The organism is Rhodococcus sp. B7740, assembly GCF_000954115.1.
Classification (GTDB): Bacteria; Actinomycetota; Actinomycetes; order Mycobacteriales; family Mycobacteriaceae; genus Rhodococcoides.
Genome location: NZ_CP010797.1, coordinates 631,333 through 746,675 on the forward strand (window position 1 = coordinate 631,333; position 115,343 = coordinate 746,675).

Sequence of the window (115,343 nt, forward strand, 5' to 3'; positions counted from 1 at the left end):
GCCGTAGGCCAGTGGTCGGCTCGGGCCAGCAGTCGATCGACACTGTTCGGTACCGATCGATCGACAGCCGACGACGGTGCCGCGAGTCCGGCAGCTCGATACAACACCCCGGCATCGGCGAGGTCGAGACCCAGGGCCCGAACCAGAGCGGCGACCACCGCCGCCGACGGATTCGACGCACGGCCCTGCTCGAGTTGAACCAGATAGTCCACGGAGATTCCGGCGAGGGTGGCGAGTTCTTCGCGGCGTAGTCCCGACGAACGCCGAGGTCTGACGGTCGAGTCGGACGGAACGGGTGCGCTGCGGTCTCGCCAGCCACGGAGCACCGACGAGAAACCCGCCGGCCGGCGTCCCTGCTGCTCTACGGTCATCTCCCCACTGTGCCACTCGGCCACGTGCGTCTCCTCGACGACGACGTGGGTGGTACCGGCAGACCTACCGACAATCGGCATCTTCTCGATTGGATCGCCGAGCCCTAGCGTCGACGTCATGAGCACAATCACGATGATCACCGGCGGCAACAAGGGAATCGGCCACGAGACAGCACGGCGCCTGCAGCGTGCCGGCCACACCGTGATCATCGGTGCCCGCAACCGTGAGCTCGGTCGTGCTGCTGCCGCCGACCTCGGCGTCACCTTCGTCCAACTCGACGTCACCGATCAGGGCAGCGTCGACGCTGCCGCACACCAGGTGCGTGTGGACCACGGACGCCTCGACGTCCTGATCAACAACGCCGGCATCACCGGGGCCTTCGTGCCGCTCGAGCAAGGATCGGCGGACGACGCCCGAGATGTCTTCGACACCAACGTCTTCGGCGTCGTTCGAGTGACCAACGCATTCGTGCCACTGCTGCGGATCTCGAAGAATGCACGAATCGTCAACGTCTCCTCGGGCGTCGGATCGATCCACGACACCATCGAGCAGGGCTGGTTCGACTGGCAGGTGGTGCCGCCGATCTACGCGTCGTCCAAGACGGCACTCAACATGCTTACGGTGAAGTACGCGCACGCACTCCCCACGATGCGAGTGAATGCTGCCGACCCCGGCTACACCCGTACCGATCTGAACGCCGGCAAGGGAGCACACGACGTCACGCAGGGCACCGACGAGATCGTTCGACTCGCCACGATTGCCGAGGACGGACCGACCGGCACCGTAGGAAACAGTCAGGGTCTGCTTCGCTGGTGAGTCATCGACCGAGAAGGAACTGTGCGCCTTCTGACAGGTGGGGCGTCGGACCGGGATGTCGCTCGGGTCGAGTGGGGGATGATGCGTTGCGTGTTCACTGACGCCGAGCGCGAGCCCACGGCGGCGCGCTGGATGGCAATCGCATTGCCGGCATCGGCCGCCGCCGGGCTGGCAGTTGCCTTCACCTGGCGATACTGCGTGCCCCGGATGTGGATCGATGCCGATGTCCCACCACCGATGACTGCCGGGACATCCGGGTACTTTCGCGTGTACGACTACGTGCAGTACGTGTCGGGACCGCCGTGGTGGCCGATCACGTTGGTCGCTCCAGTCGCGGCACTTCTGGTCGGGACCGTCGTCTCGATCACGGTCGGATGGATTCTGCGCGGCCGATCTCACGGCCGGGCACTGCATATGGCAGCCCCACTCGTGGCGGGAGGCCTCGTAGGCGCGGGGGCAGCATGGTGGGCACGACGTCGACCTCCCGAGATCCGCATCAGGATGGTCGCGGATCCTTACTTCGATGACCTCGGGCCGACCGGCGCTGCACGCCTGCAGATCTACGGCGGACCGCCGCTGTTCGACACCGTGCATGCCGGGCTGCTGTTGCCGGTGGTGGGGGCGGTGGTCGGTGCCGTGGTCTTCGCTGTGGGTCTGGCGGTCACGACACTCCGCGTACGGCGCCGGCTCTGACCGAGGCTCAAACCTGCAACGCAAGCCACAGGCCTGCCACCGCACCGACGATCGTCAGCGGTGTCGTGATGACGCCCAACACGGTGAAGGTTCGCAGATCTGCCGGTTCGTCGTTGGCCGATGCGACGCGTCGCCAGAGCATGATCGCCAGCGATCCGACGTAGGTGAGGTTGGGGCCGAGGTTCACCCCGATCACCATGGCCAACAACAGTGCCGGGGGAGCGTCGGCCCCGAATGCGGCCAGCAGCAGCAGCGTCGCGGGCAGGTTGTTGACGATGTTCGACGCCACCGCCGCGATGGCGGCCGCGGCCAGCAGCGAGGCGAAGCTGGTGTCGGACGGCAGAATTCGGGCCAGCCAGTCGCCGATCGGGCCTGTGGTGACACCGAGAACGACGATGCCGAGCAAGAAGACGAAGCCACAGAACGGTAGATCGGCACCGCGCAGAATGGCACGAGCACTGGTGTGGCGTCCTCGAAGTGCGGGGATGGCCAGTGCCACCGATCCCACCGCGGCCACCCAGAACGGTTCGACGTCGAACAGCCCTGCCACGGCGAAACCGACGAGTGTCGCGGCGAGGATGACCAGCGTGGTCCGGGGTGCAGGGACGTTCTCGGCGCTCTGCAGGGTCGAGCTCTTCGGCGGTGTGGCGGTGCGAGTCAGATCCTCGCGGAAGAAGATCAGGAACACCGCCAACTCGATGGCCACCGCGAATATCCAGGGCAATGCCATCAGAGCGGTGAAGTGCAGGAAGGTGAGTCCGGTCGCGGCGAATGCGAGCAGGTTGGTCAGGTTCGATACCGGCAGCAGCGTCGACGCCGAATTGGACAGGTGCGCCGTGGCGTAACTGTGTGGACGCGGCGACATTCTCAGGACGCGAGCAGCACCGATGATGGCCGGCGTCAGTAGAACCACGGTGGCGTCGAGGCTCAGTACTGCCGTGGTCGATGCGGCTGCTGCGAACACGAGTGTCAACAGTCGGCGGGGGCTGCCCTTCGCACCTCGTCGCAGCTTCGCCGCGATCCAGGTGAACACTCCGAGCGCGTCCGACAGATGCGCCAGGATCAGGATGAACGCCAGAAACACGACGGTCGGAGCGAGTTCGAGTACCTGCTCGCGTGCGGCGTCGAAGCTGACGAGGCCGACGACCAGGACGATCGCGGCAGCCGGCAGCGCGGCGACGATCTCGGGCAGACCCCGGGGTCGGACGATCGCGAAAACGAGCACAGCTGCGACCAGGGCCGCGGCGAGAACGGTCACGCGAGAATCTTTACGAGAGTGCGCAGATTTCGAGTGGTGGTCGTCGGCTTGAATTTCGCCTTGGCCGTCGCTTTCCCGAAGCGACTCGTCGTCGTGCTCCCCGCGCGGACCTCCCAGTACACGACATCGCGTCCGGCAGCGACACGTTCGAGCTCGACATCGAGTTCGTCTGCGAGAGCGGACAATTCGGTCAGATGGGTGGGGTCGGTTCCGAACACCACGTAAGGATGCCACCCTTGCCGTTCGGCGTCGAACGGGTAGCACTCCACGATCGCCCGAAGTGTCGGCACGTCCAGGACGACAACCCAGGCCTGATAGCCGAACGCCTGGGCGAGCGTGTTCTCCACCTGTCCTTTCACGACGACGGAAGTCAGCGGGGAGTTCAGCAGGACATTGCCGGTCGCGAGAACAGTGCGGACATCGGTGAAGCCGGCCGACGTCAGGGCCGCACGAAGATCGGCCATCTTGATGTTGATGCCACCGACATTGATGCCACGCAGCAACACGACCCACTCACTCATGAAAGGAACTGTAGTTCGGTTTCCGGCGACCGCGGAGCGCCGAGTAGAGTACGCAACCGCGAACGAGTTGGCCGGACGGCTGCGGCTCGAAGGACGGGCGAACGAGTGTCGTCGCGCTTCGAGCCGAGGAAAGTCCGGACTCCACAGAGCAGGGCGGTTGTTAACGGCAACCCGAGGTGACTCGCGGGACAGTGCCACAGAAAACAGACCGCCTGCGGATCGGTTCTTCGGAATCGAACGGCAGGTCAGGGTGAAACGGTGCGGTAAGAGCGCACCAGCATCCCAGGTGACTGGGATGGCTAGGTAAACCCCGCCCGGAGCAAGGTCGAAGGCTGCACCCCGAAAGTGGTGCAGCTGCGCAGGTGCTCGAGGGCTGCTCGCCCGAGCCTGCGGGTGGACTGCTCGAGGTACCCGGCAACGGTGTGCCCAGATGGATGGTCGTCGACGTCGAACCCGCGAAAGCAGGAACGGCAGACAGGATCCGGCTTACAGGCCGACTCGTTCGCACTCACTATTTCTTCCGCAGTTCTCCTGCGGTGTCGCTCCATGGGGCACACTGGAAGTCATGACCGACGACGACACCTCCTGGTACTACGACATCAGCACCAAGCAGGTCGTACAGGGCAAGCAGACCAATGCCCTCGACCGCATGGGCCCGTATCCGGACAAGGCCACCGCGGAGCAGGCGCTGAAGATCGCCGCGGCGCGCAACAAGGCCGCCGATTCCGACGACGACTGGAACAACTGACGGTGCTGCTCACCCGGCTGAGGGCCCCGGGCTTCGACTTCGAGGCCATCAGATCCGAGTTCGCACTGAACGAAGCGTTCGACGCAGACGTGATGCGCGAGGCGGTCGAAGCCCGAGACCTGCACGCCGACAGCAGAATCGACCGCACTGACATCCCGTTCGTCACCATCGACCCGCCCGGCTCGAAGGACCTCGACCAAGCCGTACACATCGAGAAGACGTCCAACGGATTGGTGGTGCACTACGCGATTGCCGACGTGGGCGCACTGGTGACGCCAGGGGGAGCGCTCGACACCGAAACCCGTCGACGCGGTCAGACGTTCTACCTTCCCGACGGATCCGTACCGTTGCATCCACGAGAGCTGTCGGAGGGCTCGGGCAGCCTGCTCGAGGGCCAGACGCGTTGCGCCGCGCTGTGGACCATCGAACTCGACGACGTCGGCGAGGCGGCCGCGTGGACCGTCACCCGCGCGCTCGTTCGATCGACCGCCCGGCTCGATTACGCCGCAGTGCAGGCCGATGTGGACGCGGGGACACCGCATCCGTCCATCGCAGCGTTGGCCGAATTCGGGGCCCAGCGCGCAGCTGCAGCGAGACGGCGCGGAGCCGTCGACATCACCCTGCCCGAGCAGGAAGTGGTGCCGGACGGGCGAGGCTGGCGCATCGTCCTGCAACCACGCACCGCAGTGGACGGGTGGAACGCCGAAATATCGCTGCTGACGGGAATGTGCGCCGCCAGAATCATGCTCGACGCCGGAATCGGTATCGTGCGCACCCTCCCGCCTGCCTCGTCCGAATCCGTGGACACACTGAAGAAGACGGCAGCAGCCCTCGGAATCGACTGGCCCGCAGGCGCATCCGCCGGGTCTGTGCTGGCGGGTCTGCCCACCGACGAGCCGTCGACACTGGCGATGATGACCCAGGCGACCGGTTTGCTGCGCGGTGCGGACTACCTCGCGTTCGACCGCACGACGAACCCTGTGGACAGTGATACTTCGGTCGAGCATTCGGGAATCGGCGCGCCGTACGCGCACGTGACGGCACCACTGCGGCGGCTGTCCGATCGCTTCGCCACCGAGGTGTGCCTGGCCGTCGTGGCCGAAGTGCCGGTACCGGACTGGGCGGCGCAGGCGCTGCCGGAGTTGCCCGCCATCATGCGCGGATCGGATTCCGCGGCGTCGAAGGTGGACCGTGCCTGCATCGACCTCACCGAGGCGCACGTACTGAAAGACAGAGTGGGCGAGCATTTCTCGGCCGTCGTGCTGCGCGGTGCCGAGGGGAAGCGGGACGCCGAGGTGTTGGTGTCGCAGCCGATAGTTCTCGGCAAGTGCGACGGAGAACCGCCCGCAGGGGAGTCGGTGAAGGTCCGGTTGACCCGGGCCGACACCGACTCGCGCACAGTCCGGTTCGACTACCCGGCCGTCACTGCCTGAAACGATCCGTCGCCTCGACGAGGTGATGCACGATGCCGGGTTCGGCTGCAGAGTGCCCGGCGTCGTCGACGATCACCAGATCTGCCGAGGGCCAGGCCTTGTGCAGCGCCCACGCGCTCGTCGCCGGGCACACGACGTCGTAGCGGCCCTGCACGATGACACCCGGAATGCCGTCGAGCAAGTGGGCATCACGTAGCAGTTGATTCTCTTCGAGAAAGCAGTTGTTACGGAAGTAGTGGTTCTCGATACCGGCAAATGCCAGGGCAAACCGCGGGTCCGAGTTGTCTTGCACTGCATCCGATTTCGGCAACAGGTAACTCGTCGCCGCCTCCCAGGTGGACCACGCCACCGCGGCTTTCGTAGCGGCCTCGCGGTCGTCGGACGTCAACTGCCGGTGGTATGCCTCGACGAGATTGCCGCCGCGCTCGTCCTCCGGAACAGGTTCGAGAAACTTCTCCCACAGATCGGGGAAGATGTGGCCTGCCCCGCCGCCGTAGTACCAGTCGATCTCCGACGGCCGCACCAGGAAAATACCCCGCAGAATCAGTCCTCGCACGCGATCCCGGTGCGACTGTGCGTACGCCAGCGACAGCGTCGAGCCCCAGGAACCGCCGAACACCAACCACGTGTCGATGCTCAGATGTTCCCGCAGCTTCTCCATGTCCGAGATCAGCCGGTCGGTGCTGTTGACCGACAGATCGGCGCCGTCGGCGATGTGCGGGGTCGACTGCCCGCAGCCCCGCTGATCGAACAACACGATTCGATAGGCCTGCGGGTCGAAATACCGCCGTTGCAACGGATTGGTGGCCCCGCCGGGACCGCCGTGTACGAATACCACCGGAGCGCCGTCGGGATTGCCGGAGACTTCCCAGTAGATCTGCTGTCCGTCGCCGACATCGAGGTGTCCGGTGTCGACAGGATCGATCTCGGGGTACAGAGAACGCATCCTAGAAGCCCACCAGACCGGATGCGAGGTCCGGAATGTCCAGCGAGCGGATGGCCTCGTCCCGTACGTCCGAGCACGTCTCCGTCGTGATGTCGTCGACGATCGCTCGGTTCTGCACCACCTGCAGGTTGATGACGCCGCTCTGCGCCGCCCAGGTCTGCACCAGGATGTTGAGCCCGCCCCGGCCGAGCGTCGGCCCCTGGACGCGCCAGTTGGACAGCTGCGCCTCGAGATCGGTGCACAGCTGTTGCTTCTGGGCATCGGTGATCACTGCTTCCGCCGGCGGTGCGGTGACCGTGGTGGTCGGCACGACAGTCGTCGTCGTCGACGACGAACCGGTGTTGGTCGTATCCGTGCTGCACGCACCGATCAGCGTGAGGAGCGCAGCCGCGCCGACTACTGCGACCGCGCTTCTCCGTGCCTCGAAGGTCGAACCCCGTCTCAGTTTCATGGTCCGAGTGTGCCATCCGCACCCGACGGAGACGGTAACGATCAGTAGCTGTGTTCGGGCCCGGGGAAGACCCCCGACCGCACCTCGGACAGGTACGTCGTTGCCGCGGTCCGCAAGCAATCGCCGACGTCGGCGAACTTCTTCACGAACTTCGCGGTCTTACCGTTGGTGTATCCGGCCATGTCCTGCCACACCAGAACCTGCGCGTCGCATTCGTTGCCCGCACCGATGCCGACCGTGGGAATGGTCAGCTTGCGGGTGACCTGGCCGGCAATGTCGGCGGGAACCATCTCCATGACGACGGCGAATGCTCCCGCTTCCTGGACTGCGATGGCGTCGGCCACCAGCTGCTCGGACGCGTCTCCGCGACCCTGAACGCGGAAGCCACCGAGGGTGTTGACACTCTGCGGGGTGAAGCCGACGTGGGCCATCACCGGGATGCCCGCGGCAGTGATCGCGGCGATCTGGCCGGCCACGCGCTCGCCGCCTTCGAGCTTGACTGCGCCCGCGAGACCTTCCTTCATGAACCGGACAGCGGTTTCCAGTGCCTGCTGCGGCGAGGCCTCGTAGGTGCCGAAGGGCAGATCTGCGACGACGAGGGCGTGCGGTGCGCCGCGGACCACCCCGCGGACCAGCGGAAGGAGCTCGTCGACGGTGATCGGCACGGTGGTGTCGTAGCCGTAGACGACGTTTGCCGCCGAGTCGCCGACGAGGAGAACCGGAACTCCGGCTTCCTCGAAGATGCGGGCACTGGAGTAGTCGTAGGCGGTGAGCATTCCCCAGCGCTCACCGTCGGCCTTCATCTGCAGAAGGTGGTGGGTGCGGGTCTTGCGGTTCAGCGCGGTGGAGGGTGCTTCCTGAGCGGATCCGCCGTACGCAGCAGTTTCGGACATCTTTGTCCCTTTCTGGTCCTCGAGGCCCGCTCGGCGGGTCCCCGGGATGGGGTGTGATGACGTGGGCAAGTCTGCCACTGCTCACGACCTGCCGGACCGCTACCGGCAGTGCAATTCGTCACACCCCGCCGCGCGCCGCGTAATCCCGCCAGCCGTTGGTGATCGGCATGCGGCGGTCACGTCCGAACGCACGAGAGGTGACCTTGGTGCCGATCGGATACTGACGCCGCTTGTATTCCGACGCGTCGACCTTGCGCAGGATGTCCGCGACCACCGCGGCCTCGAATCCGGCCGCCACGATGTCCTCGAAGCCCTGGTCGTGGTCGACGTACCTGAACAGGATGGCGTCGAGCTCGTCGTAATCGGGCAACGAGTCGGTGTCGAGTTGCCCCGGCCTGAGCTCTGCGGACGGCGGCTTGTCGATGCTCGACTCGGGGATCGGAGGAATGTCCCCACGGTCGGCCGCGGACTTGTTTCGCCACCGCGCCAGATCCCACACGAGCGACTTCGGCACGTCCTTGATCGGCGCGAAGCCGCCGACGGCATCCCCGTAGATCGTCGAATAGCCAACGGCCAGTTCGGATTTGTTGCCGGTGGCCAACACCAGATGGCCGAAGCTGTTCGACAGTGCCATCAGCACCATGCCCCGGCACCGCGCCTGGATGTTCTCCTCGGCGAGCCCGGTCAGATGCAGCTGGTCGACGTAGCGGGCGACCATGTCGGCAATCGGCTCGACGCGGAAATGAACACCCGTGCGCGACGCGAAATCCTCTGCGTCGGTGCGAGAGTGAGTCGACGAGTACGTCGAGGGCATCGACACTGCGTGTACCGCATCGTGGCCCAGGGCGTCGACGGCGATCGCGGCGACCACCGCCGAATCGATACCGCCGGACAATCCGAGAGCCACCGAACGAAAACCGTTCTTGTGCACGTAGTCTCGTAGACCCGTCACCAGTGCGCCCCACACCTGTTCCTCGGTGCTCACGATCTCTGCGAGGAACGGCTCGGCTCGCTGCCAGCCGGTGACCGCCACGTCGGGGAGCGTGACCCGATCGATGGTCCAGCCGGGTACCTCGGCGGCATCCGGATGTGGTGCCGTCGGAGCGTCGACGTCGACGATCAGCAGATGCTCGACGAATTGCGGGGAGCGGCCCCAGGTGGAGCCGTCCGGACCGACGACGAAACTCGCCCCGTCGAACACCAACTCGTCCTGGCCGCCGACGACGTTGACGTAGGCGATCGGAGCGCCGATCTCGGTGGCCCGTCGCAGGGCGATGGAGCGACGCACCTCGTCCTTTCCCTGCTCGAAGGGGCTGGCGTTGAGGCAGAGCAGCATGTCCACCCCGGCCGCGGCATAGGCGGGCACGGACCCGCCCGGTTGCCAGATGTCCTCGCAGACAACGACGCCGAGCCGCAGGCCGTTCACCGTCGTGATGCTCAGGCCGGATCCCGGAGCGAAGTAGCGTGCCTCGTCGAACACTCGGTAGGTGGGGAGCGAGTGCTTGTCGTACCGAGTCGTCACCCGTCCGGCGGTGATCACTGCCGCGCTGTTCCGCGAGCCCTCGGCGTCGCGATCGAGGTAGCCGACCACGACGATGCGATCGCCACACCCGGCAGCGTCGAGGGCTGTCGCCAACTCGGTGAGGCAGTGCGCCGACGCGGCGGCGAACGACGGTCGCAGAGCCAGATCCTCGACGGGGTATCCCGTCAGCGCCATCTCGGGAAACACCACCACGTTGGCACCGTCGTGAGCTGCGCGGACCGTCCACTCGACGATCGCTGCGGAATTCGCTGCAAGATCGCCGACCACGGAGTTGATCTGGGCGAGGGCGAGTCGAAGTGCCTGCACGGCATCCACGCTAGTGCTCGCACGACGTCCCCGCCGGGCAGCGGGAGCGGAGGGCCCGAAAGACCTGGCACGATCGTGCCATGAGAACGCGCACCAGGAGCACGGCCGTGGCACTGTCCGCGGTCGCCGTGTTGGCCGTCGGCTGCTCCACGTCCGAGCCGACAGCCACTCCCGAGAACTCCGGTGCGTCGGACAGCTCCTCATCGGCATCCGCCGTCGGCCCGATCCCCTCGGGGCTCGAAACGTTCTACACCCAAACGCTGGAGTGGGAAAGCTGCGACCGGTACAACACCGACGGCAGCGAACTGGGAAGTGCCGTCGAATGCGCGATGGTGACCGTGCCGTTGGACTACGCCGACCCCGAGGGCAGGACTATCGAGGTCGCCATCTCACGGACGAAGGCGACGGGCGAGAAGATCGGATCGGTACTGATGAACCCGGGCGGGCCCGGATCGTCGGGCCTCTACCTCGCCGGGCAGGCCGAAGGCACCGCCGTCGCCGATCGCTTCGACCGCATCGGCTTCGACCCACGCGGGATCGGAGCATCCGAGCCGGAGGTCCGTTGTCTGACGTCCGAGGAGGTCGACCAGGAGCGTCGCGAACCCGATGTGGACGTCAGCCCCGAAGGCATCGCGGCGACCGAGGCCGAACATCGGGACTACGCCGCGCAGTGTGTGGAGCGGACCGGGGCGGACGTGCTCGAGCACGTCGGCACCCGCGAGGTGGTGCGGGACATGGACGTCATCCGCGCAGTCCTGGGCGACGAGAAGCTGACCTACATCGGGTACTCCTACGGCACGCGAATCGGGACCGCGTACGCCGAGGAGTTCCCGTCGAACGTGCGCGCGATGGTGCTCGACGGTGCTCTCGATCCCGACCAGTCACCCGTCGACGAGGCCGTTGCCCAGGGGGCGGCATTCCAGACCGCGTTCGACGCTTTCGCCGCGGACTGCGCGCAGACCGAGACCTGCCCGCTCGGAACCGACCCGGCGCAGGCCGTAGCGCAGTTCCGGTCCTTGGTGGACCCACTGATCGACCGACCCGCCGACACGACCGATCCCCGTGGCCTCAGCTACGACGACGCGATCACCGGAGCCCAGCAAGCGCTGTACTCACAGCAGCTGTGGCGTCTGCTCCGGGCCGGGTTGAACGAATTGCGCGATGGTCGGGGCGACACGCTGCTCCGGCTCGCCGACACCTACTCCGGCCGGCTCGAGGACGGTAGCTACACCAACATCGACGACGCATTCAATGCGGTTCGTTGCGTCGACGGCCCACCGACCACCGATCGCGCAGCGGCCGACGAGGCGGACGCCCGGTTCCGTGCCGCCGCGCCGTACCTGGACGACGGTCGGGCGACGGGCAGCGCGCCACTGGACCTGTGCGCCTTCTGGCCGGTGCCGAACACGAGTGATCCGCACATCGTCGACGTCGAGGGACTGCCGACGCTGGTGGTCGTCTCGACGACCAACGACCCGGCCACGCCCTACCAGGCAGGTGTCGAGCTGGCGGCGCAGCTGCGCGCGGATCTGGTGACGTACGACGGTACGCAGCACACGGTCGCCTTCTCCGGCGTCGACTGCATCGACGAGCCTTTGGTGAACTACCTCGTCGAGCTGGTGCCGCCGGAGGACGGATTGCGGTGTTGACGTGCTAGCTCACGTCCCGTGAAGTGCGCAGAGAGTTTCACGAAGTGAGACCGAATTCACGATGTAACACAGATTTAACTCCGTTTGCTTACTCTCGCGTTCATGGATCGTCAAAAGGAATTCGTGCTCCGGACCCTCGAAGAGCGCGACATTCGTTTCGTCCGCCTCTGGTTCACCGACGTTCTCGGGTACCTCAAGTCGGTGGCCATCGCCCCCGCCGAGCTCGAAGGGGCTTTCGACGAGGGGATCGGTTTCGACGGTAGCGCCATCGAAGGATTCGCCCGCGTGTCCGAGGCCGACACCGTGGCCAAGCCCGATCCGTCGACGTTCCAGATTCTGCCGTGGTCCACCAGCAAAGGGCACCAGCACTCGGCGCGGATGTTCTGCGACATCGCCATGCCCGACGGCTCGCCGTCCTGGGCCGACTCACGCCACGTGCTTCGTCGCCAGCTCAGCAAGGCCGCGGACCTGGGATTCAGCTGCTACGTGCACCCCGAGATCGAATTCTTCCTGCTCAAGGACGCTCCGCAGGACGGCTCACCGCCGACCCCGGCCGACAACGGCGGCTACTTCGATCAGGCCGTACACGACTCGGCCCCGAACTTCCGCAGGCACGCCATCGACGCGCTCGAGTCGATGGGAATCTCGGTCGAGTTCAGCCACCACGAGGCCGCACCGGGCCAGCAGGAGATCGACCTCCGCTACGCCGACGCACTGTCGATGGCCGACAACATCATGACCTTCCGCTACGTGGTCAAGGAAGTCGCCATCGAAGAAGGCGTGCGCGCGACGTTCATGCCCAAGCCCTTCAGCGATCAGGCCGGCTCGGCGATGCACACGCACATGAGCCTGTTCGAGGGCGACGCCAACGCCTTCCACAACCCGGACGACCCGATGCAGCTCTCGGAGACCGGCAAGTCCTTCATCGCAGGCATCCTCGAACACGCCAACGAGATCAGCGCCGTGACCAACCAGTGGGTCAACTCCTACAAGCGGCTCGTGCGCGGCGGCGAGGCACCGACGGCGGCGTCGTGGGGACCGGCGAACCGCTCGGCACTGATCCGCGTGCCGATGTACACCCCGAACAAGGCATCCTCACGCCGAGTCGAGATCCGCAGCCCTGATTCGGCCTGCAACCCGTACCTCGCCTTCGCGGTTCTGCTGGCCGCCGGTCTGCGTGGAATCGAGAAGGGCTACACCCTGCCGCCCGAGGCCGAGGAAGACGTGTGGGCACTGACCTCCGCGGAACGTCGCGCCATGGGATACAAGGAACTGCCGGGCAATCTCGATCAGGCACTGAACGCGATGGAAGGCTCCGAACTGGTCGCCGAGGCACTGGGCGAGCACGTCTTCGACTTCTTCCTCCGCAACAAGCGTCGCGAGTGGGAGGAATACCGCAGCCACGTCACGCCGTACGAGTTGAAGGCCTACCTGGGTCTTTAACAGCACGGCGTCGTCATGGGCTACGTTCTAGTCGATCGTGAATGGTAGTTCCGATGCCGGCGCGGGCACCCTCGCGTCGCATTACTGACGACGGGGTAAAACTGTGGCACGCCGAGGTGGATTCTAGATGGTGCGTCCTCCTACTTCCAGATCCGTCGTTCCCGGACCGGGCCGACTCGGCCTGGTCGAAGAAACTGCGCCGTCCGATCTGCGCACTCTCGGTTGGACGGACGAGGACAGCCTCGAGCTGCTCTGGTCGCTCTCGCGCGCGCCCAATGCCGATCTCGCGCTCCGCACCCTCGTGCGGTTGTACGAGTTGCTCGGTTCCGGTTGGTCGGAGTTCGACACGGCGCTGCGCACGGACAAGGGATTCCGTGGGCGCATTCTCGGACTCGTCGGTGCCTCGAGTGCGCTCGCCGATCACCTCGTGGCCGACGACAGCACGTGGCGTCTGCTGCTGACCAAGGAAGGTCAGGGCACCGGGGTCTCGGCGAAGATCGAACTCCCCAGCAAGGCGACATTGGTCGCGGAACTCCTCGAGGTGGTCGGGGCCGAGCCAGAGACCGGACCCAATGCCGCGCCCGACCTGTACCGGGCGTCGATCACCGGACCGCCAGCCGTGATCGCCCTGCGCAAGAAGTACCGCGACCAGATCATGGTCCTGGCGGCGTACGACCTCGCCGCGACCGTCGAGAACGAACCCGTCCTGCCGTACACGGTGGTCGGATCGCAACTGTCCGACATGGCCGATGCCGCGCTCACTGCGGCACTCGCCGTCGCCGTCGCCACCGTGTGCCCCGACGCCCCGTGCCCCACGCGCTTGGCCGTCGTCGCGATGGGCAAATGCGGTGCGCGCGAACTCAATTACGTCTCCGACGTCGATGTGGTGTTCGTCGCCGAGCCTGCCGACTCGCAGGCGAGTCGCATCGCCGGCGAGATGATGCGCATCGGATCCTCGGCCTTCTTCGAGGTCGACGCGGCGCTGCGTCCCGAGGGCAAGCGCGGCGAGTTGGTCCGCACCCTCGACTCGCACGTGGCCTACTACAAGCGCTGGGCCAAGACCTGGGAGTTCCAGGCGTTGCTCAAAGCACGCCCGATGACCGGCGACATCGCGCTCGGCAACGATTACGTCGACGCGGTCAACCCGATGGTGTGGTTGGCCAGCCAGCGCGAGGACTTCGTGCCCGAGGTGCGCGCGATGCGGCGTCGAGTCGAGGAGATGGTGCCGCCGGAGCTCCGCGAGCGCGAGATCAAACTCGGCCGCGGAAGCCTGCGGGATGTCGAATTCGCGGTCCAGCTCCTGCAATTGGTGCACGGTCGAACCGACGAATCGCTGCGCGTACTCGGCACGACCGACGCACTGACCGCACTCACCGAGGGCGGCTACGTCGGCCGCGACGACGCCGCGAATCTGACGGCCTCCTACGAGTTTCTTCGGCTGATCGAGCACCGCCTGCAGCTGCAGCGAATGCGGCGCACGCACACCCTGCCTCCGCAGGACGACGAGGAAGCTCTTCGGTGGCTGGCCCGGTCGGCGCACATGCGACCGGACGGCAACCGCGACTCCCTCGGGGTGCTGAACGCCGAGATCAAGCGCAACGCACAACGCATCAGACGGTTGCACGCCAAGCTCTTCTACCGGCCGCTGTTGGACTCGGTGGTCAAGTTCGACTCGGAGACAGTGCGGTTGACGCCGGACGCCGCGACGCGCCAGCTCGCAGCGCTCGGCTACGCGACTCCCCAGAACGCATTGGGCCACCTACGTGCGCTGGTCGGCTCGGGTACCCGCCGCGGTCAGATCCAGGCCGTGTTGCTGCCGACCCTGCTCGAGTGGCTTGCCGACACACCCGATCCCGACGCCGGACTGCTCAACTACCGCAGGCTGTCGGAATCGGCGGGGGAGCAGACGTGGTTCCTGCGCGTGCTGCGCGACGAAGGCGCAGTGGCTCAGCGGCTCATGATCGTGCTCGGCTCCTCGGCGTACGTGCCGGACCTGCTGATCAAGGCCCCCGAGGTCATTCGGTTGTTCGCCGACGGACCCACCGGCCCTCGGCTGCTCGACGTCGAGCCGGAGGAGACGTACCGCGCGATCCTGTCGTCCTCGGCCAGGTACGAGGACCCGGTACGAGCGATCAACGCCGCCAGGGCGCTGCGACGCCACGAACTGGCCCGGGTGGCCTCGGCAGACATTCTCGGCATGCTCGACGTGCCTCAGGTGTGCCGCGCGCTGTCCTCGGTCTGGGCCGCAGTGATCAACGCAGCGCTCGCCGCTGCAGTGCGAGCCAGCGAGAAGGAACGCGGAGAACCTGCACCGGCAACTCTCGCCGTCATCGGTATGGGACGCCTGGGCGGCGGCGAGCTCGGCTACGGCAGCGACGCAGACGTGCTGTTCGTCTGCGAACCGGTGGACGGCGTCGACGAGACCGTTGCGGTCAAGTGGGCCAACACCATTGCCGACCGCATCCGCAAACTGCTCGGCGCGCCCAGCACCGATCCGCCGCTCGAGGTCGACACCGGTCTGCGGCCGGAAGGCCGCAACGGCCCGGTGGTGCGCACCCTGGCGTCCTACGCCGCGTACTACTCGCAGTGGGCTCAGGCCTGGGAGGTGCAGGCTCTCCTGCGCGCACACCAAGTGGCCGGCGACCAGGATCTCGGCATCCGATTCCTGCTGATGGCCGACAAGGTGCGCTACCCCGAGGGCGGTGTGTCCGCCGATGCGGTCCGCGAGATTCGACGCATCAAGGCGCGCATCGATTCCGAGCGTCTGCCCAAGGGAGCCGACCCATCCACCCACACCAAGCTCGGACGTGGGGGACTGGCAGACATCGAGTGGACCGTTCAGCTGATTCAGCTCAGGTACGCGCACAAGGTCCTGACGTTGCACAACACCTCGACCCTGCAGTCACTCGACGCCATCGGTGCGGCCGAGCTCATGAGCGAAACCGACGTCGAACTGCTCAGGGAAGCCTGGATCCTGGCGACGAAGGCACGCAACGCGCTGGTGCTGGTCCGCGGCAAGCCCACCGATCAGCTGCCGCGACCGGGAGCTGTGCTCTCCGCAGTTGCGCAGGTGGCGGGCTGGGAGAACGGCGACGCCGGAGCATTCCTCGACAACTACCTGCGCGTGACACGTCGAGCGAAGGCAGTGGTGGAACGGACCTTCGGCGGAAGCTAGTCCCCGTCTCTAGTCGCTGCCGACGGTGACGAACCCCTGCTGAACCATCCAGTCCCGTGCGACGTCCGCGGGCTCGCGGCCGTCGATGTCCACCTGCTTGTTCAACTCGGAAATGGCCTCGTTGGTCAGCGCCGCCGAGATCGGTGCGGTCACCTCGGCGATCTCGGGGTACTGATCGGCGACCTCCTGACGGATGATGACCGTCGCGTTGTAGCGCGGGAAGAACGACTTGTCGTCTTCGAGCACGGTCAGATTCAGCCCCTTGATTCGGCCGTCGGTGGTGAACACCTCGCCGAATCGGCACTGCGAACCGTCCGCGGTCGCCTGATAGATGACGCCGGTCTGCAGGATCTGCACCGGGATGGCGTTGGCGTCGAAACCGTAGGTGGCGGCGAGGCCGGGGAGCCCGTCCTGGCGACTGTTGAACTCGGTTTCGACGCACAGAGCGGCAGCGGCTGGATCGCGGTTCACCAGAGCGGCGTAATCCGAGAGCGTGCGTACGCCGGTCTCCTGTGCTACCTGCTGATTCATGGCCAGGGCGTACGTGTTGTCCATCGGCGCCGGATTGACCCAGTCGATACCGTTGGCCTTGTCGGCGTCACGCACTGCTTCGAACTGTTCGGTCGCATCGGGAATGGGTGTCTCGTTGCCCAGGTAGTTGATCCACCCGGTTCCGGTGTACTCGTAGGCAAGGTCGACCTGGCCGCTCTGCATGGCCAGCCGGACGCTCTGCGAGCCGACGATATTGGTGAGGTCCCGAACGTCGGCACCGGCTGCACTCAGAGCGAATTCGAGGATGTAGCCGAGGATGATCTGCTCGGTGAAGTCCTTCGATCCGACGGTGAACTCGGCACCCTCCAGCCCGGGGAGCGGAGTGATGCTGCCGGCCTCGACCGACAACGGCATAGCGCCGCCGGACTGCAACCCGCACCCCGTAAGCGCGAGAGCAGTGGTGGCGCACAGCGCAGCGAGTCGTCGAGTGGTGCGTCGCATCAGCGGAGTCCTTTCGGTCCGAGGTAAGCCTCGGCGAGTGCGCCCAGCCAATCCACCAGCAGCGCGAGTGCGACCGCGAGAACGGCACCCACCACGAGAATGAGTGGCTGGTTGAGCTTGTAGCCGGTGTCGATCAGGACGCCGAGGCCACCCGCACCGACAAGGAAGCTCAGCGTCGCCGTGCCGACGGCGAGAACCAGAGAGGTACGCAGGCCTGCGAGTATGAACGGCACCGCAAGCGGAAACTCGATGCGGCGCAGAATGCCCATGTTCGACATGCCCTGACCACGAGCTGCATCGATGTAGGTCGGTTCGACGGTCTGGAAGCCCAACATCGTATTGCGCAGAACCGGGAGCAGCGAATAGAACGCGATAGGGAGCACGCCGGTCCAGAAGCCCGTTGCGCCCGTCCAGAGGAACAACAACACCAGAAGTCCGACGGCGGGCGCGGCCTGCCCGATGTTCGCGATACCGATGAACAGCGGCGCGGCCTTGCGATACCCGTTGCGAGTCAACAGAATTCCCAGCGGTACGGCGATGACGAGTACCAGCGTCGTAACCACGAAGGTGATCAGTACGTGCTCGAGAACCCGGGTGGAGATCGTGCTGATGTTGATCGTCTCGGCCTGTGTCGCGGTGAGATCTCGGGTCAACGCGTAGACCAACAGAATTGCCACGATGAGCAGCACGACGGCCGGTTGGATGAGCAGACGAATTCGCTCTGCGCGTTTGGCTGCGCGCGCAACGTCCTTGGTCTCGTCGCCGGTATCGGCGAGGGTCGTCACGACGGTGTCCCGACGTCTGCGCGCGACTCGTCATGATCGTTGGCGTGCTGCGATCGCAGAGATTTGATGGTGTCGATCAGTACGTCGATCGTCACGGTGCCGACGTATTCGCCGCGATTACCGGTGACGGTGGCCGTCGCGTTGCCCTCGGAAAGCAGAGCTTCGAGTGCGTCCTGCAGCGTGGATTGCGTCGAGACCATCTCGCCCATCGGCACACCGACGTCGCGCAGGCTCCCGACTCCGACGAGGTGGCGTCGATCGGTCCACCGAAGCGGGCGCTTGCGCGAGTCGAGGATGATTCCCCACGCCTCGGGATCGGATCCGAGTGCCGAGTTCATCGACTCCACCGAGTCGTCCTCGCCGAACACCGGCACATCGGACAACTCGATGTCGCGAACTCGCATCAGCGTCAGCTGCTTCAACGCGGCTCCGGCTCCGACGAATCCCGCGACGGTGTCGTCCGCGGGGTTGGCGAGGACGGCCTCGGGAGTGTCGTACTGGAGGATCGTGGACTGGTTCCCGAGTACCGCGATACGGTCACCGAGTTTGACGGCCTCGTCGAAGTCGTGGGTCACGAAGACGATGGTCTTACCCAGCTCGGCTTGCAGGCGCATCAATTCGTCCTGCAGCAGTCCTCGGGTGATCGGATCGACCGCGCCGAAGGGCTCGTCCATCAACAGCACCGGGGGATCGGCGGCCAGTGCGCGGGCGACGCCGACACGCTGCTGCTGGCCACCCGAGAGCTGACGCGGATAGCGCTCGCGATAGACCGCCGGATCGAGCCCGACGAGATCGAGCATCTCGTCGGTGCGATCGTTGATGCGTTTCTTGTCCCACCCGATGAGCCCGGGCACCATGCCGACGTTCTGCGCGATCGTCATGTGCGGAAACAGCCCGGCCTGCTGGATGGAATAACCGATGGTGCGGCGCAACTCGTTGGGGTCGATCGAGAGCGCGTCCTTGCCACCGATGGTGATGCGGCCCGACGTCGGCTCGATGAGCCGGTTGATCATGCGCATCGTCGTCGTCTTGCCGCAGCCCGAAGGCCCGACCAACACGACGACCTCGCCGGCCGGAATCGTCATGGACACGTTGTCCACGGCCGCGAGCTTCTGCCCCGGGTAGCTCTTGGTGACGTTCTCGAGCACGATTTCCGCGCCGGAGACGTTCGATGTACGGGTCGATTCACTCACGAATACCCCTCGAGGTGGTCAGTTTGCCGATCAACACGTAGATCCCGTCGAGGATCAACGCCAGCAGGACGATCAGGACAGTGCCGGTGAGGGCCTGCGGTAGCGCAGTGGGGCTACCGACTCGAGCGAGACCGGAGAAGAGCAGATTGCCCAGGCCCGGTCCTTTGGCGTATGCGGCGATGGCGAGAATGCCCATGGCCATCTGAGTGCTGATCCGCATTCCGGTGAGAATGGACGGCCAGGCGAGTGGGATCTCGATGCGCCGAAGCACCAGGGTGCGGCTCATGCCGATTCCGCGGGCGGCGTCGGAGACGGCGGGATCGACGGCCGCCAGGCCAACCACGGTGTTGCGGATGATCGGCAGCAGGGAATAGAGGACCAACGCGGTCACCGTGGGTCGAACGCCCAATCCCATGATGGGGATGAGGACACCCAGCAGCGCGAACGAGGGGATGGTCAGGATCGTGCTCGCGAGAGCCGTCGCGATCGCCGATCCAGCGGGGCTGCGGTAGACGAGAACTCCTATCGCGACGCCGATGACCGTCGCTATCACGACGCACTGCACGACGGCCGAGACGTGCAGATAGGAGTCGATCGCCAACTGTCTTCGCCGTCCGACGATGAATTCCCACAGTGCATCCATGCAGTTGTCGTCCTCTGTTCGCCGTGAGCGGATAAATACCTTTACCCTCCGTGCCAACTATCAAACGCCGACCGGTCCGGATTTTTGGCCGATCTGCACGAGAATTCGGCGGAGAAGAACGCGAAACGCCCGGCCGAAAAGATTCGGCCGGGCGTTGTCGACGAGAAATCAGACGATCACACGTCGTAGTACAGCGAGAACTCGTACGGGTGCGGACGCAGGTTGACCGGAGCGATTTCCTGCTCACGCTTGAGCGAGATCCAGGTCTCGATCAGGTCGGTCGTGAACACGCCACCCTCGGTGAGGTAGTCGTGGTCGGCCTCGAGACGGTCGATGACCGCGTTCAGTGAGGTCGGTGCCTGAGGAATGTTCTTGGCTTCCTCGGGCGGCAACTCGTAGAGATCCTTGTCGACCGGTGCCATCGGCTCGATCTTGTTCTTGATTCCGTCCAGACCGGCCATCATCTGAGCGGCGAAGTTCAGGTACGGGTTACCCGAGGAGTCCGGCGCACGGAACTCGAGGCGCTTGGCCTTCGGGTTGTTGCCGGTGATCGGGATACGAACCGCGGCGGAGCGGTTGCGCTGGCTGTAGACCAAATTGATGGGGGCTTCGTAGCCCGGCACCAGACGGTGGTACGAGTTGATCGTCGGGTTGGTGAACGCCAACAGCGACGGTGCGTGGTGCAGGATGCCGCCGATGTAGTGGCGCGCGAGATCCGACAGTCCGGCGTATCCGGCCTCGTCGTGGAAGAGAGGCTTGCCGTCCTTCCACAGCGACTGGTGCACGTGCATACCCGAGCCGTTGTCGCCGAAGAGCGGCTTCGGCATGAACGTTGCCGACTTGCCGTTCTGCCATGCGGTGTTCTTGACGATGTACTTGAACAGCTGCAGGTCGTCTGCCGCACGAAGCAGCGTGTTGAACTTGTAGTTGATCTCCTGCTGGCCGCCGGTGCCCACCTCGTGGTGCGCACGCTCGAGCTCGAAGCCGGCGTTCTGCAGGTTGGTGGAGATCTGGTCGCGCAGGTCGACGTAGTGGTCGTACGGAGCGACGGGGAAGTAGCCACCCTTGAAACGCACCTTGTACCCGAGGTTCGGGCTGCCGTCGGCCTCGGTCTCGGCTCCGGTGTTCCACCAACCCGAGGACGAATCGACCTCGTAGAACGCACCGTTCGCCTGCGAATCGAAGCGCACGGAATCGAAGATGTAGAACTCTGCCTCGGCACCGAAGTACGCGGTGTCTGCGATGCCGGTGCTGGCCAGGTACTCCTCGGCCTTACGGGCAACGTTGCGCGGGTCGCGGCTGTAGGCCTCACGCGTGAACGGATCGTGAACGAAGAAGTCGATGTTCAGCGTCTTGGCATTGCGGAAGGGATCGACCTGAGCGGTGGCGTAGTCCGGAAGCAGAATCATGTCGGACTCGTGGATCGACTGGAAGCCGCGGACCGACGAACCGTCGAACGCGAGGCCGTCCTCGAGCGTGTCTGCCGTGAACGCCTTGGCGGCGATCGAGAAGTGCTGCTGTGCACCCGGCAAATCCGTGAACCGGATGTCGACGTATTCGATTCCTTCATCTGCGATGAACTTGATGACCTCTTGGGCCGTGGAAAACGCCACGCTTTTGCTCCTTTGTTGAGTCCGTCAACCTGACGGTATGGACTTGGTGTTGCCCGCCCGTCAAGCTCGTGTTTCGCCCGTGTTACGCGTCCTGGCTCACGACTGGCACGGACAACAGTACGTCCAGGTGTTTTCCCGTGTGCCCGACCGCGCCTATCCTGGAAATCATGGCACGAATGACAGGGTCCTGGTTGTCCGGACCGGCCTCCGCGAACCCACGTGAACCCCAGAACTTCCGCGGGGAGGAGTTGGGCCTACCGCAGCAGGGTGTCGGCGCGTTGGCAGGTACCGGACGCCGGGTTCTCGCGTTGGTGCTCGATTGGACGATGGCCACCGGCGTGGCATCGCTCGTTCTCGGTGGATACACCACGAGCGGACTGATCTCGACGATCGTGCTGGCCGTGTGGTTCGGCGTCGGACTGGTGAGCGTCTCGCTGTTCTCGTTCACCCCGGGGCAATTCATCGCCGGTATCCAGGTGGCTCGCATCGACGCACCCGCGCGGGTCGGCTTCGTGCGCGCGCTCGTTCGGCAGCTCATCCTGCTGTTCGTGGTGCCGGCCGTCGTCACCGACATGGACGGCCGGGGAATGCATGATCGTGCAACGGGAACAGCCCTGCTGCGAACCCGCTGAGGGTTTGCGCACCAGGGCTGTTCGAGCGGTCGTGAGTTGTCAGCGGCGCTTCATGGTCCGCTGAACGCCCTTCATCTTGGCTCCGCCGGGAATGGGTCCCTTCGGCATGGCAGGTCCACCCTTGGTGCCCAGAGCCGAGAGTCGCGACTCGATGGTGTCCATGCGCTTGCCGTCGATGTTCTTCGGCAACTTCGACAGGTACTTCTGCAGACCCGAGAGCGGAATCTGGTTCTCTTCGTTTCCGACGATGATGTCGTAGATCGGAGTGTCGCCCACCAGGCGGGCGGTTTTCTTCTTCTCCTGAGCCAACAGTGACTTCACGCGATGCGGTGCACCCTCGGCAACGAGAATGACACCGGGCTTGCCGATGACACGATGCACGGCGTCGAGGTGGGTGGTTCCGGCGATCGCATTGGTCACCCGCCACGACCCCTGCAGGTTGTCCAGCGCCCATGCAGCCGCGCCTGCCTGCCCGTCTGCCTTCTTGTACACCGACTTCTGCACACGGCGACCGAAGATGATGAACGCAACCAGGACGCCCAGGAGCAGTCCGATGGGGAGCAGGAACCACTGGAAACCGAAGGCCAGGCCGATGAGGAACCCGAGGAGTCCGAGCCCGACCACCGACCCGATCATCAGCGGAAGGAGTGCCTTGTCGTCCTTGCGCTGCATCTGAAACGCCTGCCAGAGCTGCTTGCGCCGTTCCCTCGATGCCTGCTTGCGCGCCGCTTTCGCAGCCGCCTTTGCTTCCTTGCTGGGCTTTGCTGCTTTGCCAGCCTTACTGCCGTTCGCCATACCTCACAGGATACGTGCTGTGCCGACGCTCACGTGCACCGCGCCGGGTTGGCAGAAAGGATCAGCGAGCTGCCAGACGCGCCATCAGCGAACTGGCCTCCTGAGAGGCTTCGCCACCGTCGGTCAGGTGACTCATGCTCTCGGGAAGTTCACGGCCGTGATGAGCCATGGCCTGCGCGTAGAGGCGTCCGGCGCGGTAGGAGGAGCGGACCAACGGCCCGGCCAGCACACCCGCGAAACCGATTTCGGTTGCGTAATCGGAGTGCTCGACGAACTCCTCCGGCTTGACCCAACGCTCGACCGGATGGTGGCGCGGCGACGGGCGCAGGTACTGGGTGATGGTCAGGATGTCGCAACCGGCCTCGTGCAGGTCGCGAATGGCTTCCTGCACCTCTTCGGGCGTCTCACCCATGCCGAGGATCAGGTTGGACTTGGTGACAAGACCGTCGTCGCGGGCCGCGGTGATGACGTCCATCGACCGCTGGTATCGGAACGCGGGACGGATGCGCTTGAAGATGCGCGGCACCGTCTCGACGTTGTGGGCCAGCACCTCGGGACGTGACGAGAACACCTCGGCCAACTGATCGGGCTTGGCGTTGAAATCCGGGATCAGAAGTTCGACGCCGGTGTTCGGATTGAGCTTCTTGATGTACCGAACCGTTTCGGCGTACAGCCACGCGCCGCCGTCCTCGAGATCGTCCCGAGCCACGCCCGTGATCGTGGAGTAGCGCAGACCCATGGCCTGCACGCTCTCGGCGACCCGGCGGGGCTCGTCACGATCGAGATCCTCCGGCTTGCCGGTGTCGATCTGACAGAAATCGCACCGGCGGGTGCATTGCTCACCGCCGATGAGGAAGGTCGCCTCGCGATCCTCCCAGCACTCGTAGATATTGGGGCAGCCGGCTTCCTCGCACACCGTGTGCAGACCTTCACGCTTCACAAGACCTTTGAGCTCGGTGTACTCCGGGCCCATCTTGGCTTTGGTCTTGATCCAGTTGGGTTTGCGTTCGATGGGGGTCTCCGCGTTTCGGATCTCGAGGCGGAGCAGCTTGCGTCCTTCTGGGGCCACAGTCACAGAGACGATGCTACGCGCCGAAGCGAACCGTGGTGAATTGCGGGTTGACAGACGCGCCGTTCGGCGACGGATGCTCGATCTCGTGATCCTGTACGGACAACGATCCGTCCAGCGCAGCAAGAACGGCCTCGGTGACCGCAGCGATGACCTCGCCTGTGCCGACCTCTCGGCCGAGCTCCAGCGACAGCGACGTCACACCGGCATCGGCGATGCCACACGGCACGATCGCGTCGAAACCGGTCATGGCCGCGTTGCAGTTCAGTGAGAAGCCGTGCAGGGTGACCCCGCGTTGCACGCGGACCCCGATCGCAGCGATCTTGCGTTCGGGCAGCCACGTTCCGTCGCGGGTCTCGGCGGCGAGCCATACCCCGGATCTACCGTCCACGCGTCCGCAGGAAATACCGTAGGCAGACACCACGGAGATCAGCGCCTCTTCGATGCGACGTACGTATCTGACGACGTCGATGGGCTGCGCCAATTTGACGATGGGATAGCCCACCAATTGACCGGGGCCGTGCCAGGTGATCTTGCCGCCACGGTCCACCTCGACGACGGGCGTACCGTCTCGCGGCATGTCCTCCTCGGACGTGCGTCGACCCGCGGTGTAGACCGACGGATGTTCGAGCAACAACAGGGTGTCGGACCCGATGTCGTCCGCCCGGGCACCGGCCAGTTCGCGCTGCAGTGCCCAGGCCTCGGTGTACTCGACGGTGCCCAACTCCCGCACCACGACCGGCTCGGTGCTCGCGCGCGCCGAAACCGGAACCTGGACCGTGGGAGAGTTCGCGTCACTCATGAATCGAAACGGTACGCCGAGTCACTTACCGACAGCTACCCGCAGTGCCTCCCCGATCGTGTTGTGCTCGAAGGCGTACCCGGCGTCCTCCAATGCCTTCGGGATCGCCCTCGGCCCGGTCAGGATCGCCTCCTCGGCGAACTCTCCGATCACGGCCTTCAACGCGAAGCCGGGCACAACCCATGGGGCCGGTCGATGTACCGCTCGCGACATCGCACTGTTGAACTGGGCGTTGGTCACCGGAGTGGGGCCGACCATGTTGACCGGCCCCCGGAGTGCGTCGTTCTCGATGCCGTGCACGATGGCCCCGATCTCGTCCTCCAACGAAATCCACGGGAAATACTGACGGCCGCTGCCCAACCGCCCGCCGAGGGCGAACAGGTACAGCGGTCGAAGCTTGCCCAGCATGCCGCCGCGCTGCGACAGCACCACACCGCTGCGCAGAAGGATGGTTCGGACACCGGCCTCCGACGCCTTCGACGTTGCGTTCTCCCAGTCGCGACAGACCTCGGCCAGAAATCCCTCACCGACCGGTGCGCTCTCGTCGACCACCCGGTCGCCGGTGTCGCCGTAGAAATTGACGCCGCTGGCATTGATCAAGGTGGGGACCCCGGCGTCGGCCGCAGCCGCAGCGAGTACCTCGGTCGGGGCGATGCGACTGTCTCGTACCAACTGCTTGTATGCACCGGACCATCTCTTGTCGCCGATACCGACGCCGCAGAGGTTGACGATGGCGTCGGCACCGTCGAGCGTGGCCGCGTCGATGCTCCCGCGCGACGGATCCCACTGGGACTCGTCCGGTCCGGCAGGCGTGCGTCGAACGAGCCGGGTGACGTCGTGGCTACGACCCCGCAGTGCTGCGACGAGAGCGGTGCCGATCAATCCTGATGAACCTGCAATGACTACGCGCATGTGAACGAAAGCCTCCTTGACGCAAACGGGGCATCATTCGCGAACGAATGATGCCCCGGATGCACGGTTCGTGCCCCTCTTTTCGAGACTCCGATGCGAATGTTTCGCGCTCTCACCAGAATACGTGAGCGGCGCGATTCGCCGGTTGCCTACAGGCCGAGATCGGCCTCGAACGACGCAACTTCGAGACGCTGCTTGATCGTCGTGAGGAAGCGACCCGCATCGGCCCCGTCCACCAGACGGTGGTCGTACGTCAACGGCAGGTAGCACATCGAGCGAACACCGATCGACTCGTTGCCCGAGTCGTCCTTGACGACGACCGGACGCTTGACGATCGCTCCGGTGCCCAGCATGGCCGCCTGTGGCGGAACCAGGATCGGGGTGTCGAACAACGCGCCCTGGCTGCCGATGTTGGTGATGGTGAACGTTCCGCCGGACAGCTCGTCGGGCTTGAGTCCACCCGAGCGTGCACGAGTGGCGATGTCGTTGATCGCCCGAGCCAGTCCGGCGAGTGACAGGTCGCCCGCATTGTGGATGACGGGGGAGAGCAGACCCTGCTCGGTGTCCACGGCGATACCGAGGTGGACGTCGGCGTGGTAGGTGATCTCCTTGGCGTCCTCGTTGATGCTCGCATTGACGTTGGGGTGCGCCTTGAGAGCCTCGACGACGGCCTTGGCGAAGAACGGCAGGTACGTCAGGTTGACGCCCTCGTTCTCGGCGAACTTCGCCTTCGCCTTGGTACGCAGACCGGCGATCTTCGTCACGTCGACCTCGAAGGTCTGCGTCAGCTGTGCGGAAGTCTGCAGGGACTCACGCGTCTTCTTCGCGGTGATCTGACGAATCCGGTTGATCTTCTGCGTGGTTCCGCGAAGATGCGCGAGCTCGGGGCGAACACCAGCGGTCGCCGGGGCAGCGGGCTTGGATTCGGCGGCGGGTGCAGCAGCGGCGGCCGGTGCTGCCGGAGCCTTCTTGGCCTCGGCTGCGGCGAGCACGTCCTGCTTGCGGATGCGGCCACCGACACCGGTGCCCTTCACGGTCGACAGATCGACGTCGTTGTCCGACGCCAGCTTGCGCACCAGGGGAGTGACGTACGGGCTGGAATCACCCGACGGTGCCGACTCCTTGGCGGGAGCAGCCTTGGGTGCCTCCTGCTTGGGCTCCGGCTTCGGCTCGGCCTTCGGGGCTTCCTGCTTGGGAGCCTCCTTCTTCGGCTCTTCCTTCTTCGGCTCCTCGGCCTTCGGGGCCTCGGGCTCCGGGGTGGCCTCGGGCTCGGGGGCCTTCTCGGCGGGCGATCCCGAACCGATGACGGCGAGCTGGCCACCGACGGCGACCGTGTCGTCTTCCTCTGCGGAGATCTCGAGCAGAGTTCCGGCGACCGGAGACGGGATCTCGGTGTCGACCTTGTCGGTGGAGACCTCAAGCAGCGGCTCGTCGACAGCAACCTCGTCACCGACGGCCTTGAGCCATCGAGTCACGGTGCCTTCGGTGACGGACTCGCCCAGCTCGGGCATCGTGACCGGCGTGCCGGATCCGGACGAGTCGGACGATGCACTCGCTGCGGGTGCCTCCTCCTCGGCCTGCGGCTCGGGTTCGGCAGCGGGAGTGGGCTCCTCGGCAGCTTCCTCGGGCGCAGCTTCCTCGGCGGGCGCGGAGTCCTCGGCCGGTGCGTCGGACGAGGGGGCCTCGCCTGCGTCACCGATCTGGGCGAGCTCGCCACCGATCTCGACGGTGTCGTCTTCCTGAGCGACGATCTTGGTCAGAACACCGGCTGCAGGCGACGGGATCTCGGTATCGACCTTGTCCGTGGAGACTTCGAGCAATGGCTCGTCGACTTCGACGGTGTCGCCTTCTTGTTTGAGCCACCTCGTGACAGTTCCCTCGGTGACGCTCTCACCAAGAGCTGGCATCTGGACGGAGAAGGCCATGTCTGTTGACTCCTCGACAGTTGTGTGCGGGTGATGTAGTTCGACGACTCGTGGTCGCAGACCATTGTGCTGGCGGAACAGGGTTCATGGACGAGAGTTGCGTGATTCGGTTCGACGGGGGCGCCGGTGCACACGGCACCGATCGAGCGTGCTCGGCTCGACACAGCGCCCACGTAGACACTCCCTCTCGGCAATTCACTTACTCACTTCACGAGCCTTGGTTCACTATCAAGAGAGCTGAACCCTCTAATGTCATCCTTCCATTGTTATCGCCTCGCCGTTCCCCTAGGGCGTGCAACACGCCTGGCAAACTGGCGGGTAACAAAATTCCGGTACCAGAACCGGTGACCCATCGGCCGTACGAAAAGGATGTTCTCGTGGGATTGTTCGATCGACTCAAGCGAAGCGGTGGGGGCGCGAAACGGGCTCCGGAAGGGTCGGTTGCCCAGTACCTGGCCGATTGGACCGACGCGCGGATCGGTGTCGAGGCCTACGTCGAGCCGAAGACGACCGTGACCCCGCTGACCGTCGTACTGGTCGCGAACGACGGCGAATGGACCCGTCGGCCGCTCGATGAAAAATATGTACGAAAGATCGGATCCGACCTGAAGATCCCGGTGTACGACGTGCGCAAGACCGGCTACCCCCAGCGCATGCGCGATCACGACGCCCGCCAGAAGGTCATCAGGAAGCGCGAACAGCAGCAACGCGATCTCTGACCTCGCCCGTGCGTGCGGACGCCGAATCCGCACGCACGGACTCTCGTGATCAGCCGTTCTCGACGATGTCCTCCAGGACCGCGAACATCGTCCGTACGGGAACGCCGGTGCCGCCTTTGCCGGTGTACCCGAAGGGGCCACCGGTGTTGTACGCCGGGCCCGCGACGTCGATGTGAGCCCATTCGACGCCGTCGGCGACGAATTCTTTGAGGAACAGAGCTGCTGCCAGCATTCCTCCGGCCCGGCCGTTGGTGACGTTCGCCAGATCGGCCACCTTGGAGTCGAGTTCGCGTCGAATCTCTTTCGGCAACGGCATAGCCCATGCGTTTTCGCCGATGGCTTGGGAGATTTCGGCGACGCGGTCGCGGAAATTGTCGGTACCCATCACGCCCGGCGTTCTGTTGCCGAGCGCTACGACCTGAGCTCCGGTGAGCGTCGCGGTGTCGATGAGGTAATCCGGATCGTCCTCGCAGGCCCGCACGATCGCGTCGGCCAGTACCAGTCGACCTTCGGCGTCGGTGTTGATGACCTCGACGGTGATGCCGCCGTACTGGGTCAGTACATCGCCCGGACGCTGCGCAGTGCCCGACGGCATGTTCTCGGCCATCGGCACCGTCGCGATGACGTCCAGTGGCAGATCGACCTTCGCGGCCAGGATCACCGTCGCGATGACCGCAGCGGCACCGCCCATGTCGGAGGTCATGTTCTCCATGCCCGCAGCGGGTTTGATGGAGATGCCGCCGGTGTCGAACGTGATTCCCTTGCCCACCAGGGCGACCTTCTTCGCGCCCCGCTTCCCACCCGAGTGCGTCAGGCGAACCAGCCGCGGCAGGCGCGAAGAACCCTTGCCGACGCCGTGAATGCCGCCGTAGCCGTCCTTCTCCAGTGCCTTGTCGTCCATGATCTCGACCTTCAGGCCCGCTGCCGTACCGAGGGCCTTGGCCTGTGCGGCGAACTCCTCGGGGTAGAGGTGGCTCGGCGGGGTGTTGACGAAATCGCGTGCTACGGCAACGGATTCGGCGATGGCGAGCGATCGTGCCAGCTCGTTCTTGGCGTCCTTGGAGCGGGTGTCGGGAACGAGCAACTCGACGCGCGCGAGTGGTAGCGCGTCGGACTTCGGTGCCGAGAGTGCCGATTTGAACTCGGTGAACTGATATGCGCCGAGAAAGAACCCTTCTGCGGCGGCACCGAGATCGAGCGCAGACAACGTGGTCGCTGCAGTGTCGACCCCCTTGAGCGAGCGTGCCGCGGTACCGGCCGACTGCCGAATCCGCTCGCTGTCGATGTCGGCGGCGCTGCCGAGGCCGACCGCCAGCACGCTGTCCACCGACAGGCCGGACGGTGCCGGAATGCGCACCAGCTCGTCGGCCTTTCCGGTGGCACCGACGGATTCGAAGGCGTCGAGTAGCGCAGCGGCGACGGCGTCGTCGGAAATGTCGTCGGTGATGGCGAGTTCGAGGCCGTCGTCACTGGTGCTCAGCGCGACTACGAGAACGTCGACTTTCTTGCCGAGCTTGCCCGCGAGGACCAGGTCGGGTCCGAGAGTGCGGGAAGGCGTCGAGGGTGAAGGCACGTGGCTGCTCCTGTAGGGGTTGACGTGTACGTACCTCGATCCTAGTGACGACGCGTCGAGGGACGCAGTCGGTCTGCCGGGCCCGCTACGGCCGCGATGTGAGCTAGCGTGACCGCCATGACCGACACCGAGCTGATCGAGGGACCACTTCACGCCGTGCACACCGAATTGGGCGCGACATTCGCACCTTTCGGCGGCTGGACGATGCCGGTGTCGTACGCCGGAGTCGTCGTCGAGCACACGGCGGTGCGAGAAGCCGTCGGCCTGTTCGATGTGGGGCATCTCGGCAAGGCGTCGGTGACCGGGCCCGGAGCCGCCGCGTTCGTGAACTCCGTGCTCACCAACGATCTGGACCGAATCGAACCGGGCAAGGCGCAGTACACGTTGTGCTGCACCGAATCCGGCGGTGTCGTCGACGACCTGATCGCGTACTACGTCTCGGACGAGAACGTCTTTCTGGTGCCGAACGCAGCCAACACTGCGGCCGTCGTCGCGGCGATGGCCGAGCAGGCACCCGAAGGCGTGTCGGTGGTGAACCAGCACCGAGACTTCGGAGTGCTGGCCGTGCAGGGACCGAAATCGAGCGAGGTCCTGCAGGAGCTGGGCCTGCCGACCGACATGGACTACATGGCGTTCGAGGACGCCACCTGGAATTCGGTGGCGGTGCGGGTCTGCCGGACCGGATACACCGGCGAACACGGCTACGAGCTCGTTCCCCCCGCCGGAGATGTGGAACCTCTCTTTCGGGCACTCGTTGCTGCAGTGCGATCGCGCGGAGGCCAGGTGTGCGGGCTCGGCGCACGCGATACGTTGCGCACCGAGATGGGGTACCCGCTGCACGGACACGAACTGGCACTGGACATCTCGCCGCTCGAGGCGCGCTGCGGCTGGGCGATCGGGTGGAAGAAGGATGCGTTCTGGGGCAAGGAAGCACTGTCCGCCGAGAAAGCGAGCGGGCCGGCGCGCGTACTGCGCGGACTGAAGGCCCTCGACCGCGGTGTTCTACGCCCCGGTCTCACCGTGCGTGCGTCGGGGCAGGACATCGGGACGACGACCTCCGGAACGTTCTCGCCGTCGCTGAAGATCGGAATCGCCCTCGCCCTGCTCGACGCGCAAGCCGCTCCGGAGGTGGGCACGGAGGTCGAGGTCGACGTTCGTGGGCGAGCGTTGCGCTGCGAAGTGGTCGCGCCGCCGTTCGTCGCAGCGAAGACCAGGTGACCGCGCGAGAGCGCAGCGACCTTGACGATAGTATCTCCGGCATGACAGGTGTTTCCGAGTTCGCGTACGTGCAGCATCCCTCTCCCGCCACTCCGGTGGAGCGCGACGCGGTGCTCGCTGCACCCGGTTTCGGAAAGCACTTCACCGACCACATGGTGTACATCGACTACACCCGTGACGGCGGATGGCACGATGCGACGATCGCGCCCTACGGACCGATCGAGCTCGACCCGGCCGCGATGGTGCTGCACTACGGTCAGGCCATCTTCGAGGGACTCAAGATCTACCGTCAGCCGAACGGCGACCTCTCGACCTTCCGGGTGCAGTCCAACGCCGAGCGCTTCCGCTCGTCCGCCCGTCGCCTGGCGATGCCGGAGTTGCCGGACGAGCTGTTCATCGGATCGATCGAGAAGCTTCTCGAATTCGACCACGAGTGGGTCCCCGCAGCAGGCGGCGAAGACGCGCTGTACGTCCGGCCGTACATGTTCTCCACCGAGGTCGGGCTGGGCGTGCGCCCCGCCGACTCGTACCGCTACATGTTGATCGCCTCGCCCGCGGGCGCGTACTTCCCTCGAGGCGTCAAGCCGGTGAGCGTCTGGCTGTCCACCGAATACGTCCGGGCGGCACCGGGCGGGACCGGTGCGGCGAAATTCGCCGGCAACTACGCCGCATCGCTTCTGGCGCAAGCACAGGCCAGCGACGAGGGATGCGATCAGGTGGTCTGGCTCGACGCCACCGAGCGCCGCTACGTCGAGGAAATGGGCGGTATGAACCTGTTCTTCGTCTTCGGCTCGGGCTCCGATGCACGCCTGGTGACCCCGTCGCTGTCCGGATCGCTTCTGCCCGGCATCACCCGCGACTCGCTGCTGGCCCTGGCGACCGACGCAGGCATCCCCGTCGAAGAGCGGCGGATCTCCACCGAGGAGTGGCGCAAGGGTGCCGACTCCGGCGAGATCACCGAGGTGTTCGCCTGCGGCACAGCAGCCGTCATCACACCGGTGGGCAGCGTCAAGTCCACCGAGGGCACGTTCGAGATCGCAGGCGGTGAGCCTGGCGAGATCACTCTCGCACTACGTGACACGCTCACCGGCATTCAGCGCGGAACGTTCGCCGATACTCACGGCTGGATGACAACGCTCCGCTAGCTCCCCAGGAGCAGGCCGACCGCGGCCAGTGCGGTGGTGGTCTCGATTCCGGCTCCGAGCACGTCGCCGGAGAGCCCGCCGAAGCGTCGGACGCAGTGACGAGTGAGAATCACCGCGACGGCGAGTGCGGCGATCACCACCAGCGATCCCTGCCACGGTCGGTCGGGCAAAATGTACGTGAACATGGCCGTTGCCACGCCTGTCCACAACGCCACGACCGCGGTCGACTGAGTGCCTGCCACCAGCGCGCCGAAGCCGCTCGGTGCCGCCGCGTCGATCCCTCGGCGGCACGCGACCACTGCCGACACTCTTGCGATCACCGAGACGCACACGATGGCCCACCACATGTGCAACTGCGCGAGCTGGCCCAGGCTTGCGGCCTGTATCCCCAACACCAGAACGAGTGCTGCCACACCGAACGGGCCTGCACTGCCGGATTTCATGACTTCTCGCGCGCGCTCGGGAGGCCCGTAGCAGCCGAGTCCGTCTGCGGTGTCGGCCAAGCCGTCGAGATGCATACCCCGGGTGAGCAGTGCCGAGGCACCGACGGCGATCAGTCCGCCGAGCAGTGGTGACAGTCCGGCCGCGATCGACACCCACAGCAGCGCGGCGGAGATGCCGCCGAGGGCGAGGCCGACGAGCGGCGCGAACGCGATCGCGCGTCCCGCGGAGTGTCTGTCGACGTCCTCCGGGCCGCGCACGGGCAGTACCGTCAGCCAGGAGAACGCGAGCAACACTCCATCGGCGCGCCTGCTCACGGTCAGGGATTTTCGGTACTGCTGTGAGCTTCGCTGTCGCCGGTGCTGACCCCGGCGTCGGCGAAGGTCGCCATCGAATTCAGAGTGCCGACACCCGCACGAACCAGAGGCAACGCCGCCAGCGCACCCGAGCCCTCGCCGAGACGCATCTCGAGCTCCACGAGCGGTTCGAGACGCAAGTGCCGCAACGCAAGTGAATGGGCAGGCTCGGCCGAACGATGTCCGGCAACCCACCAGTTGCGCGCTCCGGCCGCTGCATCCTCGGCCACCAGAGCGGCCGCGGTCACCACGAGGCCGTCCAGAATCACCGGGGTTCGCCGATGCGCAGCCTGGGCGAGAAAGCCGGCGAGAGCCGCGATGTCGGCACCGCCCGCGACCCGGAGCAGGTCGGTGGGGTTCTTCGCGACCGGACGAGCCCTACGCATCGCATCCCGGATCGCCGCGGTCTTCCTGATCCACCCCGCATCGTCGATTCCGGTGCCGCGGCCGACAGCGGCAACCGGTTCGGTGTCGGTCAGGGTGGCGATCAAAACCGTTGCAGGAGTGGTGTTTCCGATGCCCATGTCGCCTGCGATGAGAAGATCCGCGCCGGCGTCGACTTCCTCGTCGGCGATGGCGGCTCCGGCAGCGACGGCGGCCCGAACCTCGTCCTCGGTCAGCGCGTCCTCGCGGTCGATGGATCCGCTGGACCGTCGAATCTTGAACGCGGACACGGAAGAATCGGTATCGGCGTCGACTGCGATGTCGACGACCCGAACCGCCGCACCGGCGATATCGGCGAGCACGTTCACCGCGGCACCGCCGGCGCGGATGTTCTCGACCATCTGGGCCGTGACCTCGGGAGGGTAGGCGGAGACCCCGTGCGCAGCGACGCCGTGATCGCCGGCGAAGACGACGACACGCACTCGTTCGAGAGACCGCGGCGGACAGGCGTCCTGGCAGGCCGCGATCCACTCACCGAGCGTCTCGAGGCGACCGAGGCTGCCGGCGGGCTTTGTCAATTCCCGTTGCCGGTCCGCCGCAGCCGATCGAGCCGAGTCCGACGGAGCCGTCACCGGACGAAACGGCGTCGCCGAATCCTCTTCCGAAAGAATTGTCACACTGTGCCTTTCGCGGTTGTGAAGTCCGCCGGAGGTTCCTTGAGGGTCAGCGCGAGGCCCGCAACGACCAGCAGAACCCTGTCACACACTGTCGCGAGCCGAGAATTGAGCAAGCCCAGCTCGTCTCGGAAGAGGCGACCGGAACGGGATTCGGGCACCACGGACAGGCCGACCTCGGGGCTGACAAGTACGAGAGGCGACGCGCATCGCGCGACTGCCCCGACCAGGTCGTCGACTGCCGGTGCGACGGTGCCGCGGGGGAGCTCCCAGGCCTGCGCGTCGTCGAGCATTCCCGTCAGCCACGTTCCGAGGTCGTCGACGACGGTGGTGCCGTCCCACGGCTGCGCGATGACACCAGCCAGTGACGTGACGGTTTCGACGGTGGACCAGTGATTGGGTCTCGACGCGCGATGACGGTCGATACGGCGCTGCCAGTCCTCGTCGGTGGCGTCCCGCCTACCGGTGGCGAGGTAGCGAACCGGCTCGAGAACGGCAAGCGATTCGGCGTGCCCGGACTTGCCGGATCTGGCCCCACCGAGCACGAGAGTTCGAGTCGGTACGCCCACCGACGTCAGACGGCCTCGCCGGCGCTGACTCGCGGCTTGGGGGCGCGCATCTTGCGGATCTGGGACGCGCGGACGAATGCGTACCACCCGATCTTGAAACCACCGTCGGTGGTCTCGGGGAACCGCACCCGGATCTTGTTGTTGATCATCTTGCCGAGGTAGATGCCCTCACCGACCATGAAGAGCATCATCACGAACATGCCGAGGGTGACGTACTGCTGCACCTGAGGCTGCAGGAACAACGCGAAGATCAAGATCAACGCGAGTGGCATGAACAGTCCGACGAGGTTGCGCCGCGCGTCGACGATGTCGCGCACGTACGCGCGGACCGGACCCTTGTCGCGGGGGAGCAGGTACTTGTCGTCGCCCGCGAGCATGCGTGCGCGACGCTCGGCTGCGGCGGCGCGTCGCTCGTTGGAGGCGGCCTTGCGGTCTTCCTTGCTGCCCTTGTTCGCCTTGCGGCGCTCGCGTGCCTCTTTGCTCGTCAGCGGAGCAGGAGCAACCGGTCCACGACGCCGCGCCTCGGCGTCACGACGCTTGGGGGTCGGTCGGCCCTTACCGAGAGACACCGAAGAGGTCGCGTCGCTCCCGGCCGTCGTCGACTCGGATTCGTTCGAGTCGTTTCCGTCCGAATTGTCAGAGTTTCCACGGCGTAGCAGCTTCACGCACTCAGAGTATGGGATGGCTCGTCGGATTCGAACACCGGCCAGGTCAGCGACGAAACAGCGGATGCCGTTCCGTCGCTGCAGCCCTAGACTTCCGACGATGCGAGTGATGATTGCGCCGGATTCGTTCGGAGACACCCTGACTGCCGCGGCCGCGGCCGACGCCATCGCCAGGGGATGGGCGTCGGTCCGGGAGACCGACGAGCTCGAACTCGCCCCTCAATCCGACGGTGGCCCCGGCTTCGTCGAAGTACTGGCTTCGCGCATCGGCACCGTGCAGTTCGCGGATGTGGACGGGCCGCTCGGTAACCCGGTCCGAGCCGAATGGCTGCTGGACGGCACGGCGGCATACATCGAATCGGCTCAGGCCTGCGGACTGCATCTGCTCGACGGGCCGCCCACCCCACTGTCCGCGTCGAAGGCGAGCAGCTACGGCGTCGGTCAGTTGCTCGGCGCGGCACTGGACAGCGGAGCCGAAACGATATTCGTCGGACTCGGCGGAAGTAGCTGCAGCGACGGTGGCCGCGCGATGATTCGTGCGCTGGGCGGACTCGGATCGGCAGTCGCCCGGTTGTCCGACATCGACCTCGTCGCCGCGTCGGACGTGGAGAATCCGCTGCTGGGCGACGCCGGTGCAGCCCGAGTCTTCGGTCCACAGAAGGGTGCCGACGCAGAGACCGTTGCTCGGCTCGAGGAGCTGAACGCCGACTGGGCGGCGGTCCTGTCCGCCGCGGGTCACGACGTGGCGGACCGGCCGGGTGCCGGGGCCGCCGGTGGTATCGGGGCGGCGTTGTTCGCACTGGGCGGCAGGCAGCAGCCCGGGGCGGCTGTCGTGGCCGAGCGGACCGGCCAGCAAGAACTGTTGGACTCGGTCGACCTGGTGCTCACCGGTGAGGGCAAATTCGACTCGCAGTCGCTGCGGGGCAAGCTGGTGTCGAGAATCGCTGCCGCGGGCGGCGCGACCGGTATCGACACGATCGTGCTCGCGGGACAGGTCACGTTGTCCGAGGACGAACTGGAATCGGCGGGTATCTCCGCTGCGCACTCGATCAGTGAGTTCGCAGGATCGGTGGAGCTGGCGATGTCCGACGCGGCGAACCAGCTCGAACAGCTGGCCGCGCGCGTAGCGGCCGACGTGGACGACACTGCCGTACAACCGAGGCGGCGAGCGTGAGGAATAGAGCCACCGGGAGTACGGTTGAGTAGTTCACGGGTTTGTACGACTGATAGGGAGAGCCCATGACCGTCTCGAACGAGGCCACAACGACCGAAACCACAGCGCACAAGGTCACCATGACGGAGACCGCGTCGACCAAGGCCAAGGCGTTGCTGGACCAAGAAGGCCGCGACGACCTCGCGCTGCGCATCGCGGTGCAGCCAGGTGGTTGCGCAGGACTGCGCTACCAGCTCTTCTTCGACGATCGAAGCCTCGACGGCGACCTCGCGGTCGACTTCAACGGCGTCACGCTCGCAGTGGACCGGATGAGCGCCCCGTACGTGGAGGGTGCATCCATCGACTTCGTGGACACGATCGAGAAGCAGGGCTTCACGATCGACAACCCGAACGCCACGGGATCGTGCGCGTGCGGCGACTCGTTCAACTGAGCTGACTCGTACTCGACTGTGACCGGTACACGCGTGCGTGTATCGGTCACAGTCGTGTCTGCCCAGCAGCTCTCCAGCACTCAAGAACCGAAAGGCCCTCCTTCGTGACTCTCGCGGTATCCGGCTCGATAGCGACCGACCATCTGATGCGATTCTCCGGACGGTTCGCCGAGCAGATAGTCGCCGACCAGCTCTCGAACATCTCGTTGAGCTTTCTGGTCGACGATCTGGTGATTCGCAAGGGAGGCGTCGGCGGAAACATCGCGTACGCACTCGGAGTTCTCGGCGGTGCGCCTCTTCTCGTCGGGGCCGTGGGACCGGACTTCGCCGAATACCGGACCTGGCTCGAGGAGCACGGCGTCGACTGCAGTGGTGTGAGCGTGTCCGCTACCGCGCACACCGCCCGCTTCGTCTGCACCACGGACGAGGACATGGCGCAGATTGCGTCCTTCTACCCCGGAGCGATGAGCGAGGCCCGTGATATTTCCATCGAGACGCTCGCGGCGCAGCACGAGATGGACCTGGTTCTGATCGGCGCGAACGACCCCGACGCCATGACAGCGCATACGGCCCAGTGCCGCGCTGCGGGTATCCCGTTCGCGGCCGACCCGTCGCAGCAGCTCGCCCGGCTCGACGCAGCGCAGACGACCGACTTGATCGACGGTGCCGCGTACCTGTTCACCAACGAGTACGAATGGGCACTGCTGAAGCAGAAGACCGGCATGTCTGACGCGGACATCGCTGCGAAGGTGGAGCTACGTGTCACCACCCTGGGTAAGCGCGGCGTCGACATCGTGGCCAAGGGCGGCGAACACACCCACATCGGCGTCGTGCCCGAGACGAGCAAGGTCGACCCGACCGGCGTCGGCGATGGCTTCCGGGCAGGTTTTCTCACGGCACACATGGCCGGAGCCAGTATCGAACGCGCAGCGCAACTCGGTTCGCTCGTGGCCGTGCTGGTGCTGGAGACCACCGGCACTCAGGAGTGGGAGCTCAATCGCGACGACGCGATCAAACGTCTGACCGCGGCGTACGGTGCCGACGCGGGCGAGGAGATCGGGGCATTGCTCCCCGTCTGATGCCGATCTCGCCGCCCCGAGCCATCGGGGCGGCGAGGTGACCTCGATCAGATGTTGACCGGGTATTCCGGTTCGGCGATCTGCGGCACGATGCGTTTCTCCACGAAGATTCCGTGCCACACCATGAAGATCAGCAGGGTCCACAGTCGACGGCTGTGATCGGACCGGCCGGCGCGGTGGTCGTCGAGCATTGCGACGACGGCTGCCTTGTTCAGCAGGTGATCGGTCTGCGAATCGGCGATCTGCTGGTGCGCCCAGTCGAAGAGTTCCGTGCCGCGGAGCCAATGGCGCAGTGGCACCGGGAATCCCAGCTTGGCGCGGTGCAGGACATGACCGGGAACGATTCCCTCGAGCGCCTGACGCAGAGCGTACTTGGTGGTGTTCTTGGTGATCTTCTGCTCGAGTGGGAGCTTCTCGGCAACCTTGTAGACCTCGGAGTCCAGGAACGGGACTCGCAACTCGAGTGAGTTCGCCATGGTGATCTTGTCGGCCTTGACCAGAATGTCGCCACGCAACCAGGTGAACAGATCCAGATGCTGCATGCGAGCCACCGGATCCCATCCCTGCGACTGCGCGTAGATCGGGGCGGTGACGTCCTGATGGGTCCATTCGGACCGGAACTCGCGCAACACCGAGCGCAACTGCGCGTCGTTGAAACTGCGAGCGTTGCCGTAGTACCGCTCTTCGAGGGTCATCGATCCGCGGTTGAGCAGGCTCTTGCCGCGCGTGCCCTCGGGGATTCGCTCGCTCAACGAGCCGGCCGCTCGTCGAAGGAAGGCGGGCAGCGACTCGAACGGCTTCAACGACAGCGGTTCGCGGTAGATGGTGTATCCGCCGAACAATTCGTCCGCACCTTCACCGGACAGCACGACCTTCACGTGCTTGCGTGCTTCCTTGGCGACGAAGTACAGCGGCACCAAGGCGGGGTCGGCCACAGGATCGTCCAGATACCAGACGATCTCGGGAATGGATGCCGCGAATTCTTCGGGCCCCACGACCTTCACGATGTGCTTCGCTCCGATGGCGGCCGCGGACTCCGCCGCCACGTCGACCTCGGAGTAGCCCTCGCGCTCGAATCCGGTGGTGAACGTGATCAGGTCGGGATTGTGGCGAATCGCCAGAGCTGCGATGGCCGTCGAATCGATGCCGCCGGAGAGGAACGAGCCGACGGTGACGTCGGCGCGCATGTGTTTGGCCACCGAATCTTCGAGTGCCTCGGCCATTTCCTGGTACCGCGCCTTCTCGGTGCCCGGCGCGAACGGCTGCACCGGGAACTTCGGTGTGAAGTAGCGGGTGATCTTCGGCGTCGTACCGGGGGACAGGGTGGCGTAGCAACCGGACTCGAGCCGCCGAACGCCTGCGTGCAGGGTCTCGGGCTCGGGGACGTACTGCAGAACGGTGTAGTGCTCGATGGCGCGCGGGTCGAGATCGGTGTCGACACCGAGCAACTCCATCAGCTCGAGCACGCTCTTCTTCTCACTACCGAACGCGGTGCCACCCGGACCGGTGGCCAGGAACAGCGGCTTGATGCCGAAGGGATCGCGAGCGACGAACATCTCACGGGTCTCGGTGTCCCAGACGGCGAATGCGAACATGCCCCGAAGCCGCTCCACAGCGGCAGCACCCCAGTAGTGAAACGCTGCGACGATGGACTCGCTGTCACCCTCGGTGCTGAACTCGGCACCGTGCTCGCGTGCCAGTTCTGCGCGCAGTTCCAGATAGTTGTAGATCTCGCCGTTGAAGACGAGCGCATACCGGTTCGGCGACTCCGGCGGACCCCAACGCATCGGCTGATGCGAGTGTTCGATGTCGATGAAGGACAACCGATTGAAGCCGTAGACGACGTCGTCGTCGTGCCAGGTGCCACCGGGCTCGTCCGGGCCGCGGTGTCGCATGCAATGGGTCGCCGAAGCGACGAGTTCGACTCCGGCGGCGGTCGTTCCGTGAGACGTGAGTACTCCGAGCAGTCCACACACGGCGTCTGCTACCTCTTCTCGCAGTTGGGGACAGTGCAGGGGTCCTGGTCTCCGCGAGCGTCGTCAGCGGGACTGTAGATCAGGATCCGAGTATGCCGCAGACACGCTCGGACGTAGGTAACGACCCAAGGGTGGTTCTCCTCCGGCTTTGGTCTACGCTGCGTAGTACTCGGGCATCTCCATGTGGAAGCCCTTATTCTTCAGTGGTGGGCAATCAGGAAGGCGTGAACGTGGCGCAGAGTCGGATCCTTCGGCGAGCGGGGCTGACAGCATTTCTCGGTGTAGCCGCGTTGATGCTGTCGGGCTGTTCCATCAGCAGCGACAACGTACTCAATTTCGGTTTCGCCTCGGGCGTCACCCCTCAGGGGCGACGCATCGGCGACCTGTGGACGTGGTCGGTCATTGCAGCCCTGGTCATGGGCATCATCGTGTGGGTTCTCATCTTCTGGGTGGTGCTGTTCCACCGTAAGAAGAAGAGCTCACCGGAGTTCCCTCGCCAGACGGCGTACAACGTTCCGCTCGAGCTCTTCTACACGGCGGTTCCGTTCGTGATCATCGCGGTGCTGTTCTACTTCACGGTCGTGGTGCAGAACTACGTCGACGAGAAGCAGGCAGATCCCGATGTCCAGGTGGATGTCACGGCGTACCAGTGGAACTGGAAGTTCGGATACCGGACCATCGACCTCAAGGACGGTGCCGCCAAGTACGAGGGCACCGACGAGGAAGAGCAGGCTGCAGCCGAGGCCGCGGCAACCCCGGGCGAAGGTGCCGAGGGCAGCGAGGACGGCGAATTCGTTCCGGGACCGATCAACGGAGCTTCCACGCAGGATCTGTCGTACCTGCACTACAACAAGATCGAAACGGTCGGATCCAGCGACGAGATCCCGGTTCTGGTTCTGCCGACCGGCAAGCGCATCGAGTTCGTGCTCGCGTCCTCGGACGTCATCCACGGATTCTGGGTTCCGGAATTCCTGTTCAAGCGCGACGTCCTCCCGAACCCCGAGGAGAACCACTCCGACAACGTCTTCCAGATCAGCGAGATCGAACGCGAAGGCTCCTTCGTCGGACGGTGCACCGAGATGTGCGGCACCTTCCACTCGATGATGAACTTCGAGGTTCGTGCAGTGTCTCCGGAGCGGTTCGAGCAGTACATCGAGCTGCGCAAGCCCCTGTCCGAGGGCGGAGATGCGCTGACCAATGCGCAGGCACTCGAAGCCATCGGCGAAAGCCCCCTCGCAACGAGCACCTCGCCGTTCTCTACCGACCGCACCCTCCGAACAGCCGCTGTCGCTGAAGGCAACTGACCAAGGAAGCATGCTGATATGAAAATCGAAGCCAAGATCTTCGAAATCCTCACTGTCTTCTTCCTCCTGGTCGGCATCGTGTACACGTTGTTCACGGGCCTGAGCCGCACAGGAGTGGAGTGGGCCGGAGTCACCGCGATCTTCCTGTCGGTGGGTCTGACCCTGATCATCGGTACCTACTTCAGGTTCGTCGCCCGACGCCTCGATACGCGCCCGGAAGACTTCGACGACGCCGAGGTGAGCGACGGTGCAGGCGACCTGGGCTTCTTCAGCCCCGGCAGCTTCTGGCCGATCGTGCTGGCAGCCTTTGCAGCCGTCACTGCCATCGGCTTCGCCTTCTTCCAGCCGTGGCTCATCGCTCTGGGCGTCTTCTGTGTCATCGCCGCGGCCGCGGGTTTGGTCTTCGAGTACCACGTAGGTGCCGAGCGCCACTGACTCCACCAGCTCCACCCGACAAGGGCCCTGGTCGTTCTCACGAACGATCAGGGCCCTTTTCTGTAGTACACCGCACAGGCCGGTCCGGATGCTCGGCTCACGGCGGCTGTGACGTCGACGGGCTATGAACTCGGGAGGTGTAAGCGGGAGGTGCACCACGGGCGACAGTCAGGAGACGTCGGCCTCCGAGTGGGTCCGACCGGAACAGGACGTCGAATCGGCAAGCGAGTCGAGGGAGATGTCCAGCGCACCGCACAATGCGGCGACGGTGAAGAACGCCGGTGTCGGAATCCGGCCGGTCTCGATCTTCCTCAGAGTTTCGACCGAGATGCCGGCCTTGTCGGCAACCTCGGTCATGGTTCGGCCACCACGGGCCAGACGGAGCGCAGAGCCGAGCCTGGCACCTCGGGCGAGTTCGCCGGGGGTGAGGGGAATGCGGACCATGAGACCGATAGTAATACCGGTTCGTCGAGAACCCGCGAGCCGAGATCGGCCGATACAGCGAGTGGGTCGTCCGCCGGTGGGGGAGGGGAGGGCCGCTCGGGGCTCTCGCGGATCCTCAGCCGTCGTGCTCAGGACAGCGAGCCCCGGCTTTGGGTCCGGATGGTGTCGGCAGACAGGAAAAGAGGGCGACACCGTTGCCGGTGTCGCCCTCTTTCGGACTCTGTCAGATGTCAGTGTTCTCTGTCGTTGTCACTTCGACCCGAAGCAATAGCAGCATCCTCGTCCGCATGGAGTCCATTGCCGTTGCCGTTCGCGTGGCCATTGCCATTGGCATGGCCGTTCGAGTGGCCGTTGCCGTTCGAGTGACCGTTGCCGTTCGCGTGGCCGTTGCCGTGAATGCCCGCCTGGTAGTTGCGGAGCATCGTGAGCTGCTCGTGTTCACCCTTGTGCAGGGCATCTTCGAGAGCCTTGCTCTGTGCCACCGGATCCGGACTGAACAGCGATCCCGAGCCAGGCTTTCCGGCCGAGCCGAGCTTGTTCATCTTCTTCGGTACGGGTGCGCCCTGGTAGTCGAGGGGCATCGGGTGTCCGTGATCGTCGACCGGTCCGAGCGGCTGGTGGATTTCCACGTACTGGCCGTGCGGGAGGCGCTTGATGATTCCGGTTTCGATGCCGTGCTCGAGAACTGCCCGGTCACTGCGCTGCAATCCGATGCAGAATCGGTACGCGATGAAGTAGGCGAGCGGAGGCATGGTGAGAATTCCGATACGACCGATCCACGTCATCGCGTTGAGCGAGATGTCGAACTTGTACGCGATGAGGTCGTTGATGCACGAGAGCGTGAGGATCACGTAGAAGGTGAGAGCCATCGCGCCGATCGCGGTACGCACCGGAACGTCGCGGGGACGCTGCAACAGGTTGTGATGCGCAGTGTCTCCGGTGAGACGCTTCTCGATCCAGGGGTAGGCGATCATCACGGTGAAGACGAGGCCCATGATCACTGCCACCCAGAACACTGCCGGGATGGTGTAACGCCCAGCGATGTATATCTCCCAGGCAGGCCACAGTCGGGCCATGCCGTCGGTCCACATCAGGTAGAAGTCGGGCTGCACACCGGCAGACACTTGCGACGGGTTGTACGGTCCGAGATTCCAGATCGGGTTGATCTGGAGCAGTCCGCCCATTGCTGCCAGGATGCCGAAGGTGACGGCGAAGAAGGCACCGGACTTGACTGCGAAGACCGGGAGAATACGAACGCCGACGACGTTCTGTTCCGTGCGGCCCGGTCCGGGGAACTGGGTGTGCTTCTGGTACCAGACCAGAGCCAAGTGGGCCGCGATCAGGGCCAGGATGATTGCCGGCAGCAGAAGAACGTGAGCGACGTACAGGCGCGGGATGATGATCGTGCCGGGGAAGTCGCCGTCGAAGATGAGCCAGTGCATCCACGTACCGATGATCGGGATGCTCATCGTGATGCCACCCAGTGCGGCGCGGAGGCCGGTGCCGGAGAGCAGATCGTCGGGCAGCGAGTAGCCGAAGAAGCCCTCGAACATCGCGAGGATGAGCAACAGGCAGCCGATGACCCAGTTGGCCTCACGGGGGCGACGGAACGCGCCGGTGAAGAAGATGCGCATCATGTGCACGATGATCGAGGCGGCGAACATCAGAGCCGCCCAGTGGTGAATCTGTCGCATGAACAGACCGCCGCGAACCTCGAACGTGATGTCGAGGGCCGTTGCGTATGCCCTGGACATCGTCACACCGTTGAGCGGGGTGTACGCACCGTCGTACACGACCTCGCTGAGCGAGGGGTCGAAGAACAGGGTGAGGAACACGCCCGAGATCAGCAAGATCACGAAGCTGTACAGCGCGATCTCACCGAGCAGGAAGGACCAGTGGGTAGGGAACACCTTGTTGATCTGGCGCCGTAGCCCAGGTGCCAGGTGATAGCGACTGTCTACGCCGTCGGCCTGCTTGGCGGCGAGGTTTTGCAATGTACTCATGAGTCACGCTCCGGACGACGTTCCCAGAAGGCGGGTCCCAGTGCTTCGGTGAAGTCTCCCGAAGCGACGAGGAATCCCTCTTCGTTGACAGTGATGGGAAGTTGGGGCAGCGCACGCGCAGCCGGTCCGAAGATCGGCTTGCCGTACTCGAGCGCGTTGAACTGCGACTGGTGGCAAGGGCACAGAATTCGGTTGGTCTGCTGCTCGTACAACGATGTCGGGCAACCCAGGTGCGTGCAGATCTTGGAGTAGGCGAAGTAATCGCCGTAGTTGAAGCTTTCTTGACCCTTGCGCTTGACGACGTTGCTGGCGGCGTCCGGGCGAAGGCGGATGAGCATGACCGAGTTGCGAACACCACGCAGGGATACGAGCAGGTCGTGCTCGCTCTCGCGATCCGCTTCGCGGAACGGGAAGACGGTCTCCATGGCACCAGCGTCCAAGTCCTCGGGCCGAACGAGAACGACATCTTCCGGTCGCCCGGTGTCTCGTCGGAGGTAGATGGTCTCTCCATCGTAGCGAGGAGTCCAGCCGGATACCCACAACGGCGAATCTTCGCCCTTCGCCCACGGGTTCTTGATCAGGCCGCCCAGGGGGAGAAGCGCCATCACACCGAGTGCGCCACCACCGAAGACCAGCGACCGCTTGATCACCTTGCGACGACCGATGGTCGACGTATCGAGGGAGTCACCCAGCTCCGCCACGAGCGTCTTGCGATCCGTCTCCGACGAACCGCCGTCGTGACGGTCCTGGATGGAGACCTCTTCGGGGATGAACTTCTTGGTGAACTGCACCGCGCCGACACCGACCGCGAGGATCGCCAGACCCATCGTTGCGCCGATGAGCGGGGTGTAGAGCGAGTAGGCAATGTAGTTCTCTTCGCCGATACCGGCGTACTGCCACGGCCAGAACAGGTAGATACCGATGAACGCGACCGCAGCGAGACCGGCGATCGAGAACCAGATGGCGACGCTGCGCTCGGCGCGCTTCTCGGCGCGGGTACCTTCCACTGCCCAACGGTTGCGGCGGAAAGCGACGTCGACACCGTCGAGGTTGGTGCCCAGTTTGACCAGGTCGTCGCGGCTGAGCGCGGCGAGTTCCTCGTCGGTGTACTTCTTGTCCGCGTTCACGCCTTCGGCATCGGGCGCATCCTTGCGTCCGGATTCGTCGTTGTTCGCGTCCTTACGGCCGGAATCGCCGTCGGTCATGATCTAGCTCCGATCCACAAAGTTGCTCCGACGACGGCGATGATGCCGACCGTCCAGATAGCGATCATCTCGGTACCGGGACCGAAGCCGCCGATGCTCCATCCGCCTGCGGGCAGCGTCTCGGTGGACGACTTGATGTAGGCGATGATGTCGGACTTCTCTTCCAGCGTCAGCTGGCGATCGGAGAACTTCGGCATGTTCTGAGGACCCGTGACCATCGCGGTGTAGATCTCCTGCTCGTTCGCGGGTCCGAGCGGGGGTGCGAACTTGCCCGAGGAGAGAGCTCCGCCGAGGCCCGTGAAGTTGTGGCAGGAGGCGCAGTTGAGTCGGAACAACTCGCTTCCGCGTCCGATGTCGTCGCCGCGCAGGGACTCCTGAGCGATCTCGCCGTTCTCGTCGAGGATGACCGTCGGTCCGCCACCGTTGGCCTGGATGTAGGCACCCAGCGCGTCGATCTGCTTGTCGTTGAACTTCGGCGGCTTGCGCAGCGCCTGCGCCTCGTTGCGGACGGCAGGCATGCGGCCGCTCGACACCTGGAAGTAGACAGCCGCTTCGCCGACGCCGATGAGGCTCGGTCCGCGATCCTGAACACCCTGCAGGTTGGCTCCGTGGCACGTGACGCAGGACGTGTCGTAGAGCTGCTTGCCCTCGCGGATCAGCGCTGCCGAATCGGTATCGGCGGTCGCGACCTGCGGAGCCGGCGTCAGAGCCGAGGCGAGGAATCCTGCGCTCAGAAGGCCCATCATCAGAACGAGCGCACCGGTGATGCGTCGGCGCGTCTTACGCTGCCGTCTCGTCTTGGAGGCGGCGTTGTCGTCGGATGCTGCTGGGGGAGATGAACTCATCTTCTATCCCTTGTCGTGTCGGGACGGACCGAACGTCGGGGGCTGAATCCGTTCGCTCGTTATCTTTGGCGTGCTGACTGTCACTAGCGGATGAAGTAGATCGTTGCGAAGAGGGCAATCCAGACGATGTCGACGAAGTGCCAGTAGTACGAAACGACGATGGCGGCGGTGGCCTGTGCTGGCGTGAACTTGCTGACCAACGTTCTGGTGATCAGGAAGACGAAGGCGATGAGTCCGCCGATCACGTGCAGTCCGTGGAAGCCGGTCGTGATGTAGAAGACCGAGCCGTACACGCTGCTCGAGATCGTCGTGCCCTCGTGCACCAGGTGGTAGTACTCGTACGCCTGGCCGGCCACGAAGAACGTGCCCATCATCAGAGTGATGATGTACCAGCGGCGGAGTCCGAAGACGTCACCTCGCTCGGCGGCGAACACACCCAGCTGACAGGTGAACGACGATGCGATCAGCACCGCGGTCACCGGCACAGCGAGAGCGAGGTTCAGCTCCGTCGGCTCGGGCGGCCAGATTCCATTCGCCTGGGCGCGTGCGACGAAGTACATCGCAAACAGTCCGGCGAAGAACATGAGTTCACTCGACAGCCACACGATCGTGCCGACGCTGACCATATTGGGACGGTTCAGCGAGTGCACGCGTTGGGTGATTGCCGATCCTTGAGTCCCTACAGCGCTCGTCACAAAGAGAAGTATGACCCGTCGTAGTACGGAAGGCATATCCGGGTCCGCTCTTGGCGCGTCGTGTCGGAACGAATCCGGGTCCGTCCTTGTTCCCGTGCTGGTGAGAGCCCCTGTACGGGCCGGTAGGGTCCAGTCGTGCAAGGCTGGCCTCATGGCAAAGCGCACCGAGGGTGGATGGTTTCGGAGACTGTTCTCGCGATCGACGGCAGAACCTCTGGACCCCACCCGTGACGACCTCGTGACAGTGGCGAGTTGCTTCGACGATGCACAGGCGTGTTCGGCCGTGCTCGACGAAGCAGCGAGGACCCAGCCGGTGTGGACGGAATCGGCGGACGTGGTGCTCCGGCATCATCTGGTGTTGCCCTCGCACCAAGTCGAGGACGCTGCGGCGGTCGCGGCTCAGGACGGCTACGAGGTGGGACCGGTCGTCGATCTACCGGAGAACTCCGGTTACCGCCCTCGGGTCGACGACGGCGTGCCTCTGGTACTGCAACGTGTTCAGGTGCTCGACGCCTTGCACTGCTCACAGGAGCGTTCTCGCATGGCCGGGCTCGCCCAGCGACGAGGGGGAGCGGTACTCGGGTGGGACGCACTGCAGCCTGCGCAGCCCGGCGCAGCCTCTGGCTAAGCTTCCACCGCACCGTACGGGCATCGACGGCAGAAGGGCACGGCACAACCACCATGACCGCACCGACCAGTGACGAGCAGCCGCGAACGTGGCGTCGAATTCTCGGAGCGTTGACCACGTACTCCGACCTGTCGAGCGCCGACACCGGTTGGGTGATGGACGAGATCATGTCCGACAACGCCACAGCCGCGCAGATCGCCGCCTTCGGGGTGGCGCTGAAGATGAAGGGCCCGACGCCTGCGGAACTGGAAGGTCTCGCCGAGTCGATGCTCTCGCACGCCCTTCTCGTCGAGACCGACCGTGACGCCGTCGACGTCGTCGGAACCGGCGGTGACGGAGCAGACACCGTGAACATCTCCACGATGGCCGCCATCGTCGTCGCCGCCAGTGGTGTACGAGTGGTCAAACACGGCAACCGCGCAGCGTCGTCCAAGAGCGGAACGACCGATGTGCTCGAAGCGCTGGGAGTGCACGTGAACCTGGGCGCTGCCGGAGTCGCGTCGAGCGTCGAGCAGGTCGGTATCGGGTTCTGCTTCGCCCCGATCCATCACCCCGCGCTGCGTTTCTCCGGTCCCGCTCGCAAGGAGATCGGGATCCCGACGGCGTTCAATGTGCTGGGCCCGCTGACCAACCCCGGCCGCCCCCGCGCCGGACTGATCGGCTGCGCCTTCGAGAATCTTGTCCCCGTCGTCGCGGGCGTATTCGCCCAACGCGGCAGTTCGGTGCTCGTCGTGCGCGGTGACGACGGCCTCGACGAGATCACCCTGTCCACCACGACCACCGTGCACGTGGTGTCCGACGGGGCCGTCACGGTCGAGACCATCGACCCGGTCGACTACGGAATCGCCCGAGCGCCCATCGAAGCACTCAGAGGCGGAGACGCAGAATTCAACGCGGCCGTGGCGCACCGAGTGTTCGCCGGTGAACACGGCCCCGTCCGCGACGCAGTACTGCTCAACGCTGCCGCAGCAATGGCAGCGCACCACGGCGTATCCGACGACCTCCACGCCCGGATCGAAGCCGGATTGGTCACTGCCGCAAAGACAGTCGATTCAGGCGCGGCAGCACAGCTACTCGCCGACTGGGGTCGATGCACCACCGAACTCGCCGACTGACACCGAACGCACCTATTCGCCTATCGAGAACCCCGCATCGACATCGGCACTCGAATAGGACTGGAACGCAATGTGAGTGGTGGTGCTGCGCACACCCCTCACTCGATTGATGTGCTTGGTGATGACCTCTGCGATCGAAGCATGATCGCGAACCTTGACGATGGCGATCAAATCGACATCCCCAGCACACGAATAGACCTCCGACACCCCGTCGACATCGGCCACGGCCTGCGCCGCCTCCGGAATCAGATCGGCCTCGGCGTCGATCAAGACGATGGCATTGATCATCTGTGCTCCTCCAGCATCTCGAGCTCGGTATCCGACGCGAGCTACCCCCAAACCCTAATGGCTGCCATATCCCGAAAGCCGTTCCGCAGGCTCCACTCCTGCCTTGAACGGTCGTTCCGCAGGCTCCACTCCTGCCCTCGCTGCTTCTCTCGCCGTCCGACACCACGACTCCCACGAACCCGCCGACCGTGCCGGGCTGCAGTACCCGCTGCTCGTGCGCACGATCCGGACTCCGTCCGTGCGCAACCACGCCGCGATCAGTCCCACTTCTTCCGGCGGCGCACCGCGAAGCGGCGTCGTATCGGGCAGCACCGTTTCGGCCGACGCGGTGATGGCATCGACGACAGGCATCGGATGCACTCCGCGCGGTGCGACGGCAGCGCCGGCCAGACGGCCGAAGCGCACCACGATCAACTCCCACCCGCCGTCGGCCGTTCGTTTCGCCGCAACGAGTTCGGCAATGGCGGCCACCGCCGCCGATCGGTGCATCCTGCGTAGTGCATCGACGGTGATCGCGATTCGATCACGCAGACGAGCGGCCGTCTCGAACAGCTCCTTGTCCGCGAGCTCGGCGACGCGGCGGCGCATGGAGTACAGCACGGCATCGTCCTGACCGCACACGAGCGCGAGAAACTGCCTCGGGGCGTCCGAGTACTCGTCGGCCGTCAACGGGCCGCACAGTGCCGCAGGGCAGCCTCCGACGTCTGTTGCCGGGCACTGGTCGCCGTGTCGAACCGAGCGCGCGAGTCGGCGAGTGCAGGTTCGCAGGCGGCAGAACTCGGCGACGAGCGCAGCGGCCTCTGCGGCGTCGCCGCGAACCGAGAACGGTCCGAGACTGTTCGGTGTCGGTGTGCGGACGATCGACAGGCGGGGGAACGCCTCGTCGGTCAGGGTGATCCACCACCCCTTCCTGGGGAACTTCGAGCGGCGGTTGTACGGCGGGACGTGCGCCGAGAGCAGACGTAACTCGCGGACCCCGGCTTCGAGCGCGTGCGCACACTCGACGTGGTCGACGCGAGTCGCCAGTGCGACCATCTCCTTCATCCGGCCTCTCGTCTCCGAACCGGTGAAGTAGTTGCGCACACGCCGCTTGAGGTTGTTGGACGTACCGACGTACAGCACCTCGTCGGACGGGCCGCGGAACAGATAGACGCCGGGCGTACCGGGAAGGTGAGCAGCCAGCCCGCGTTTGGCGCGCTGGCCGGCCGACACCGCGGGTAGGTAGTCGACCAACTCGGCGTAGCTGTGAACCCCCTGATTGCCCACCCGTTCGATGAGTCCGTGCAGAACGTCGACGGTCGCTCGGGCGTCGTCGAGCGCGCGGTGGGTGGGCCTGGTACCGGATCGGAACAGTGTGGAGAGCGCCGACAGCTTCACCGAAGGTGCCTCGTCGCGCGTCAGAACTCGTCGAGCCAGCTTGACCGTGCACAGCACCTGGAACCGCGGCCATGCGATGTCGAGACGACTGGCGGCGGCTCTGAGGAATCCCGTGTCGAAGCCGGCGTTGTGCGCCACCAGCACCGAACCGCGTGCGAACTCGAGGAAACCGGGAAGAACCCGTTCGATGCGCGGCGCGCCGATGAGCATCGCCGATGTGATGCCGGTCAGTTCCACGATGTACGGCGGGATGGATCTGCCCGGGTCGATCAGGGTGGCGAATTCGCCGAGAATTTCGCCGCCTCGTACCTTGACCGCCCCGATTTCGGTGATGGCCTCGGTGTCCGCGCTCCCGCCGGTGGTCTCGAGGTCGACGACGACGAACGTGGTCTCGTGCAGCGGGGTGTCGAGTTCGTCGAACGTCAGCTGGATGGGCAGGCTCACCGCGACGACGTTAGGGCCGACCCCCGACAAGAACGTTCATGGTGCCGTCGAACGTCGCCGTGTCACGAAACCTGTCGGTGCCCGTCGCTATCTTTCGCTTCGTCGGCCGATTCGGCCGCCGGAAACCGCAAAGAGACAAGGATCACAATGATCATCGACTGCAGTGACTGCCTGGTCCGTGACATCGCCTGCGCGGACTGCGTCGTGACGGTGCTTCTGGGGGCTCCGGGGATGCCGTCGAGATCGGACGGCCGGTGGGTCGGGCCGCCGTCTCGTATCACTCTCGAGCAGGAAGAACTCGGTGCCATGGGTGTGCTCGCCGATGTCGGCCTCGTGCCCGCACTCAAGCTCGTTGTGAACGATGACGACACCGCCGAGGTTCCGTTGTTATCGACTCGTGACACACCGGGGGATCAGCGCGCCGGCTAGCGAGAATCGAGCCGAATCCGCTCGCCTCGGCGAGTTGGGGTCGACACGGGGGTATGCCATTTCGTAACCTTCCTGAGACCTTGCGGAGTCTCGCCAGTCCAAACCGGAGTGGCGTCGCAAGTCACCGCCTAATCGTTCACTCGCGAGAGTGTTCGTACCGGGAACCCGATATCTACTGGGGTGAATCCCGCTGAGCCACCACACGGTGGCCGGTGGGTAGGGCTGCTCTTCCCAGCCCGAACCCGTCAGCTAACTCGGTCGGCGGACGATAGGAAGAAACGGAGCACCATCTTTCGTGGCGTCACAACTTTCCAACCGATCATTGCGGCGAGTCCTCGTAGCCGGAGCGCTCACTGCAGGCGTGGTCATCCTTCCCGCTGCACCCGCAATGGCGGCCCCCCTCACCATTCCCGGCGTCGGAACCTTCGAGATTCCTGACATCCCGGGCCTCCCTCCCCTCAACATCCCGGGTGTGCCTGCACCGGGTGCGCCGTTGGCACCCCAGGTCACCCCGGCAGCAAAGGCCGTTCAGGCCGCAGAGTCCAAGATCGGAGCACCGTACGTGTACGGCGCTTCGGGTCCGGATTCGTTCGACTGCTCGGGCCTCGTCCAGTGGGCGTACAAGCAGGCCGGCATCAGCCTGCCCCGTACCAGCTACGACCAGGCGGCCGCGGGCACTCCGGTCTCGCGCGACAGCCTGGTTCCCGGCGACGTCGTGTCGTTCTACGGCGGCTCGCACTCGGGCATCTACGTCGGCAACGGCAATGTCGTGCATGCATCCACCTCCGGCGTTCCGGTCAAGGTTGCTCCGCTTGCCTCGATGCCGTTCGACGGTGCTCGCCGTTACTGATTCGAGCGAGCGACGTCCGCTGTGATCGACCGACAGGGTCGAGCCGTCCATCGGCTCGGCCCTGTCGTCGTATCCGGACACCGGCCGCGCGACACGCCGGTCCGGTGGACAGGGAAGCCCCTAGTTCGTAATCTGATCGAGACCTGGTCGATGTTTACTTTGTGACCTGTCACCTCGAATCCCCATCGATTTCGGGCCGTGTTCACGTCCGCGCCCGCAAGAGCATGGGTATGGTTCGGTTTCGGTCCACTTTTCCAACCGTTGCCTCGCTCGAGGCAACACGTGTGAGGACGGAGAGTCGCTTTCCGTGGCCCTATCGAGATCTACCCGAGCGTTGCGGCTGGCCCGCAACTCGGTGGTTGCTGTCGCACTGACCGCGTGCATGGTCGTGGTCCCGATGACGACGGCGACCGCGCAACCGGGATTCGACTCGGCGTCCGATGCGCAGACCGAACTCGCCGAGCTCTCTCGCCAGTCCGAGCAAACCAACGAAGCTCTGCACAACGCGCAGATCGATCTCGACGCCAAGAACCAGCAGCAACTCGACGCACAGGTCGCCGTCGACCGGAGTCGTGCCGCTCTGGACGCAGCGCAGGCGCAGTTGGCGCAGCTCAAACCGGCCATGGACAAGGTCGCCAACGTCAATTACCAGGGTGCGCGGACCAATCGACTGTTCGCCGTGATGGTCAGCGATTCGCCGCAACAGTTGCTCGACCAGATGTCTGCACTGGACGTGATCTCTGCCGATACCGCCGACCAGGTCGCTCGATTCAAGCAGGCGAGCTCGGATGCCGTGACGGCCGAGCAGGCCGCAACGACGGCCGCAGACCAGGCACGTGTCGCGGCCGAACAGGCCAAGGCCGTCAGCGACGACCTTCAGGCCAAGCAGAGTGAGCTGCAGGGTCAGATAGCCGAGGTCATGGCTGCCTACAGTGCACTCTCGTCCTCCGAGCAGTTGGCTCTGGCCGGATCGGCCCTGCCCGAAGGATTCGATCCCACCACCATTCTGCAGAATCTGACGCCGGGATCGGGTGCCAGTGCGTTGCAGGCCGGCCTGACGCAGATCGGCAAGCCGTATGTCTGGGGCGGCACCGGTCCGGACGGCTTCGACTGCTCGGGTTTGGTCGTGTGGGCCTACAAGCAGGTGGGCAAGACATTGCCGCGGTCGAGTCAGGCGCAGGCAGCGGGCGGAACGCCGGTGGATCAGAAGGATCTCCAGCCGGGCGACGTCGTCCTGTTCTACCCGGACATCTCTCACGTCGGGATCTATGCCGGGAACGGCAACGTGCTCCATGCCTCCACCTTCGGTGTTCCTGTGAAGGTTCAGTCGATGGCATCGTTCCCGTACTACGGGGCGCGTCGATACTGAGGTGCGCCTCGACGATCGACGAACGCCTGCATGAGTGGCTCGAACCGGCGCTCCGGATTGAGTGTTCTCGCCCGATCGCTGCGAGTGCGGTTGCTCGCGGTCGTGCTCGTGGCCGCGGTGGCCGTCTCGGTCGTTCTTGTTCACCGATTCGACAGCACGTCCAGCGCAGGTACTGCCGACTCCACAGTCGCGGGAAACCCACCGACCTACGATCAGCAGCGTCGCGCCGAGGTGACCGTTCTCCTGGACTCGTGGGCCCGTGCGGTTCGCTCCGGCGATCTCGATGCACTGCGGGAGTCGATGGATCCTCTGGCCGCCCCCGACTTCGTGGAGGCGCAGGTGCGCCGGGCCGCCGTGGTGCCGGGCGTGCCCTTCTCCGAGTTCGACTACGAGTTGGGTGACGAGCCCGAAACTCCGGTGCCGCCGCAGATCGCCGAGGCGCTGGATTCGACCGACGTCTGGGCACCGTCGGTGTATCTGAAGTACGCGGTCGCCGGGCCGGACGCGTCGCCGACGCGTCGGCCGGTCTCATTGGTCGTAGCCGAGCGGGACGGTCGATGGCGGCTGGTCGACGACGCGGACCTGACCGAATACCGACGCCACACCTGGCGTGGGCCGTGGGATTTCGGGCCCTTGAAGGTGCGCTCGGTGCCCACCGCAGCCGGGACATCGGTGGTCATGGGGCATCCGGACCGCGAGCAGTTCGTCGAGAGCCTGGCCGCCGAACTTCCGTCGGCAACCGCGGCCGTCACCGACTTCTGGGGGGACGATTGGGCGCGCGACGGGCTGGTGTTCGTCGCGTCCTCCGCGGAGGAGTTCGCCGAACTGACGGGATCCGCGCCGTCCACCGAGGTGGCCGCAGTGACGGTGTCCGACGCGGTGGTGGGCGACGGTTCCCGTCCGACGGGTCAGCGTGTGGTGTTCGGTCCCGACGCCGCGACGCGGTTGACGCCCTTCACCGTGCGCTCGGTTCTGCGCCACGAGTTGACCCACGTGGCGGCGAGGGCGAAGACGTCCGACGGTACCGAGTTGTGGGTGTCGGAAGGGTTCGCCGACTATTCCGGGTATCGAAATTCCGGTGCCGAGTTCGTGCAACTCGCCCCCACTCTCGCGGCGATCGTGGCGGCGGGCGGGCCTCCGACGGTGCTGCCCAAGAACGAGGACTTCGGTGCAGGCGGGGCCAGATCGAGTGTGGCCTACGAATCGGCGTGGTCGGTGTTCGCATTCGTGGCCGACGGATTCGGGGAGTCGAGGCTGCGCACCCTGTACGAGTCGCTCGCCTCCGACAGCTCCACCGATTCTGCCTTCGCGTCGGTGTTGGGAACGAGCCGCGCACAGTTCGTCGCCTCGTGGGGCGACTGGGTGGCTCGCCAGGCCGGCTGAGACGGGGCGCTACGGTTGTCGCCATGCGTCGTACTCTGCTCGTGACGAACGACTTTCCTCCTCGCCCGGGTGGTATTCAGTCCTATCTCCACAGCTTCGCCTCGCAACTGCCGGCCGACGAGCTGGTGGTGTACGCACCGCGGTGGCGGGGCGACTCGCACGAGAAGTTCGATGCCGCGCAGCCTTTCGAGGTGATCAGGCATCCGACGACCCTGATGTTGCCGACTCCGCTCGTCGCGCGTCGTGCAGCTCGAATCCTGAAGTCCCGAGGCTGCGATTCCGTGTGGTTCGGTGCGTCGGCTCCGTTGGCGGTGATGTCGTCGTACCTGCGCAAGGCCGGGGCCGATCGCATCGTGGCCAGTACGCACGGTCACGAGGTCGGTTGGTCGATGGTGCCGGGCGGGCGTGCGACCCTGCGCACGATCGGCGAGAACACCGACGTGGTGACCTACGTCAGCAAGTACACCCGGGGGCGCTTCAGCTCGGCGTTCGGGCGGACTGCCGCCCTCGAACATCTACCGCCCGGTGTCGACACCGATCGCTTCGTGCCCGACGACGCGGCGCGAGCGGAACTTCGCGCGCGCTACGGCCTCGGTGATCGCCCCACCGTTCTGTGCCTGTCCCGGCTCGTTCCGCGCAAGGGTCAGGATTTCCTGATCCGCGCGCTTCCGGGGATCCGCCGGGCCGTCGACGGAGCGGTCCTGGTCATCGTCGGCGGCGGACCCTACGAGAAGACCCTGCGCGAGCTCGTTCGATCCACCGGAATGGAGCAACACGTGGTGTTCACCGGCACCGTGCCGTCGGCGGAGCTCGCCGCCCACCACACCATCGCCGACGTGTTCGCGATGCCGAGCCGCACCCGAGGTGCCGGTCTCGATGTCGAAGGTCTCGGCATCGTCTACCTCGAAGCGTCGTCCTGCGGCGTACCGGTCGTCGCGGGCATGTCCGGGGGAGCGCCGGAAGCGGTGCAGCACAACAAGACCGGTGTCGTCGTCGATGGGACGTCGGTCTCGGAGATCACGGACGCGATCGTGCGAATCCTGTCCGATCGCACGCTGGCAACGCAGATGGGCAATGCCGGCCGCGCGTGGGTGGACGCGGAATGGCGCTGGGACGTGCTGACCGAGAAGCTGCGGTCGCTGATCTGACGCGCGTCATCGCGATGCGGTGCACCTACCGGGCGTAGATCGATTCGATCTCGTCGGCGTAGGCGGCGGTGATGACGTTGCGCTTGAGCTTCATGGTGGGAGTCAGCTCACCGCTCTCCTCCGAGAAGTCGTGGGGGAGGAGTCGGTACTTCTTGATCGACTCCGCATGCGAGACGGACTTGTTCGCGTCGGCAACGGCGGCGTCGATCTCCGCGACGAGTTCGGGGTCGGTCTGCAGATCGGCTGCGGTGGCGTCGGCGGCCTTGCCGTGGGAGGACTTCCAGCGATCGAACGCATCCGGATCGAGGGTGATGAGCGCACCGATGAAGGGCTTCTGATCGCCTACGACGACGGCCTGGCTGATCAGCGCACCCGCCCGCAGTTGGTCTTCCAGTCCGGCCGGTGAGACGTTCTTGCCTCCTGCGGTGACGATCAGTTCCTTCTTGCGACCCGAGATCGTGATGTACCCGTCTTCGTCGACCGAACCGAGGTCTCCGGTGCGGAACCAGCCGTCGTCCAGTGACTCGGCGGTCGCGACCTCGTTGCGCCAGTAGCCGTCGAACACGACCGGTCCGCGGAGTTGGATCTCGCCGTCCTCGGCGATGCGCACGGTGTTGCCGGGCAGTGGACGCCCGACGCTGCCGACGCGTTGGAAGCCGATGGTGTTGACCGCGAACGCCGCGGTGGTTTCGGTCAGGCCGTAGCCCTCGTAGATCGTCACGCCGATGCCCCGGTAGAAGTGGCCGAGACGGGAGCCGAGGGGCGCTCCGCCGGAGATGGCGAGTTCGCACTTGCCGCCGAGCGCTGCCCGCAGTTTGCCGTAGACCAACTTGTCGAACACGGTGTGCTTGGCGCGCAACACGATTCCCGGTCCACCGGTGTCCTGCGCCTCACTCCACGCCACTGCGCATTCGGTGGCCAGGTCGAAGATCTTGCCTTTGCCGTCGGCGTGCGCCTTCTGTTTGGCGGTGTTGAAGACCTTCTCGAACACTCGAGGCACCGAGAGGATGAAGTCCGGTTGGAACGTACCGAACGTCGCGACGAGGTTCGGGATGTCGTTGGTGTGGCCGAGCGTGACTCCGGCATCGAACGACGCGATGCTCACTGCGCGGGCGAGGACATGCGCGAGCGGCAGGAACATCAGGGTGCTGCGGCCCTGCCTCATCAGTGATTTCAGCGAGGTCTCGCGAATGCCGAGTGATTCGGCGAGCAGATTGGCATGGGTCAGTTGGACGCCCTTGGGGCGACCGGTGGTTCCGGAGGTGTAGATCAAAGTGGCCGGGTCGGACGAGGCGAGTGTCGAAACACGTTGATGTACCTGGTCTTCGGTGATCTCGGATCCGCCGTCGGTCAGGGCCTGTACGGCGTCGGACCCGGCGGAGTTCTCGATCACGAACGTCTGCCGCACCGACGGCGCAGCTGCCACAACGGTTTTCGTTTCCTGCACGTGTGCGTCGTTCTCGAGTATCAGCAGGACGGGCTCGGCGTCTTCGAGGATCCATTCCACCTGCCCGGCGGAGGAGGTCTCGTAGATCGGCACCGTGACACCGCCTGCGGCCCAGATCGCGTAGTCGAGAACCGACCACTCGAATCGCGTCGACGACATCAGGGCGACGCGATCGCCTTGCTCGATGCCAGCGGCGATGAGGCCCTGTGCCACTCCGACCACCAGTTGTTCGAACTCGGCGGCGGTGACGTCGAGCCACTGCCCATCGACCTGGCGGCGGAACACTGTCGTGTCCGGTGAGTTACGGGCGCGGACGAAGACGGTGTCGACAGCCGAGTCGGTGTCCGCGATGTCGTATTTTGCGGCGACGGTGAACTCGCGCACGGGATTACCTCCGGATAGAACGGGGAGAACGAAAGTCGATAGCTCGGCTTCACAGATACTCTAGTCCCGGGCTCGCGGCATCGAAATGCGCCCGGAGTGTAGCCCGCAGGAACGACCCGGAAAGAGGGGAGTGGAGCCTGCAGGAACGACCAGGGAAGAGGGGACGCGCACGGCCGGGGAACCGATGTGTGAAGCTCTGTCGATGAGCAGTATTCAAGTTGCGGATCAGACGTTCGTGGCCGCCTCGGGCGAGCGGGTTGCGCATGCGTTCGCATCGCCCGCTCGGTGGCGTCGATGGTGGCCGGATCTGAACCTGACCATCACCGAGGACCGGGGCGAGAAGGGGATCCGCTGGGCGGTGCGCGGTGGTGTGGTCGGAACGATGGAACTGTGGCTCGAGCCTGCGCTCGACGGTGTGATCGTGCATTACTTCCTGCATGCCGAACCTGCCGCAGGCACCGACGTCGCGGCGCACCAGCATGCCCGTCGGGTGGCCGGACGCGCGATGACGTTCGAGCTCAAACGAGAGCTCGAGGCCGGTCGGTCTGCAGGTGAGGCACCCCACCACGTAGCGTCGACTTCGGCTCGTGAATGAACCGCGCGGTACGGTCGGCCGGTTCGCGTTGTGCGGCGGCGGATCGATCGTGTGAGATAGGCCTGCGCGAGTTCGACGGCACCGAAGCGAACCGAGCTGATCGAAGTACCCGAGCTGATCGAAGTACCCGAGAGGAAGCGGACCAGTAGTCATGGCGGAGAAAACCCAGAGGTCGATCGTCGTCGAAGCCCCACCGAGTCGGGTCATGGACGTCATCGCCGATTTCGACGCGTACCCCACGTGGGTGTCGGCCGCGAAATCCGTCGAGGTCCTCGAGGTCGACGAGGACGGCCGTGGCAAGCGCGTCAAGTTCGTGCTCGATGCGGGAATGGTCAAGGACACCTACGAACTCGAGTACGACTGGGCGGCGGACGGCAATTCGGTCTCGTGGAATCTCGTGTCCGGTGAGATGCAGAAGTCTCAGAACGGCTCGTACACGTTGAAGGAGACCGGCGGCGGCACCGACGTGACGTACGAGCTCACCGTCGATCTGAACATCCCGATGATCGGTCTGTTCAAGCGCAAAGCAGAAAAGGTCATCACCGACACCGCGCTCAAGGAATTGAAGAAGCGGGTCGAAGGCTGACCGACGCTCGCACTGAAGCCCGCACCACGGTGTTGCTGTTCCTCGGCAAAGGTGGCGCGGGTAAGACGACGTTGGCGGCTGCGTCGGGTCTGCGACTGGCTCAGGCCGGTGAACGGGTGCTGATCGCCTCCGTCGACCAGGCGCACTCGCTCGCCGACGCATTCGCGGGGGACGCAGAGGCCGAGGATTCGTCCGGTGTTCGTTCGATCGCTCCTGGTCTCGACATCGTCGAGATCGATACGTTGGCGTTGCTCGAAGCGCGGTACCGGGGGCTGGGCTCGCTGATGGCCGTGGCGTCCGCGGGACACGAGCACGGGGTGAGTTTCGGGGCGATCGAACCGGAGGAGCTGCTCGGTCTTCCCGGAGTCGAAGAGCTGCTCGGTATGCACGAGATCGTCCGTCTCGCCGACGAGAATCGCTGGGACACAGTGATAGTCGATCTTCCCGCATCCGCGGATGCCCTGCGGACGCTGCAGCTGCCCGATACCGTCGCCGCGTACGTCGAGCGGATCTGGCCCCTGCATGCTCGGATGGTCTCGGGCACCGGCTCCGATGTACGTCTGACCCTCGTGGTGGCGATGATCGAGCGAATCCTCGCTCAGGTCGGCTCCGTCCGGTCCCTGATCACCGACTCCGCTCGTACCGGGGCGACCGTCGTCGTCACCGCCGAACAGCTGTCGGTCGTCGACGCGGAGAGAACACTGTCGGCGGCTGCTCTGCTCGGCATCAGAATCGATCGTGTTCTGGTCAACAGAATCCTGCCGAAGCTCACCGCGTCGTCGATCGGTCTCGTGGGCGCTCACCCGGCGGTGTTCTGGTTCGAGAGGTGGCGGGCGGCGCAGCTCGACGCGGTCGCCGAGCTGCGTCGACGCGTCGGTACGGTACCGATCGTGGAGGTGGAGCACGCTCCCGGTGAACCGGTAGGGTTGGGGCCCTTGCAAGATGTGGCCGATCGCCTCGAACCGGACTCCCTCGAACGGAGCGCGCCGGGCTGGGGTGAGCAGCCTTCGGTGGTGCTCGAGTCGGGTACCGGACTCGAATCCGTGTATGCGATGAGAATGCTGCTGCCGGTGGCGGATTCGACGACCTTGGGCTTGGGGCGAGTGGAGGACGACTTGATAGTCAGTGCCGACGGGAGGCGACGGCGCATCACATTGGCGTCGGTGCTGCGTCGGTGCATCGCCGACTCCGCCGAACTCGACGGACCGTTCCTCGTTGTGCGTTTTCGCCCGAATCCCGACGTGTGGCCACTGTGACTTCTACGACCTCTACGACCCGACGGCCGGGGTGATCCGATGACCTCGGACCATTCCGAGCTGGGGGCGGATTTGCTGGCCCTGGCGGACACCGTGCTGACGCGACTCGAGCCGATCCTGCGCCGGGTCGCCGAGACGCAGCAGGATCGTGACCAACAGGGATGCAGTTGGTGCCCGGTCTGCGCGCTCGCGGCCCTGGTGCGCGGTGAGCGCCACGATCTGGTCGAGCTCGTGGCCTCCGAGAGCGTCGTGGTGATCGCGCTGTTGCGTCAGTTGCTCGCAGATCACACGACCTCCGGGGCTCCACATTCTGCGACGCAGGCACCCACCGAGTCGCCGTCACCCGAGGCCGCGGCCGAATCCGGACCCGGCAGTGCCGACGTCCCCTCGGACCCGGCAGAGGTCGCGGACGTGTCGATCGACACGAAACTGCAGGATGCCCGCCCCGCGTCGTTCGTTCCGATTACCGTTCGAGTGAAGAATTCGCAGTCGGACGAGCGGGAGCGTCCGTGAGCGGAGCGACTCGGGTGCAGGCCGCGTGGGGGACGGCCGAGGAAGGCATGAACGAATGAAGCGGCACCACCAGCGATTGACGGTCGGCATCGACGTGGGCGGGACGAGCCTGCGCGCGTCGGTCGTCGACGAGGACGGTCAGGTACTCGACTCGACTGCCGCTCCTACCCCGCACACTGCTCGCGCCCTCGAACGCGGTCTCGACCGCGCCGTGCAGGAACTTGCCGGGCGACACGACATCGCGGCCGTAGGGCTCGCCGTCGCCGGGTTCATCGACTCCGATCGCACGACGGTTCTCTTCGCCCCGCATCTGCCGTGGGTGAACACCCCCGTGGCGACGGAGATGAGCATGCGCATCGGTCTGCCGGTCCTGCTCGAGCACGACGCCAATTCTGCGGCTTGGGCCGAGTATCGCTTCGGTGCCGCGTCCGGTGGTCGCAACGTGGTGATGGTGGCCATCGGTACCGGCATCGGTGCTGCGCTGCTGATCGACGGCAGGATCTATCGGGGCAGCCACGGGGTGGCACCGGAACTCGGTCACATCCAGGTCGTGCCGGACGGTCGGGCATGTCCCTGCGGCAAGCGCGGCTGCTGGGAGCGGTACTGCAGCGGCACCGCTCTGGTGGACACGGCAGTCGAGTTACTGGCGGCGGACCCGGCGTCGTCGACAACCCTGGCACGCGAGGTGTTCCTCGACCCGGGGTCTCTGACCGGCCGCCGCATCGCCGGCGCTGCGCACGAGGGCGACTCCATCGCCCGCCGCACGATGGAAGACTTCGCGCAATGGCTCGGCGTCGGGCTCTCGATGGTCAGCGACGTGTACGACCCCGATCTGATCGTGTTGGCCGGTGGAGTGGCGACGTCGTCGAGTCAGTTCCTGGCCCGCGCGACCGACAAGTACGCCGAGCTGGTGACCGGTGCGGGGCATCGGCCTCTCGCGCGGATTCGCAGTACTCAACTCGGTGAGGCAGCGGGCATGATCGGGGCCGCGGAGTTGGCCCGTGCGCAGTTCGTCACCGGGGTTCGGTGACTGTCCTTCGCCCGGTTCCTGTGACCTCTGTCCCGGGTTCGGAGATGATGTGGCTGGTGTCATAAACCGTGGGTACAGTTCACTACGCGGCACGGTTCGAGGAGGCACGGCCGCAGTCGATTCGCTCCAGGGCGAGGCGGCACCAAACGATTTCCCGACCATCTTCAGGGAGCATGTCAATGTGGTACTGGCTGGTTAAGTACATTTTCGTCGGCCCCCTTCTCATCGCCCTTGGTCGGCCCACGATCGAGGGTGCGGAGAACATCCCGACGGAGGGTCCGGTCATTCTGGCCAGCAACCACAAGGCCGTTCTCGATTCCTTCTATCTCCCGCTCAAGACGCCCAGGCGCATCACCTTCCTCGCCAAGAGCGAGTACTTCACTGGACCGGGTCTCAAGGGTGCGTTCCAGAAGTGGTTCTTCACCGCGGTCGGTCAGGTGCCGATCGATCGCACCGGAGCCGACGCGGCACAGGACGCTCTCAACGCAGGTGTGCGCGTGATCGAAGCAGGCAAGGTTCTGGGTATCTACCCCGAGGGCACGCGGTCGCCCGACGCGCGGCTGTACAAGGGCAAGACCGGGATGGCGCGTCTGGCACTGCAGACCGGGGTCCAGGTGATCCCGGTTGCGATGATCGGTACCGAGAAGATGAACCCGATCGGTTCGCGAGTGTGGCGTCCGGCGAAGGTCACCATCCGAATCGGAAAGCCCATCGACTTCTCTCGCTTCGAAGGTATGGCCGGCAACCGCTTCGTCGAGCGTGCCGTCACCGACGAGGTGATGTACGACCTGATGTTGCTCTCCGGTCAGGAGTACGTGGATGTGTACGCCGCGTCTCTGAAGAAGGCTGCACCCGAGGCGGAGTCGGCTCCGACCGCGCAGCGTATTCCGGATTCCAAGGCCAGCTGAAGCTGCCGGCTCGCTCCGCGATCAGAGTGCGGAGCGGGTGTCGGCCTTCGTACCGGTTCGGTCGGTCCATCCGATCGCAGCAAGCGCGACGATCGACGCGAGAGCCCACCACACGTAGCCCGAGGCCGCGAACTGATCCACGAGCGGCCAGCCGAGGCCGCTCCATCGGCCCTCGCCGAGCTTCCAGTGCGGCGGGTAGAGCATCAACGCCAGCCCGACGGCCACCAGGGTCGCCAGCAGCGCACTGCGGCGGCGATAACCGAGAACGGCGAGCACAACGGTGAACGGGATGGCCCACACCCAGTGATGTGACCACGAGACCGGCGACACCAGCAGACCGAACATGGCGTTGATCGTCAGCGCCAGCGCAGTCTCGCCTGCGGCAAAAGCTTTCCGCATCGCCACCGCCGCGATGGCGAGCACCACCACCGACAACGCGAGCCACAGGATCGATCGGGGCACTTCGTCCAACCCGAGCCGTGCGAGCACTCCTGTGATCGACTGATTGGGTGGGTAGGCCGGGCCGCCGATTCGGTCGGAATCGACGATCGTCTCGGTCCAGTACCTCACCGAGTCGGACCACGTGAGCGCGAAACCGATCGCGGTGAAGACCGCAAAACTCAGTACCGACACCACCGCTGCTCGAAAGTCCTTGCGCAACAGGAAGAACAGTACGAACACCGCGGGCGTGAGTTTGACGGCGGCCACGAGACCGATCAGCACACCTCGGGGCCACGGCGTCTTCTTCGGTAGGCAGTCCAGTGCAACGAACGCCATCAGCACGATGTTGATCTGCCCGTAGTTCAGCGTCGAGGTGACCGGCTCCAGTACGAGCACGGCCACCGCGAACGCGGCACCGGCGGACCACCACAACAGTGCGCGAGGGCGTACCCCGAGCGAGGTGAGAGTGACCACGATCGTCACCAGCAGCAAGAGCATGGACAGCACGGTGACCGCGATCGAGGCGGCGTACAGCGACACCGACGACAGCGGGCTGAAGATCGCCGCGGCGATCGGGGATAGGTGAACGGCAGCGTGGTACCGGTCGCGATCGGAGGCAGTTGACCGTAGAGATCCCCGCCCTCGGCGAACACCTGACCGCCGAGTCGATACACGTCCAGATCCAGTCGGTAGTGCTCGCCGATCGGACGCAGACCCGGGAAGCCGTTGAGATGGAACAGCACGCCCACGACGGCACCGATCAGCACGAGGACCCTGCTCGACGCCACCGCCCAACTCGGCCACCGGCGTCGCGTCGGCGCGGCAGGCTCCGGTGCTTCGGCGACCGGACGGTTGGTGTCGGGCGAGGTCACAACGTTCCCTTTCAGGGCTGTTCGGATCGGGGCTACCGGTACGTGGGGGGCGTGTCCAGGACGCGCTAGGGTGAGCCGCGTGCGCTACTTCTACGACACAGAGTTCATCGAGGATGGTCGCACAATCGAGTTGGTCTCGATCGGTGTGGTGTCGGAGGACGGTCGCGAGTTCTATGCGGTGTCCTCCGAGTTCGACCCCGAGCGCGCCGGCCGCTGGGTTCGACGCAACGTACTTCCCAAGTTGCCACCGTACTCGTCGCCGCTGTGGATGAGCCGGTCGCGAATCCGGGACGAACTGCTCGAATTTCTCGTTCCGCACTACGGTGCCGAGGTCGAACTGTGGGCGTGGGTTGCGGCGTACGACCATGTGGCGCTCTGCCAGCTGTGGGGCTCGATGACCGAGTTGCCGCGTTCGCTGCCGCGGTTCACTCGTGAGCTGCGCCAGCACTGGGAGGATCGCGGCAGTCCCGAGCTGCCGTCGGTGCCAGACGACGCTCATGACGCCCTCGCCGACGCGCGGCACAATCTGGCGAAGTTCCAGGCGATCGAGGAGCACTCCTACCGCGGGTGAACACCCGTTGTCCTGCGGCTTCGGCGGTGCGAATATCCTGTAGCGGTGAACTGGACTGTCGACGTACCCATCGATCGCTTGCCCGACCTGCCGCCGTTGTCGCCGACGCTGCGCTCTCGATTGGACGATGCGTTGGCCAAGCCGGCTGCGCAGCAGCCGCAGTGGGATCCCGAGCATGCTGCCGACATGCGCAAGGTGCTCGAGAGCGTTCCTCCGATCACCGTCGCCGGTGAGGTGGAGGCCTTGTCGGACAAGCTCGCTGCCGTCGCTCGCGGTGAGGCGTTCCTGCTCCAGGGAGGCGACTGCGCCGAGACGTTCGTCGACAACACCGAGCCGCACATCAAGGGCAACATCCGCACGCTGCTGCAGATGGCGGTGGTGCTCACCTACGGCGCGAGCATGCCGGTGGTCAAGGTCGCCCGTATCGCCGGGCAGTACGCCAAGCCGCGTTCGTCGAACATCGACGCTCTCGGTCTGCAGTCCTACCGCGGCGACATGATCAACTCCCTCGTCGCCGACGAGAGCGTCCGCGGCCACGATCCGTCGCGACTGGTGCGCGCATACGCCAATGCGAGCGCGGCGATGAATCTGGTCCGCGCGCTCACCGGTGCCGGCATGGCCGACCTGCACAAGGTGCACGACTGGAACCGCGAGTTCGTCGCGCAGTCGCCCGCCGGTGCGCGCTACGAGGCGCTCGCGGGGGAGATCGACCGCGGACTGCGGTTCATGGATGCCTGCGGCGTCTCGGACCCCAATCTGCACACCGCGCAGATCTTCGCCAGCCACGAAGCGCTCGTTCTCGATTACGAGCGTGCGATGCTGCGCCTGGACAACACCGACGATCACCCCAAGCTGTACGACCTGTCCGCGCACTTCCTGTGGATCGGCGACCGCACCCGCCAGCTCGACGGGGCGCACATCGCGCTGGCCGAGCTGATCTCCAACCCGATCGGTCTCAAGATCGGGCCCACGACCACGCCCGAGATGGCCGTCGAGTACGTCGAGCGTCTCGACCCCACCAACAAGCCGGGCCGTCTGACGCTGATCTCACGCATGGGCAACGGCAAGGTGCGCGACATCCTGCCCGCGATCATCGAGAAGGTTCAGGCCACCGGCCACCAGGTCATCTGGCAGTGCGACCCGATGCACGGCAACACCCACGAGGCGTCGACCGGCTACAAGACGCGGCACTTCGACCGCATCGTCGACGAGGTGCAGGGGTTCTTCGAGGTCCACAACGGCCTCGGAACGCATCCGGGAGGAATTCACGTCGAACTGACCGGCGACAACGTCACCGAGTGCCTCGGCGGTGCCCAGGACATCTCGGATCTCGACCTCGCCGGTCGGTACGAGACGGCCTGCGACCCGCGGCTGAACACGCAGCAGAGCATCGAACTGGCATTCCTCGTCGCCGAGATGCTTCGCGACTGATCAGGGCAGCGAGACGACCTTGACCTCGGACCCCGGTTCCACGCGAGAACCGGCTCCGGGGCTCTGGCTGATGACCAGAGATCCGTCGGTGTCCACCACCTGACGGACGTCGATGGGCAGGCCCAACGTTTCGAGGGTGGTCCGGGCCGAGCCCACCGACCGGCCGAGCAGCGACGGCACGGTGACGGCATTGGATACCTCAAGCACCGCGGTCGACCCGGATCTCACCGTCTCGCCGGCTTCCGGCGTCGTCCCGATCGCCTTTCCGCCGTCGGTGTCCTCGTCGAAGGCCTCTCGAACCTCGCCGACGGTGATGCCGACCGATTCCAGCGTCGTTCGGGCCTGGTCCACGCTCTGCCCACGTACGTCGGGTACCTCGACCGGCGGTGCGCCTTTGCTGCGTAGGACCGTGACCGAGCTGCCGGTGGTCAGGACCGTGCCCGGAGGTGGGTCCAGTGCCGCGACTCCGCCGATCGGTGCGGAGGTACTGAAGGCCTCGCCGCCGTCGACGGGTGTGAAAGTCCGGTCTCGCAATTGCTGTTCCATGTCTTCGACGGATGCGTCCGCGTCGATGGACGGAACCGTGGGGCTACCCAAGGACACCAGGAGAAACACCGTGTCGCCCTTGGCAATTCGCGATCCGCCGGTGGGGTCGGTGCCGATGAGAAGATCGGTGTCCACCGAGTCGGAGTAGGTTCCGCGCACCGCGGCCTCGAGGCCGGCCGCCTCCACGGCGCTGGTCGCACCGGTGGTGTCGAGCCCGTCCACCACCGGGACAGCTGTGTATCGCCCGGAGCCCATCCACCAACCGCCGAAGCCGACCAAGACGGCGAGCAGGGCGACGACGAGGAGCCAGATGACGATCGCGCGGCGCGATCGTTGGCGATCGGCGTCGAAGTCGGGGAACTCGTAGTGCCGTCGGCCGGTCGGGAGTGGCCCTGGCGGCGGCCCGTCGAACGGTTCCTGGCTGTCATCGACGCCTCGGGACGTGGGCGAGGTGACCACCCGGGTGTGCTGCACCCCGTGTTGCTGGGGCGGGGGCGGAGAATTGTCCACGACCTGGGTGTGAGCGGACGGCGGACGGTTGCCTGCCACCGTCGTCGGTGCTCCGGCCGCGGCCGAGCTCAGGTGCTCGGCCGAGCGTTTGGGTGCGGGCACGCGATACTCGGGCAGCGCGAGCGCCGATGCGGCAGCGCGCAGGGCACGGGCCATGTCGTCGGCATTGCGGTACCGGTGCTCCGGGTCGCGGACGGTGGCCCGTTGGACCACCTCGTCGAACTGCGGGGGAACGCCGGCGATGAGGGTGGAGGGGCGTGGTACGTCGTTGTCGATGCGCTGGTATGCGATGGACAGTGAGGTGTCGCCGGTGAACGGTGTGCGTCCGGTCAGAAGCTCGAACAACACGACACCGACGCCGTACACGTCGCTGCTCGCGGACGCGGAGCCGGTGGTGACCTGCTCGGGAGACAGGTACGCGGCGGTGCCCAGAATCACACTGCTCGACGTCACGGTGGACGCTGCGATGGCCCGGACGAGACCGAAGTCGGCGATCTTCACGTCGCCGTCGTCGCTGATCAGGATGTTCTCGGGTTTGATGTCGCGGTGCACGAGGCCGGCTCGGTGTGCGACGGCGAGTGCGTCGAGGACCGGGCGAACGACGGCCGCGGCAGCGTGCGGAGGCATCGGACCGCGCTCGCGCAGCAGTTCACGCAGAGTTCCGCCCTCGACGAGTTCCATGACGAGGAAGGCGTGTTCGCCGTCGCGCCCGTGGTCGTAGACGGCGACGAGGCCCGGGTGGCTGAGCCTGGCCACGGCACGTGCCTCGAACTCGAAGCGTTGCACGAACTGGGGGTCCTCGGCGAACTTCGGGTCCATGATCTTCACCGCCACGGGGCGGTCGAGCCTGGTGTCGAGTCCGCGGTAGACCGTCGACATACCGCCGCGCGCGATCGGTGCGTCTATTCGGTATCGACGATCGAGCATCGAACCCGGTATCACCGAACCTCCCCTCGTCGTCCACTCGTCTTCCGGCTCGGTCGCCGGACACTGAAGACGATCGTATCGGTGCCGGGGATACCGACCGACGATCGTGGCTTGTGTCTTCGGACCGGCTGGGTCGGCTGCACAGGAGTGGAGCCTGCGGAACGACCCGGCTGCGACGCTTTTGAAGTCTCGATGCCGGACCCGTTAACGTTACCTGCGTGAGTGCCATTCCCTATGCCGACGACGTGCTCGATCCGTCGGAGTCCGTGCTGCAGTTCGCCGATGTCGCGAAGATCCTCGACGTCCCCAAGACCCGCGTCGAACAGCTCGTCCGAGATCGCCAGTTGCTCGCCCTGAAGCGTTCACGCGTGCCCGTCGTACCGGAACAGTTCCTCGATTCGAGCAAGGGCACCATCGTCAAGGGGCTGCCCGGTCTCCTGGCCGTGCTGCACGACGGCGGCTACGAGGACGAGGAAATCCTGCGGTGGCTGTTCACCGAGGACGAGAGCCTGCCGGGTGCACCCGTCGCTGCTCTGCACGGCGACCTGATGCGCGAAGTGATCAGGCGCGCACAGGCCATGGCCTTCTAGCGAACCGTCGCGCGCTTGAAGCCGGTGACGGCGAACTGCGGCAGCGCTATGCGCGCTCTGGTCCACTGCGGCACCGTCGCGCGTTGGGAGAGCACACGGTAGCCCTGTGACTCGACCTCGTCGAGTATGCGGCCGTACAGGATGGACGCCGTGCGCATCGACGGCCGCACTCGCGGATCCAGCATCTCGATGCCTGCATCGGACGTGCGGTAGATCGAGCGGGTGACGGCGATCAGGTGTGCGAGGGCGCGGGTGACCCTGGCGTCGACACTGCCCGTGGTGCGGCACCACCGGAGTAGTTCTTCGTCGACGCCGAACGCCGCGAGCTCGTCGGTGGGCAGGTAGATGCGGTCGCGATCGAGGTCCTCACCCATGTCGCGGATGAAGTTGGTCAGCTGGAACGCCTCGCCCAGGGCTGCGGCCGGGGGCTCGGCCACGGACCGCTCGACGACGGTTCCCAGGATCGGCAACATCTGCAGTCCGATCACGGCGGCGGAGCCGTACATGTACTCGCGCAACTGCTCCATCGTGCGATAGCGCGAGACGAACATCGGACTCCCCGGAATGTCCATACGCATCGAGTGCATGAACGCGAAGAAATAGTCGTGCGGAATGTCGTAGCGCGCCACGGTGTCGCACAACGCGCTCAACACCTGATCGGACACGCTGTCGGACAGGGGTTTTCCCGCCAATGCGTCGCGCACCCTGGATTCGATCACATCGAGTTCGACGATGCGACGGGCATTGAGCTCGTCCGATCCCACGGCGATGTCGGTGCCTTCGAGGTCGACGATGTCGTCGACCATCCGGGCGAACCCGTACAGCGCATGTACTCCTGCGCGCTTGTCGGTGGGGAGCAGGCGAGTCGCGAGGAAATACGTCTTGCCGTGTTGGGCGTTGAGTTCGCGGCAGATGCGGTACGCCGCGTGCAGTTCAGGATCGATACCGTCGAGTTCTTTCATCACGCGGCCCTCATGACGTGGATTCGTCTCCGGTCGGTTCCGTTGCTGGGGTCTTGGGCGCGTTCGGCACGGCACGGTGTTCCCTGGATCGGTCCGATCGTAAACGCAGCGGATCGACGCGTGTCAGCGCCAGAGCTGCGACGACCGCGGCGAAGATCGCCAGTGCGACGTGTCCGAAGGTGTACAGGCCGATCGATCCGTCGGGTTGGAAGACGAGCATGAGCCACGTCGACAGACCCGTCAGGATCATCAGGGTCGTGCGCGAAAGGGCGAAGCCTGCGGCGATCGCCAGTGGCCACGAGTAGTACCAGGGCAGGGCCGCGGGGGAGAGCACGACGGTGGCGACCAGGGCGATCAGGATGCCCTTGACCGCATCGCGTTCGGATCTGCGGCCCAACCACCAGGCCACCGCCAGAACGACCACCAGCGCTATCGCGCACAGCAGACGAGTCACATCGAGAACGGGTCCGAGGCGGAGATCGAGGAACCACGACGTGCCGACGGTCACCAGGTGCGCCAGGATCGTGGGCAGCGAGAGCCAGTTGATGATCTTGGCCGATCCGGAAAGAGCGGTCAGCCAACCGATTCCGACTCCGGCGATCACCGACGCCACGGCGAACACGGCAACGAAGACGGAGGCTCCGATGCCGGCGGTCTTGACGAACGCCAGGGCGGGCGACATCGGCTTTCGTCCCTCCGCCTGTGCCTTCTCCCGCAGATGGAGCATCCAGATCCACACCAGGAAAGGCAGCGCGAGGCCTGCTGTGGCCTTGATCGCCACCGCGATGGCGACCAGCGCGATGCCGCCCACGTGTCGATGCTCGAGCGTCAGCACGATTCCCGCGGTCATCAGGCCCACCATGAGCAACTCGTTGTGCACCCCGCCGATCAGGTGGATCAGGACCAGAGGGTTGAGGACGGCGAGCCACACCGCGGTGGTCGCTCGGCCGCCGAGGTGCTTCGCCAGCCGCGGAACCGCCCACATCATCAATGCCAGACCCGGCAACATCGTCAGGCGCAGCAACATGGTTCCAGCGATCACGTTGTCGCCGGTCAGGCTGGTGATTCCGCGGCCGAGCAGCAGGAACAACGGGCCGTACGGCGCAGTGGTGGTGGTCCAGACATTGCTGACGTTGTCGAGCAGAACTCCCGGATTGGCAACGGGGCCAACGGCATACGGATCGAATCCGTCGCGGAGCAGAGCGCCCTGCGCCAGGTACGAGTACGCGTCGCGGCTGAACATCGGCACCGACAGCAGTAGCGGTGCGGTCCATGCCGGGACGATCCAGCGCAGTTCACCCACCGTGGTGCGGCCGTGCAGAGTCGCACGCCCGAGCCGAACCCAGGCGGTGATCATCAGCAGTACGCCGACCCAGACGATGATGGTCGACAGGACGAATCCGTGGCCGAATCGCAGCCACGACAGGTGCATCTCCTCGAGCAACGGATCGCGCCTGCGCACACTGCCGGCCCCGAACCCGCCGAACACGATGCACACGGCACCGACCACACCGAGTATCGCGGCCTTGCCCTCGGGACTGCGAAGGAAGTTGCCCGTTGCGGTCACTCTGGACGGTCGTCGCGAATCCGAGGGCAGGGGGCCGTCCGACGATCGATCCTCGGAGGTGGAGTGCGACGAGATCGAAGACATTGCCGCCTGCTCCTCCTCTGCAACGAGTTGTGGGTCGAGATCCGTACGCCGGCCGATGGTTCACGCCGACCACCGAACGATCATGGTCGCAGCAATGAGCGCGACCGGCAAACGATCGCGCTCAGCTTAGTTGGTCGACGCAGTCAATCGAACGAACCTACCGTCCCGTGCGCCCCGTCACCCGCTCTGCGGCGAGCTTTCCCGACACCAGAACCGTGGGAACGCCCACTCCGGGCGTCGTGCCCGAGCCGGCGAGAACCACGTTGTCGAGCCCGGCGACCATGTTCTTGCGTCGGAACGGCCCGGTCTGCCGAAACACGTGCGCCGACGAGAACGGCGAACCGGAGATCATGCCTTTCTGCGCCCAGGTCTCGGGAGTGTCGATGTGGTCGAGTGTGAATCCGTCGAGTAGGCCCTTGTACCCCCGACCTTCCATGGTCGTCAGGATCTCGCGAAGGTACGGCTGCGCCAATTCGTTCCAGGGAAGGGGCGCGCTGTCGAGATTGGGGCACGGTGCGAGGATCGACACCGGCTCGCATCGGACACCGTCACGCACCATCTCGAGTTGGGTATCGCTGACCGACGGTCGGGTGATCAGCAGCGACGGATCGGCCATCAAGGACCCCTTGCCCGCCCTTGCGGTGATCCGGCGGAAGGTCTCGGCCCATTCGTCACCGAAGTCGATGGTGTGATGTGCGCGCGCGGGCCACGTCGCCGTCACGTCGGCGGGAACGGTTCCGTGCGCGACGACCGCCGACGGCGAGACCACGCCGTATCCGTTCCGGCGGCCCTTCTTCGACACCGACGCCCGGTCGAGCAGTCGGTCGACGACGGGCAGGTCCGCGGTGAGAACGAGTGCGTCGCAAGCGATTCGACCGCCGGCTGCGGTGATCACGGAGTCGGCACGACCTCGGTCGACGGTGATGTCGACGATCTCGGTGCCGAGTTCGAGCGTGCCACCCGCGGTGACGAACGCGTCGGCCATGGCCCGTGCGATGGCCGCCATCCCGCCTTCCGGGAAGAACACTCCGAGCGAGGTGTCCATGTGTGCGATGGCTCCGTAGACCGCGAGCGCCTTCTGAGGTGCCATGCCGGCGTAGAGCGCCTGGAACGTGAACACGCGACGCAGGCGAGTGTCCTTCAGGAACTTGTCGACGCGTGGCCCGAGGCGGCCGAAGCCGCCCAGTCTGGTCAGCGTAGCGGTGTCGGAGATCGCAGCTTTCGATCCCACGAGATCGAGCGGTGAATCGAAGTTCGAGTCGATGAAGCGGTCGAACTCGGCGTCGAAGATGTCGGCGAGCCAGCGTCGCAGTTCTCGATATCCCTGCGCCTCGGCCGGGCCGCAGGTTCGCTCGACCTCGGCCGCCATGGCCTCGGGATCGGAGTAGACGTCGATGGACGTGCCGTCGGCGTAACGCGTGTGATAGGACGGCGACAGAGCGGTCAGCCGAATCGGCGGCGTGGTCGACTCGAAGTCGGCACCCACGGCGGCGAGCGCCTCGAGCACCAGGTTCGGCATCGTGAGCACGCTCGCGCCGTTGTCGATGTCGTACAGGTGCGTTCCGTCGGCGTCCGATACCGGGTACACCCCGACGCGGCCGCCCACGGTCTCCTCGCGCTCGACGATGGTGACTTTCCTGCCTGCTCCCAGCAGATGCAGACCGGCGGCCAGGCCGGCCAAACCGGCTCCTACGACGACCACGGTGTCGGTGGTGCCGGAGACCGTGCGGATCGAAGACATGACGCTCTCTTTCAGTACTGCCGTTGGATGGCGGCGGTTGCCATGGCACGCAGGTGCGCGGCAGCGACCGGTTCGATCGAACTGTTGTCGAGGGCGGCAACGGCCCGGGTCCCGAGTTCGTCGATCTGTTTCTCGACCGCGTCCACTGCGCCGAGTTCGACGAGGATGGAACGTATGTCGGCCACTTCGTTCGCGTCGAGTTCGGTTCCGAGGCTGGCCCTGATCGTGGCTGCACGATCCGGCCGGGTCCGGTCGGCTTTCTCCAGCGCCAGCGCGATCAGCACGGTGCGTTTGCCCTCGGTGATGTCGTCGCCCGACGGTTTGCCGGTGACCTCGGGATCGCCGAACACCCCGAGGAGGTCGTCGCGCAGCTGGAACGCGATTCCGATGTCCGCACCGAAGTTGCGGTAGGCCGAGATCAGGTTCTCGTCGGCATCGGCGAGGACTGCGCCGAGATGCAGCGGCCGCTCGACGGTGTAGGCAGCGGTCTTGTATCGGTTGACTCGCATGGCAGCCGCGACACTCTCGTCGGTGCCTGCCTCGGCTTCGATGTCGAGCAACTGGCCGCCGAGAACCTCCGTGCGCATCGCCGACCACACCGGTTGGACCCGTCGTGCGGCATCGGCGTCGATGCCGGACTCGCGCAGGAGATCGTCTGCCCAACACAGGGCGAGATCGCCGACGAGGATCGCTGCCGATTCACCGAAATGGTCCGCGCCGCCGGACCACCCCGCGTCTCGGTGCCGTTGGGCGAACCCGACGTGCACGGTCGGGAAACCGCGTCGGGTACTGGAGGAATCGATGATGTCGTCGTGGATGAGGGCGCAGGCCTGGATCAGTTCGAGCGCCGAGCACGCCCGCAGCACTGCGTCCGCTCGGGCACCGGTGGATTCACCGCCTGCACCGAGCCATGCGGTCCAGGCGAATGCAGGGCGCATGCGCTTGCCACCGCGAAGTACGAAGGCCTCGAGGTCGGCCACCGCAGCGGGATAGCCGCCACCGACGGTGTCGACGACATCTCGGCGTGAGGTGAAGAACTCGGCGAGCGTCGCGTCGACGGCCGTGCGCATCGCCTTCGGGTCGTGCGCGGCGGCGGGAGTGTCGACTACGGGTGAAGAAAAGTCTCCGGACAGGACGATCCTCCAAGGTTGCTGTGGATTGCGTGAATTCTCATTCCCACAGTAATGGCCGTGGAAACCCTGGACCGACCTGCAGCGAACATCTGTCGTCAGGGATGCCCGACGGGCTTCGGTGGGCCGCAACCTATGATCTTCGGGTGAGCGAAGATTCCGTCAGGGGGCGGTCGAGTCGAGGATTCGTGACGAGAACACCGTCCATCGTCGACCGACTACGGACAGAACCCGAGGCCAGGATCCCGTTCTCGGTGGAGTTCTCGCCTCCGCGAGACGCGGCCGCCGAGGCCAGGCTGTGGCGGGCGGTCCGTGAGTTCGAACAACTTCAGCCCGCATTCGTGTCGATGACCTACGGCGCGGGGGGCTCCACCCGTGATCGGACGGTGCGTGTCACCGGTCAGATCGCCGAGGAGACCACCCTTCTGCCTGTGGCGCATCTCACTGCTGTCTCGCACAGTGTGGACGAGCTGCGATCCATGGTGGGGTCGTACGCGGACCGCGGTATCACCAACATCCTCGTACTTCGCGGAGATCCCCCCGGAGATCCACTCGGCGACTGGGAGAAGCATCCGGACGGTGTCGAGTACGCCGAGGAGCTCGTCCGGCTGGTTCGCGATCTCGGCGACTTCCACGTCGGCGTGGCGTCGTTCCCCGAAGGGCACCACCGCGCAGGCGATCTCGAACAGGACACCCGATGCCTGGTCGGGAAGTTGCGGGCGGGAGCGGAGTACTCGATCACTCAGATGTTCTTCGATGTGGACGACTACCTGCGTCTACGTGATCGTGTGTCGGCGTTCGACGCCGAGCAGGGTGCCAAGCCGATCATTCCCGAGATCATGCCCATCACCTCGCTTCGGTCGGTTCGCCGGATGCTCGAGCTCTCGGGCACGACGCTTCCGTCGCACCTGGACGAGAAGTTCACGCGCGCAGCGGGATCCGGCCCCGAGGAGGACCGCGCCGCGGTCCGAGAAGTGGGCATCGAACTCGCGACGAACATCGGTGAGCGCCTGATCTCCGAGGGCGCACCCGGACTGCACTTCATCACTCTCAACTTCGCGCGCGCGACGCGTGAGGTGCTCAGCAACCTGGGGCTTGCAGCCGCGCGAGTGTGAGACGGGTCAGGTGTGCGGCGGAGGCATCGGGCGCGACTTCCACGACAGCGAGCCGCGACGCCTGCGCACGTGGGACTCTGCGACGAGTCCGACGAAGGCGAGAATCGAGACCGGGTGCAGCGCGGCGTCGACTGCGTCGCCCACCCCGAACCGCGATCCCGTCTCGCGCCGCCGCACGGACATCCGTGACACCGTGCCTGCGAGATAGCCGGCGTAGCCGAGGCGACGCGCGACACCCGAGGAGGTGAGCGCAGTGATCGGGGGCAGCACGTACACGACGGTCAGTGCCAGGGCCGCCGCCACCGAACCGGCCGGTCCACCGAACTCGTTCCACAACCACCTGCTGTAGCCGGACCGCAACTCCGCTGCCGATCGGTACATCCGGCATCGAACGAACCCCGCACCCGACGCCACCGCGGTGGAGAACCCCCGCCGACGCAGAACGCGTGCCAGATCCAGGTCCTCGGTTGCGCTCGCGGCGACGCAGCCGTGGCCCCCCACGGCCCGGTAGGCGGCGGCGTCGAAAGCCATGAACTGCCCGCAGGCGACCGCCATCGACGGTGCGAGCGTCGCGTTGCCGAGAGGGACGGGAAGCGTGGACATCCACGACCATGCGAGCAGGGGCTGGACCAGCCGCTCGACGGTGCTCTCGGCCAGTTGCTCCGGCCACGGGCACAGCAGGGAGGCACCGCGCCGTCGCAGCATGCGGGCCGCTGCCGCCACGGCCTCCGGTTCCAGGCGCACATCGGCATCGACGAACACGATCAACGACGTCGTCGGGTCGTCCTCGTCGGCCAGTCTCGCGAGCTCGGCGCACGCGGCGGCCTTACCGGTCCAGCCGGCCGGGGGAGCGACACCGGAGGTCACGACGCGAATCCTCGGATCACCGCCTGCAGCCGCGCGGGCAGCGGAGGCCGTTCCGTCGGTCGAGTCGTCGTCGAGGACGATCACTCGCAGATCCGTGCACGATCGTTGCTTCGCGAGATCGCCGATCAGCGCGGGAAGCGTTGCGGCCTCGTTGCGGGCGGGAACACAGACGACGACGCTTTCGGTGACGTCCTGCTCCGGGGAGTGCAGGCTCGGCATGAACCGAGAGTTGAACTCCGACACCGCGGCCGACGCAGCCGCGAGGACGGCAGCGGTGGCCGTCGTTCGCGCGAGCACGCGGTCTTTCACACAGATGTTCTCTCGGTCGAGCTTCCCGGCTCGGTACCGCGCGAGCCGCGGCCCCGCAGCGGTGGATTGCGCGACACCCAGGCCATGGCTCCGACGATGGCCGCGACACCGACCGTCACCCCGCCCACGATGCCGGCCCAGCCGGCGAAGCTTCTGGTGTTGGGATCGGGATAGTTGACCTCGGCGCGCACCGAGGTGACCTCGCCTGCCGGCAACTTCCAGGAGATCGAGTTGTCGCTCTCGCGGGTGCCGTTGGTGGTGCCGATGCGGGCCGGGAACGCGATGGTGAACTGTACGTCCGTGCCCTGAACCGGAACGGAGGACAGATCGGCGTTGCCGGCAAGAGTGACGGTGTCACCCGATCGCTGCAGTGTCAGCTGGAACGATCCGGCCGCGTTCTGGAAGATCGAGCCGAGGGTCTGCACGTCGCCGAACGAGAGATCGTCGAAGATGGCCTGCGATCCGACGTATCCGTCCTGGTCGTACGGCTCGACGCGAACCTTGTCCTCGATCGAGGAGGGAACCACCAGTTCCGGGCCGGTGTCGGAGTCCGATGTCGGCACGCTGGCCGCCACGATCTGACCTGCGACACGGTCGTTCGCCGACACGCCCATCGTGACCTGCACGCGCAGGCAACCGGCCAGCATCGGCGCGACCAGCAGGGCCAGTGCGACCACCGAGAGAACGCGGCGGCGGTGGGTTCGATGAGGTGTTCGCGATGTCGACTGCACAGCGACATCGTGCCAGGGCATCGAGGTGATGTCAGTCGGCAGGGGTTGTCAGCGAGGCGTGTCGGGTGTTCCTGGACAGACGGGCATTCCACAGCAGTGGTATGCCGACGACGCCCATGACGACGAATCCGTACACCGCCGAGAAGCGAAGCTCCGGACCGTCGAGGAACACCGCGTGCGCGAGCGCCGACCCGAGCCACGTCCACAGGAACAATCCGATGGGCACTGCGTCGTCGGACGACCGGGGGCGACCGACGGCGCGGTCGAGCGATTCCATCACCGCAGCCATCAGCGTCGCCACCACCAGCCAGCCGAGGTAGTTGGTCAGCGGAATCGACGGCACACCCGGCAGCCCGACCGAACCGGCGGTCCAGGTCCACTGTCCGTCGGTGACCATCTGTGGATCCAGGTAGAGGTCCCAGCCGACCATCCCCACCGCCACGGCCACGATTCGCAGTGCGGTGGCGCGCGCCTGCGTCGTGTCGAGACGGCCGACGACGAAGGTCACTGCACACCAGATCGGGTAGAACCCGGCCGTCCACGCCAGAGGGACCACGACGGGTACCTCGAACAGGCTCGGGCCCAAGCGATTCTGCGCGTAGAAGTATTCGCCGAACGGGATGCCGGTGGCCGTGCCGACGAGTTCGGACGCGAACCCGGTTCCTGCGGTCACGACGACGAGAACGGTGGCCCACACGACACCGCGGTTCAGCGCCGCGTGCAGGATCGACGCGAGCGCGAGCAGGGCCACCACCGCCACCGTCACTGCGTCCCTGGTCGATCCCGACACCAGTGGATAGAGGATCTGGCAGCCCACGGCAGCGGTCGCCACGACGATCGGAACGACCTTCATTCCCGTTTCCTTCCGAAGAACGTGCGACGGCGGGCTGCGCGGGCGTCGGCGATCGCGATTCGGGCCGCCGACCGACCACTGGCCGCGGTGACCCCTCCGCCGGGGTGGGTCGATGCGCCGGTGAGATAGAGCCCGTCGGCACCGGGGACCCGATGCCCGGCCAGTCGAGGATGCGGCCGCCACATCATCATCTGGTCCAACGACATGTCCAGGTGCATGATGTTGCCTCCGATCAGACCGAGCTCACGCTCGATGTCCGGCGGCGATTGAACGAACCGATCCAACACGGACTCGGCGAAACCGGGTGCGTACCGGTCCAGTTCGGCCACGATTCGATCTGCCTCGAACTCGGCCAACGAGCGCTCGCCCGGAACGTCCGATCGCCACTGCCTGCCGTCGGCGAGGGTATGGGGATGCCACTGCGACCACAGTGAGATCTGGTGCTGTCCCGGCGGTGCGATGGTGGGATCGAGTGCGCTGAAGGACATTCCCAGCACGGCCGGGGTGGGCGGCAGGTCGCCGGCCAGCGCGTGCCCGTGCGCCAACCGCAACTGGCTGCGGTCGCGTACCAGCAGCGCCAGACCGTGGGTGCCGTCCTCGATGCGGTCGGCACTCGGGTACGTCGGAAGAGCGTCGGTGGCCAGTCTGACCGCAGTACCAATACCCGGTCCTACCCGAATCGTGCTGCGCCACGGGGCGATCTGCGCCGAGTCGTGTCCACCGGCTTCGAGAAGGTCGAGGGTGGTCAGGATGTGGCAGCCGGCCACGACGATGCGGCTGTCGATCTCCCGTCCCGACGCGGTCCTGGTGGTCCAGCCGTGCGGGCGGCGCACGAGCGAGGTGACCGCGTCGCCGAGTGTCAGTTCGGCACCGTCGCGCTGCAGCCGAGCGATCATCGCCTCGGTCAATGCTCCGCTGCCGCCGACGGCGCGGCCCGGCGGAAGGGTGTGCATGAGGGCCGCGAAGCCGACCATCGGTGCGGTACCTGGCTCGGACATCGGCGGACCCGACTGAGCGCCGAACCAGGCGAGCGCAGCCTTGAGTCGTTCGCTCGAGAACATCTCGTCCAACAGGGAATCGCCGGTGGCGAGGAACTCACGCGAGAGCATGCTGCCGCCGTCGGGAGCACCGAGACCCCAGAAGGATCGGAGCAGTTTCGGACCGGTGGGTGGCCCACCGAACGCACGCATGGTGCGTTCGCTGCGGGGGCCCCAGACGGAGACGAACGTTCGGTAGGCGCGCGCGTCGGCTGCGCCGCAGGCGGCGGCGATGGACTCGCAGGTTCGTTCCAGGCTTCGGTGGAAGACGATTCCGCGTTCGTCGGTGCCGACGGCTCCCGGCGCGAACGCCCAGGGGTCGCAGTCGATGTAGCGCAGTCCGAACTCGGCGAGGCCGAGCTCCTCGATGATGCCTGTGTGCCGAATCATGATGTGTGCCGACGACCCACGGTCCACTCGGTGGCCGGGAAAGCGTTCCACCGTCGAGACCGCGCCGCCGGCGACGGAGTCGCGCTCGAGAACCTCGACCGACATGCCGGCATCGGTCAGGTAACAGGCGGAGGTCAGGGCATTGTGGCCGGAGCCCACCACCACAGCATCGATCACACCCTCAGGCTACTGGCCCGTCGAGGGGCAACCGGCGGCCCAGGACCGCGAAGGGTCGTCGGTCCCCGCTGAAGGTGAAGTCGCGCAGTACGTCCGCGAAGCCGAGCCTGCGGTAGAGCCGCCAGGCTCGGTTGTCCTCCTCGGCTACTTCGGGTGTGGACAACATCACGTTGGCCGCCGAGACGCCGCGCAGCAGTCGGCTGCACAGTCGTCCACCGAGACCGTGCCCCTGGGCGCTCGGGAGAACGTGCAACTCGGTCAGCTCGAAGTAGTCCGCGAGCGTGGCTTCGACGGTCTGCGGGGAATGCCCCGTGCGCCGCAGACCGTCGCGAACCTGTTGATGCCACCACTGGTGCGCGGCACCGTGGTAGCCGTACGCGACGGCCACCAGCGAATCGGGCTGTGTCGGATCGGCGTTCGGGAGCAGTGCGCCGACGGCTCGCCAGCCCGGGCGGTGCAGGTGTTCACTCCACATCGGGGCTCGGCTCTGTTCGGTTCCACGCGGATAGCCCATGGCCTCGACGTAGATGGACAGTGCCTCGAACAGCCGCTGGCGGAATTCCGGGGGCGTCAGATCGACCAGGTACGGCGTTGTCCGCGCATCGGTGACGACTGTTCTCAACCTTTCTTCGGCAACTTGTCGGTGGGCACGGCTATATTGAATGTGTCGAACGGGTGTTCGACAATCGGGGCCGAGTGCGCCGGTGGCTTCGGCTCGGATGTCGAGTCGGATTCTTCCGGAGTTCGACTGTAAGGCTTCGCCACGGTTCCGGCCGCGCCAGGTGCGCGCCGGAGATTCGAACTGGAGGTGTTCGAGTATGACGATCACGAAGGCATTCGATGCCGGAGTGCGGTCGCCGGTGTCGCGTCAGGCTCAGATTCTGCTGGGCCGGGCCGATGCTCTGCTGTCCGAGTCCATCGGGGAGAGCGATGCCGGAGATCGATTTCTCGGCAGCTACGCCGCTGCACTGAAAGGCGCGGCAGCTGTGCTGGCGTCGTTGCCGAATTCGATCGGCGCGCGTCCTCGTTCGCGCAGTGCGTGGGTGTTGATGGCAAAGGCGGCACCGGATCTCGCCGTCTGGGCCGACTATTTCGCGTCTTTCTCCGCCACCAGGGCGGCGGTCGAGGCCGGCGCGTCGAGCACGATCGCCGATCTCGATGCCGACGATTTCCATCGACACGTCGGTCGTTTTCTGAACTCGATCGAGGACCGACTCGGCGGGCAGGCTCGATTCGCGTCCGTCGACCCCATGACGGCGCCCCTGTCTGCGTAGCGCACCGAGCTGGACGTCAGGTGACAATCGCCACGTCATCGGGTGTTCGCCCAAGGTTTTCGGGACGTGCGTCTCGAAAACTTCGGTGTTTCTCAGGAACACATCGACCGAGTAGGTGGTAAGCGGCCGATTCAGCTCGTATCATCGACAGCAGGTAGCCGCCAAGGTCAGCTTCCCGTCGTTTCGGAACCGAAATGACCTTCAATATCTGTGCAGGGGGAGGTACCGTGCCACTCTCCGAGCACGAGCAGCGCATGCTCGACCAGATCGAGAGCGCTCTCTACGCCGAGGATCCCAAATTCGCGTCTCATGTGAGGGGCGGTCGCGTACGTGCGGCGTCGAGCAGGAGGCGCTTTCAGGCTGCCGCTCTGTTCGTAGTGGGACTCGTGTTGCTCGTCGCCGGTGTTGCATTGTCGACGAACAGCCTGGCTTTTCTCGTCGTCAGTCTCATCGGCTTTTTGTTCATGTTCGGTGCCGGGGCACTGTTCCTGTTCGGTGGTTCCAACAAGGGAGCCGCAGCGTCGCAGGACGAGGGCAGCGCATCCAACGATGCTGCCGAGACGTCCGGGCGTGGTACCGGACAGAAATCGAAGGGTGGTCGCAAGGGCGGCAGCTTCACCTCTCGCATGGAAGATCGGTTCCGTAAGAGGTTCGAGCAGGACTGAGTCGACCGGGTTACGCCGAATCGACCCTTATCGGCTCGTCTCCACAACTTCACGCGTCAACGTAGAACAGCATCTCACCCTCGGGTGAGGTGCTGTTGTCGTTTCTGCGTTCGAACGGACGCCGCCCGATCGACTGCAGCCCTCCGCTCCGCGTCGAGGGCCGGTTCGCGTGTTCGCGCGCGGGAGTTCTGGGACACGTCCCCCACTGTCACCCACGCTCCCCACTTTTCCCCACCGCGGCCCCACCGAGGGGCCGAGATCGACCGTCGTCCACCACCGTAGGTGCTGCGTGCCTGGTCAGGCTACTTCGATGCTGGACTCGTGCGCCATGGCGTCCGGTTCGAGCCCTCGGAATCGCCCGCGGTATCGCTGACGGCAGCGCCGATCTTCTACGTCTTGACCAGCGCAGACAGTGACTTCTCCAAAGTTTTCCGGCCGTGAATGGTTCGAAGTGGGGGAGAGTGGGGTAAAGTGGTCCGCAGCGGAGAGTCGAGGCTGGAGGTGGCGAGTGTTTCTCGGTACCTACACGCCGAAGCTCGACGACAAAGGTCGACTCACGTTGCCGGCCAAGTTTCGGGACGCGCTTGCAGGAGGGGTCATGGTGAGCAAGGGGCAGGATTTCAGCCTCGCTGTCTACACCGGGGCCGACTTCGCGGAGCGCTCTCGGAAGTTGACGGCGGCTTCTCGTGCCAACCCCAAAGCCCGTGCCTACGTTCGCCAGTTCTTCTCGGGAACAGACGAACAGCGGCCGGACGGACAGGGACGCATCACCATCAGTCCCGAGCATCGCCGCTATGCGGGGCTCGAACGAAACTGCGTGGTGATCGGTTCGATGGACTTCATCGAGATCTGGAACGACGAAGCGTGGGCGCGCTACTCCGCTGAGAACGAGCAGGATTTCTCCGACGCTTTCGACGAGTCCCTCGGAGGGATCTTGTAGCCCGACCAGGTCGCCTGCGAGTGCAGCGAGGCCTCTGCCCGATCAGAACCCTGACGTTCTTCCCCAACGCCAGGTTTCGCAGATCAGGACCCTGACGTTCTTCCCCAACGCCAGGTTCCCTATCGGACAGGGACCTCGAAGCATTCGTATCGGCCTCGGTGGGCGACCTGCACGGCCCGGACCCGGGCGAGAAGTACGTACGCGCGACCGGGAGGAACCATGACGGAGGGCACCGGGCCGGACGAGAGCGACTCGTCCGCCGACCGAACCCATCGTCGATCCTCGGGCCCGCTCCACGTTCCGGTTCGTCTCGAGCGAGCCGACGAACTGCTCGGACCCGCGCTCGAATCCACCGGCGATACCCGGGTCATGATCGACGCGACACTCGGACTCGGCGGTCACTCCGAGCACTTCTTGCGGACCTATCCGCACCTGCACCTGATCGGGCTCGACCGGGATCCCGACGCGCTCGAGTTGGCCGGAGCCCGGTTGGCTCCGTTCGCCGATCGAATCACGTTGGTGCACACGACCTACGACGGCATCGCCGAAGCGCTCGACGAGGCCGGCCTGCCTGCGGTCGGCTCCGTTCACGCCATCCTGTTCGATCTCGGTGTGTCGTCCATGCAGTTGGACGAATCCGACCGCGGATTCGCCTACTCCGTCGACGCCCCATTGGACATGCGAATGAATCCGACCGTGGGTATCACCGCCGCAGACGTCCTCAACACGTACTCGCACGGCGAGATCGCACGGGTCCTGAGCACCTACGGCGAGGAGCGGTTCGCCGGAAAGATCGCCTCCGCCGTTCTGCGTCACCGAGAGCACACGCCCTTCACCACGAGCGGGCCGTTGGTCGAATTGCTCTATGCCGCAATTCCGGCCGCAACGCGGCGCACCGGTGGGCACCCTGCCAAGCGAACCTTCCAGGCCCTGCGTATCGAGGTCAACGGTGAACTGGAGTCGTTGAAGGCGGCGGTACCTGCCGGGCTCGACGCGTTGGCTGTCGGAGGCCGGGTGGTCTTCATGTCGTATCAGTCGCTCGAAGACCGAGTTGTCAAGCAGGATTTGGCGCCTCGGATCAAGTCCCGCAGTCCGGAAGGGCTGCCGGTCGAGCTTCCCGGAATGGGTCCGGAGTTTCGGCTCCTGACCAGAGGTGCCGAGCGTGCATCGGATGCAGAAATCGAGACAAACCCACGTTCGGCTCCGGTGAGATTGCGCGCCGCCGAACGGATTGCAAGGAGAGCGGAATGACGGTTCCAGTCACAACCAGTGGACCACAACGCAATCGGGTTCCGGCATCGCCCCGCAGCGCCGTACGGCAGGCCCCACTCTCGCGGCCCGAACGTACGGGTAAGGGTGGTGGACGGTCCGGTGCTGCACTGCGGGCATACGAGCGCAGGCAGCAGCGGGCGTCGATCCACACCTCGGATTCTGCGCGCGGTTCCGTAGCCGGTGCCCGGGCTTCGCTGAACGGAAGCGCCATCGCGGCGCGAATTCCGTTCGTCGCCTTGATCATCGGCCTGCTCGCCATCGGTCTCGGTCTGACGTTGCTGCTGACCACACGGTCCGCGGGAGACTCCTACGATCTCAGCGCCGCCAAGGCCGTCAACGCCGAACTGGCTCAGCAGCGGGCCTCGTTGCAGCGTGATGTGGAGTTGGCGGAGTCGGCTCCGGAATTGGCGCGCAAGGCCGCCGAACTCGGAATGGTCCCGGTCAAGAACTCCGCACATCTGATCGTCGCGCCGGACGGCGGCGTGCAGGTCGTCGGTACCCCGGCTCCGGCCGACGGTGCACCGGTGGCACCGCTCGATCCGGTGTCGCCCGCGGCCGCAGGCGAGGGAACCGTCACGAATCCGAGCACGCAGTCGCCGCAGCAGCAGACGCCGAGAAGCGCGTCGCAGCCGAATCGAACGTCTGGCACGATCGACACCCGCGCCGCCACGCCGAGTTCGAGCAATGGAGCTGGAAAGACCGCGCTTGCTGAACAATTGGTCCCCATGAGCATCCCCTCGCTCGAAACACCTGCGGTCGAAGCCCCCGAGCCCACCGGCGAAGCATCGGGTGACGGGCAGTGACCAGGCCCTCGCCTGCTCCACGCCGTCGACCACCGAGCCGAAAGCGTCTCGACTCGTCCACCTTTCGGTTTCGTCACGGCACCGGCCGCGTTCTGATGTATCTGGCGCTGGCCGTTGCGGCGGCACAGTTGCTGTGGATTCAGGGATTCGATGCGCCCAGGTTGTCGGCCGAGTCGGCGTCGCAACGCACCACCACTCTCGTCGATCCGGCGCTACGGGGATCCATCCTGGACCGCAACGGCAATCCGATCGCCTTCACGATGGAAGCCAAAGCGTTGACGTTCCAACCGGTTCGGGTTCGCAAGGAACTCGACGAGGCCCGGGCGAAGGACCCGACCGAGCCGGAGACCGAGCAGTACCTCGAGGACATCGCCGCCCGTATCCATGGCGACCTCGGTGATGTGATCAGCGAGAAGGATCTGCTCGCGAAGCTGAAGAGCAACGACGAATTCACCTACCTCGCACGCGGAGTGGACGCCACCGTGGCGTCGAAGATCAGCAAGGATTTCAAGCAGGTCGGGCTGGAGCGTCAGGACATCCGTGAGTACCCGGGCGGATCGCTGGCCGGGAACATCGTCGGTGCCACCGGTTGGGACGGACACGGTCTGCTGGGTCTAGAGGATGCGCTCGACGCGACCCTGGCCGGAACCGACGGTTCGCAGACCTACGACCGCGGATCCGACGGTGCCGTCATCCCCGGAAGCTGGCGGGACAAGCAGCCTGCCGTCAACGGTTCGACCGTCGAACTGACCATCGACGCAGATCTGCAGTACTACGTGCAGCAGCAGGTGCAGTTGGCCAAGGACCTGTCGGGAGCGAAGAACGCCTCGGCGTACGTGCAGGATTCGCACACCGGCGAGGTGCTCGCCATGTCCAACGACAACACCTTCAATCCCGGCATCGGAGTCGGCAACAACGAGCGCACCAAGGAAATGGGCAACCTGCCCGTCACCACGCCGTTCGAGCCCGGTTCGGTGAACAAGATCATCACCGCGGCCGCGGCCATCGAGTACGGACTCACCACGCCCGACGAGGTGCTGCAGGTGCCGGGCAGCATTTTCATGTCCGGTGTGTCGGTCAAGGATGCGTGGGACCACGGTGTCGCGCCGTACACGACGACCGGCGTGTTCGGTAAGTCCTCCAACGTCGGCACGCTGATGCTTGCCCAACGCGTCGGCGAGGACCGCTACGCGGACATGTTGACCAGGTTCGGCCTGGGCCAGCGCAGCGACGTCGGGCTACCGGGCGAGAGCGCGGGCAACGTCCCGAGCCGTGACCAGTGGTCGGGCGGCACGTTCGCCAACCTCCCCATCGGCCAGGGACTGTCGATGACGCTGCTGCAGATGACGGGGATGTACCAGGCCATCGCCAACGACGGAGTGCGCATCCCGCCGAGGATCGTCGAGGCGACGGTGGACGCGAACGGTCAGCGGACAGAGACCCAGCAGCCCGACGGTGTGTACGTCGTCAGCCCCGATACGGCGAAGACCGTCCGCAACATGTTCCGATCCGTCACCCAGGACGACACCGGAAACCAGCGCGGTACCGGAGTTGCCGCGGGCGTCGAGGGATACCAGATCAGTGGCAAGACGGGTACGGCTCAGCAGGTCGACCCCGAGTGCAAGTGCTACTCGAACTCGAACTACTGGATCACGTTCGCCGGCATCGCGCCCGCGGACGATCCCCGCTACGTGATCGGGATCATGCTCGACGCCCCGACCCGCAGCGCCGACGGTTCCGGCGGCCAGTCGGCAGCACCGCTGTTCCACAACATCGCCAGCTGGATGCTGCAGCGGGACAGCGTGCCGATGTCCGCCGACCCCGGACCCAAGCTGGTTCTGCAGGCGGACTGAGATCCCAACCCGCCGGTCCGCGAGTCGGGGCGGCGACATCATGATCCCGGACGCCGGTAATCTGACACATCGGCTCGGGCGTGTTCGTTCGGCTGCCGCCGCGGCGTGATCGAGCCGCGGCAGGCGCGCGGCCGGCAGTAGAGAGGAAGGGAGCAGGAGTGACTGTGTCATCGGATTCACAACCGGCTCCGGGTTCACGTCCGGCGCATCCACCGCACACCGAAGTCCGGGAGGTGGCGTCTGCGGTCGGTGCAACGATCGACGAGGGCGACCCCGCCGGTGTGAGCGTGACCGGTATCGATCTGCGCGCACAGTCCGTTGTTCCCGGCGATCTCTTCGCGGCACTGCCCGGATCGTCGCGACACGGTGCAGAGTTCGTCGCCGACGCGGTCGAGCGTGGTGCGGTGGCGGTGTTCACCGACCCGGCCGGACTCGAGATCGTGCGGGGTGCTCTGGCAGGTACCGATCGACAGGTTCCGGTGCTCGTGCACGACCGTCCGCGCCAGGTGTTGGGGGCGGTCTCCGCTCTGGTGTACGGCAACCCGTCGTCGAAGATGACCGTCATCGGTATCACCGGTACGTCCGGGAAGACGACGACGTCCTATCTGCTCGAAGCAGGCCTGACCGCAGCCGGTCGTCGGTGCGGGCTGATCGGCACCATCGAGACACGTGTGCTGGGCCGGCACGTGCCGAGCGCGCTCACCACGCCCGAGGCTCCGCAGCTGCATGCCCTGTTCGCCGTGATGGTCGAGGAGGGCGTCGACACGGTGGTGATGGAGGTGTCCTCGCACGCGTTGTCCCTGGGCCGGGTCGACGGCACTCGCTTCGCGATCGGTGCGTTCACCAATCTTTCGCAGGATCACCTCGATTTCCACGATTCTCTCGAGGACTACTTCGCGGCCAAGAGTCGCCTGTTCGCGGCCGACTCGGCGGTTCGTGCCGAGACCGCCGTCGTCTGTGTCGACGACGCGTGGGGCGTGCGGATGGCGGACATCGCTCGGTCGGCCGGGTCGACCGTGGTGACCGCGTCGACCGGTGCCGATTCGCAGTGGACGGTCTCGGACTGGGCCAAGCACGACGACGGAACGCAGTCGTTCACCGTCGCCGATCCGCAGGGTGCGTCGCTGCCGGTCTCGGTCCGGTTGCCGGGGCGCTACAACGTCGCGAACACCGTCCTGGCGTTGGCGACCTGCGCAGCGGCCGGGGCCGATGTGCGCAGCGCCGTGACCGGGGTCGCGACGGTCGACGTGCCGGGTCGCGTGCAGCGGATCGATCGCGGGCAGAACTTCCTGGCAGTGGTCGACTACGCACACAAACCTGCGGCCGTCGAGGCCGTGCTGGCAACGTTGCGCGAATCCTCGCGTGGACGGATCGCGGTTGTTCTCGGAGCAGGCGGCGACCGCGATACCGCGAAGCGTCCCCTGATGGGTGCCGCCGGAGCGCGCGGTGCCGAGCTGTTGGTGGTGACCGACGACAACCCGCGCAGCGAGGATCCGGCCTCCATCAGGGCGGCCGTCGAGGACGGCGCGCTATCGGTGCCGGACGAGGCCCGCGGTGAAGTACGGAACGTGGCAGGCCGCGCAGCGGCGATCGAACAGGCCGTGGCGTGGGCACGCGAAGGGGATGTTGTGTTGATCGCAGGTAAAGGGCACGAAACCGGCCAAGAGGTAGCGGGCGTGAAGTATCCGTTCGACGACCGAGTGATACTCGCCTCGGCCATCGATGCGCGCCGGGTCGGCACGAGCGCGGGCGTACGGTGATCCCGCTCTCGATCGACCGAATCGCCGAGATCGTCGGAGGCACGGTGCACGACGTGCCGGATCCGACGGTCGTGGTGTCGGGGCCGGTGGAGTTCGACTCCCGCAAGGTCACTGCCGGCAGTATCTTCCTCGCCCTTCCCGGAGCGAAGGTGGACGGCCACGACCATGCCGCCGACGCGGTTGCCGCGGGTGCGGCACTGGTGCTGGCTGCGCGTCCGGTGGGCGTACCGGCCGTGGTCGTGCGTCCCGTTCCGCACGACAGTCGCGCGATGGCACTCGAGAACGACCCGGACGGCTCCGGTGCGGCAGTGTTGACCGCTCTCGGCGCTCTGGCCCGCGCATCGGTGCGCGAGTTGACGGCCGAGCACGGTCTGACCGTCGTCGGCGTGACGGGATCCTCCGGGAAGACCTCGACCAAGGATCTGATCTCTGCCGTACTCGAACCCCTCGGTTCGGTGGTGGCACCGCCCGGATCGTTCAACAACGAACTGGGACATCCCTGGACGGCGCTGCGAGCCGATGCCGAGACCGACTTTCTCTGTCTGGAGTTGTCCGCCCGAGGAATCGGCCACATCGCCGAACTGGCCACGCTCGCACCGCCCCGGATCGGGGTGGTCCTCAACGTCGGAACCGCGCACCTGGGCGAGTTCGGGTCGCGCGCGGCCATCGCACTGGCGAAGGGCGAACTGGTCGAGGCTCTGCCGAGTGCTGCCGACGGGGGAGTGGCGATCCTGAACATCGACGATCGGCTCGTCGCCGAAATGGCAACTCGCACAACGGCATCCGTCGTCACAGTGGGGCGCAACGCGGAGGCGGACATCAGAGCACTCGACGTGCAGGTCGATACCGACGCCAGAGCGTCGTTCACGCTCGACTGCGCAGCGGGTTCGGTACCGATCACCCTGGCGGTGCACGGCGAGCATCAGGTCGGCAACGCTCTCGCAGCCGCCGCTGTCGCACTCGAGTGCGGCGCGACGCTGACGCAGGTCGCCGAGGCGCTCGGGGCTGCCGCACCGACGTCGATCAGGCGAATGGACGTCCGCACCCGCGCCGACGGCGTCACCGTCGTCAACGATTCGTACAACGCCAACCCCGATTCGATGCGCGCCGCACTCAAAGCACTGGTGTCGATGTCGCGTCGCGACGACGGACCCAAACGCCGCAGCTGGGCGGTGCTGGGGGAGATGGGCGAGCTGGGTTCGGACTCGGTGGTCGAGCACGACGCGATCGGCCGCCTCGCCGTCCGCCTCGACGTCGATCGCCTGATCATCGTCGATTCCGGCCGTCCTACTCGCGCATTGCACCAGGGTGCGGTCATGGAGGGTTCGTGGGGCGAGGAATCGATGTTGGTGCCCGACCGTGAAACGGCGATCGACGTACTGCACGAGGAGGTGCGTCCCGGCGACATCGTGCTGGTGAAGGCCTCTCAGTCCGGGGCGATGTGGACAGTCGCGGACGCCCTGCTGGCCGACGCGCCGAGCACCACTGCGGAGGGTGAGCAGTGAGGCAGATCCTGTTCGCCGGAGGTATCGCACTCGCGGTCGCGATCCTGCTGACCCCGGTGCTGATCAAGACCTTCTCGAAACAGGGCTTCGGCCAGGAGATTCGAGTGGAGGGCCCGGCGAGTCACCAGTCCAAGCGGGGCACACCGACAATGGGCGGCGTCGCAATTCTGGTCGGCATCTGGGCCGGCTACTGGGGCTCGCACCTGATCGGCATCGGCTACGACGCGGACGGTCCGTCGGCGTCGGCCCTGCTCGTTCTCGGCCTGACCACAGTGCTCGGTCTGGTCGGCTTTCTCGACGACTTCATCAAGATCCGCAAACAGCGCAACCTGGGCCTGAACGCCACCGGCAAGTACGTCGGTCAGATAACGGCGGCCGTGCTGTTCGCGATTCTGGTGTTGCAGTTCCGGAGCGATAGCGGGCTCACTCCCGGCAGCACTCAACTGTCGTACGTGCGCGACATCGCCACCTGGTCGATGTCCGCGGTGGTCTTCGTGTTCTTCGTCTGCCTGCTCGTGATCGCGTGGTCCAACTCGGTCAACCTCACCGACGGACTCGACGGCCTCGCCGCCGGATCGATGACGTTGGTACTCGGCGCCTACACCGTCATCACGTTCTGGCAGTACCGCCAGGCGTGCGCAGGACCCGCCGGGCCTGCCCCCGGCTGTTACGACGTTCGAGATCCCCTCGACCTGGCCTTGGTCTGCGCCTCGGCCGCCGGTGCCTGCATCGGCTTCCTGTGGTGGAACGCCGCGCCGGCCAAGATCTTCATGGGCGACACCGGATCCCTTGCCCTCGGCGGTCTGATCGCGGGCCTGTCGGTGGTGACCAAGACCGAGCTGATCATGGTGGTCATCGGTGCACTGTTCGTCGCCGAGGCCGCATCGGTCGTCATCCAGGTCGCGGTGTTCCGATCCAGTCGCCGACGAGTGTTCCGCATGGCACCGTTCCACCATCACTTCGAGTTGGCCGGATGGGCCGAGACGACGGTGATCATCCGATTCTGGTTGTTGGCCGCCATCGCGTCGGCCGTCGGACTCGCTCTGTTCTACAGCGAGTATCTCGCTGCTGTCGGCGGATAGGGCATGGACGAATCTGTGCCCGACTCTCGGACCGATCTGACCTGGTTGCGCGGCAGTTCGGTGCTGGTGACCGGAGCCCGCATCTCAGGACTCGCCGTCGTGCGACCACTGCTCGATCTCGGTGCCGTCGTCACGGTCACCGACTCGAATCGCGCCGCGCTGGACGAGGCGTCGAACTCCGGTGCTGCGGTGGTGCTGCAGGACGACCTGCTCGCCGATCCCGCGGCGCTCGCGGCGTTCTCGCTCGTCGTCACCAGTCCGGGGTTTCGACCCGACTCTCCGGTGTTGGCGGCGGCCGCGAAGCTGGGCATTCCGGTATGGGGCGATGTCGAGTTGTCCTGGCACGTGGACCGGGTCGAGCTGTACGGACCCCGAACTCGGTGGCTGGTGGTGACCGGCACCAACGGAAAGACGACCACCACCTCGATGCTGGCCTCGATACTCGACGCCGCAGGCATCGAGTCGGTTGCCTGCGGCAACATCGGACTCCCCATCGCCGACGCGTTGCGCGGTTCCCCGCATCCGAGTGTGCTCGCGGTGGAGTTGTCGTCGTTCCAGCTGTTCTGGGCTCCCTCGGTGCGTCCGGCTGCGGGGGTGGTGCTCAACATCGCCGAGGATCATCTGGATTGGCACGGCGGTATGGACGGTTACGTTCAGGCCAAGGCTCGTGCGTTGAACGGCGACGTCGCGGTGGTCGGTCTGGACGACTCCCGGGCGGCGGGGCTGTCGGCCGGGTCTGCCGAGTTGACCGTCGTCGGTTTCCGGTTGGGTGAGCCGGCCTCGGGTGAGCTGGGTGTGCGTGACGGGGTGCTCGTCGACAACGCGTTCGGTGAGAACGTCGATCTTCTCGCTGCGGACGACGTGGAGCCGAGCGGTCCGTCCGGTGTCCTCGATGCGCTCGCGGCAGGCGCGCTCGCACGGTCGATCGGGGTTGAGGCAGGCGCTGTTCGGCTGGGGCTGCAGACCTATCGAGTGGGACCGCATCGTGCAGCGGTGGTGCGCGAGCTGGGTGGGGTCACGTTCATCGACGATTCGAAGGCGACGAACCCGCATGCCGCTCGCTCCTCCATCTCGGCGCACGATCGCGTCGTGTGGATCGCGGGTGGGCTGTTGAAGGGAGCGGTGATCGACGATCTGGTGATCGAGATCGCCGATCGGCTCGTGGCTGCGGTCGTTCTCGGACGCGATGGGATGCAGATCGCAGATGCTTTGGCGCGACACGCGCCCGATGTTCCGGTCGTCAGGCTCCCTTCGGGAGACGATGCTGGTGTGACTCATGGTGCTGAAGATGCTGATGCGGTAATGCGGGCGGTCGTGGCCCACGCGGCCGAACTCGCTGCTCCGGGGGACACGGTCCTGCTGGCCCCGGCTGCCGCGTCACTGGACATGTTCGCCGACTACGGCCACCGCGGCCGTAGCTTCGCCGAGTCGGTCCAGCTCCTCGAAGCCACCGACATCGGATCGCCGCGATCGTGACCGCCGCAGGCCAACCGCCTCGTCCGGGTCGACGCGCCGCCGCTCCACGTACCCGAATCGGCCTGTGGTTCGGCAGGCCGCTCGCGTCCTTCCACCTCATCGTCACGATCGCAGTGCTGCTCACGGTGCTGGGCCTGGTCATGGTCCTGTCGGCGTCGTCCGCCGAATCCTTCGCAGCAGACGAGTCCGGGTACGCCCTCTTCACCCAGCAGCTGATCGGTGTCGCGCTGGGAGTCGTCGCGTTCTACGTCGCTCTCCGGCTGCCGGTTCGGTACCTCAGAAAGCTGTCGTTTCCACTGTTCCTGGTCTCGATCACCATGCTGATGCTGGTGCTCATTCCCGGTATCGGTGCCGAACGCCAGGGTGCACGCCGTTGGTTCGACTTCGGCGTCGTGTCCTTCCAGCCGTCCGAGCTCGCCAAGGTGGCACTGGTTCTGTGGGGTGCCCACCTGTTGGCCTCGCGCCGCAGCGAACACGGCAACATCAAGTCACTGCTGGTGCCGCTGCTGCCCGCGGGACTGCTGATGTGTCTGCTCGTCGTGCTGCAGCCGAACCTCAGTACCGCCATCGCCCTCGGCATCATCCTGGTGGCTCTGCTGTGGTTCGCAGGCCTCAACGCTCGGCTGTTCGGTGCGGTGCTGATGACCGGTCTGGCGCTGGCAACCGTGCTCGCGTTCACCGCCGGTTACCGCTCCAATCGCGTCAAGGCATGGCTGAATCCGGGTGAGGACACCCAGGGCCTGTCGTATCAGTCCACCCAGGCGAAATACTCGCTGGCCGACGGCGGACTGTTCGGTCGCGGGCTCGGACAGAGCCGCGCGAAGTGGAGTTACCTCCCCAACGCGCACAACGACTTCATCTTCGCCATCATCGGCGAGGAACTCGGGATGATCGGCTGCCTGGCGGTCATCGGTTTGTTCGGCCTCTTCGTTTACACCGGCCTGCGCATCGCCATGCGTTCGGTGGATCCGTTCCTGCGTCTGCTGACCGCAGGTGCCACGTGCTGGGTGTTCGGTCAGGCCATGATCAACATCGGCTACGTCGTCGGGCTGCTTCCTGTGACCGGCCTGCAGCTGCCGCTGGTGTCCTACGGTGGTACCTCGACCGCGATCACGCTGCTGATGTTCGGCATCATCGCGAGCGCCGCCCGACACGAACCGGAGGCGATCGCAGCCCTGCACGCGGGGCAGGAGGGCCGTATCGCGCGAGCTCTGAAGCTGCCGCTGCCCGCCGTGTTCTCGCCCAAGCGAGCCGCGATGGCGCGGTCGAAGTCCACCCGCCCCACGCTGGCGGCGCAGGATCGCAAGCGCATCGAGGCCCGTAAGGGCCAGGGCAAGGACGGGCGTGCAGCGAGAGCAGCCGAGCCCGGACGTGCTCGCACGCGGGTCTCCAGTTCACGGACCGACACGATGTCGCCCAGATCGACCGCATATCGGGGCGAGTCGCCCCGCGGCAACCCCCGTCGGAGCGAGCCCGTCCGGCGAGAACCCGCCGCGGGATCGCGTTCGGCATACCGTCCGCGGCCGGAACCACAACCCGGCCGCCCGCCTGTCCGCTCGGGTGAGCGAGGATATCGACGGTGAACCAGACATCTCGACCGATTTCCGTCGTGGTCGCCGGGGGCGGAACGGCCGGGCACATCGAGCCCGCGCTCGCTGTGGCCGACGCCTTGCGTGTCCTCGACCCCACCGTCACCGTCACCGCTCTCGGTAGCAGCCGTGGTCTGGAGACGACTCTCGTTCCGGCTCGCGGGTACGCACTCGAACTCATCCCGCCCGTTCCGCTGCCCCGCAAACCCACCGTCGACCTGCTCAAGTTGCCGCTTCGCGTCGTGCGCTCGGTGCGACGCACCCGCGAGATCTTCGCGGCCGTCGAGGCGGACGTGCTCGTCGGATTCGGCGGCTACGTCGCGTTGCCGGCCTATCTCGCGGCCCGTGGTCGATTGTTCGGCCGTGGCGGCCGAATACCTGTGGTCATCCACGAGGCGAACGCGCGAGCGGGCATCGCCAACAAGGTCGGTGCCCGGTCGGCCGAGCGGGTGCTCGCCGCGGTCGCGGGCTCGGGGATCGCCGCGCGCGGTGCTGCCGACGCCGATGTGATCGGAATTCCCGTGCGTCCCACCATCACCGGCCTCGATCGGGCTGCCGTCCGCGCGGAGGCTCGCGCCCACTTCGGCCTGCCCGACAGCGGTCCGGTGCTGTTGGTGTTCGGCGGCTCGCAGGGGGCCCGATCGCTCAACGACGCGGTGTCCGGAGCCTCGGCGGCCCTCGCCGCAGCCGGCATTTCGGTTCTGCATGCTCACGGTCCGAAGAACTCGCTCGACGTCGAGCAACGTGATCCGGACGCGCCGTACGTCGCGGTGCCGTACATCGACCGGATGGATTTGGCGTATGCGGCTGCGGACCTGGCGATCTGCCGGTCCGGTGCCATGACGGTCGCCGAGGTGTCCGCGACCGGTCTGCCTGCCGTCTACGTACCCCTACCGCACGGCAACGGCGAGCAGGAACTCAACGCCCGTCCTGTGGTCGACGCCGGAGGTGGCATCCTGGTATCCGATGCGACACTGACCGAGCAGTACGTGAGCGAGACGGTGGTCTCGCTGCTGGCCGACACCGAACGAATTGCCACCATGTCTCGTGCCGCCGCCGGTGCCAGGCACAAGGGCGCAGCGGCTGCCGTCGCGCAGATCGTGCTCGATACCGCGCACGCGGCGCGGCGCTGAGCCCGGCGGCGGCGAGCATGAGAAGAGAACGAGGGAGACGTCCGCGTGACAACTGAGGGTGCCATGTCGAATCTGCCGACAGAGCTCGAACGAGTACACATGGTGGGCATCGGCGGTGCCGGAATGTCCGGCATCGCGCGGATCCTGCTGGCGCGCGGGGGACAGGTGTCGGGTTCGGATGCCAAGGAATCGCGCGGCGTGCTCGCACTGCGCGCACGCGGTGCCCAGGTCCGCATCGGTCACGACGCCGGTGCCCTGGACATGATCGAGGGCGGACCCACCGTGGTGGTGACGACCCACGCCGCGATTCCCAAGACCAATCCCGAACTCGTCGAAGCGCGTGAACGCGGAATCCCGGTGGTGTTGCGGCCGGCCGTGCTGTCCTCGCTCATGCAGGGATACCGCACGTTGTTGGTCTCGGGAACGCACGGAAAGACGTCGACGACCTCGATGCTGGTGGTCGCGCTCCAGCACTGCGGGTTCGATCCGTCGTTCGCCGTCGGGGGAGAGCTCAACGAGGCCGGCACCAACGCCCACCACGGCAGCGGCGACGTGTTCGTGGCCGAGGCGGACGAGAGCGACGGCTCGCTGCTTCAGTACAGCGCCGACGTCATCATCGTGACCAATATCGAGGCCGATCATCTGGACCACTTCGGCACCACCGAGGCCTACGTTCAGGTGTTCGACGACTTCGCTGCGCTCCTCGGTCCCGGCGGTGTACTCGTGGCGTGCATGGACGACCCGGGTTCGGCGGCGCTCGCTCGACGTGTGGTCGAGCGCGACCTTCCGGGCGTGAAGGTGTTGGGTTACGGGTCCTCGGATGTCGACGCCGGTCCCGTCGAGATGGCCGTTCGACTGCTGGCATGGGAGCCCGAGGACATCGGCGGCGTCGCGCAGTTGCAGATCGCAGGCGAGGACGCGGCCCGCACCGTACGGCTCGGCGTCCCCGGCCGGCACACCGCACTCAACGCGCTGGCGGCGTTCGTCGCGGCGCGTCAGGTCGGTGCCGGAGTCGAGGAACTGCTGGCCGGACTCACCGGTTTCGGCGGCGTGCATCGGCGCTTCCAGTTCACCGGACGTGAGCACGGCGTGCGCGTGTTCGACGATTACGCGCACCACCCCACCGAGGTGCGCGCGGTGCTGACGGCCGCGCAGGCTCTCGTTGCAGGCCAGGACCGTTCGGGTCACGAGCAGGGACGGGTGGTGGTGGTGTTCCAGCCGCATCTGTACTCGCGGACCGCGACGTTCGCCGAGGAATTCGGTGCCGCGCTGTCCCTGGCCGACGAGATCGTCGTGCTCGACGTCTACGGCGCACGTGAGGAACCGTTGCCGGGGGTGACGGGGGCACTGGTTGCCGCTTCGGTGACCAAGCCGGTGAACTATCAGCCGGATCTGTCGTTGGTGGCCAAGCAGGTCGCCCATCTGAGTCTGCCCGGCGATGTCGTCATCACGATGGGCGCGGGTGACGTGACCATGCTCGGCGGACCGATTCTCGATGCGCTTCGCTCGAAGACCGATTTCGGTGCTGCGACCGGCCGCGGGGTACCGAAGGATCGGCCGTCGACGTGAGTCGTCGCTCCGATCGAGTCCGTTCTTCGAGGTCGGGAACAGCTGCAGGAGAAGGTGATTCGTCGGCCACGGTTACCGACAAGCAGGCACGCGCGCTGGCGCGCCAGCAGGAGCGCGAACGGGTGAAGCGGTCGCGGCGCAAGGCCTTGGCCATCGCCCTGGCACTGGTGGTCGTCGTGGTGGGATCGGCTGCGCTGGTGTACTTCACACCGCTGTTGTCCGTACGCACCATTGCGGTCGCGGGAGCATCGTCGGTGTCCGAGCAGGAGATCCTCGATCGGCTCGACGTACCCGTCGGCCTTCCGCTGGTTCGGGTGGACACGGCGGCTGCGGCGCAACGGGTGGCCACGATTCCGGCGCTGGCCACGGTCCGTGTGCAACGGAAGTATCCGTCCACTGTGCAGGTGACGGTGGAGGAGCGGGTTCCGGTGGCGTTCTTCGATTCTCCGGACGGCACCCATCTCCTCGATTCGACCGGGGTCGATTTCGCGATCGCGCCGCCACCGCCCGGGGTGGTGCGTCTGGTGACCGACAACCCGGTGTTCGGTGATCCGGTGACGAAAGATGCACTGGCGGTTCTCGATACGTTGCCACCGCTGCTGCGCGATCAGACAGGAGAGCTGCGGGCGAGCACGTTGTCCGACATCTCCATCCTGCTGCTCGACGGGCGCACCGTGGTGTGGGGCAGCAAGGACGACTCCGAACGCAAGGCCGCGGTGGCCATCGCCCTGCTGTCCCAGCCCGGCCAGATCTTCGACGTGTCGAGTCCGGATCTGCCCACCACCAAATAGTTTCGACGCGTCGACGGGATTTTCTCGCCCGGCGTCGGCGCGCCTAATGGCGATAGTCGTCGGCGATGAATAGCGTTTCGACCAGTTCAGTACTTGACATAACTCTAAGCCTGTGGTTTAGGTTGAGGGTTTTCCACATTTCACGCAACAATCCACGGAAGGCGAGAGCCCATGACGCCCCCGCACAACTACCTCGCCGTAATCAAGGTCGTCGGCATCGGCGGCGGCGGCGTGAACGCGGTCAACCGCATGATCGAACAGGGACTCAAGGGAGTCGAGTTCATCGCGGTCAACACCGACGCTCAGGCCTTGCTGATGAGTGACGCAGACGTCAAGCTCGACGTCGGTCGAGAACTGACCCGCGGACTCGGCGCCGGTGCCGATCCCGAGGTGGGCCGCCGCGCAGCGGACGACCACAAGGACGAGATCGAAGAGGTGCTCAAGGGTGCCGACATGGTGTTCGTCACCGCAGGCGAGGGCGGTGGAACCGGTACCGGTGGCGCTCCCGTCGTCGCCAACATCGCTCGTAAGCTCGGTGCGCTGACCGTCGGTGTCGTCACCCGGCCGTTCTCCTTCGAGGGCAAGCGGCGCGGTGGCCAGGCCGACACGGGTATCCAGCAGCTCCGTGAGTCCTGCGACACGCTCATCGTCATCCCCAACGATCGACTGCTCCAGCTCGGTGACGCCGCAGTCAGCCTCATGGACGCGTTCCGCAGCGCCGACGAGGTACTGCTCAACGGCGTCCAGGGCATCACCGACCTGATCACCACTCCCGGTCTGATCAACGTCGACTTCGCGGACGTCAAGGGCGTGATGTCCGGTGCGGGCAGTGCATTGATGGGCATCGGATCCTCACGCGGCGAGGGTCGAGCCATCAAGGCGGCCGAATCGGCGATCAATTCGCCGCTGCTCGAAGCCTCGATGGAAGGCGCACGCGGCGTGCTGCTCTCGATCGCCGGTGGATCCGACCTGGGTCTGTTCGAGATCAACGAGGCTGCCTCGCTGGTGCAGGAAGCCGCGCACATCGACGCCAACATCATCTTCGGCACCGTGATCGACGACTCGCTCGGTGACGAGGTCCGCGTGACCGTCATCGCCGCAGGCTTCGACGGCGGAACCCCGACACGGCGTCCGGTGGAAGCGGCCGCCTCCACACGCGGCCCGATCGGATCGGCTCGCTCGGGCGAGGTGTCGTCGCGGTCGAGCGACAGTTCGGACGGTGCGGTGTTCCGCGACCCGGTCGGCGCTCCGAGCGGTAGCAGTCTGCCGCCATTGAACTCGTCGAGTTCGTCCAATCGTGAATCGTCGAGCCGCGAATCCGCAGCCGGTTACGGCCGTGACTCGGCCGGCCAGGGCCGCGAGTCCGTCGGTTCCGGCCGTCGCGTGCCCATCGCCGAGGACGAGGGCGAAGACGACGTCGATGTGCCGTCCTTCATGCGGCGGTGAGTGACACCTCATCCCCAGGTCCGTTTCGGGTCCGACGCGTCTCGACGACGCGAGCGGGTGGCGTCTCGGCACCTCCGTTCGACACGTTCAACCTCGGTGACCACGTCGGTGACGACCCCGCTGCGGTGGAGGCCAACCGTCGACGCCTCGGCGATCGGCTGGGCATGGGACTCGAACGGCTCGTCTTCATGGAGCAGGTCCACGGACGCACCGTCACGGTGGTCGACGGTCCGGTGACCGAGCCGCTACCGATGACCGATGCGTTGGTGACGACGCACCGCGATCTCGGTTTGGTGGTGTTGACTGCCGACTGCGTGCCGGTGCTGCTCTCCGACGAGGAGGCCGGAGTGATCGCCGCCGTGCATGCCGGACGGGTCGGAGCCCGCATCGGCATCGTTCCGCGCGTGTTGGCCGCCATGGTCGAGCTCGGTGCGGTCCCGGCGCGGATCGGCGCGTTTCTGGGTCCGGCCGCGAGCGGTCGCCAGTACGAGGTGCCCGCGTCCATGCGAGCGGACGTCGACAAGCACCTGCCCGGCAGCGCGACGACAACCGTCCGCCACACGCCCGGGCTCGACATTCCCGCCGGTATCCGGGCTCAACTGCTCGCCGCGGGCGTGTCCGCGGTGGCCCAGGATCCGCGCTGCACCATCGAGGACCGGACGTTGTTCAGTCACCGGCGCGAAGGATCGACCGGCCGAATTGCCAGCGTCGTCTGGATGGACAGCACATCCCCAGGTGATCGGCCCGAATCGGCCGATCGGTGAACGGGCAGAGAAGGTTGTCATGAGCGAACTCAGCGGCACTGCGTCGGGTACTGGCAGGGCGCAGGAGATCGAGACGGCGTTGACGTCGGTACGCGAGCGGTTGCATCGCGCGTGTGTCGACGCGGGCCGGTCGCCTGCCGATGTGGCTCTGCTCCCGGTGACGAAGTTCTTCCCTGCGTCGGATGTACGGATCCTGTACGACCTCGGATGCCGCGATTTCGGTGAGTCGCGGGAGCAGGACGCGTCTCCCAAGGTCGCCGAGACGGCCGACGACTTCATCGGCGATCCACCGCGGTGGCACATGATCGGACACCTGCAGCGAAACAAGGCCAAGTCGGTCGCCGCGTGGGCGCACTCCATCCATTCCGTGGACAGTGCGCGGTTGGTGACTGCGCTGTCGAAGGCGACAACGGCGGCACTGGACGAGGGTGTGCGCCGGACCGAACTCGACGTGATCGTCCAGGTCAGTCTCGACGGGGACGTGCATCGCGGAGGCGTCGAACGCGACGAACTGCACGCGCTCGCCGACGCGGTGGCCGACGCGTCCGGGTTGCGGTTGGCGGGGTTGATGGCGGTGCCGCCGCTCGACGCCGATCCGGACGCCGCATTCGCCGACCTCCAGAGTCTGCATCGTCGACTGTCGGCCGATCATCCCGGAGCGCTCGAGCTGTCCGCGGGCATGACCGGAGACCTGGAAGCTGCTGTGCGCCACGGATCGACGTGCGTGCGTGTCGGTACCGCAATACTCGGCGCGCGGCCGATAGCCTCGCAATAACAGTCCATGGATCACATCAGTCACAACAGACACTTGCGAACCTGGAGATGGACAGTAGACACACCGCCACGGAAGGCAGAACGATGAGCACCCTGCACAAGTTCAAGGCGTACTTCGGCATGGTTCCGCTCGCCGACTACGAGGACGACTACCTCGACGATCCGGACACGCGACGCAGCTCCCGTGGTGGTCGCGACAGCTACGACGACATCGACGAGCGTGAGTTCGTGAAGCCGTCCTTCGGTGGATCGCGGCACGCGCAGGTCGAGGACGACTACGACGATTACGAGGCACCCCGTCCGGCGGCCACGCTGGCACCGATCGGTGGACGAGGCCGTGGCGCGGCACCGACCACGCGAGGTGCGGCAACCAGAGGAGCGCTCGCCATGGACACTCGGATGGATGTGCGGGCGGAGACCCGACGCAGCCCGATCGTCGACGACGGCGGCCCCCTCTCGAAGATCACCACGCTCCGACCGCGTGATTACAGCGAGGCTCGCACCATCGGTGAGCGCTTCCGCGACGGCACTCCGGTCATCATGGACCTGGTCGAGATGAGCAACGCGGACGCCAAGCGACTGGTCGATTTCGCTGCCGGACTCGCCTTCGCGCTGCGCGGTTCGTTCGACAAGGTAGCGACGAAGGTCTTCCTGCTCTCGCCGGCCGACGTCGACGTCTCACCGCAGGAGCGCAGGCGGATCGCCGAGACCGGTTTCTACAGCCAGCAGTGAGACATTTGCTGTTCGGAGCGGTAGTTCAGGGCTGTGACCAGCGCGCTTTGCTCAGCCCGGCGAAGTCAGGCAGAGTATAGCCGTGATCGTGTTCACGGTGATCAACATCGTATTGTTTCTTTTTTGGCTCCTTCTCATCGGTCGAATCATCGTCGAGTTCATCAGGACTTTCGCGAGAGATTGGCAACCGACCGGGTTGGTCGTCATCGTGCTCGAGGCGATCTTCACCGTCACCGACCCGCCGGTGAAGTTCCTCCGGAAGATAATTCCGCCGCTCAACCTCGGTGGAGTGCGACTGGACCTGTCCATCATGGTCCTGCTGTTCGTGGTCTTCATCGCGTGGAATGTGACCAGTGGTCTCGCGGCCTGAGGCCGCAGATGAAATGTTAGAACGCGGGACCCAGCGCATGCTGCGTGTCCTGTGTGACAGAATGGACGCCAGTTACAGTTTGATTGTTCTGCACTCGCGCGGAATGGCATATAACTGAATGCTTGCTCTACCGCCCCAAGACGCGTGAAGGGATCCTTCCATGCCGCTGACTCCAGCTGATGTGCACAATGTCGCGTTCAGCAAGCCGCCCATCGGTAAGCGCGGTTACAACGAAGACGAGGTCGACGCTTTTCTCGACCTCGTCGAGCAAGAGTTGTCGCGACTGATCGAAGAGAACGCCGACCTACGCCAGCGGGTCGGTGAGCTCGATCAGGAGCTTGCGGACGCCAAGAGCGCTGCGCGGCAGAGCCCGCAACCGGCTCAGTCCGCGGCACCGAAGGCCGAGCCGCAGCGCCCGGTGGATCCCCCCAAGCCACCGCCCGTGGTGCAGCAGCCCGCGCCGGTCGCGCCCGTTGCAGCAGCTCCGCAGCAGAGCGGCGACTCCAACATGCAGGCCGCCAAGATTCTCGGCCTCGCTCAGGAGATGGCCGATCGTCTCACCGGTGACGCCAAGTCGGAGTCCGAGCAGCTGCTCGGCAATGCGCGCACCAACGCCGAGCGTCTGGTGTCGGATGCACGGACCCGTTCCGAGTCGATGATGGCCGAGGCTCGCCAGAAGTCCGAGTCGCTGTTGTCCGACGCGCAGACCCGGTCCGAGACCCAGCTGCGTCAGGCCAAGGAGAAGGCCGACGCACTGCAGGCCGACGCCGAGCGCAAGCACACCGAGATCATGGCGACGATCAACCAGCAGCGTTCGGTGCTGGAAGGTCGAATCGAGCAGCTCAAGACGTTCGAGCGCGAGTACCGCGTGCGGCTCAAGTCCTACCTCGAATCGCAGCTCGAAGAACTCGAGAACCGTTCCTCGGCGCTGCCGGTGGACAACGGGCAGGACAATTTCAACCAGGACAATCAGTCCTCGGGGTACAGCCAGTCGTACGCCAAGGGCAACTGACGCACCACCGACCTCCGACGCTGTCGATCGTGGACAGCGTCGGATCAGGTTGTCGCGTCGAGTGGTGAGCGAGGAATCGGTGTGTTGGTCCTGACTCTCGGCGCGGCTGCGATCGGTTTCGGCTTTCTGGTTATCGCCCTGATGACGGGATCCGTCGTCTGGGCCTGGGCGTGCATCGCCGTCTGCATCGTGGGTGCTGTTCTACTTCTGGTCGGCGCGCTCACGGGCCGACGACCGCCGCCCGAGCTCGACAGGTAGCATCACGATTCGCAGGTGTCAGATTCACAGGTGTCAGATTCAACGGCGTCGATCCGGCCATCACCGGGGAGCTTTCGGAAGAACGGCGTCGGTACGAAGCACCCAGGTGCTTGGGAACGGTGTTCAGTAGAACCGAACGGGTGAGCCCGTCACAGCTCGTCTGGAGTGGCGCACTCCGACGATACGGTCGTCGAGAGCGTGCAAGCGGGGTGGTACCGCGGTATCGGGCGTACGAATCGCCTGGATGTCGTCCCCGTGCCAACTTTGCGTCGCGTCTGAGACGTGGCCGGCACGGAGGAGACTTGACATGACAGATGCAACCGAACGTCCGAACTCGGGGTCCTACCCGTTGGTGGACCTCGCCGAGGGCCGCTCGGGCAGCGTTCCGTTCCCGGATCTCGAGCGCATCGTTCTGCACGAGTGGGCCGAGGACGGCACCTTTCGTGCCAGCATCGACAATCGAGCAGGTGCGGACGAGTTCGTCTTCTACGACGGCCCTCCCTTCGCGAACGGCCTGCCGCACTACGGTCACCTGCTCACCGGCTACGTCAAGGACCTCGTCCCGCGATTCCAGACGATGCGGGGCAAGAAGGTCGAGCGTCGCTTCGGGTGGGATTGCCACGGTCTGCCCGCAGAGCTCGAAGCGGAGAAGCAGCTCGGCATCAAGGACAAGTCCGAGATCGACGAGATGGGCCTGGCGAAGTTCAACGCCTACTGCAAGCAGTCGGTACTCCAGTACACCGACGAGTGGCGGGACTACGTCACCCGGCAGGCGCGATGGGTCGACTTCGACAACGACTACAAGACCCTCGACGTCGACTTCATGGAGTCGGTCATGTGGGCGTTCAAGACGCTGCACGACAAGGGCCTGATCTACCAGGGATACCGGGTGCTGCCGTACAGCTGGTACGAGCAGACACCGCTGTCCAATCAGGAGACCCGCCTGGACGACGCCTACAAGATGCGTCAGGATCCCGCGGTCACCGTCACGATGCCGTTGACGGCTCCCGGCTCGCCCCTGGACGGTGCGAACGCGCTGATCTGGACCACCACGCCCTGGACCCTTCCGTCGAACTTGGCGATCGCGGTGCACCCGGAGGTGCAGTACCTGCAGGTGCGAGGCGCGAACGGTGAGCGTTACGTGCTTGCCGCTGCACGTCTTTCGCACTACGCGAAGGAACTGGGGGAGGAGCCGGAGGTGCTCTCGGAGCACATCGGTGCCGAAATGGTCGGGCTGTCCTACACACCTCCCTACGATTTCTTTCTCGGCCACGAGAACTCGCACCGTGTGCTCGAGGCCGACTACGTCACCACCGATTCGGGCACCGGAATCGTCCACCTCGCACCGGCTTTCGGTGAGGAGGACATGGACGTCGCCACCGCGAACGGAATCGAGGTGGTGCAACCGCTCGACGCGGGCGGAAAGTTCACCTCGCTGGTGCCGCCGTACGAGGGTCTGATGGTGTTCGACGCCAACCCGGTGATCATCAAGGATCTCAAGGCCTCGGGTCGGTTGCTGCGGCACGAGACCATCGAGCACTCGTACCCGCACAGCTGGCGCAGTGGTCAGCCCCTGATCTACATGGCGGTGCCGTCGTGGTTCGTCGCGGTCACCAAGTTCCGTGATCGGATGGTCGAGCTGAACCAGGAGATCACCTGGGTTCCCGAGCACATCAAAGACGGCCAGTTCGGCAAGTGGCTCGAAGGTGCACGCGACTGGAACATCAGCCGAAACCGTTACTGGGGCAGCCCGATCCCGGCGTGGACCTCCGACGACCCGGCCTACCCGCGTCTGGACGTGTACGGCAGCCTGGACGAGCTCGAGCGTGATTTCGGCGTGCGACCGACCGATCTGCACCGCCCGTACATCGACGAGTTGACCCGCCCCAACCCGGACGATCCGACCGGCAAGTCGACGATGCGTCGCGTCCCCGAGGTGTTGGACTGCTGGTTCGAGTCGGGCTCGATGCCGTACGCGCAGGTGCATTTCCCGTTCGAGAACGAGGAATGGTTCTCCACACACAACCCGGGCGATTTCATCGTCGAGTACAACGGCCAGACGCGAGGCTGGTTCTACACCCTGCACGTACTGGCGACCGCGCTGTTCGATCGCCCGGCGTTCAAGACCGTTGCCGCACACGGCATCGTGCTCGGTGACGACGGACTGAAGATGAGCAAGTCCAAGGGTAACTACCCCGACGTCAAGGAGGTCTTCGACCGCGACGGCTCCGACGCCATGCGGTGGTTCCTAATGTCCTCACCGATCCTGCGTGGCGGCAACCTCATCGTCACCGAGCAGGGTATCCGCGAAGGCGTTCGCCAGGCATTGCTGCCGATCTGGAATGCGTGGAGCTTCTTGCAGCTCTACGCGTCGAAGCCCGGGCAGTGGCGAACCGATTCGCCGAACGTGCTCGATCGCTACGTGTTGGCCAAGCTGTCGGCCACCCGCGACGCGATCACCGATGCGCTCGAGGGCAACGACATCGCCGGTGCCTGCGACGAGCTGCGCACGTTCTGCGATGCACTGACCAATTGGTATGTGCGCCGATCGCGTTCGCGGTTCTGGAGCGAGGACGCCGACGCCATCGACACCCTGCACACCGTGCTCGAGGTGCTCACTCGCATCGCCGCCCCGCTGTTGCCGCTGATCAGCGAGGTGGTGTGGCGTGGACTGACCGGTGGCCGCTCGGTGCACCTGACCGACTGGCCCGAGGCAGGCGAACTGCCGTCGGATCCCGAACTCGTCGAGAGCATGGACGAGGTCCGCACCGTGTGCTCCACGGTGCTGGGTTTGCGCAAGGCCCAGAATCTGCGCGTGCGGTTGCCGCTGCCCGAGGTGACGGTCGCAGCCGCCGATGCGGAGCGGCTGCGTCCGTTCGTCGACATCATCTCCGACGAGGTCAACGTCAAGAAGGTCGATCTCACCGATGACGTCGCCGTACACGGAAAGTTCGAGCTCGTCGTCAATGCCCGTGCCGCGGGCCCGCGTATCGGCAAGGACGTCCAGACGGTCATCAAGGCCGTCAAGGCAGGTGATTGGTCGGAGGACGCCGACGGAGTCGTCAGCGCGGCAGGCATCGCGTTGCTACCGGAGGAGTACACGCGCAAACTCGTTGCCGCCGAGCCCGAATCGACGGCACCGTTGCCAGGAAACGCCGGACTTGTCGTGCTCGATTCCGCCGTCACCGAGGAGCTCGAGGCGGAGGGCTGGGCCAAGGACCGCATCCGTGAACTCCAGGACGCGCGTCGCAATCACGGATTCGACGTCTCGGATCGAATCGACATCGTCATCGACGTCCCCGAACATCGGCAGGCGTGGCTCGACACTCATCGTGATCTGATCGCGGGCGAGGTGCTCGCGCTCTCGCTGGTCGACGGACACGTGGGGGACGATGGCAGCGATCTCGGCGAGGGAGTGCGAGCAGCGATCACCAAGTCGTCATGATCGACGGCGACGCCTCGGTCGACGCCGTTCGTGAGCTTCTCGCCGAAGCTCACGGCGGCGTCGTGCCCATCGTCGCCGCGGGCCACCCGGTTCTGCGGTCGAGGGCCGTGCCGTACGCCGGGCAGCTCGACTCCGAGACTTTCGGGGAGTTGATCGAGGTGATGCGCGCAACCATGCACGACGCGCCCGGTGTCGGTCTGGCTGCCCCGCAGATCGGTATTCCGTTGCAGATCGCGGTGATCGAGGATCTGTACGAGGTGGGAGCGGACGTCGCTCGCGTCCGAGAGCGCACGCCGCTTCCGTTCCGGGTACTGATCAATCCGCGGTACACCCCGGTCGGGCCGCGGACGGCGGACTTCTACGAGGGATGTCTCAGTGTTCCCGGCTACCAGGCGGTCGTCACCCGAGCGGCGGAAGTCCGGCTCGAATGCACCGACGAGACCGGGCGCGCGATCGACGAGGTGGTCAGCGGTTGGCCGGCGAGGATCGTGGCCCACGAGACCGATCACCTCCACGGCACCCTGTACGTCGATACCGCCCACACTCGATCGCTGACCACCAACGAGACCTACGGCGAACTGTGGTCGGATCCCACACCCGAACGCGCCGCGCACGCTCTCGGATTCGCCACCGACGACCGTCGTTGACGACCGTGCCCGATACCGCCGACCACACCCTGCGGAGTCGTCGATGGGTGCTGCACCTGGACATGGACGCGTTCTTCGCCTCCGCCGAACAGTTGACGCGGCCCACGTTGCGGGGCCGCCCGGTTCTCGTCGGTGGCGCGGGCGGGCGGGGAGTGGTGGCCGGTTGCAGCTACCAGGCCCGCGCGTTCGGAGCGCGCTCGGCCATGCCGATGCATCAGGCTCGCCGACTGGTGGGGGCCGGGGCCGTGGTGTTGCCGCCGCGGTTCGTTCTCTACTCGGAGCTGAGCCGACGCGCCTTCGAGGCACTGCGGGGACCCATGCCCGTCCTCGAGCAACTCTCGATCGACGAGGCGTTCGGTGAGCCGCTCGAACTGGCCGGGGCGACGGTTCGCGAGGTCGAGCAGTTCTGCGCCGGCCTGCGCGCACTGATTCTCGCCGAGACCGGGCTGGTCGCCTCGATCGGTGCCGGATCCGGAAAACAGATCGCCAAGATCGCGTCGGGACTGGCCAAGCCCGACGGCATCACCGTCGTCGCTCCGGGAATCCAGGCCGAGCTGATGGCGGCTCTTCCGGTGCGGAAGCTGTGGGGGATCGGACCGGTGGCGGGAGAGCGTTTGCGGCGCTTGGGCATCGACACCATCGGCAAGTTCGTGGCCACGCCCGAGTCCGAGGTGGCGTCGATCCTCGGGGCGACGATGGGACCGAGCCTGCATCAGCTCGCACGCGGAATCGACAACCGAGTCGTGGCCGAGCGAGCCGAGGCGAAACAGGTCAGCGCCGAGACGACGTTCGCCCAGGACCTGATCTCTCTCGCGCAGCTTCGCCCGGCCATCGAGTCCATCGTCGACTCGACGCATCGCCGATTGCTGAAGGACGGTCGGGGTGCCAGGACGGTGGTACTCAAACTACGCAAGTCCGACATGAGCATCATCACTCGATCGGCCACGTTGCCGTACGCCACGGTGGACAAGCAGACCATCGTGGCAACGGCGCAGCGGCTTGCCGTCGATCCGGTCGATGTCGGTCCGATCAGGCTGGTCGGGGTCGGATTGGCCGGGCTATCGGCCGTTCGGCAGGGATCGCTGTTTCCCGAACTGGAGTACGAGCCGGTCGCCGATGCGACCGAGGAGTCGCCCGCCCCGATCGAGGCCGCCGCAGATGTCGTCGTCTCGGAAGGCGTTCGGTGGCAGCCGGGTATGGATGTGCGGCATCCCGGCTTCGGCCACGGCTGGGTGCAGGGGGCCGGTCACTCGGTGGTGACCGTCAGATTCGAGACTCGCACCACCGGGCCGGGAATCGCGCGTACCTTCGCGGAATCGGACGAGAACCTGGTCGTCGCCGACGTTCTCGACAGCCTTGAGTGAGTTGTGGCCTGGCTGAGGAAACTCTGTGAGGTTTCACAGGTATGCCGATCGCGTTGTGACTCGGGCGTGTCGAGCTGACATAGTGGACCAGGTCCGAGACGACCCCATTCCAGACGACCGACGAGTCACAGAACGATCGAGATGTGACTCAGAGTGAAAAGGACAAGCACTTGAAGCTTCGCAACACCCGACGGGCAATGGTTGCCGGCATCGCCATCGCCGCAGCGCTCACCATGACCGCCTGCAGCTCGGAAGGCGGTGACGAGCCGACCGCGACCACGACGGCTGTCACCACCTCTGCGGTTGCCGCTCCCGACGCCGGTGCGTACCCCCCGGTTCCGACCGTCGAAGAGCTGAACGCCGAGCTCGCCCGCGGGCTCGATCCCAACGTTCCGGTCGAGGAGAAGGCCGCCCTGATCCAGGGTGCATCCGCCGATCCGGATCTGATCAACCAGGTCGCCGCCGCTGCAGTGGCCAACAACGCCCAGATCGAGATCACCAGCATCGACGATCTCGGCACCGGCGTTCTCAATGCCGGCATCACGATCACGCTCAACGGCCAGGCCAACCCCGGCACCTTCCAGTTCGTCCCCGAGGACGGCGTGTGGAAGCTCTCCAAGGAGAACGCCTGCGGCATCGTCTCGCTCGCTCAGCTGACCAGCCCGGCGTGCCCCGCACCCTGAGTCCTGCCGATCGTCTCTGACCGACAGTAGAACTGCCGGTGACATGTCCCCTCGGGGATGTGTCACCGGCAGTTTTTCGTGGGACGACCGCCCGGTTCACATGCTCGGTGTCACCGATCGAATGCGCTCGACGGCCGCCTCGGCGACAGCGGTGACCGTATCGGGTTCCAGGCCACTCCGATCGGAGACGACGATCTGGACGACCGTCGAATCGACCACGGCCACCACCACGTCGGAGATCAAGGTGAACCCATCACTGCTGGTGGTCAGGCGTACCGAGGCCGATGCGTCACCGACCGACGACTGCTCCCGGCCTGCCAGCGCATAGTCGACGCTCACACCGTCCGCATCCGTACCACTGAACGTCGTGCACCCTGCCCACGCCTGCTGAATCGCCGTGAACGCCTCGGCCGTGCCCGTATCGGAGTAGCTCGCCGCATCCTCGTCGATCGACGAGAAGTTCGGTCCCGAGAAGCGGGCGACTGCGGTAGACGTCGCCCCGCCCCGCTGCTCCGAGATCGGAGCCAGGACGGCGGCGCATTCGGCCGGGTCGGTACCGGACCTGTCGGGGGAGTCGTACTCGGGAGCCGGGTCGAGCCCCAGATCCTGGACCGGGTCGGGGATCGAGGAGAACCCGTCCGGGAGGTCGCCGAGACCCAACATCGCCGCGGCCAGGACGCCGGAGTCGGTGATGGGGGTGCCGAGCAGAGGATCGGGCGCGGGGACGGAGCTGGGTGCGGCTGCAGGGCTCGGGGCAGGCTCGTCTGCACCGCACCCGGCCGCGGCGACGCCGACCAGCGCGAGCGCCGCCAGCAGCTGCGTCGTGGTCCGCGCCGTCATCGGGCAGCCCAGCCGATGGAGTCTCCGACGGTCTGGCGTAGCACCGTCGTGCTGTCGGGATCGGTGTACATCTGCTCACCACCTGCGGTGATCGACCCGCCGACGGGGAGTGGACGGGTCAGATCGATCTCCAGCGTTCCCGAGCCGGTGAAGGTGTACGTCGCGATGTTCAGTGTGCCGGCGTTGTCCGGCAGGTTCCATGTCGACGATTCGGGCGTTTGGGTGATCGCGACGTCCAGGGTCGCTCGGTCACCGTCGAGCGCTCGCAGCGTGACAGTGCTGCGCTGGTTCAACGTGATGCCGCTCAGTACCTGCTGATCGACCGTCCATACTGCGCCCACTCCCACCTCTGCGTCGGGGAAGTCGACGGAGCGGTACACCGCGGCGTTCAACGAGCGTTCGATCGCCGCGCGGGCGGTATCGAGCGCGGCGTCGGCGGGGGTGATGTGCAGTGCGGTGATCGCTCCGGAGTCGGTGCTCGCCAGCCGCGCCGTCGAGCCCTCGGAGGCGGCGAGTGCGTCGGTCAGTCCCTCGTCGGGTGACGTCGCGGCTCCGATGGTGAGCTCGACGGATCGGGTCGCGCCGGTAGCAGCGTCGTCGTCCGGCACGTTCTCGGACGTCGACGCGGACAGGGGCACGGTCAGATCGGGACTCGAGAAGTCCTGCGGAGCACCGTTGTCGATCTGCTGCGACACGGTGGATGTGGTGGTCAGGTCCACGGTCTGCTCGTCGGAGTCGGAGGTGTCGAAAGCCAGCACGCGCCGTGGCTCGGCACCGGGGTCGACGACCGTCGTGGTCGTCGGTGTCACGGCGATCGTCACCTCGTTCGAGGGCGCGGCCTGATCGGGAGCTGGATCGGTGTCGGCGTCGGTGCTCGAACATCCGGCGACGAGTGCCACTGCACAGCAGGCAGCGAGAAAACCGGAGCGGACGGTGCGGTTTCGATCGGTCGTCTTCACGCGCACCAGGCTACTGACACCGCCCGCGGTGACCGGTGGTGCGCGGCACGGATGAGGACCCACCGCCGTCCATACGCCATGATGGACAGGTGAGTGAAGACCGCGCCGACGATCCGCCAGCCGAGACGAGTAGTGTTCCGGCACCGAACGAGACCGCGGACTCGCAGGTGACCGAAGCCGACAGCGCCGAGATTGGATTATTGAAGCCGCTCAAGACGCGGTTGCTGATCGTGATCGCGGCCGTAATTCTTCTCTTCGATCTCGTGACCAAGATTCTGGTCGTGCACTACGTCGAGCCCGGCAACCCGATCGAGATCGTCGGAGATGTCGTGACGCTGCGGCTGGTACGCAATCCCGGTGCGGCGTTCTCGATGGCCACCGGAATGACCTGGTTGCTCACGGTGGTGGCCGTCGCGGTCGTCATCGGAGTGATCAAGATCGGTCGGACGCTGCGATCGCCGTGGTGGGCACTGGGATTGGGTCTCGTTCTCGGCGGCGCACTCGGCAACCTGATCGACCGCTTCTTCCGTGCACCCGGCCCGTTCCAGGGACACGTCGTCGACTTCGTGTCGGTGGGCTGGTGGCCGGTGTTCAACGTGGCCGACTCGTCCATCGTCTGTGGTGCCATCCTGCTCGTCGTCCTGAGCCTGTTCGGGTTCGAGCCGAACGGTGAACGAGCCGGCAAGTCGAGTTCCGACGCCGCAGGCGAGGCCGACAAGTGAGGGAATCGCGCTCGATGCCCGTCCCCGACGGCCTGGACGGAATGCGGGTGGACGCCGGTCTGGCTCGGCTGCTCGGGCTCTCTCGTACCGTCGCCGCGACCCTCGCCGAGGAGGGCTCGGTTCTGGTCGATCACGGTGCCGTCGGCAAGTCCGACCGGCTGGCCGCCGGTTCGTGGCTCGAGGTGACGCTGCCCGAGCCCGCCCGTGAGTTGACGATCGAGGCGGAGCCGGTCGAGGGGATGGAAATCCTCTACGCCGACGACGACATCGTGGCCGTGGACAAGCCGGTCGGGGTCGCTGCGCACGCCAGTGTCGGCTGGACCGGCCCCACCGTCATCGGTGGTCTCGCGGCCGCCGGATTCCGTATCTCGACCTCCGGTGCGCACGAGCGGCAGGGCATCGTCCATCGCCTCGACGTCGGCACGTCCGGGGTCATGGTGGTCGCCACGTCCGAGCGGGCGTACACCGTGCTCAAGCGGGCGTTCAAGGCGCGGACCATCGACAAGCGCTACCACGCACTGGTGCAGGGCCACCCGGATCCGAGCAGTGGAACTATCGATGCCCCGATCGGTCGACACGGCAGCAACGACTGGAAGTTCGCCGTCCGAGCCGACGGCAAGCCCAGCGTCACCCACTACGACACGGTCGAGGCGTTCCAGGCCGCGAGCTTGCTGGACGTGCACCTGGAAACCGGTCGTACGCACCAGATCAGGGTGCACTTCTCGGCGCTGCGGCATCCGTGCTGCGGCGATCTGACCTACGGAGCCGATCCACGGCTGGCCGAACGGTTGGGCCTGGAACGGCAGTGGCTGCACGCTCGCTCGCTCGGCTTCGCGCATCCGTCCGACGGCCGCTGGGTCGAGATCGAGAGCAAGTATCCGGCCGACCTCGAGCACGCACTCGAGGTGCTTCGGAAGGCGTGATGCGCAGCAGGGGAGTCTCCGGAGTGCTCGGCGGCGTCGTTGTCGCGGCACTCGTGATCGGGGCGCTCGCCGTGATCGGGCACCTGAATCCGGTACGACAGTCGATCGTGAGTACCGACCGCCTCGGCCCGGACAGTGGCGAGCAGGTGGCCGAGTACCTGGCCCGCGCCGAGGAGAGTCTGCGCAGCGACACCACCGAACCTCGATGGGGCTCGGTGTCGTTCGATCGCGAACTCACCGCCGAACAGGTTCGTACCGTCGCCGACGGGGTCCGTATCTCGCAGGTGTTGGTGCGTGTTCCGCTCGACCGCGTGCAGACTCCGATACTCGCCGTGGGTGTACCCGGCAGTGAGCGCTCGGTACTGAATTCGACCGCGCGTGCAGCGAGCCTGGCGGCGGCGTCGTTCGGGGTGGGGGACCGGCAGGCGCAGATCGCCGCAGTGTCGCAGCGACGTCTGCTCGACGGGTGCGCCTGTGTGGTGACAGTGGTGGTGCGCGGGACCCCTGCCGAGTTGACCGAGCTGGCCGGCCGGCCCGATGTGCGAGCGGTGCAAGCTCTTCCGCCGGATGCGGTGTCCGGCAAGTTCGCGGTCGAGCCGCTTCTGCCGGAGTACGTCGACGTCGTCGGGCCGCTTCCGGACGACGGTCTCGTGCCGACCGAATGAGGCGATTTCTCGTCGCATCCGTCACACCCGTCACGTCCTCCCAGGACACACCGGCAGCGTGGAAAATCTGTCGGTTCGACCGCTTACAGTGAGTACGTTCGCGGCTCGTACTGTCGACAACGCACGACCTTCAGGAGAGAACCTTCGTGGCCGATTCGTTCGTTCATCTGCACAACCACACCGAATATTCGATGCTCGACGGTGCCGCCAAGATCGGGGCGATGTTCGCCGAGGCGGCGCGGTTGGAGATGACGGCAGTCGGCATGACCGACCACGGCAACATGTACGGGGCCAGCGAGTTCTACAACGAGGCCAAGAAGGCCGGAATCAAGCCGATCATCGGCATCGAGGCCTACATCGCCCCGGAGTCTCGCTTCAACAAGAAGCGCGTGCTGTGGGGCGACCGCAGCCAGAAGTCCGACGACGTCTCCGGTAGCGGTGCGTACACGCACATGACGATGGTCGCCGAGAACGCCACCGGAGTTCGCAACCTGTTCAAGCTGTCCTCCCTCGCCTCCATCGAAGGGCAGCTGGGCAAGTGGGCCCGGATGGACGAGGAGATCATCGCCTCGCACGCCGAGGGCATCATCGCCACCACCGGCTGCCCGTCGGGGGAGGTGCAGACTCGACTGCGACTGGGCCAGGATCGTGAGGCGCTGGAGGCTGCCGCGAAGTGGCGCGAGATCTGGGGGCCGGACAACTTCTTCCTGGAGCTGATGGATCACGGTCTGTCCATCGAGCGACGCGTCCGCGAAGGTCTGCTCGACATCGGCAAGAAGCTCTCGATCCCGCCGCTGGCGACCAACGACTGCCACTACGTCACCAAGGACGCCGCCGAGAACCACGAGGCGCTGCTGTGCATCCAGACCGGTAAGACGCTCAGCGACCCCACTCGCTTCAAGTTCGACGGTGACGGCTACTACCTCAAGTCCGCCGCCGAGATGCGCGAGCTCTGGGACGATCAGGTGCCCGGTGCCTGTGACAGCACCCTGCTCATCGCCGAGCGGGTGCAGCCCTACGACGAGGTGTGGGCGCACCGCGACCGGATGCCGATCTTCCCCGTGCCCGAGGGGCACACGCAGGGCACGTGGTTGCGCCACGAGGTCATGACCGGGCTCGAGCGGCGGTTCCCCGACGGCCCGGGCGAGGACTACCTCGCGCGCGCGGAGTACGAGATCAAGGTCATTCTCGAGATGGGCTTCCCGGCGTACTTCCTCGTCGTCGGCGACCTGATCAACCATGCCAAGGCCGTCGGCATCCGCGTCGGGCCCGGTCGAGGCTCGGCCGCGGGCTCACTCGTCGCGTACGCGATGGGTATCACCAACATCGACCCATTGCCGCACGGTCTGCTGTTCGAGCGATTTCTCAACCCCGAGCGCGTGTCGATGCCCGATATCGATATCGACTTCGACGATCGTCGCCGCGGTGAGATGGTCCGCTACGCCACCGAGAAGTGGGGCAGCGATCGAGTGGCCCAGGTGATCACGTTCGGCACCATCAAGACCAAGGCCGCCATCAAGGACTCCGCGCGCGTGCAGTTCGGCCAGCCCGGCTTCGGAATCGCCGATCAGATCACCAAGGCACTTCCGCCGCCCATCATGGCCAAGGACATCTCCGTGGCCGGCATCACCGACCCGGCGCACGAGCGCTACAAGGAAGCCGTCGAGGTCAGGGCCCTGATCGACTCCAACCCCGACGTCGCGACCATCTACAAGACGGCCAAGGGGCTCGAGGGCCTCATCCGCAACGCGGGCGTGCACGCCTGCGCGGTCATCATGTCGTCCGAGCCGCTCACCGATGCCATTCCGGTGTGGAAGCGCGCGCAGGACGGCGCGATCATCACCGGCTGGGACTACCCGTCGTGCGAGGCCATCGGTCTGCTCAAGATGGACTTCCTCGGTCTGCGCAACCTCACCGTCATCGGTGACGCCATCGACAACATCAAGGCCAACCGCGGCATCGACATCGACCTCGACGCGCTCCCGCTCGACGACCCCGCGACCTTCGACTTGCTCTCTCGCGGAGACACTCTCGGCGTCTTCCAGCTCGACGGCAGCGCCATGCGCGATCTGCTTCGCCGGATGCAGCCCACCGGCTTCGAGGACATCGTCGCCGTCCTTGCCCTGTATCGACCGGGCCCGATGGGCATGAACTCGCACAACGATTACGCCGACCGCAAGAACGGTAGGCAAGAGGTCAAGCCGATTCACCCAGAGCTCGAAGAGCCGCTCAAGGTGATTCTCGGTGAGACCTACGGCCTGGTGGTCTACCAGGAGCAGATCATGCAGCTGGCGCAGAAGGTTGCCGGCTACACCCTCGGCCAGGCCGACCTGCTGCGTCGCGCCATGGGCAAGAAGAAGCTCTCCGAGCTGGAGAAGGCCTACGCCGGGTTCCGGCAGGGCATGTTGGACAACGACTTCTCCGAGGCGGCCATCAAGGCTCTGTGGGACACCGTGCTGCCCTTCGCGGGCTACGCGTTCAA

106 protein-coding genes, 1 other RNA gene and 1 riboswitch (2 of these 108 only partly in view) are annotated in these 115,343 nt (G+C 65.8%); of the genes, 63 read left to right on the forward strand and 44 right to left on the reverse strand.

Annotated elements, in window-relative coordinates; all coding sequences use genetic code 11:
- Positions 1 to 452, reverse strand: the beginning of a protein-coding gene (locus NY08_RS02975) for a helix-turn-helix domain-containing protein (protein WP_235387085.1). The gene continues 472 nt to the left of window position 1, outside the view; 452 of the gene's 924 nt are visible here — the first part of the coding sequence; its start codon is at positions 450 to 452; the stop codon falls past the left edge of the window.
- Between the two features lie 37 nt (positions 453 to 489).
- Here NY08_RS02975 and NY08_RS02980 point away from each other — a divergent pair, with 37 nt between their 5' ends.
- The gene (locus NY08_RS02980) at positions 490 to 1,188 is read left to right on the forward strand and encodes an SDR family NAD(P)-dependent oxidoreductase (protein ID WP_045194837.1); all 699 of its coding nucleotides are present in this window, start codon (positions 490 to 492) and stop codon (positions 1,186 to 1,188) included.
- 90 nt (positions 1,189 to 1,278) lie between these two features.
- Complete coding sequence (locus NY08_RS02985; protein WP_144407311.1) at positions 1,279 to 1,881, forward strand: hypothetical protein; 603 nt, start codon at positions 1,279 to 1,281, stop codon at positions 1,879 to 1,881.
- A 7-nt stretch (positions 1,882 to 1,888) separates the two neighbouring features.
- Here NY08_RS02985 and NY08_RS02990 read toward each other — a convergent pair whose 3' ends face one another.
- Positions 1,889 to 3,139: an SLC13 family permease gene (locus NY08_RS02990; RefSeq protein ID WP_045194842.1), complete on the reverse strand. Its 1,251-nt coding sequence runs from the start codon at positions 3,137 to 3,139 to the stop codon at positions 1,889 to 1,891.
- Complete coding sequence (locus NY08_RS02995) at positions 3,136 to 3,660, reverse strand: DUF1697 domain-containing protein (RefSeq protein WP_032394441.1); 525 nt, start codon at positions 3,658 to 3,660, stop codon at positions 3,136 to 3,138. Before NY08_RS02995 ends, NY08_RS02990 begins: the two co-directional genes overlap by 4 nt.
- A 63-nt stretch (positions 3,661 to 3,723) precedes the next feature.
- Here NY08_RS02995 and rnpB point away from each other — a divergent pair.
- The 3 genes from rnpB (at position 3,724) to NY08_RS03005 (ending at position 5,841) form a co-directional block, all read left to right on the forward strand.
- Positions 3,724 to 4,165: RNase P RNA component class A (gene rnpB / locus NY08_RS25380), an RNA gene on the forward strand.
- Between the two features lie 60 nt (positions 4,166 to 4,225).
- Positions 4,226 to 4,408 (forward strand): hypothetical protein, encoded by a 183-nt coding sequence (locus tag NY08_RS03000; protein WP_045194843.1) that lies wholly within the window; start codon positions 4,226 to 4,228, stop codon positions 4,406 to 4,408.
- A gap of 2 nt (positions 4,409 to 4,410) precedes the next feature.
- Positions 4,411 to 5,841 carry an RNB domain-containing ribonuclease gene (locus NY08_RS03005; protein ID WP_045194845.1) on the forward strand — a complete coding sequence of 477 codons (1,431 nt, stop codon included), beginning with the start codon at positions 4,411 to 4,413 and terminating at the stop codon, positions 5,839 to 5,841.
- Here NY08_RS03005 and pip read toward each other — a convergent pair.
- The 4 genes from pip to NY08_RS03025 form a co-directional block, all read right to left on the reverse strand.
- A complete protein-coding gene (gene pip / locus NY08_RS03010) occupies positions 5,831 to 6,787 on the reverse strand; it encodes a prolyl aminopeptidase (RefSeq protein WP_045194847.1) in 957 nt (318 codons plus the stop codon). The genes NY08_RS03005 and pip overlap by 11 nt on opposite strands.
- Position 6,788: 1 nt before the next feature.
- Positions 6,789 to 7,238, reverse strand: coding sequence for a hypothetical protein (locus tag NY08_RS03015; RefSeq protein WP_045194848.1), 450 nt, complete (start codon positions 7,236 to 7,238; stop codon positions 6,789 to 6,791).
- A gap of 41 nt (positions 7,239 to 7,279) precedes the next feature.
- A complete protein-coding gene (panB, locus tag NY08_RS03020; protein ID WP_045194849.1) occupies positions 7,280 to 8,131 on the reverse strand; it encodes a 3-methyl-2-oxobutanoate hydroxymethyltransferase in 852 nt (283 codons plus the stop codon).
- A 118-nt stretch (positions 8,132 to 8,249) separates the two neighbouring features.
- Complete coding sequence (locus NY08_RS03025; RefSeq protein ID WP_045199624.1) at positions 8,250 to 9,980, reverse strand: NAD+ synthase; 1,731 nt, start codon at positions 9,978 to 9,980, stop codon at positions 8,250 to 8,252.
- An 80-nt stretch (positions 9,981 to 10,060) separates the two neighbouring features.
- Between NY08_RS03025 and NY08_RS03030 the strand changes: the two genes are divergently transcribed.
- From NY08_RS03030 to NY08_RS03040, 3 genes are all read left to right on the forward strand, one after another.
- On the forward strand, positions 10,061 to 11,629 hold the full coding sequence (locus NY08_RS03030; RefSeq protein WP_045194850.1) for an alpha/beta hydrolase: 1,569 nt from the start codon (positions 10,061 to 10,063) through the stop codon (positions 11,627 to 11,629).
- Positions 11,630 to 11,731: 102 nt separating this feature from the next.
- Positions 11,732 to 13,072, forward strand: a complete 1,341-nt coding sequence (gene glnA, locus NY08_RS03035) for a type I glutamate--ammonia ligase (RefSeq protein ID WP_032379097.1) — start codon at positions 11,732 to 11,734, stop codon at positions 13,070 to 13,072.
- Between the two features lie 127 nt (positions 13,073 to 13,199).
- Complete coding sequence (locus NY08_RS03040; RefSeq protein WP_045194851.1) at positions 13,200 to 16,247, forward strand: bifunctional [glutamine synthetase] adenylyltransferase/[glutamine synthetase]-adenylyl-L-tyrosine phosphorylase; 3,048 nt, start codon at positions 13,200 to 13,202, stop codon at positions 16,245 to 16,247.
- A 9-nt stretch (positions 16,248 to 16,256) separates the two neighbouring features.
- Here NY08_RS03040 and NY08_RS03045 read toward each other — a convergent pair whose 3' ends face one another.
- The 5 genes from NY08_RS03045 to glnA (NY08_RS03065) form a co-directional block, all read right to left on the reverse strand.
- Complete coding sequence (locus tag NY08_RS03045) at positions 16,257 to 17,240, reverse strand: glycine betaine ABC transporter substrate-binding protein (protein WP_045194853.1); 984 nt, start codon at positions 17,238 to 17,240, stop codon at positions 16,257 to 16,259.
- Entirely contained in the window at positions 17,240 to 18,025 is a 786-nt protein-coding gene (locus NY08_RS03050; protein WP_045194854.1) for an ABC transporter permease, read from the reverse strand. The genes NY08_RS03045 and NY08_RS03050 overlap by 1 nt, the downstream gene beginning before the upstream one ends.
- Positions 18,022 to 19,218: an ABC transporter ATP-binding protein gene (locus tag NY08_RS03055; RefSeq protein ID WP_045194855.1), complete on the reverse strand. Its 1,197-nt coding sequence runs from the start codon at positions 19,216 to 19,218 to the stop codon at positions 18,022 to 18,024. Before NY08_RS03055 ends, NY08_RS03050 begins: the two co-directional genes overlap by 4 nt.
- Positions 19,211 to 19,861, reverse strand: coding sequence for an ABC transporter permease (locus tag NY08_RS03060; RefSeq protein ID WP_032394430.1), 651 nt, complete (start codon positions 19,859 to 19,861; stop codon positions 19,211 to 19,213). The genes NY08_RS03055 and NY08_RS03060 overlap by 8 nt, the downstream gene beginning before the upstream one ends.
- 176 nt (positions 19,862 to 20,037) lie before the next feature.
- Positions 20,038 to 21,474, reverse strand: a complete 1,437-nt coding sequence (gene glnA, locus NY08_RS03065) for a type I glutamate--ammonia ligase (RefSeq protein WP_032368128.1) — start codon at positions 21,472 to 21,474, stop codon at positions 20,038 to 20,040.
- A gap of 167 nt (positions 21,475 to 21,641) precedes the next feature.
- Between glnA (NY08_RS03065) and NY08_RS03070 the strand changes: the two genes are divergently transcribed.
- Complete coding sequence (locus NY08_RS03070) at positions 21,642 to 22,106, forward strand: RDD family protein (protein ID WP_032394429.1); 465 nt, start codon at positions 21,642 to 21,644, stop codon at positions 22,104 to 22,106.
- A 39-nt stretch (positions 22,107 to 22,145) separates the two neighbouring features.
- On the opposite strand, the gene NY08_RS03075 is transcribed toward NY08_RS03070, so the two are convergent.
- The 5 genes from NY08_RS03075 to sucB all read right to left on the reverse strand — a co-directional run bounded on the left by NY08_RS03075 (position 22,146) and on the right by sucB (position 27,609).
- The gene (locus NY08_RS03075; RefSeq protein WP_032394428.1) at positions 22,146 to 22,901 is read right to left on the reverse strand and encodes a DUF4191 domain-containing protein; all 756 of its coding nucleotides are present in this window, start codon (positions 22,899 to 22,901) and stop codon (positions 22,146 to 22,148) included.
- Positions 22,902 to 22,962: 61 nt separating this feature from the next.
- Complete coding sequence (gene lipA / locus NY08_RS03080) at positions 22,963 to 23,976, reverse strand: lipoyl synthase (RefSeq protein WP_176459221.1); 1,014 nt, start codon at positions 23,974 to 23,976, stop codon at positions 22,963 to 22,965.
- Between the two features lie 10 nt (positions 23,977 to 23,986).
- A complete protein-coding gene (gene lipB, locus NY08_RS03085; RefSeq protein WP_032394426.1) occupies positions 23,987 to 24,772 on the reverse strand; it encodes a lipoyl(octanoyl) transferase LipB in 786 nt (261 codons plus the stop codon).
- A 21-nt stretch (positions 24,773 to 24,793) separates the two neighbouring features.
- Entirely contained in the window at positions 24,794 to 25,684 is an 891-nt protein-coding gene (locus tag NY08_RS03090; RefSeq protein WP_032394425.1) for a TIGR01777 family oxidoreductase, read from the reverse strand.
- Positions 25,685 to 25,833: 149 nt separating this feature from the next.
- Complete coding sequence (sucB, locus tag NY08_RS03095) at positions 25,834 to 27,609, reverse strand: 2-oxoglutarate dehydrogenase, E2 component, dihydrolipoamide succinyltransferase (protein ID WP_045194858.1); 1,776 nt, start codon at positions 27,607 to 27,609, stop codon at positions 25,834 to 25,836.
- Positions 27,610 to 27,986: 377 nt separating this feature from the next.
- On the opposite strand from sucB, the gene NY08_RS03100 reads away from it, so the two are divergent.
- Positions 27,987 to 28,328, forward strand: a complete 342-nt coding sequence (locus NY08_RS03100) for a hypothetical protein (protein ID WP_032394423.1) — start codon at positions 27,987 to 27,989, stop codon at positions 28,326 to 28,328.
- Between the two features lie 49 nt (positions 28,329 to 28,377).
- Here NY08_RS03100 and NY08_RS03105 read toward each other — a convergent pair whose 3' ends face one another.
- A complete protein-coding gene (locus NY08_RS03105) occupies positions 28,378 to 29,901 on the reverse strand; it encodes a leucyl aminopeptidase (RefSeq protein ID WP_045194859.1) in 1,524 nt (507 codons plus the stop codon).
- Positions 29,902 to 30,018: 117 nt separating this feature from the next.
- Between NY08_RS03105 and gcvT the strand changes: the two genes are divergently transcribed.
- Together gcvT and NY08_RS03115 are read left to right on the forward strand one after the other, a co-directional pair.
- Positions 30,019 to 31,119: a glycine cleavage system aminomethyltransferase GcvT gene (gene gcvT / locus NY08_RS03110; RefSeq protein ID WP_045194860.1), complete on the forward strand. Its 1,101-nt coding sequence runs from the start codon at positions 30,019 to 30,021 to the stop codon at positions 31,117 to 31,119.
- A 41-nt stretch (positions 31,120 to 31,160) separates the two neighbouring features.
- On the forward strand, positions 31,161 to 32,264 hold the full coding sequence (locus NY08_RS03115; RefSeq protein WP_045194862.1) for a branched-chain amino acid aminotransferase: 1,104 nt from the start codon (positions 31,161 to 31,163) through the stop codon (positions 32,262 to 32,264).
- Here the strand turns inward: NY08_RS03115 and NY08_RS03120 are convergent.
- The 4 genes from NY08_RS03120 to NY08_RS03135 are packed head-to-tail and all read right to left on the reverse strand — an operon-like array spanning position 32,261 to position 35,353.
- Complete coding sequence (locus tag NY08_RS03120; RefSeq protein ID WP_045194863.1) at positions 32,261 to 33,022, reverse strand: adenosylcobinamide-GDP ribazoletransferase; 762 nt, start codon at positions 33,020 to 33,022, stop codon at positions 32,261 to 32,263. The two genes, NY08_RS03115 and NY08_RS03120, sit on opposite strands and share 4 nt — an antisense overlap.
- 2 nt (positions 33,023 to 33,024) lie before the next feature.
- Positions 33,025 to 34,116 carry a nicotinate-nucleotide--dimethylbenzimidazole phosphoribosyltransferase gene (gene cobT / locus NY08_RS03125; protein ID WP_045199626.1) on the reverse strand — a complete coding sequence of 364 codons (1,092 nt, stop codon included), beginning with the start codon at positions 34,114 to 34,116 and terminating at the stop codon, positions 33,025 to 33,027.
- A 2-nt stretch (positions 34,117 to 34,118) separates the two neighbouring features.
- The gene (gene cobU, locus NY08_RS03130) at positions 34,119 to 34,688 is read right to left on the reverse strand and encodes a bifunctional adenosylcobinamide kinase/adenosylcobinamide-phosphate guanylyltransferase (RefSeq protein ID WP_045194867.1); all 570 of its coding nucleotides are present in this window, start codon (positions 34,686 to 34,688) and stop codon (positions 34,119 to 34,121) included.
- Between the two features lie 5 nt (positions 34,689 to 34,693).
- Entirely contained in the window at positions 34,694 to 35,353 is a 660-nt protein-coding gene (locus tag NY08_RS03135; RefSeq protein ID WP_032394419.1) for a DUF3043 domain-containing protein, read from the reverse strand.
- Between the two features lie 100 nt (positions 35,354 to 35,453).
- Here NY08_RS03135 and NY08_RS03140 point away from each other — a divergent pair, with 100 nt between their 5' ends.
- The 3 genes from NY08_RS03140 (at position 35,454) to NY08_RS03150 (ending at position 38,037) form a co-directional block, all read left to right on the forward strand.
- Entirely contained in the window at positions 35,454 to 36,527 is a 1,074-nt protein-coding gene (locus NY08_RS03140) for a glycerate kinase family protein (protein WP_045194868.1), read from the forward strand.
- Positions 36,528 to 36,592: 65 nt separating this feature from the next.
- Positions 36,593 to 36,958 (forward strand): HesB/IscA family protein, encoded by a 366-nt coding sequence (locus NY08_RS03145; protein ID WP_032394417.1) that lies wholly within the window; start codon positions 36,593 to 36,595, stop codon positions 36,956 to 36,958.
- 104 nt (positions 36,959 to 37,062) lie between these two features.
- A complete protein-coding gene (locus NY08_RS03150) occupies positions 37,063 to 38,037 on the forward strand; it encodes a carbohydrate kinase family protein (protein WP_045194869.1) in 975 nt (324 codons plus the stop codon).
- Between the two features lie 47 nt (positions 38,038 to 38,084).
- On the opposite strand, the gene asnB is transcribed toward NY08_RS03150, so the two are convergent.
- Positions 38,085 to 40,013 carry an asparagine synthase (glutamine-hydrolyzing) gene (gene asnB, locus NY08_RS03155; protein ID WP_045194870.1) on the reverse strand — a complete coding sequence of 643 codons (1,929 nt, stop codon included), beginning with the start codon at positions 40,011 to 40,013 and terminating at the stop codon, positions 38,085 to 38,087.
- Between the two features lie 224 nt (positions 40,014 to 40,237).
- Here asnB and ctaC point away from each other — a divergent pair, with 224 nt between their 5' ends.
- Both ctaC and NY08_RS03165 read left to right on the forward strand, forming a co-directional pair.
- Complete coding sequence (gene ctaC, locus NY08_RS03160; protein ID WP_032394712.1) at positions 40,238 to 41,317, forward strand: aa3-type cytochrome oxidase subunit II; 1,080 nt, start codon at positions 40,238 to 40,240, stop codon at positions 41,315 to 41,317.
- Between the two features lie 18 nt (positions 41,318 to 41,335).
- Positions 41,336 to 41,752 (forward strand): cytochrome c oxidase subunit 4, encoded by a 417-nt coding sequence (locus NY08_RS03165; protein WP_032394414.1) that lies wholly within the window; start codon positions 41,336 to 41,338, stop codon positions 41,750 to 41,752.
- Between the two features lie 168 nt (positions 41,753 to 41,920).
- Here NY08_RS03165 and NY08_RS03170 read toward each other — a convergent pair whose 3' ends face one another.
- The 5 genes from NY08_RS03170 to ctaE form a co-directional block, all read right to left on the reverse strand.
- The gene (locus NY08_RS03170; protein ID WP_032394413.1) at positions 41,921 to 42,196 is read right to left on the reverse strand and encodes a helix-turn-helix domain-containing protein; all 276 of its coding nucleotides are present in this window, start codon (positions 42,194 to 42,196) and stop codon (positions 41,921 to 41,923) included.
- A 230-nt stretch (positions 42,197 to 42,426) separates the two neighbouring features.
- A complete protein-coding gene (gene qcrB / locus NY08_RS03175; protein WP_045194871.1) occupies positions 42,427 to 44,199 on the reverse strand; it encodes a cytochrome bc1 complex cytochrome b subunit in 1,773 nt (590 codons plus the stop codon).
- The gene (gene qcrA / locus NY08_RS03180) at positions 44,196 to 45,404 is read right to left on the reverse strand and encodes a cytochrome bc1 complex Rieske iron-sulfur subunit (protein ID WP_235387086.1); all 1,209 of its coding nucleotides are present in this window, start codon (positions 45,402 to 45,404) and stop codon (positions 44,196 to 44,198) included. The genes qcrB and qcrA overlap by 4 nt, the downstream gene beginning before the upstream one ends.
- On the reverse strand, positions 45,401 to 46,249 hold the full coding sequence (gene qcrC / locus NY08_RS03185; RefSeq protein WP_032394411.1) for a cytochrome bc1 complex diheme cytochrome c subunit: 849 nt from the start codon (positions 46,247 to 46,249) through the stop codon (positions 45,401 to 45,403). The genes qcrA and qcrC overlap by 4 nt, the downstream gene beginning before the upstream one ends.
- 83 nt (positions 46,250 to 46,332) lie before the next feature.
- The gene (gene ctaE / locus NY08_RS03190) at positions 46,333 to 46,944 is read right to left on the reverse strand and encodes an aa3-type cytochrome oxidase subunit III (RefSeq protein ID WP_032394410.1); all 612 of its coding nucleotides are present in this window, start codon (positions 46,942 to 46,944) and stop codon (positions 46,333 to 46,335) included.
- Between the two features lie 151 nt (positions 46,945 to 47,095).
- Here ctaE and NY08_RS03195 point away from each other — a divergent pair, with 151 nt between their 5' ends.
- Positions 47,096 to 47,572 carry a hypothetical protein gene (locus NY08_RS03195; protein ID WP_045194875.1) on the forward strand — a complete coding sequence of 159 codons (477 nt, stop codon included), beginning with the start codon at positions 47,096 to 47,098 and terminating at the stop codon, positions 47,570 to 47,572.
- Positions 47,573 to 47,625: 53 nt separating this feature from the next.
- The gene (gene trpD / locus NY08_RS03200) at positions 47,626 to 48,687 is read left to right on the forward strand and encodes an anthranilate phosphoribosyltransferase (RefSeq protein ID WP_032394408.1); all 1,062 of its coding nucleotides are present in this window, start codon (positions 47,626 to 47,628) and stop codon (positions 48,685 to 48,687) included.
- 12 nt (positions 48,688 to 48,699) lie between these two features.
- Here trpD and NY08_RS03205 read toward each other — a convergent pair whose 3' ends face one another.
- Both NY08_RS03205 and NY08_RS03210 read right to left on the reverse strand, forming a co-directional pair.
- Positions 48,700 to 48,975 carry an Lrp/AsnC family transcriptional regulator gene (locus NY08_RS03205; RefSeq protein ID WP_027497377.1) on the reverse strand — a complete coding sequence of 92 codons (276 nt, stop codon included), beginning with the start codon at positions 48,973 to 48,975 and terminating at the stop codon, positions 48,700 to 48,702.
- A gap of 54 nt (positions 48,976 to 49,029) precedes the next feature.
- Positions 49,030 to 50,796 (reverse strand): DEDD exonuclease domain-containing protein, encoded by a 1,767-nt coding sequence (locus tag NY08_RS03210; protein ID WP_045199629.1) that lies wholly within the window; start codon positions 50,794 to 50,796, stop codon positions 49,030 to 49,032.
- Positions 50,797 to 50,943: 147 nt separating this feature from the next.
- On the opposite strand from NY08_RS03210, the gene NY08_RS03215 reads away from it, so the two are divergent.
- The 5 genes from NY08_RS03215 to NY08_RS03235 all read left to right on the forward strand — a co-directional run bounded on the left by NY08_RS03215 (position 50,944) and on the right by NY08_RS03235 (position 55,975).
- Positions 50,944 to 51,225 (forward strand): hypothetical protein, encoded by a 282-nt coding sequence (locus NY08_RS03215; RefSeq protein ID WP_032394407.1) that lies wholly within the window; start codon positions 50,944 to 50,946, stop codon positions 51,223 to 51,225.
- Between the two features lie 115 nt (positions 51,226 to 51,340).
- Positions 51,341 to 51,504, forward strand: a riboswitch (cyclic di-AMP (ydaO/yuaA leader).
- Positions 51,505 to 51,520: 16 nt separating this feature from the next.
- A complete protein-coding gene (locus tag NY08_RS03220) occupies positions 51,521 to 52,075 on the forward strand; it encodes a C40 family peptidase (protein WP_032394406.1) in 555 nt (184 codons plus the stop codon).
- A gap of 382 nt (positions 52,076 to 52,457) precedes the next feature.
- The gene (locus tag NY08_RS03225) at positions 52,458 to 53,444 is read left to right on the forward strand and encodes an NlpC/P60 family protein (RefSeq protein ID WP_218828422.1); all 987 of its coding nucleotides are present in this window, start codon (positions 52,458 to 52,460) and stop codon (positions 53,442 to 53,444) included.
- Between the two features lie 30 nt (positions 53,445 to 53,474).
- Positions 53,475 to 54,827, forward strand: a complete 1,353-nt coding sequence (locus tag NY08_RS03230; RefSeq protein ID WP_052683708.1) for a hypothetical protein — start codon at positions 53,475 to 53,477, stop codon at positions 54,825 to 54,827.
- 23 nt (positions 54,828 to 54,850) lie between these two features.
- Positions 54,851 to 55,975: a glycosyltransferase family 4 protein gene (locus tag NY08_RS03235; protein ID WP_045194880.1), complete on the forward strand. Its 1,125-nt coding sequence runs from the start codon at positions 54,851 to 54,853 to the stop codon at positions 55,973 to 55,975.
- A 25-nt stretch (positions 55,976 to 56,000) separates the two neighbouring features.
- Here NY08_RS03235 and NY08_RS03240 read toward each other — a convergent pair whose 3' ends face one another.
- Positions 56,001 to 57,806 carry an AMP-dependent synthetase/ligase gene (locus NY08_RS03240; protein WP_045194881.1) on the reverse strand — a complete coding sequence of 602 codons (1,806 nt, stop codon included), beginning with the start codon at positions 57,804 to 57,806 and terminating at the stop codon, positions 56,001 to 56,003.
- Between the two features lie 202 nt (positions 57,807 to 58,008).
- Between NY08_RS03240 and NY08_RS03245 the strand changes: the two genes are divergently transcribed.
- The 6 genes from NY08_RS03245 (at position 58,009) to NY08_RS03270 (ending at position 62,694) form a co-directional block, all read left to right on the forward strand.
- Complete coding sequence (locus NY08_RS03245) at positions 58,009 to 58,401, forward strand: polyketide cyclase / dehydrase and lipid transport (protein WP_082073966.1); 393 nt, start codon at positions 58,009 to 58,011, stop codon at positions 58,399 to 58,401.
- 151 nt (positions 58,402 to 58,552) lie between these two features.
- A complete protein-coding gene (locus tag NY08_RS03250; protein WP_045194884.1) occupies positions 58,553 to 58,987 on the forward strand; it encodes an SRPBCC family protein in 435 nt (144 codons plus the stop codon).
- A 29-nt stretch (positions 58,988 to 59,016) separates the two neighbouring features.
- A complete protein-coding gene (locus NY08_RS03255; RefSeq protein WP_082073677.1) occupies positions 59,017 to 60,243 on the forward strand; it encodes an ArsA family ATPase in 1,227 nt (408 codons plus the stop codon).
- Positions 60,244 to 60,282: 39 nt separating this feature from the next.
- Entirely contained in the window at positions 60,283 to 60,756 is a 474-nt protein-coding gene (locus NY08_RS03260) for a hypothetical protein (protein WP_045194885.1), read from the forward strand.
- A gap of 55 nt (positions 60,757 to 60,811) precedes the next feature.
- Complete coding sequence (locus NY08_RS03265) at positions 60,812 to 61,786, forward strand: ROK family protein (protein ID WP_045194888.1); 975 nt, start codon at positions 60,812 to 60,814, stop codon at positions 61,784 to 61,786.
- Between the two features lie 179 nt (positions 61,787 to 61,965).
- On the forward strand, positions 61,966 to 62,694 hold the full coding sequence (locus NY08_RS03270; RefSeq protein WP_037192839.1) for a lysophospholipid acyltransferase family protein: 729 nt from the start codon (positions 61,966 to 61,968) through the stop codon (positions 62,692 to 62,694).
- Between the two features lie 21 nt (positions 62,695 to 62,715).
- Here the strand turns inward: NY08_RS03270 and NY08_RS03275 are convergent, their stop codons facing one another.
- Positions 62,716 to 63,675 (reverse strand): glycosyltransferase 87 family protein, encoded by a 960-nt coding sequence (locus NY08_RS03275; RefSeq protein ID WP_235387087.1) that lies wholly within the window; start codon positions 63,673 to 63,675, stop codon positions 62,716 to 62,718.
- Positions 63,676 to 64,086: 411 nt separating this feature from the next.
- Here NY08_RS03275 and NY08_RS03280 point away from each other — a divergent pair, with 411 nt between their 5' ends.
- The gene (locus tag NY08_RS03280; protein WP_032394707.1) at positions 64,087 to 64,578 is read left to right on the forward strand and encodes a polyadenylate-specific 3'-exoribonuclease AS; all 492 of its coding nucleotides are present in this window, start codon (positions 64,087 to 64,089) and stop codon (positions 64,576 to 64,578) included.
- Between the two features lie 45 nt (positions 64,579 to 64,623).
- Complete coding sequence (locus NY08_RS03285; protein ID WP_032394396.1) at positions 64,624 to 66,009, forward strand: class II 3-deoxy-7-phosphoheptulonate synthase; 1,386 nt, start codon at positions 64,624 to 64,626, stop codon at positions 66,007 to 66,009.
- Here the strand turns inward: NY08_RS03285 and pknB are convergent, their stop codons facing one another.
- The gene (gene pknB / locus NY08_RS03290; RefSeq protein WP_045194891.1) at positions 66,010 to 67,992 is read right to left on the reverse strand and encodes a Stk1 family PASTA domain-containing Ser/Thr kinase; all 1,983 of its coding nucleotides are present in this window, start codon (positions 67,990 to 67,992) and stop codon (positions 66,010 to 66,012) included.
- Between the two features lie 218 nt (positions 67,993 to 68,210).
- Between pknB and NY08_RS03295 the strand changes: the two genes are divergently transcribed.
- Positions 68,211 to 68,582 (forward strand): Rv2175c family DNA-binding protein, encoded by a 372-nt coding sequence (locus NY08_RS03295; RefSeq protein WP_032394395.1) that lies wholly within the window; start codon positions 68,211 to 68,213, stop codon positions 68,580 to 68,582.
- Here NY08_RS03295 and NY08_RS03300 read toward each other — a convergent pair.
- From NY08_RS03300 to NY08_RS03315, 4 genes are all read right to left on the reverse strand, one after another.
- Positions 68,579 to 69,544: a phytoene/squalene synthase family protein gene (locus NY08_RS03300; RefSeq protein ID WP_032394394.1), complete on the reverse strand. Its 966-nt coding sequence runs from the start codon at positions 69,542 to 69,544 to the stop codon at positions 68,579 to 68,581. The two genes, NY08_RS03295 and NY08_RS03300, sit on opposite strands and share 4 nt — an antisense overlap.
- Before the next feature lie 10 nt (positions 69,545 to 69,554).
- Positions 69,555 to 71,195, reverse strand: coding sequence for an alpha-(1->6)-mannopyranosyltransferase A (locus NY08_RS03305; RefSeq protein ID WP_032394393.1), 1,641 nt, complete (start codon positions 71,193 to 71,195; stop codon positions 69,555 to 69,557).
- A gap of 157 nt (positions 71,196 to 71,352) precedes the next feature.
- Positions 71,353 to 72,936 (reverse strand): phytoene desaturase family protein, encoded by a 1,584-nt coding sequence (crtI, locus tag NY08_RS03310; protein ID WP_200893162.1) that lies wholly within the window; start codon positions 72,934 to 72,936, stop codon positions 71,353 to 71,355.
- 11 nt (positions 72,937 to 72,947) lie between these two features.
- Positions 72,948 to 74,006, reverse strand: a complete 1,059-nt coding sequence (locus NY08_RS03315) for a polyprenyl synthetase family protein (protein WP_094631678.1) — start codon at positions 74,004 to 74,006, stop codon at positions 72,948 to 72,950.
- Between the two features lie 248 nt (positions 74,007 to 74,254).
- Here NY08_RS03315 and metF point away from each other — a divergent pair, with 248 nt between their 5' ends.
- Positions 74,255 to 75,181 (forward strand): methylenetetrahydrofolate reductase [NAD(P)H], encoded by a 927-nt coding sequence (gene metF, locus NY08_RS03320; protein WP_032394703.1) that lies wholly within the window; start codon positions 74,255 to 74,257, stop codon positions 75,179 to 75,181.
- 6 nt (positions 75,182 to 75,187) lie between these two features.
- Here the strand turns inward: metF and NY08_RS03325 are convergent, their stop codons facing one another.
- From NY08_RS03325 to NY08_RS03345, 5 genes are read right to left on the reverse strand one after another with little or no spacing between them, the layout of a single operon-like run.
- Complete coding sequence (locus tag NY08_RS03325) at positions 75,188 to 76,357, reverse strand: glycosyltransferase (protein WP_235387088.1); 1,170 nt, start codon at positions 76,355 to 76,357, stop codon at positions 75,188 to 75,190.
- Positions 76,354 to 77,109, reverse strand: a complete 756-nt coding sequence (locus tag NY08_RS03330) for an LppM family (lipo)protein (RefSeq protein ID WP_179272919.1) — start codon at positions 77,107 to 77,109, stop codon at positions 76,354 to 76,356. The genes NY08_RS03325 and NY08_RS03330 overlap by 4 nt, the downstream gene beginning before the upstream one ends.
- A gap of 10 nt (positions 77,110 to 77,119) precedes the next feature.
- Positions 77,120 to 77,941, reverse strand: a complete 822-nt coding sequence (locus NY08_RS03335; protein ID WP_045194893.1) for a carotenoid biosynthesis protein — start codon at positions 77,939 to 77,941, stop codon at positions 77,120 to 77,122.
- Positions 77,938 to 79,545, reverse strand: a complete 1,608-nt coding sequence (locus tag NY08_RS03340) for a phytoene desaturase family protein (RefSeq protein ID WP_082073679.1) — start codon at positions 79,543 to 79,545, stop codon at positions 77,938 to 77,940. The genes NY08_RS03335 and NY08_RS03340 overlap by 4 nt, the downstream gene beginning before the upstream one ends.
- Before the next feature lie 4 nt (positions 79,546 to 79,549).
- On the reverse strand, positions 79,550 to 80,167 hold the full coding sequence (locus tag NY08_RS03345) for a GNAT family N-acetyltransferase (RefSeq protein WP_045199645.1): 618 nt from the start codon (positions 80,165 to 80,167) through the stop codon (positions 79,550 to 79,552).
- A gap of 196 nt (positions 80,168 to 80,363) precedes the next feature.
- Here NY08_RS03345 and NY08_RS03350 point away from each other — a divergent pair, with 196 nt between their 5' ends.
- The 25 genes from NY08_RS03350 (at position 80,364) to NY08_RS03470 (ending at position 108,752) form a co-directional block, all read left to right on the forward strand.
- The gene (locus NY08_RS03350; RefSeq protein ID WP_045194895.1) at positions 80,364 to 80,819 is read left to right on the forward strand and encodes an SAV_6107 family HEPN domain-containing protein; all 456 of its coding nucleotides are present in this window, start codon (positions 80,364 to 80,366) and stop codon (positions 80,817 to 80,819) included.
- 227 nt (positions 80,820 to 81,046) lie between these two features.
- Positions 81,047 to 81,484 carry a DUF3040 domain-containing protein gene (locus tag NY08_RS03355; protein WP_032394390.1) on the forward strand — a complete coding sequence of 146 codons (438 nt, stop codon included), beginning with the start codon at positions 81,047 to 81,049 and terminating at the stop codon, positions 81,482 to 81,484.
- A gap of 508 nt (positions 81,485 to 81,992) precedes the next feature.
- Complete coding sequence (gene mraZ / locus NY08_RS03360; RefSeq protein ID WP_045194897.1) at positions 81,993 to 82,424, forward strand: division/cell wall cluster transcriptional repressor MraZ; 432 nt, start codon at positions 81,993 to 81,995, stop codon at positions 82,422 to 82,424.
- 219 nt (positions 82,425 to 82,643) lie between these two features.
- Positions 82,644 to 83,675: a 16S rRNA (cytosine(1402)-N(4))-methyltransferase RsmH gene (gene rsmH, locus NY08_RS03365; RefSeq protein ID WP_045194899.1), complete on the forward strand. Its 1,032-nt coding sequence runs from the start codon at positions 82,644 to 82,646 to the stop codon at positions 83,673 to 83,675.
- Entirely contained in the window at positions 83,672 to 84,499 is an 828-nt protein-coding gene (locus NY08_RS03370) for a hypothetical protein (protein WP_235387089.1), read from the forward strand. Before rsmH ends, NY08_RS03370 begins: the two co-directional genes overlap by 4 nt.
- Positions 84,496 to 86,352 (forward strand): peptidoglycan D,D-transpeptidase FtsI family protein, encoded by a 1,857-nt coding sequence (locus NY08_RS03375; RefSeq protein WP_045194901.1) that lies wholly within the window; start codon positions 84,496 to 84,498, stop codon positions 86,350 to 86,352. The genes NY08_RS03370 and NY08_RS03375 overlap by 4 nt, the downstream gene beginning before the upstream one ends.
- Positions 86,353 to 86,510: 158 nt before the next feature.
- Complete coding sequence (locus tag NY08_RS03380) at positions 86,511 to 88,112, forward strand: UDP-N-acetylmuramoyl-L-alanyl-D-glutamate--2,6-diaminopimelate ligase (protein ID WP_045194903.1); 1,602 nt, start codon at positions 86,511 to 86,513, stop codon at positions 88,110 to 88,112.
- Complete coding sequence (locus tag NY08_RS03385) at positions 88,109 to 89,617, forward strand: UDP-N-acetylmuramoyl-tripeptide--D-alanyl-D-alanine ligase (RefSeq protein WP_045194904.1); 1,509 nt, start codon at positions 88,109 to 88,111, stop codon at positions 89,615 to 89,617. The genes NY08_RS03380 and NY08_RS03385 overlap by 4 nt, the downstream gene beginning before the upstream one ends.
- Positions 89,614 to 90,699, forward strand: a complete 1,086-nt coding sequence (gene mraY, locus NY08_RS03390; RefSeq protein WP_045194906.1) for a phospho-N-acetylmuramoyl-pentapeptide-transferase — start codon at positions 89,614 to 89,616, stop codon at positions 90,697 to 90,699. The genes NY08_RS03385 and mraY overlap by 4 nt, the downstream gene beginning before the upstream one ends.
- Before the next feature lie 3 nt (positions 90,700 to 90,702).
- Positions 90,703 to 92,175, forward strand: coding sequence for a UDP-N-acetylmuramoyl-L-alanine--D-glutamate ligase (gene murD, locus NY08_RS03395; protein ID WP_045194908.1), 1,473 nt, complete (start codon positions 90,703 to 90,705; stop codon positions 92,173 to 92,175).
- A complete protein-coding gene (gene ftsW, locus NY08_RS03400) occupies positions 92,172 to 93,758 on the forward strand; it encodes a putative lipid II flippase FtsW (RefSeq protein ID WP_045194910.1) in 1,587 nt (528 codons plus the stop codon). Before murD ends, ftsW begins: the two co-directional genes overlap by 4 nt.
- The gene (gene murG, locus NY08_RS03405; protein ID WP_200893163.1) at positions 93,755 to 94,897 is read left to right on the forward strand and encodes an undecaprenyldiphospho-muramoylpentapeptide beta-N-acetylglucosaminyltransferase; all 1,143 of its coding nucleotides are present in this window, start codon (positions 93,755 to 93,757) and stop codon (positions 94,895 to 94,897) included. The genes ftsW and murG overlap by 4 nt, the downstream gene beginning before the upstream one ends.
- A 63-nt stretch (positions 94,898 to 94,960) precedes the next feature.
- Entirely contained in the window at positions 94,961 to 96,466 is a 1,506-nt protein-coding gene (murC, locus tag NY08_RS03410) for a UDP-N-acetylmuramate--L-alanine ligase (protein ID WP_045194912.1), read from the forward strand.
- On the forward strand, positions 96,463 to 97,257 hold the full coding sequence (locus NY08_RS03415) for a cell division protein FtsQ/DivIB (RefSeq protein WP_082073680.1): 795 nt from the start codon (positions 96,463 to 96,465) through the stop codon (positions 97,255 to 97,257). Before murC ends, NY08_RS03415 begins: the two co-directional genes overlap by 4 nt.
- A gap of 171 nt (positions 97,258 to 97,428) precedes the next feature.
- Complete coding sequence (gene ftsZ, locus NY08_RS03420) at positions 97,429 to 98,703, forward strand: cell division protein FtsZ (protein ID WP_045194914.1); 1,275 nt, start codon at positions 97,429 to 97,431, stop codon at positions 98,701 to 98,703.
- Positions 98,700 to 99,467, forward strand: coding sequence for a peptidoglycan editing factor PgeF (gene pgeF / locus NY08_RS03425; protein ID WP_032394381.1), 768 nt, complete (start codon positions 98,700 to 98,702; stop codon positions 99,465 to 99,467). Before ftsZ ends, pgeF begins: the two co-directional genes overlap by 4 nt.
- A 19-nt stretch (positions 99,468 to 99,486) precedes the next feature.
- Positions 99,487 to 100,242: a YggS family pyridoxal phosphate-dependent enzyme gene (locus NY08_RS03430; protein WP_045199651.1), complete on the forward strand. Its 756-nt coding sequence runs from the start codon at positions 99,487 to 99,489 to the stop codon at positions 100,240 to 100,242.
- Positions 100,243 to 100,325: 83 nt separating this feature from the next.
- A complete protein-coding gene (locus tag NY08_RS03435; protein ID WP_032394380.1) occupies positions 100,326 to 100,973 on the forward strand; it encodes a cell division protein SepF in 648 nt (215 codons plus the stop codon).
- Between the two features lie 82 nt (positions 100,974 to 101,055).
- Complete coding sequence (locus NY08_RS03440) at positions 101,056 to 101,343, forward strand: YggT family protein (protein ID WP_032394379.1); 288 nt, start codon at positions 101,056 to 101,058, stop codon at positions 101,341 to 101,343.
- Positions 101,344 to 101,503: 160 nt separating this feature from the next.
- A complete protein-coding gene (gene wag31 / locus NY08_RS03445) occupies positions 101,504 to 102,355 on the forward strand; it encodes a DivIVA-like cell division protein Wag31 (protein ID WP_045194917.1) in 852 nt (283 codons plus the stop codon).
- An 81-nt stretch (positions 102,356 to 102,436) separates the two neighbouring features.
- On the forward strand, positions 102,437 to 102,613 hold the full coding sequence (locus tag NY08_RS26210) for a hypothetical protein (protein ID WP_045194919.1): 177 nt from the start codon (positions 102,437 to 102,439) through the stop codon (positions 102,611 to 102,613).
- A gap of 307 nt (positions 102,614 to 102,920) precedes the next feature.
- Positions 102,921 to 106,058 carry an isoleucine--tRNA ligase gene (gene ileS / locus NY08_RS03455; RefSeq protein ID WP_045194922.1) on the forward strand — a complete coding sequence of 1,046 codons (3,138 nt, stop codon included), beginning with the start codon at positions 102,921 to 102,923 and terminating at the stop codon, positions 106,056 to 106,058.
- On the forward strand, positions 106,055 to 106,705 hold the full coding sequence (locus tag NY08_RS03460; RefSeq protein WP_045194924.1) for a peptide deformylase: 651 nt from the start codon (positions 106,055 to 106,057) through the stop codon (positions 106,703 to 106,705). The genes ileS and NY08_RS03460 overlap by 4 nt, the downstream gene beginning before the upstream one ends.
- Before the next feature lie 62 nt (positions 106,706 to 106,767).
- Positions 106,768 to 108,069: a DNA polymerase IV gene (locus tag NY08_RS03465; protein WP_442970834.1), complete on the forward strand. Its 1,302-nt coding sequence runs from the start codon at positions 106,768 to 106,770 to the stop codon at positions 108,067 to 108,069.
- A 197-nt stretch (positions 108,070 to 108,266) separates the two neighbouring features.
- Entirely contained in the window at positions 108,267 to 108,752 is a 486-nt protein-coding gene (locus NY08_RS03470) for a hypothetical protein (protein ID WP_176459229.1), read from the forward strand.
- 96 nt (positions 108,753 to 108,848) lie between these two features.
- Here the strand turns inward: NY08_RS03470 and NY08_RS03475 are convergent, their stop codons facing one another.
- Together NY08_RS03475 and NY08_RS03480 are read right to left on the reverse strand one after the other, a co-directional pair.
- Complete coding sequence (locus tag NY08_RS03475; RefSeq protein ID WP_045194925.1) at positions 108,849 to 109,592, reverse strand: hypothetical protein; 744 nt, start codon at positions 109,590 to 109,592, stop codon at positions 108,849 to 108,851.
- Positions 109,589 to 110,551, reverse strand: a complete 963-nt coding sequence (locus tag NY08_RS03480) for a hypothetical protein (protein ID WP_235387091.1) — start codon at positions 110,549 to 110,551, stop codon at positions 109,589 to 109,591. The genes NY08_RS03475 and NY08_RS03480 overlap by 4 nt, the downstream gene beginning before the upstream one ends.
- Positions 110,552 to 110,640: 89 nt before the next feature.
- On the opposite strand from NY08_RS03480, the gene lspA reads away from it, so the two are divergent.
- From lspA to dnaE, 4 genes are all read left to right on the forward strand, one after another.
- The gene (gene lspA, locus NY08_RS03485; RefSeq protein WP_045194927.1) at positions 110,641 to 111,273 is read left to right on the forward strand and encodes a signal peptidase II; all 633 of its coding nucleotides are present in this window, start codon (positions 110,641 to 110,643) and stop codon (positions 111,271 to 111,273) included.
- Positions 111,270 to 112,196 carry an RluA family pseudouridine synthase gene (locus NY08_RS03490; RefSeq protein WP_032394372.1) on the forward strand — a complete coding sequence of 309 codons (927 nt, stop codon included), beginning with the start codon at positions 111,270 to 111,272 and terminating at the stop codon, positions 112,194 to 112,196. The genes lspA and NY08_RS03490 overlap by 4 nt, the downstream gene beginning before the upstream one ends.
- Positions 112,196 to 112,861 carry a hypothetical protein gene (locus NY08_RS03495; RefSeq protein ID WP_045194928.1) on the forward strand — a complete coding sequence of 222 codons (666 nt, stop codon included), beginning with the start codon at positions 112,196 to 112,198 and terminating at the stop codon, positions 112,859 to 112,861. Before NY08_RS03490 ends, NY08_RS03495 begins: the two co-directional genes overlap by 1 nt.
- Before the next feature lie 146 nt (positions 112,862 to 113,007).
- A protein-coding gene (dnaE, locus tag NY08_RS03500) for a DNA polymerase III subunit alpha (RefSeq protein ID WP_032394370.1) crosses the window boundary here: on the forward strand, positions 113,008 to 115,343 show its 5' portion. 1,201 nt of this gene lie beyond the right edge of the window; 2,336 of the gene's 3,537 nt are visible here — the first part of the coding sequence; it begins with the start codon at positions 113,008 to 113,010; the stop codon falls past the right edge of the window.

Bases quoted from the DNA above. Each gene is read 5' to 3' on its own strand.
- NY08_RS02980 (WP_045194837.1), top strand. From the start codon at position 490: ATGAGCACAATCACGATGATCACCGGCGGCAACAAGGGAATCGGCCAC.
- ftsZ (WP_045194914.1), top strand. From the start codon at position 97,429: ATGACGCCCCCGCACAACTACCTCGCCGTAATCAAGGTCGTCGGCATC.
- NY08_RS03235 (WP_045194880.1), top strand. From the start codon at position 54,851: ATGCGTCGTACTCTGCTCGTGACGAACGACTTTCCTCCTCGCCCGGGT.
- pip (WP_045194847.1), bottom strand. From the start codon at position 6,787: ATGCGTTCTCTGTACCCCGAGATCGATCCTGTCGACACCGGACACCTC.
- NY08_RS03435 (WP_032394380.1), top strand. From the start codon at position 100,326: ATGAGCACCCTGCACAAGTTCAAGGCGTACTTCGGCATGGTTCCGCTC.
- NY08_RS03270 (WP_037192839.1), top strand. From the start codon at position 61,966: ATGTGGTACTGGCTGGTTAAGTACATTTTCGTCGGCCCCCTTCTCATC.
- NY08_RS03225 (WP_218828422.1), top strand. From the start codon at position 52,458: ATGGTCGTGGTCCCGATGACGACGGCGACCGCGCAACCGGGATTCGAC.
- NY08_RS03465 (WP_442970834.1), top strand. From the start codon at position 106,768: ATGGACGCGTTCTTCGCCTCCGCCGAACAGTTGACGCGGCCCACGTTG.
- NY08_RS03170 (WP_032394413.1), bottom strand. From the start codon at position 42,196: ATGGTCCGCATTCCCCTCACCCCCGGCGAACTCGCCCGAGGTGCCAGG.
- lipB (WP_032394426.1), bottom strand. From the start codon at position 24,772: ATGAGTGACGCGAACTCTCCCACGGTCCAGGTTCCGGTTTCGGCGCGC.
- panB (WP_045194849.1), bottom strand. From the start codon at position 8,131: ATGTCCGAAACTGCTGCGTACGGCGGATCCGCTCAGGAAGCACCCTCC.
- NY08_RS03305 (WP_032394393.1), bottom strand. From the start codon at position 71,195: ATGTCTTCGATCTCGTCGCACTCCACCTCCGAGGATCGATCGTCGGAC.
- murD (WP_045194908.1), top strand. From the start codon at position 90,703: ATGGACGAATCTGTGCCCGACTCTCGGACCGATCTGACCTGGTTGCGC.
- NY08_RS03115 (WP_045194862.1), top strand. From the start codon at position 31,161: ATGACAGGTGTTTCCGAGTTCGCGTACGTGCAGCATCCCTCTCCCGCC.
- NY08_RS03260 (WP_045194885.1), top strand. From the start codon at position 60,283: ATGACCTCGGACCATTCCGAGCTGGGGGCGGATTTGCTGGCCCTGGCG.
- ileS (WP_045194922.1), top strand. From the start codon at position 102,921: ATGACAGATGCAACCGAACGTCCGAACTCGGGGTCCTACCCGTTGGTG.
- trpD (WP_032394408.1), top strand. From the start codon at position 47,626: ATGACCGCACCGACCAGTGACGAGCAGCCGCGAACGTGGCGTCGAATT.
- NY08_RS03215 (WP_032394407.1), top strand. From the start codon at position 50,944: ATGATCATCGACTGCAGTGACTGCCTGGTCCGTGACATCGCCTGCGCG.
- NY08_RS03205 (WP_027497377.1), bottom strand. From the start codon at position 48,975: ATGATCAATGCCATCGTCTTGATCGACGCCGAGGCCGATCTGATTCCG.
- NY08_RS03090 (WP_032394425.1), bottom strand. From the start codon at position 25,684: ATGCGCGTAGTCATTGCAGGTTCATCAGGATTGATCGGCACCGCTCTC.
- NY08_RS03000 (WP_045194843.1), top strand. From the start codon at position 4,226: ATGACCGACGACGACACCTCCTGGTACTACGACATCAGCACCAAGCAG.
- gcvT (WP_045194860.1), top strand. From the start codon at position 30,019: ATGACCGACACCGAGCTGATCGAGGGACCACTTCACGCCGTGCACACC.
- sucB (WP_045194858.1), bottom strand. From the start codon at position 27,609: ATGGCCTTCTCCGTCCAGATGCCAGCTCTTGGTGAGAGCGTCACCGAG.
- crtI (WP_200893162.1), bottom strand. From the start codon at position 72,936: ATGTCTTCGATCCGCACGGTCTCCGGCACCACCGACACCGTGGTCGTC.
- NY08_RS03250 (WP_045194884.1), top strand. From the start codon at position 58,553: ATGGCGGAGAAAACCCAGAGGTCGATCGTCGTCGAAGCCCCACCGAGT.
- NY08_RS03195 (WP_045194875.1), top strand. From the start codon at position 47,096: ATGGCAAAGCGCACCGAGGGTGGATGGTTTCGGAGACTGTTCTCGCGA.
- murC (WP_045194912.1), top strand. From the start codon at position 94,961: ATGTCGAATCTGCCGACAGAGCTCGAACGAGTACACATGGTGGGCATC.
- NY08_RS03330 (WP_179272919.1), bottom strand. From the start codon at position 77,109: ATGCCCTGGCACGATGTCGCTGTGCAGTCGACATCGCGAACACCTCAT.
- glnA (WP_032379097.1), top strand. From the start codon at position 11,732: ATGGATCGTCAAAAGGAATTCGTGCTCCGGACCCTCGAAGAGCGCGAC.
- NY08_RS02995 (WP_032394441.1), bottom strand. From the start codon at position 3,660: ATGAGTGAGTGGGTCGTGTTGCTGCGTGGCATCAATGTCGGTGGCATC.
- qcrA (WP_235387086.1), bottom strand. From the start codon at position 45,404: ATGACCGACGGCGATTCCGGCCGTAAGGACGCGAACAACGACGAATCC.
- NY08_RS03460 (WP_045194924.1), top strand. From the start codon at position 106,055: ATGATCGACGGCGACGCCTCGGTCGACGCCGTTCGTGAGCTTCTCGCC.
- NY08_RS03315 (WP_094631678.1), bottom strand. From the start codon at position 74,006: ATGCGCACGGCCGTCGACGCGACGCTCGCCGAGTTCTTCACCTCACGC.
- NY08_RS03370 (WP_235387089.1), top strand. From the start codon at position 83,672: ATGACGGTTCCAGTCACAACCAGTGGACCACAACGCAATCGGGTTCCG.
- NY08_RS03030 (WP_045194850.1), top strand. From the start codon at position 10,061: ATGAGAACGCGCACCAGGAGCACGGCCGTGGCACTGTCCGCGGTCGCC.
- rsmH (WP_045194899.1), top strand. From the start codon at position 82,644: ATGACGGAGGGCACCGGGCCGGACGAGAGCGACTCGTCCGCCGACCGA.
- NY08_RS03070 (WP_032394429.1), top strand. From the start codon at position 21,642: ATGGCACGAATGACAGGGTCCTGGTTGTCCGGACCGGCCTCCGCGAAC.
- NY08_RS03045 (WP_045194853.1), bottom strand. From the start codon at position 17,240: ATGCGACGCACCACTCGACGACTCGCTGCGCTGTGCGCCACCACTGCT.
- NY08_RS03265 (WP_045194888.1), top strand. From the start codon at position 60,812: ATGAAGCGGCACCACCAGCGATTGACGGTCGGCATCGACGTGGGCGGG.
- qcrC (WP_032394411.1), bottom strand. From the start codon at position 46,249: ATGAGTTCATCTCCCCCAGCAGCATCCGACGACAACGCCGCCTCCAAG.
- NY08_RS03245 (WP_082073966.1), top strand. From the start codon at position 58,009: ATGAGCAGTATTCAAGTTGCGGATCAGACGTTCGTGGCCGCCTCGGGC.
- wag31 (WP_045194917.1), top strand. From the start codon at position 101,504: ATGCCGCTGACTCCAGCTGATGTGCACAATGTCGCGTTCAGCAAGCCG.
- pknB (WP_045194891.1), bottom strand. From the start codon at position 67,992: ATGCTCGATCGTCGATACCGAATAGACGCACCGATCGCGCGCGGCGGT.
- NY08_RS03060 (WP_032394430.1), bottom strand. From the start codon at position 19,861: ATGGATGCACTGTGGGAATTCATCGTCGGACGGCGAAGACAGTTGGCG.
- NY08_RS03335 (WP_045194893.1), bottom strand. From the start codon at position 77,941: ATGAAGGTCGTTCCGATCGTCGTGGCGACCGCTGCCGTGGGCTGCCAG.
- NY08_RS03430 (WP_045199651.1), top strand. From the start codon at position 99,487: ATGAGCGAACTCAGCGGCACTGCGTCGGGTACTGGCAGGGCGCAGGAG.
- NY08_RS03015 (WP_045194848.1), bottom strand. From the start codon at position 7,238: ATGAAACTGAGACGGGGTTCGACCTTCGAGGCACGGAGAAGCGCGGTC.
- qcrB (WP_045194871.1), bottom strand. From the start codon at position 44,199: ATGAGTACATTGCAAAACCTCGCCGCCAAGCAGGCCGACGGCGTAGAC.
- NY08_RS03165 (WP_032394414.1), top strand. From the start codon at position 41,336: ATGAAAATCGAAGCCAAGATCTTCGAAATCCTCACTGTCTTCTTCCTC.
- NY08_RS03495 (WP_045194928.1), top strand. From the start codon at position 112,196: ATGCGCAGCAGGGGAGTCTCCGGAGTGCTCGGCGGCGTCGTTGTCGCG.
- NY08_RS03075 (WP_032394428.1), bottom strand. From the start codon at position 22,901: ATGGCGAACGGCAGTAAGGCTGGCAAAGCAGCAAAGCCCAGCAAGGAA.
- NY08_RS03470 (WP_176459229.1), top strand. From the start codon at position 108,267: ATGGTTGCCGGCATCGCCATCGCCGCAGCGCTCACCATGACCGCCTGC.
- NY08_RS03040 (WP_045194851.1), top strand. From the start codon at position 13,200: ATGGTGCGTCCTCCTACTTCCAGATCCGTCGTTCCCGGACCGGGCCGA.
- NY08_RS03230 (WP_052683708.1), top strand. From the start codon at position 53,475: ATGAGTGGCTCGAACCGGCGCTCCGGATTGAGTGTTCTCGCCCGATCG.
- NY08_RS03145 (WP_032394417.1), top strand. From the start codon at position 36,593: ATGACCGTCTCGAACGAGGCCACAACGACCGAAACCACAGCGCACAAG.
- NY08_RS03140 (WP_045194868.1), top strand. From the start codon at position 35,454: ATGCGAGTGATGATTGCGCCGGATTCGTTCGGAGACACCCTGACTGCC.
- NY08_RS03300 (WP_032394394.1), bottom strand. From the start codon at position 69,544: ATGAAAGAACTCGACGGTATCGATCCTGAACTGCACGCGGCGTACCGC.
- NY08_RS03350 (WP_045194895.1), top strand. From the start codon at position 80,364: ATGACGATCACGAAGGCATTCGATGCCGGAGTGCGGTCGCCGGTGTCG.
- NY08_RS03475 (WP_045194925.1), bottom strand. From the start codon at position 109,592: ATGACGGCGCGGACCACGACGCAGCTGCTGGCGGCGCTCGCGCTGGTC.